This window comes from Sphingomonas aquatilis, assembly GCF_014196115.1.
Classification (GTDB): Bacteria; Pseudomonadota; Alphaproteobacteria; order Sphingomonadales; family Sphingomonadaceae; genus Sphingomonas; species Sphingomonas aquatilis.
In genome coordinates, this window is sequence record NZ_JACIDB010000002.1 from 114,535 (window position 1) to 225,308 (window position 110,774).

At 68.4% G+C, this 110,774-nt stretch carries 113 protein-coding genes (2 of these 113 only partly in view); 52 read left to right on the forward strand and 61 right to left on the reverse strand.

Annotated features, from left to right (window positions below):
- The 4 genes from purE to GGR47_RS06475 form a co-directional block, all read right to left on the reverse strand.
- Nucleotides 1-278, reverse strand: the 5' portion of a protein-coding gene (gene purE / locus GGR47_RS06460; RefSeq protein WP_147035953.1) for a 5-(carboxyamino)imidazole ribonucleotide mutase. 205 nt of this gene lie to the left of the window's left edge; only the first 278 of its 483 coding nucleotides appear in the window; the start codon lies at nt 276-278; its stop codon lies beyond the left edge, outside the window.
- 544 nt (nt 279-822) lie between these two features.
- The gene (gene gpmA, locus GGR47_RS06465) at nt 823-1,509 is read right to left on the reverse strand and encodes a 2,3-diphosphoglycerate-dependent phosphoglycerate mutase (RefSeq protein WP_017980340.1); all 687 of its coding nucleotides are present in this window, start codon (nt 1,507-1,509) and stop codon (nt 823-825) included.
- 342 nt (nt 1,510-1,851) lie between these two features.
- Entirely contained in the window at nt 1,852-2,961 is a 1,110-nt protein-coding gene (locus tag GGR47_RS06470) for a M14 family metallopeptidase (protein WP_147035955.1), read from the reverse strand.
- A gap of 131 nt (nt 2,962-3,092) precedes the next feature.
- Nucleotides 3,093-3,698, reverse strand: a complete 606-nt coding sequence (locus tag GGR47_RS06475) for a DUF4136 domain-containing protein (protein WP_147035956.1) — start codon at nt 3,696-3,698, stop codon at nt 3,093-3,095.
- Between the two features lie 138 nt (nt 3,699-3,836).
- On the opposite strand from GGR47_RS06475, the gene ykgO reads away from it, so the two are divergent.
- Both ykgO and GGR47_RS06485 read left to right on the forward strand, forming a co-directional pair.
- Nucleotides 3,837-3,962 carry a type B 50S ribosomal protein L36 gene (gene ykgO / locus GGR47_RS06480; protein WP_003046794.1) on the forward strand — a complete coding sequence of 42 codons (126 nt, stop codon included), beginning with the start codon at nt 3,837-3,839 and terminating at the stop codon, nt 3,960-3,962.
- A gap of 11 nt (nt 3,963-3,973) precedes the next feature.
- The gene (locus GGR47_RS06485) at nt 3,974-4,609 is read left to right on the forward strand and encodes an HAD family hydrolase (RefSeq protein WP_276509316.1); all 636 of its coding nucleotides are present in this window, start codon (nt 3,974-3,976) and stop codon (nt 4,607-4,609) included.
- Nucleotides 4,610-4,883: 274 nt separating this feature from the next.
- Here GGR47_RS06485 and GGR47_RS06490 read toward each other — a convergent pair whose 3' ends face one another.
- Both GGR47_RS06490 and GGR47_RS06495 read right to left on the reverse strand, forming a co-directional pair.
- Complete coding sequence (locus GGR47_RS06490; RefSeq protein WP_147035958.1) at nt 4,884-6,986, reverse strand: RelA/SpoT family protein; 2,103 nt, start codon at nt 6,984-6,986, stop codon at nt 4,884-4,886.
- Nucleotides 6,987-7,108: 122 nt separating this feature from the next.
- Nucleotides 7,109-7,432, reverse strand: a complete 324-nt coding sequence (locus GGR47_RS06495) for a CC_3452 family protein (RefSeq protein ID WP_063686763.1) — start codon at nt 7,430-7,432, stop codon at nt 7,109-7,111.
- Nucleotides 7,433-7,577: 145 nt separating this feature from the next.
- Between GGR47_RS06495 and GGR47_RS06500 the strand changes: the two genes are divergently transcribed.
- Together GGR47_RS06500 and GGR47_RS06505 are read left to right on the forward strand one after the other, a co-directional pair.
- Entirely contained in the window at nt 7,578-8,087 is a 510-nt protein-coding gene (locus GGR47_RS06500) for a winged helix-turn-helix transcriptional regulator (RefSeq protein WP_017980334.1), read from the forward strand.
- A gap of 97 nt (nt 8,088-8,184) precedes the next feature.
- On the forward strand, nt 8,185-9,114 hold the full coding sequence (locus GGR47_RS06505; protein WP_147035959.1) for a GGDEF domain-containing protein: 930 nt from the start codon (nt 8,185-8,187) through the stop codon (nt 9,112-9,114).
- Nucleotides 9,115-9,133: 19 nt separating this feature from the next.
- Here GGR47_RS06505 and GGR47_RS06510 read toward each other — a convergent pair whose 3' ends face one another.
- The 4 genes from GGR47_RS06510 to GGR47_RS06525 all read right to left on the reverse strand — a co-directional run bounded on the left by GGR47_RS06510 (nt 9,134) and on the right by GGR47_RS06525 (nt 13,640).
- Nucleotides 9,134-9,910 (reverse strand): sulfite exporter TauE/SafE family protein, encoded by a 777-nt coding sequence (locus tag GGR47_RS06510; protein WP_043060940.1) that lies wholly within the window; start codon nt 9,908-9,910, stop codon nt 9,134-9,136.
- A gap of 16 nt (nt 9,911-9,926) precedes the next feature.
- Nucleotides 9,927-11,150 (reverse strand): LL-diaminopimelate aminotransferase, encoded by a 1,224-nt coding sequence (locus GGR47_RS06515; protein ID WP_017980331.1) that lies wholly within the window; start codon nt 11,148-11,150, stop codon nt 9,927-9,929.
- A gap of 67 nt (nt 11,151-11,217) precedes the next feature.
- The gene (locus GGR47_RS06520) at nt 11,218-12,396 is read right to left on the reverse strand and encodes a GGDEF domain-containing protein (RefSeq protein ID WP_244305025.1); all 1,179 of its coding nucleotides are present in this window, start codon (nt 12,394-12,396) and stop codon (nt 11,218-11,220) included.
- Nucleotides 12,396-13,640, reverse strand: coding sequence for an HD-GYP domain-containing protein (locus tag GGR47_RS06525; RefSeq protein ID WP_147035960.1), 1,245 nt, complete (start codon nt 13,638-13,640; stop codon nt 12,396-12,398). Before GGR47_RS06525 ends, GGR47_RS06520 begins: the two co-directional genes overlap by 1 nt.
- Nucleotides 13,641-13,859: 219 nt before the next feature.
- Between GGR47_RS06525 and GGR47_RS06530 the strand changes: the two genes are divergently transcribed.
- From GGR47_RS06530 to clpS, 3 genes are all read left to right on the forward strand, one after another.
- The gene (locus GGR47_RS06530) at nt 13,860-15,632 is read left to right on the forward strand and encodes a PHA/PHB synthase family protein (protein WP_183949478.1); all 1,773 of its coding nucleotides are present in this window, start codon (nt 13,860-13,862) and stop codon (nt 15,630-15,632) included.
- Nucleotides 15,633-15,726: 94 nt separating this feature from the next.
- A complete protein-coding gene (locus tag GGR47_RS19330) occupies nt 15,727-16,539 on the forward strand; it encodes a phasin family protein (protein ID WP_147037198.1) in 813 nt (270 codons plus the stop codon).
- A gap of 159 nt (nt 16,540-16,698) precedes the next feature.
- Nucleotides 16,699-17,040, forward strand: coding sequence for an ATP-dependent Clp protease adapter ClpS (gene clpS, locus GGR47_RS06540; protein WP_017980326.1), 342 nt, complete (start codon nt 16,699-16,701; stop codon nt 17,038-17,040).
- Nucleotides 17,041-17,151: 111 nt separating this feature from the next.
- Here the strand turns inward: clpS and GGR47_RS06545 are convergent, their stop codons facing one another.
- A complete protein-coding gene (locus tag GGR47_RS06545; protein WP_147037197.1) occupies nt 17,152-17,883 on the reverse strand; it encodes a Crp/Fnr family transcriptional regulator in 732 nt (243 codons plus the stop codon).
- A gap of 133 nt (nt 17,884-18,016) precedes the next feature.
- On the opposite strand from GGR47_RS06545, the gene murA reads away from it, so the two are divergent.
- The gene (murA, locus tag GGR47_RS06550) at nt 18,017-19,300 is read left to right on the forward strand and encodes a UDP-N-acetylglucosamine 1-carboxyvinyltransferase (protein WP_147037196.1); all 1,284 of its coding nucleotides are present in this window, start codon (nt 18,017-18,019) and stop codon (nt 19,298-19,300) included.
- A 387-nt stretch (nt 19,301-19,687) separates the two neighbouring features.
- Here the strand turns inward: murA and GGR47_RS06555 are convergent, their stop codons facing one another.
- The 3 genes from GGR47_RS06555 to GGR47_RS06565 form a co-directional block, all read right to left on the reverse strand.
- The gene (locus GGR47_RS06555) at nt 19,688-20,620 is read right to left on the reverse strand and encodes an AEC family transporter (RefSeq protein WP_147037195.1); all 933 of its coding nucleotides are present in this window, start codon (nt 20,618-20,620) and stop codon (nt 19,688-19,690) included.
- A gap of 28 nt (nt 20,621-20,648) precedes the next feature.
- Nucleotides 20,649-21,167, reverse strand: coding sequence for a phosphoribosyltransferase (locus tag GGR47_RS06560; RefSeq protein WP_147037194.1), 519 nt, complete (start codon nt 21,165-21,167; stop codon nt 20,649-20,651).
- 226 nt (nt 21,168-21,393) lie between these two features.
- Nucleotides 21,394-23,082, reverse strand: a complete 1,689-nt coding sequence (locus GGR47_RS06565; protein WP_147037193.1) for a class I adenylate-forming enzyme family protein — start codon at nt 23,080-23,082, stop codon at nt 21,394-21,396.
- 66 nt (nt 23,083-23,148) lie between these two features.
- On the opposite strand from GGR47_RS06565, the gene lgt reads away from it, so the two are divergent.
- The 8 genes from lgt (at nt 23,149) to phbB (ending at nt 32,207) form a co-directional block, all read left to right on the forward strand.
- Entirely contained in the window at nt 23,149-24,066 is a 918-nt protein-coding gene (gene lgt / locus GGR47_RS06570) for a prolipoprotein diacylglyceryl transferase (protein ID WP_147037192.1), read from the forward strand.
- Nucleotides 24,067-24,266: 200 nt separating this feature from the next.
- Nucleotides 24,267-25,328 (forward strand): class I SAM-dependent methyltransferase, encoded by a 1,062-nt coding sequence (locus tag GGR47_RS06575; RefSeq protein WP_147037350.1) that lies wholly within the window; start codon nt 24,267-24,269, stop codon nt 25,326-25,328.
- Nucleotides 25,325-25,834, forward strand: a complete 510-nt coding sequence (locus tag GGR47_RS06580) for a GNAT family N-acetyltransferase (RefSeq protein ID WP_147037349.1) — start codon at nt 25,325-25,327, stop codon at nt 25,832-25,834. Before GGR47_RS06575 ends, GGR47_RS06580 begins: the two co-directional genes overlap by 4 nt.
- Entirely contained in the window at nt 25,831-26,598 is a 768-nt protein-coding gene (gene pgeF, locus GGR47_RS06585; protein ID WP_147037348.1) for a peptidoglycan editing factor PgeF, read from the forward strand. The genes GGR47_RS06580 and pgeF overlap by 4 nt, the downstream gene beginning before the upstream one ends.
- A 190-nt stretch (nt 26,599-26,788) precedes the next feature.
- Nucleotides 26,789-28,102, forward strand: coding sequence for a cystathionine gamma-synthase family protein (locus tag GGR47_RS06590; protein ID WP_147037347.1), 1,314 nt, complete (start codon nt 26,789-26,791; stop codon nt 28,100-28,102).
- A gap of 85 nt (nt 28,103-28,187) precedes the next feature.
- Nucleotides 28,188-30,389, forward strand: coding sequence for a xanthine dehydrogenase family protein molybdopterin-binding subunit (locus tag GGR47_RS06595; protein ID WP_183949479.1), 2,202 nt, complete (start codon nt 28,188-28,190; stop codon nt 30,387-30,389).
- The gene (hemH, locus tag GGR47_RS06600) at nt 30,386-31,387 is read left to right on the forward strand and encodes a ferrochelatase (protein ID WP_147037296.1); all 1,002 of its coding nucleotides are present in this window, start codon (nt 30,386-30,388) and stop codon (nt 31,385-31,387) included. Before GGR47_RS06595 ends, hemH begins: the two co-directional genes overlap by 4 nt.
- A 97-nt stretch (nt 31,388-31,484) precedes the next feature.
- The gene (gene phbB, locus GGR47_RS06605) at nt 31,485-32,207 is read left to right on the forward strand and encodes an acetoacetyl-CoA reductase (protein WP_116460334.1); all 723 of its coding nucleotides are present in this window, start codon (nt 31,485-31,487) and stop codon (nt 32,205-32,207) included.
- 365 nt (nt 32,208-32,572) lie between these two features.
- Here the strand turns inward: phbB and GGR47_RS06610 are convergent, their stop codons facing one another.
- Nucleotides 32,573-32,941 carry a glycine zipper 2TM domain-containing protein gene (locus GGR47_RS06610; protein WP_147037297.1) on the reverse strand — a complete coding sequence of 123 codons (369 nt, stop codon included), beginning with the start codon at nt 32,939-32,941 and terminating at the stop codon, nt 32,573-32,575.
- Nucleotides 32,942-33,117: 176 nt separating this feature from the next.
- Between GGR47_RS06610 and GGR47_RS06615 the strand changes: the two genes are divergently transcribed.
- Nucleotides 33,118-34,131 (forward strand): esterase-like activity of phytase family protein, encoded by a 1,014-nt coding sequence (locus GGR47_RS06615; RefSeq protein WP_147037298.1) that lies wholly within the window; start codon nt 33,118-33,120, stop codon nt 34,129-34,131.
- A gap of 113 nt (nt 34,132-34,244) precedes the next feature.
- On the opposite strand, the gene rpmB is transcribed toward GGR47_RS06615, so the two are convergent.
- On the reverse strand, nt 34,245-34,544 hold the full coding sequence (rpmB, locus tag GGR47_RS06620; protein WP_017980310.1) for a 50S ribosomal protein L28: 300 nt from the start codon (nt 34,542-34,544) through the stop codon (nt 34,245-34,247).
- A 168-nt stretch (nt 34,545-34,712) separates the two neighbouring features.
- On the opposite strand from rpmB, the gene GGR47_RS06625 reads away from it, so the two are divergent.
- Together GGR47_RS06625 and GGR47_RS06630 are read left to right on the forward strand one after the other, a co-directional pair.
- A complete protein-coding gene (locus tag GGR47_RS06625) occupies nt 34,713-34,922 on the forward strand; it encodes a hypothetical protein (protein ID WP_017980309.1) in 210 nt (69 codons plus the stop codon).
- 63 nt (nt 34,923-34,985) lie between these two features.
- The gene (locus tag GGR47_RS06630; RefSeq protein ID WP_043060924.1) at nt 34,986-35,414 is read left to right on the forward strand and encodes a nucleoside deaminase; all 429 of its coding nucleotides are present in this window, start codon (nt 34,986-34,988) and stop codon (nt 35,412-35,414) included.
- A 279-nt stretch (nt 35,415-35,693) separates the two neighbouring features.
- On the opposite strand, the gene GGR47_RS06635 is transcribed toward GGR47_RS06630, so the two are convergent.
- Nucleotides 35,694-36,368: a YiaD family glycine zipper/OmpA-like lipoprotein gene (locus GGR47_RS06635; RefSeq protein WP_018250602.1), complete on the reverse strand. Its 675-nt coding sequence runs from the start codon at nt 36,366-36,368 to the stop codon at nt 35,694-35,696.
- A gap of 187 nt (nt 36,369-36,555) precedes the next feature.
- Here GGR47_RS06635 and GGR47_RS06640 point away from each other — a divergent pair, with 187 nt between their 5' ends.
- On the forward strand, nt 36,556-37,857 hold the full coding sequence (locus tag GGR47_RS06640; protein WP_043060923.1) for a hemolysin family protein: 1,302 nt from the start codon (nt 36,556-36,558) through the stop codon (nt 37,855-37,857).
- 125 nt (nt 37,858-37,982) lie between these two features.
- Entirely contained in the window at nt 37,983-38,423 is a 441-nt protein-coding gene (locus GGR47_RS06645; protein WP_017980305.1) for a DUF983 domain-containing protein, read from the forward strand.
- 9 nt (nt 38,424-38,432) lie between these two features.
- Here the strand turns inward: GGR47_RS06645 and GGR47_RS06650 are convergent, their stop codons facing one another.
- The 3 genes from GGR47_RS06650 to GGR47_RS06660 all read right to left on the reverse strand — a co-directional run bounded on the left by GGR47_RS06650 (nt 38,433) and on the right by GGR47_RS06660 (nt 41,241).
- Nucleotides 38,433-39,119, reverse strand: coding sequence for a hypothetical protein (locus GGR47_RS06650; RefSeq protein ID WP_147037220.1), 687 nt, complete (start codon nt 39,117-39,119; stop codon nt 38,433-38,435).
- Between the two features lie 45 nt (nt 39,120-39,164).
- Nucleotides 39,165-40,982, reverse strand: a complete 1,818-nt coding sequence (locus tag GGR47_RS06655; RefSeq protein ID WP_147037221.1) for an AsmA family protein — start codon at nt 40,980-40,982, stop codon at nt 39,165-39,167.
- 97 nt (nt 40,983-41,079) lie between these two features.
- Nucleotides 41,080-41,241, reverse strand: a complete 162-nt coding sequence (locus GGR47_RS06660; RefSeq protein ID WP_078462240.1) for a DUF1674 domain-containing protein — start codon at nt 41,239-41,241, stop codon at nt 41,080-41,082.
- A gap of 57 nt (nt 41,242-41,298) precedes the next feature.
- On the opposite strand from GGR47_RS06660, the gene GGR47_RS06665 reads away from it, so the two are divergent.
- From GGR47_RS06665 to purH, 4 genes are all read left to right on the forward strand, one after another.
- A complete protein-coding gene (locus tag GGR47_RS06665; RefSeq protein ID WP_147037222.1) occupies nt 41,299-42,627 on the forward strand; it encodes an RsmB/NOP family class I SAM-dependent RNA methyltransferase in 1,329 nt (442 codons plus the stop codon).
- A 192-nt stretch (nt 42,628-42,819) separates the two neighbouring features.
- Entirely contained in the window at nt 42,820-43,476 is a 657-nt protein-coding gene (gene rpe, locus GGR47_RS06670; RefSeq protein ID WP_183949480.1) for a ribulose-phosphate 3-epimerase, read from the forward strand.
- A gap of 7 nt (nt 43,477-43,483) precedes the next feature.
- Nucleotides 43,484-45,247 carry a heparinase II/III family protein gene (locus GGR47_RS06675; RefSeq protein ID WP_183949481.1) on the forward strand — a complete coding sequence of 588 codons (1,764 nt, stop codon included), beginning with the start codon at nt 43,484-43,486 and terminating at the stop codon, nt 45,245-45,247.
- A 297-nt stretch (nt 45,248-45,544) separates the two neighbouring features.
- The gene (gene purH, locus GGR47_RS06680) at nt 45,545-47,107 is read left to right on the forward strand and encodes a bifunctional phosphoribosylaminoimidazolecarboxamide formyltransferase/IMP cyclohydrolase (protein WP_147037466.1); all 1,563 of its coding nucleotides are present in this window, start codon (nt 45,545-45,547) and stop codon (nt 47,105-47,107) included.
- 169 nt (nt 47,108-47,276) lie between these two features.
- Here purH and GGR47_RS06685 read toward each other — a convergent pair whose 3' ends face one another.
- The 4 genes from GGR47_RS06685 to nadB form a co-directional block, all read right to left on the reverse strand.
- On the reverse strand, nt 47,277-48,791 hold the full coding sequence (locus GGR47_RS06685; protein ID WP_147037470.1) for a lipopolysaccharide biosynthesis protein: 1,515 nt from the start codon (nt 48,789-48,791) through the stop codon (nt 47,277-47,279).
- A gap of 142 nt (nt 48,792-48,933) precedes the next feature.
- On the reverse strand, nt 48,934-51,702 hold the full coding sequence (gene polA, locus GGR47_RS06690; RefSeq protein WP_147037436.1) for a DNA polymerase I: 2,769 nt from the start codon (nt 51,700-51,702) through the stop codon (nt 48,934-48,936).
- Between the two features lie 246 nt (nt 51,703-51,948).
- Nucleotides 51,949-53,019 carry a serine hydrolase gene (locus tag GGR47_RS06695; RefSeq protein WP_147036622.1) on the reverse strand — a complete coding sequence of 357 codons (1,071 nt, stop codon included), beginning with the start codon at nt 53,017-53,019 and terminating at the stop codon, nt 51,949-51,951.
- Between the two features lie 156 nt (nt 53,020-53,175).
- On the reverse strand, nt 53,176-54,768 hold the full coding sequence (gene nadB, locus GGR47_RS06700; protein WP_147036623.1) for an L-aspartate oxidase: 1,593 nt from the start codon (nt 54,766-54,768) through the stop codon (nt 53,176-53,178).
- 300 nt (nt 54,769-55,068) lie between these two features.
- Between nadB and GGR47_RS06705 the strand changes: the two genes are divergently transcribed.
- Nucleotides 55,069-55,425, forward strand: coding sequence for a helix-turn-helix domain-containing protein (locus GGR47_RS06705; protein WP_147036624.1), 357 nt, complete (start codon nt 55,069-55,071; stop codon nt 55,423-55,425).
- 31 nt (nt 55,426-55,456) lie between these two features.
- Here the strand turns inward: GGR47_RS06705 and GGR47_RS06710 are convergent, their stop codons facing one another.
- From GGR47_RS06710 to GGR47_RS06720, 3 genes are all read right to left on the reverse strand, one after another.
- Nucleotides 55,457-57,088: a TadG family pilus assembly protein gene (locus GGR47_RS06710; RefSeq protein WP_276509320.1), complete on the reverse strand. Its 1,632-nt coding sequence runs from the start codon at nt 57,086-57,088 to the stop codon at nt 55,457-55,459.
- A complete protein-coding gene (locus GGR47_RS06715) occupies nt 57,085-57,555 on the reverse strand; it encodes a TadE/TadG family type IV pilus assembly protein (protein WP_147036626.1) in 471 nt (156 codons plus the stop codon). Before GGR47_RS06715 ends, GGR47_RS06710 begins: the two co-directional genes overlap by 4 nt.
- Before the next feature lie 152 nt (nt 57,556-57,707).
- Nucleotides 57,708-58,628 (reverse strand): ABC transporter ATP-binding protein, encoded by a 921-nt coding sequence (locus GGR47_RS06720; RefSeq protein ID WP_017980289.1) that lies wholly within the window; start codon nt 58,626-58,628, stop codon nt 57,708-57,710.
- Between the two features lie 221 nt (nt 58,629-58,849).
- Here GGR47_RS06720 and GGR47_RS06725 point away from each other — a divergent pair, with 221 nt between their 5' ends.
- Together GGR47_RS06725 and tldD are read left to right on the forward strand one after the other, a co-directional pair.
- Nucleotides 58,850-59,086, forward strand: coding sequence for a zinc-finger domain-containing protein (locus tag GGR47_RS06725; protein WP_017980288.1), 237 nt, complete (start codon nt 58,850-58,852; stop codon nt 59,084-59,086).
- A gap of 36 nt (nt 59,087-59,122) precedes the next feature.
- Nucleotides 59,123-60,550: a metalloprotease TldD gene (gene tldD, locus GGR47_RS06730; RefSeq protein ID WP_147036627.1), complete on the forward strand. Its 1,428-nt coding sequence runs from the start codon at nt 59,123-59,125 to the stop codon at nt 60,548-60,550.
- 4 nt (nt 60,551-60,554) lie between these two features.
- Here tldD and GGR47_RS06735 read toward each other — a convergent pair whose 3' ends face one another.
- On the reverse strand, nt 60,555-60,851 hold the full coding sequence (locus GGR47_RS06735) for a CcdB family protein (RefSeq protein ID WP_147036628.1): 297 nt from the start codon (nt 60,849-60,851) through the stop codon (nt 60,555-60,557).
- Nucleotides 60,851-61,141, reverse strand: coding sequence for a type II toxin-antitoxin system CcdA family antitoxin (locus GGR47_RS06740; RefSeq protein ID WP_244305132.1), 291 nt, complete (start codon nt 61,139-61,141; stop codon nt 60,851-60,853). The genes GGR47_RS06735 and GGR47_RS06740 overlap by 1 nt, the downstream gene beginning before the upstream one ends.
- Nucleotides 61,142-61,143: 2 nt before the next feature.
- Between GGR47_RS06740 and GGR47_RS06745 the strand changes: the two genes are divergently transcribed.
- The 3 genes from GGR47_RS06745 to GGR47_RS06755 all read left to right on the forward strand — a co-directional run bounded on the left by GGR47_RS06745 (nt 61,144) and on the right by GGR47_RS06755 (nt 63,193).
- Nucleotides 61,144-61,344 carry a putative signal transducing protein gene (locus GGR47_RS06745; RefSeq protein WP_043060897.1) on the forward strand — a complete coding sequence of 67 codons (201 nt, stop codon included), beginning with the start codon at nt 61,144-61,146 and terminating at the stop codon, nt 61,342-61,344.
- A gap of 141 nt (nt 61,345-61,485) precedes the next feature.
- A complete protein-coding gene (locus GGR47_RS06750) occupies nt 61,486-61,824 on the forward strand; it encodes a P-II family nitrogen regulator (RefSeq protein ID WP_017980283.1) in 339 nt (112 codons plus the stop codon).
- Between the two features lie 10 nt (nt 61,825-61,834).
- Entirely contained in the window at nt 61,835-63,193 is a 1,359-nt protein-coding gene (locus GGR47_RS06755) for an ammonium transporter (protein ID WP_147036629.1), read from the forward strand.
- A gap of 578 nt (nt 63,194-63,771) precedes the next feature.
- On the opposite strand, the gene ribH is transcribed toward GGR47_RS06755, so the two are convergent.
- From ribH to GGR47_RS06785, 6 genes are all read right to left on the reverse strand, one after another.
- A complete protein-coding gene (ribH, locus tag GGR47_RS06760) occupies nt 63,772-64,191 on the reverse strand; it encodes a 6,7-dimethyl-8-ribityllumazine synthase (RefSeq protein ID WP_043060888.1) in 420 nt (139 codons plus the stop codon).
- Nucleotides 64,192-64,194: 3 nt separating this feature from the next.
- Entirely contained in the window at nt 64,195-65,334 is a 1,140-nt protein-coding gene (ribB, locus tag GGR47_RS06765; RefSeq protein ID WP_147036630.1) for a 3,4-dihydroxy-2-butanone-4-phosphate synthase, read from the reverse strand.
- Complete coding sequence (locus GGR47_RS06770; protein WP_116460362.1) at nt 65,324-65,938, reverse strand: riboflavin synthase; 615 nt, start codon at nt 65,936-65,938, stop codon at nt 65,324-65,326. Before GGR47_RS06770 ends, ribB begins: the two co-directional genes overlap by 11 nt.
- A complete protein-coding gene (ribD, locus tag GGR47_RS06775; RefSeq protein ID WP_183949502.1) occupies nt 65,923-66,951 on the reverse strand; it encodes a bifunctional diaminohydroxyphosphoribosylaminopyrimidine deaminase/5-amino-6-(5-phosphoribosylamino)uracil reductase RibD in 1,029 nt (342 codons plus the stop codon). Before ribD ends, GGR47_RS06770 begins: the two co-directional genes overlap by 16 nt.
- 20 nt (nt 66,952-66,971) lie before the next feature.
- Nucleotides 66,972-67,400, reverse strand: a complete 429-nt coding sequence (locus GGR47_RS06780) for a hypothetical protein (RefSeq protein WP_244305135.1) — start codon at nt 67,398-67,400, stop codon at nt 66,972-66,974.
- A gap of 75 nt (nt 67,401-67,475) precedes the next feature.
- The gene (locus tag GGR47_RS06785; protein WP_147036632.1) at nt 67,476-68,549 is read right to left on the reverse strand and encodes a DUF3667 domain-containing protein; all 1,074 of its coding nucleotides are present in this window, start codon (nt 68,547-68,549) and stop codon (nt 67,476-67,478) included.
- Nucleotides 68,550-68,628: 79 nt separating this feature from the next.
- On the opposite strand from GGR47_RS06785, the gene GGR47_RS06790 reads away from it, so the two are divergent.
- The 13 genes from GGR47_RS06790 (at nt 68,629) to GGR47_RS06850 (ending at nt 78,465) form a co-directional block, all read left to right on the forward strand.
- Nucleotides 68,629-69,891 (forward strand): glutamate-5-semialdehyde dehydrogenase, encoded by a 1,263-nt coding sequence (locus tag GGR47_RS06790; protein ID WP_147036633.1) that lies wholly within the window; start codon nt 68,629-68,631, stop codon nt 69,889-69,891.
- Between the two features lie 31 nt (nt 69,892-69,922).
- On the forward strand, nt 69,923-70,177 hold the full coding sequence (locus GGR47_RS06795) for a hypothetical protein (protein ID WP_017980274.1): 255 nt from the start codon (nt 69,923-69,925) through the stop codon (nt 70,175-70,177).
- Nucleotides 70,174-70,461, forward strand: a complete 288-nt coding sequence (locus GGR47_RS06800; protein WP_147036634.1) for a type II toxin-antitoxin system RelE/ParE family toxin — start codon at nt 70,174-70,176, stop codon at nt 70,459-70,461. Before GGR47_RS06795 ends, GGR47_RS06800 begins: the two co-directional genes overlap by 4 nt.
- Entirely contained in the window at nt 70,458-71,039 is a 582-nt protein-coding gene (locus tag GGR47_RS06805; protein WP_147036635.1) for a nicotinate-nucleotide adenylyltransferase, read from the forward strand. The genes GGR47_RS06800 and GGR47_RS06805 overlap by 4 nt, the downstream gene beginning before the upstream one ends.
- Before the next feature lie 27 nt (nt 71,040-71,066).
- Nucleotides 71,067-71,510 (forward strand): ribosome silencing factor, encoded by a 444-nt coding sequence (rsfS, locus tag GGR47_RS06810; protein ID WP_221204681.1) that lies wholly within the window; start codon nt 71,067-71,069, stop codon nt 71,508-71,510.
- A gap of 1 nt (nt 71,511) precedes the next feature.
- Nucleotides 71,512-71,934: a 23S rRNA (pseudouridine(1915)-N(3))-methyltransferase RlmH gene (locus tag GGR47_RS06815; protein WP_147036636.1), complete on the forward strand. Its 423-nt coding sequence runs from the start codon at nt 71,512-71,514 to the stop codon at nt 71,932-71,934.
- Nucleotides 71,934-73,193 (forward strand): murein hydrolase activator EnvC family protein, encoded by a 1,260-nt coding sequence (locus GGR47_RS06820; RefSeq protein ID WP_246342954.1) that lies wholly within the window; start codon nt 71,934-71,936, stop codon nt 73,191-73,193. Before GGR47_RS06815 ends, GGR47_RS06820 begins: the two co-directional genes overlap by 1 nt.
- 214 nt (nt 73,194-73,407) lie before the next feature.
- Complete coding sequence (locus tag GGR47_RS06825) at nt 73,408-74,760, forward strand: S41 family peptidase (protein WP_017980268.1); 1,353 nt, start codon at nt 73,408-73,410, stop codon at nt 74,758-74,760.
- The gene (locus GGR47_RS06830; RefSeq protein WP_017980267.1) at nt 74,757-75,251 is read left to right on the forward strand and encodes a disulfide bond formation protein B; all 495 of its coding nucleotides are present in this window, start codon (nt 74,757-74,759) and stop codon (nt 75,249-75,251) included. The genes GGR47_RS06825 and GGR47_RS06830 overlap by 4 nt, the downstream gene beginning before the upstream one ends.
- Entirely contained in the window at nt 75,248-75,811 is a 564-nt protein-coding gene (locus GGR47_RS06835) for a demethoxyubiquinone hydroxylase family protein (protein WP_147037404.1), read from the forward strand. Before GGR47_RS06830 ends, GGR47_RS06835 begins: the two co-directional genes overlap by 4 nt.
- A gap of 11 nt (nt 75,812-75,822) precedes the next feature.
- Entirely contained in the window at nt 75,823-76,329 is a 507-nt protein-coding gene (locus GGR47_RS06840; RefSeq protein ID WP_147037403.1) for a hypothetical protein, read from the forward strand.
- 215 nt (nt 76,330-76,544) lie between these two features.
- Nucleotides 76,545-77,054, forward strand: a complete 510-nt coding sequence (locus GGR47_RS06845; RefSeq protein ID WP_147037212.1) for a DUF2306 domain-containing protein — start codon at nt 76,545-76,547, stop codon at nt 77,052-77,054.
- Between the two features lie 4 nt (nt 77,055-77,058).
- Complete coding sequence (locus GGR47_RS06850; RefSeq protein ID WP_147037211.1) at nt 77,059-78,465, forward strand: hypothetical protein; 1,407 nt, start codon at nt 77,059-77,061, stop codon at nt 78,463-78,465.
- Here the strand turns inward: GGR47_RS06850 and GGR47_RS06855 are convergent.
- Nucleotides 78,456-79,094: a DedA family protein gene (locus GGR47_RS06855; protein WP_147037210.1), complete on the reverse strand. Its 639-nt coding sequence runs from the start codon at nt 79,092-79,094 to the stop codon at nt 78,456-78,458. The two genes, GGR47_RS06850 and GGR47_RS06855, sit on opposite strands and share 10 nt — an antisense overlap.
- Before the next feature lie 74 nt (nt 79,095-79,168).
- On the opposite strand from GGR47_RS06855, the gene GGR47_RS06860 reads away from it, so the two are divergent.
- Nucleotides 79,169-79,963, forward strand: a complete 795-nt coding sequence (locus GGR47_RS06860; RefSeq protein WP_147037209.1) for an aldo/keto reductase — start codon at nt 79,169-79,171, stop codon at nt 79,961-79,963.
- Between the two features lie 144 nt (nt 79,964-80,107).
- Here the strand turns inward: GGR47_RS06860 and GGR47_RS06865 are convergent, their stop codons facing one another.
- The 3 genes from GGR47_RS06865 to GGR47_RS06875 form a co-directional block, all read right to left on the reverse strand.
- Nucleotides 80,108-81,505 (reverse strand): UdgX family uracil-DNA binding protein, encoded by a 1,398-nt coding sequence (locus tag GGR47_RS06865; protein ID WP_147037208.1) that lies wholly within the window; start codon nt 81,503-81,505, stop codon nt 80,108-80,110.
- A gap of 152 nt (nt 81,506-81,657) precedes the next feature.
- The gene (locus tag GGR47_RS06870) at nt 81,658-82,140 is read right to left on the reverse strand and encodes a hemerythrin domain-containing protein (RefSeq protein ID WP_147037207.1); all 483 of its coding nucleotides are present in this window, start codon (nt 82,138-82,140) and stop codon (nt 81,658-81,660) included.
- A gap of 64 nt (nt 82,141-82,204) precedes the next feature.
- Complete coding sequence (locus GGR47_RS06875) at nt 82,205-83,452, reverse strand: putative DNA modification/repair radical SAM protein (RefSeq protein WP_147037213.1); 1,248 nt, start codon at nt 83,450-83,452, stop codon at nt 82,205-82,207.
- A gap of 118 nt (nt 83,453-83,570) precedes the next feature.
- On the opposite strand from GGR47_RS06875, the gene GGR47_RS06880 reads away from it, so the two are divergent.
- Complete coding sequence (locus GGR47_RS06880) at nt 83,571-83,777, forward strand: hypothetical protein (protein WP_147037206.1); 207 nt, start codon at nt 83,571-83,573, stop codon at nt 83,775-83,777.
- Here GGR47_RS06880 and GGR47_RS06885 read toward each other — a convergent pair.
- The 4 genes from GGR47_RS06885 to GGR47_RS06900 all read right to left on the reverse strand — a co-directional run bounded on the left by GGR47_RS06885 (nt 83,719) and on the right by GGR47_RS06900 (nt 89,248).
- Entirely contained in the window at nt 83,719-87,108 is a 3,390-nt protein-coding gene (locus GGR47_RS06885; RefSeq protein ID WP_183949482.1) for a chromosome segregation SMC family protein, read from the reverse strand. The two genes, GGR47_RS06880 and GGR47_RS06885, sit on opposite strands and share 59 nt — an antisense overlap.
- Before the next feature lie 201 nt (nt 87,109-87,309).
- The gene (locus GGR47_RS06890; RefSeq protein WP_147036842.1) at nt 87,310-88,044 is read right to left on the reverse strand and encodes a thioredoxin domain-containing protein; all 735 of its coding nucleotides are present in this window, start codon (nt 88,042-88,044) and stop codon (nt 87,310-87,312) included.
- Between the two features lie 23 nt (nt 88,045-88,067).
- Nucleotides 88,068-88,736, reverse strand: a complete 669-nt coding sequence (locus tag GGR47_RS06895; RefSeq protein WP_147036841.1) for a DsbA family protein — start codon at nt 88,734-88,736, stop codon at nt 88,068-88,070.
- Nucleotides 88,736-89,248 carry a DUF721 domain-containing protein gene (locus GGR47_RS06900; RefSeq protein WP_244305185.1) on the reverse strand — a complete coding sequence of 171 codons (513 nt, stop codon included), beginning with the start codon at nt 89,246-89,248 and terminating at the stop codon, nt 88,736-88,738. Before GGR47_RS06900 ends, GGR47_RS06895 begins: the two co-directional genes overlap by 1 nt.
- A gap of 26 nt (nt 89,249-89,274) precedes the next feature.
- Here GGR47_RS06900 and GGR47_RS06905 point away from each other — a divergent pair, with 26 nt between their 5' ends.
- Genes GGR47_RS06905 through nudC form a run of 3 tightly spaced genes read left to right on the forward strand, consistent with a single transcriptional unit; the run spans nt 89,275 to nt 92,578 of the window.
- On the forward strand, nt 89,275-90,333 hold the full coding sequence (locus tag GGR47_RS06905; RefSeq protein WP_147036839.1) for an A/G-specific adenine glycosylase: 1,059 nt from the start codon (nt 89,275-89,277) through the stop codon (nt 90,331-90,333).
- Nucleotides 90,330-91,688 carry a serine hydrolase domain-containing protein gene (locus tag GGR47_RS06910; protein WP_147036838.1) on the forward strand — a complete coding sequence of 453 codons (1,359 nt, stop codon included), beginning with the start codon at nt 90,330-90,332 and terminating at the stop codon, nt 91,686-91,688. Before GGR47_RS06905 ends, GGR47_RS06910 begins: the two co-directional genes overlap by 4 nt.
- Nucleotides 91,685-92,578 carry an NAD(+) diphosphatase gene (nudC, locus tag GGR47_RS06915; protein ID WP_147036837.1) on the forward strand — a complete coding sequence of 298 codons (894 nt, stop codon included), beginning with the start codon at nt 91,685-91,687 and terminating at the stop codon, nt 92,576-92,578. Before GGR47_RS06910 ends, nudC begins: the two co-directional genes overlap by 4 nt.
- 214 nt (nt 92,579-92,792) lie before the next feature.
- Here nudC and GGR47_RS06920 read toward each other — a convergent pair whose 3' ends face one another.
- The gene (locus tag GGR47_RS06920) at nt 92,793-94,103 is read right to left on the reverse strand and encodes a glycoside hydrolase family 130 protein (protein WP_147036836.1); all 1,311 of its coding nucleotides are present in this window, start codon (nt 94,101-94,103) and stop codon (nt 92,793-92,795) included.
- A gap of 180 nt (nt 94,104-94,283) precedes the next feature.
- On the opposite strand from GGR47_RS06920, the gene GGR47_RS06925 reads away from it, so the two are divergent.
- Nucleotides 94,284-95,282 carry a sugar kinase gene (locus GGR47_RS06925; RefSeq protein ID WP_147036835.1) on the forward strand — a complete coding sequence of 333 codons (999 nt, stop codon included), beginning with the start codon at nt 94,284-94,286 and terminating at the stop codon, nt 95,280-95,282.
- Here GGR47_RS06925 and rarD read toward each other — a convergent pair.
- Complete coding sequence (gene rarD, locus GGR47_RS06930) at nt 95,249-96,157, reverse strand: EamA family transporter RarD (protein WP_147036834.1); 909 nt, start codon at nt 96,155-96,157, stop codon at nt 95,249-95,251. The two genes, GGR47_RS06925 and rarD, sit on opposite strands and share 34 nt — an antisense overlap.
- A gap of 82 nt (nt 96,158-96,239) precedes the next feature.
- Between rarD and GGR47_RS06935 the strand changes: the two genes are divergently transcribed.
- On the forward strand, nt 96,240-96,470 hold the full coding sequence (locus GGR47_RS06935) for a hypothetical protein (RefSeq protein ID WP_147036833.1): 231 nt from the start codon (nt 96,240-96,242) through the stop codon (nt 96,468-96,470).
- A 278-nt stretch (nt 96,471-96,748) separates the two neighbouring features.
- Here the strand turns inward: GGR47_RS06935 and GGR47_RS06940 are convergent, their stop codons facing one another.
- From GGR47_RS06940 to GGR47_RS06995, 12 genes are all read right to left on the reverse strand, one after another.
- A complete protein-coding gene (locus GGR47_RS06940) occupies nt 96,749-97,171 on the reverse strand; it encodes a MarR family transcriptional regulator (protein WP_017980246.1) in 423 nt (140 codons plus the stop codon).
- Nucleotides 97,172-97,272: 101 nt separating this feature from the next.
- A complete protein-coding gene (locus GGR47_RS06945; protein WP_147036832.1) occupies nt 97,273-97,620 on the reverse strand; it encodes a hypothetical protein in 348 nt (115 codons plus the stop codon).
- Nucleotides 97,617-98,630 (reverse strand): chemotaxis protein CheB, encoded by a 1,014-nt coding sequence (locus tag GGR47_RS06950; RefSeq protein ID WP_063686656.1) that lies wholly within the window; start codon nt 98,628-98,630, stop codon nt 97,617-97,619. The genes GGR47_RS06945 and GGR47_RS06950 overlap by 4 nt, the downstream gene beginning before the upstream one ends.
- 41 nt (nt 98,631-98,671) lie before the next feature.
- Entirely contained in the window at nt 98,672-99,115 is a 444-nt protein-coding gene (locus GGR47_RS06955) for a chemotaxis protein CheW (protein WP_017980243.1), read from the reverse strand.
- 20 nt (nt 99,116-99,135) lie between these two features.
- Nucleotides 99,136-99,516: a response regulator gene (locus GGR47_RS06960; RefSeq protein ID WP_017980242.1), complete on the reverse strand. Its 381-nt coding sequence runs from the start codon at nt 99,514-99,516 to the stop codon at nt 99,136-99,138.
- Nucleotides 99,517-99,545: 29 nt separating this feature from the next.
- Entirely contained in the window at nt 99,546-100,115 is a 570-nt protein-coding gene (locus tag GGR47_RS06965) for a chemotaxis protein CheD (RefSeq protein WP_017980241.1), read from the reverse strand.
- Nucleotides 100,112-101,134, reverse strand: coding sequence for a protein-glutamate methylesterase/protein-glutamine glutaminase (locus tag GGR47_RS06970; protein ID WP_024310334.1), 1,023 nt, complete (start codon nt 101,132-101,134; stop codon nt 100,112-100,114). Before GGR47_RS06970 ends, GGR47_RS06965 begins: the two co-directional genes overlap by 4 nt.
- A complete protein-coding gene (locus GGR47_RS06975; protein ID WP_147036831.1) occupies nt 101,131-101,997 on the reverse strand; it encodes a CheR family methyltransferase in 867 nt (288 codons plus the stop codon). Before GGR47_RS06975 ends, GGR47_RS06970 begins: the two co-directional genes overlap by 4 nt.
- Complete coding sequence (locus tag GGR47_RS06980) at nt 101,994-104,222, reverse strand: chemotaxis protein CheA (protein ID WP_183949504.1); 2,229 nt, start codon at nt 104,220-104,222, stop codon at nt 101,994-101,996. Before GGR47_RS06980 ends, GGR47_RS06975 begins: the two co-directional genes overlap by 4 nt.
- 11 nt (nt 104,223-104,233) lie before the next feature.
- On the reverse strand, nt 104,234-104,518 hold the full coding sequence (locus GGR47_RS06985) for an STAS domain-containing protein (RefSeq protein WP_043061119.1): 285 nt from the start codon (nt 104,516-104,518) through the stop codon (nt 104,234-104,236).
- Nucleotides 104,519-104,574: 56 nt separating this feature from the next.
- Nucleotides 104,575-106,014: a methyl-accepting chemotaxis protein gene (locus GGR47_RS06990; protein ID WP_147037377.1), complete on the reverse strand. Its 1,440-nt coding sequence runs from the start codon at nt 106,012-106,014 to the stop codon at nt 104,575-104,577.
- A 276-nt stretch (nt 106,015-106,290) separates the two neighbouring features.
- Nucleotides 106,291-107,724, reverse strand: coding sequence for a methyl-accepting chemotaxis protein (locus GGR47_RS06995; RefSeq protein ID WP_147037376.1), 1,434 nt, complete (start codon nt 107,722-107,724; stop codon nt 106,291-106,293).
- Nucleotides 107,725-107,900: 176 nt separating this feature from the next.
- Here GGR47_RS06995 and GGR47_RS07000 point away from each other — a divergent pair, with 176 nt between their 5' ends.
- The gene (locus tag GGR47_RS07000) at nt 107,901-108,428 is read left to right on the forward strand and encodes a gamma carbonic anhydrase family protein (RefSeq protein ID WP_183949483.1); all 528 of its coding nucleotides are present in this window, start codon (nt 107,901-107,903) and stop codon (nt 108,426-108,428) included.
- On the opposite strand, the gene GGR47_RS07005 is transcribed toward GGR47_RS07000, so the two are convergent.
- The 4 genes in view from GGR47_RS07005 to hmgA are tightly spaced (at most 59 nt apart) and all read right to left on the reverse strand, a layout consistent with a single transcriptional unit that may run on beyond the window.
- Nucleotides 108,419-109,384 carry an alpha/beta fold hydrolase gene (locus GGR47_RS07005; RefSeq protein ID WP_183949484.1) on the reverse strand — a complete coding sequence of 322 codons (966 nt, stop codon included), beginning with the start codon at nt 109,382-109,384 and terminating at the stop codon, nt 108,419-108,421. The two genes, GGR47_RS07000 and GGR47_RS07005, sit on opposite strands and share 10 nt — an antisense overlap.
- A gap of 59 nt (nt 109,385-109,443) precedes the next feature.
- A complete protein-coding gene (locus GGR47_RS07010) occupies nt 109,444-109,800 on the reverse strand; it encodes a Rieske (2Fe-2S) protein (protein WP_147036458.1) in 357 nt (118 codons plus the stop codon).
- A complete protein-coding gene (gene maiA / locus GGR47_RS07015) occupies nt 109,797-110,426 on the reverse strand; it encodes a maleylacetoacetate isomerase (RefSeq protein WP_147036457.1) in 630 nt (209 codons plus the stop codon). The genes GGR47_RS07010 and maiA overlap by 4 nt, the downstream gene beginning before the upstream one ends.
- On the reverse strand, nt 110,423-110,774 hold the 3' end of the coding sequence (gene hmgA, locus GGR47_RS07020; RefSeq protein WP_147036456.1) for a homogentisate 1,2-dioxygenase. 959 nt of this gene lie beyond the right edge of the window; 352 of the gene's 1,311 nt are visible here — the last part of the coding sequence; its start codon lies off the right edge, out of view; it ends in the stop codon at nt 110,423-110,425. Before hmgA ends, maiA begins: the two co-directional genes overlap by 4 nt.

A 110,774-nucleotide genomic window follows, 5' to 3' on the forward strand; every position in this document is an offset into this window, starting at 1 on the left:
GCCTTGCTCTGGACGGGGACGCCGAGGACGGGAAGGTGCGTCATCGCCGCGGCCATGCCGGGCAGGTGCGCCGCGCCGCCCGCACCGGCGATCACGACCTTGAGGCCGCGATCCGCCGCCGACTTGGCGTAATCGTACAGGCGGTCGGGGGTGCGGTGCGCGGAGACGACCTTCGTCTCATGCGGCACGCCTAGCTCGGCGAGCACGTCGGCGGCGCCGCGCATCGTGTCCCAGTCGGACGTCGAACCCATGATGATGCCGACCAGCGGAGTGTCCATGGCCGTCGTCTATCGGGGGCGGGCGGCAAGGGCAACGCCCTGGCGTGCGCTTCCGTAGGGGAAAGGTGGCGGCATGAACACCTGAAGGGAAACGTTCGTGGGGTATCGTTTCCGCTTTGGTGGTGATCGGGCATGGGGCTGGGTTGTGGCGGATGATGGGGGTGTAGGACAGGGGGGCGGGATTTGGGTTTTGGTGCAGGGGGTTGGAGGGAGGTGGGTCCAACATGCATGTCGCCGGGTGTGTTGTTGGCACCTCCGATCCCCACGACCGTCATTCCCGCGGAGGCGGGAATCCAGAACCTCTGACGTTTCGGCTGGAGGCGCGACGGTAGCGCGTCTGGATTCCCGCCTTCGCGGGAATGACGAAGAGGGGGAGGCGGGCGTTCTTTCCCTCCCGTCATCCCGGCGGAGGCCGGGATCCATGGATGGGGTGCCGTTGCTGGTGCGGGCGCCACCGGCGTTGCGTGTCCATGGATCCCGGCGTGCGCCGGGATGACGAAGGGAGGAACTTGCCCCGCGCCGGGATCACGAAAGAGGGGGGCGCTTAGCGCTCGTTGAGGTAGTAGCGGTCCGTGGCGTTCAAATCCGCGTCGAGGTCGTAGACGATCGGCTGGCCGGTGGGGATTTCGAGGCTGGTGATGTCGTCGTCGGAGATGCCTGACAGGTGCTTCACCAGCGCGCGCAAGCTATTGCCGTGGGCGGAGATCAGGACGCGCTGGCCGTCCTTCAGCGCGGGGGCGATGCGCTGTTCCCAATAGGGGAGGACGCGGGCGATCGTGTCCTTCAGGCTTTCGGTCTGGGGAATGGCGATGCCGGCGTAGCGGCGGTCCTGGCTGAGGTCATAGGCGCTGCCGGCTTCGAGCGGGGGCGGGGGGATGTCGAAGCTGCGACGCCAGATGTGAACCTGTTCGTCGCCGTGCTTCGCCGCCGTCTCCGCCTTGTCGAGACCGGTGAGGCCGCCATAATGGCGTTCGTTGAGGCGCCAGTCCTTTTCGACCGGCAGCCACAGCCGGCCCATCGCCTCCAGCGCGAGGTTGAGCGTCTTGATCGCCCGTGTCTGCAGCGACGTGAAGGTCATGTCGAAATCGAGGCCCTTGGCCGCCATCAGCTCGCCCGCGGCGCGCGCTTCGGCCGCGCCCTTGTCGGTGACATCGACGTCCCACCAGCCGGTGAAGCGGTTTTCGAGGTTCCAGGCGGACTGGCCGTGGCGGATCAGGACTAGGCGAGGCATGCGGGCTCCCGTGGGTCGAGGGGTCTGTGGTTCGGGGCGGGGATAGTGCGTGGGGGGGCGTGTGTCGATTGATCCGCTTTTCGGGGCGCTGGGGAGCGTGGGTTTTGTTTCACGCGAAGACGCTAAGACGCGAAGAGAAGAGGGGTGTTCACGCGGAGACGCGGAGACGCGGAGAAGGTACGCCCGGTCGCTCCGGTCGCGTTCCATCAACCCCGGGCTGATGAAGGGCCGTGCCTGCGGCTAGGCGCGCGTCCCTCCGCGTCTCCGCGTCTCCGCGTGATCCTGCCTTCTTCTTCGCGTCTTAGCGTCTTCGCGTGAATCTCCTTATCGAGACCCCAGACGTCAGATCGTGTCGATCATGTCCGTCAACACTTCGAGGCACGAGACGGCAAGCGCCTTCGACCGTTCGCCCGACCAGCCGTATTCGGAGTCGGGATTGGGATCGTGGTCCTTGAACGGCATTTCCAGCGTCACCGACACCGCGCCGAAGCGCTGCGCCAATTGGTTGGTCGACATCGACAGATTGGCATTGCCGGCGCTCGATTTCTCATAGCCCTTTTCGACCTGGAAATCGGGGGTGTGCGCGGCGAGGCGGTGGCCGAAATCGTAGAATTTGGCCCCGTGTTCCTCGGTCCAGTTGGGGATGCCTTCGAAACCGGCGATGAAGTTCGCCGGAATCGCCTCGTCGCCATGGACATCGATCGCGAAGGCGACGCCGGTTTCGTCCATCGCATTGCGGACGCACAGCACTTCGGGGCTGCGTTCGGACGAGGGCGCGTGCCATTCGCGGTTGAGGTTCACGCCGGCGGCATTGGTGCGCAGATGGCCGCGGCGGGTGCCGTCGGGGTTCATGTTGGGGACGACGTGGACGGTCGCCTTGTCCAGCAGGGGCTTGGCGGCATCGCTGGTCAGCCAGTCGAGCGCGCCGTCCATCCACCATTCGGCCATCGATTCGCCCGGATGCTGGCGCGCATAGAGCCACACGGGCTTGGCGCCGTTGCCGATCTTGAAATAGTCGATCGCCTGTCCGTCGAGCGTGGTGCCCAATTGGCGGTGCTCGACGCCCGGCTTCGCCGCGGTGCGCGCGACGAGATCGTGGTGCATTTCCATCGTGTACGGCGCGAAATAGGCGAACCAGGCGAGCTGGCCCTCGACCGTATAGTCGAACGAGAGGACGCCGTTGTCGTAGTGGGTGTCGATCATCCGCCAATGGACGCGATCGGTGCTCGCGCGCGTCTTGTAGCCGGGCCAGCCGAACGGATAGGCCGATTCGCCGGCGTTGAGGATGCGGAAGGTGAGCCGACGGCCGTGCGCGCCCGCGACGCGGAACGAGAACCATTGGAAGAAGTCCGACTGGTGATCCTTCACAATCTCCAGGTCGATGCGGTCGCCGTCGATCGAAACGAGGCGGATGTTGCCGCCGTCGAAGCCGGCGTCGATGGTGATGGTCATGGGCGGGGCCAATCGGTTTTGGGGGGAGGGATGGTGCTGCCTCACCCTTCCGGCGCTGCGCGCCTCCCTCCCTCTCCCGCCGGGAGAGGGAAGAGCCGCCGCCGGCGGCGAAGGGTGAGGGCGTTAGCCGCTTACTTCACGCTGATCGTGCGGCCGGACTGGCCGGGGAAGCCGGTGAAGAGCGCGCGGGCGAGGCGGGCGGCCTGCTGGTCGGCGCGCTTGATGTCGCTGACGCCCTGCGCCTTGCCTTCCCAGATCGGCGACAGATCGGTGCGGCGCTTGATCGTGACGCTCAGCTCGGCGACGAGCAGCTCGGTCGGGCGGCTCTTGCCGATCGGGAAGCTGAGGCCCCCGCCGAGGCCGACACCGCCACCGCTGCGCCCGCCGCTGAAGCCGCCCCCGCCCAGGCCGATGCTGACCGGCGACTGGCGCGGCGGGCCTTCGCGACTGGTGCGGGTGAAGCCGACGGTCGCGACATAATCGGGCATCGCGCCCTGCGGCGGCACGGTATAGCCGGCCTTCAGCAGTTCGGTCTGCACCGCGGCGGCATAGGTCTTGAATTCCAGGCTGGCCGGCGCGCCGCCCGACAGCGGTTCGACCGCGATCGTGCCGCGCGGGATCGGTTCGCCGAGATGGTAGCGGATCACGTCCGTCGGCGGCAGCGGACCTGCCGTGGTGGCGCAGCCGGCGAGCAGCGCGGCGGAGATGCCAAGGGCCAGTAACGGGCGGAGTGTCATGGAGGGGCAGCCTTTGCGATACGTTGCGCTTGGGAAACGCTCTAACGCCTGCGCCGTTGCTTGACTATTGGGCCCTTGCTCTCTAGGCGCTCGCGCTTTCACCGACACCTTATAAACACGAAAAGAAGCGAATCGATCATGAAGATCCGCAACAGCCTGAAGTCGCTCAAGGACCGTCATCGCGACAATCGCGTGATCCGTCGTCGCGGCCGCACCTACGTCATCAACAAGACCAACCGTCGCTTCAAGGCGCGTCAGGGCTAAGCCACTTGGGCTTGGCTCCAGCCGATGTCGAGGCTGCCGTCACGCCGACGGCGGTCATCTTCGATATCGGCCGGGTCTTGTACGACTGGGATCCCCGGATCCTCTACCGGCGCCTGATCGACGACGATCGGGCGCTCGATGCGTTCCTGCGCGACGTCGTCACGCACGAATGGCATTTCCAGCATGACGCTGGGCGCGACTTCGCCGAGACCTCGGCGGAGCTTTCCGCGTTGTATCCGCAGCATGCCGATCTGATCGCCGCCTGGGGGCCGCGGTTTCTGGAGAGCATCGGCGATCCGATGCCGGGCATGCCCGCGCTGGTCGACGAACTGGAGGCGGCGGGCGTGCCGCTGTTCGGCATCACCAACTTCAGCCACGAATTCTGGCCGCCGTTCCGCGCGCGCGAATCGGCGATGTTCGATCGCTTCCGCGACATCGTGGTGTCGGGCGCGGAGAAGCTGGTGAAGCCGGATCCGGCGATCTACCGGCTGGCGCTGGCGCGGTTCGGGCTGGAGGCGGGCCGCACGGTGTTCATCGACGACAATGCCGCGAACGTCGCGGGGGCCCAGAGCGTCGGGCTGATCGCGCTGCATTTCGAGGGTGAGCCGAAGCTGCGGCGAGAACTGCAGGCGTTGGGGTTGCTGTAAGCCCAGCCGCTCGTTCGTCATCCCGGCGAAGGCCGGGATCCATGGTTTCGGTGGTGCTGATGGGGTGGACGCCATAAGCGTTGCGCGTCCATGGATCCCGGCGTGCGCCGGGATGACGGAGGTTGAGTGGGGCGGCCCTCCCCTCGTTCCGTCATTCCCGCGGAGGCGGGAATCCATATTCTCTGACGGTTGCGTATCTTGCCGTGAGGGTAGCGTGTCTGGATTTCCGCCTTCGCGGGAATGACGGAGAAGGGGGGCGGGGGCGTCAGCTGCCCTACACCCGCTCCACCGCATTTACCGCATCCGCCGCGCGCAGGGCGGCGATCAGGCGCATCAGTTGGTGGATGTCGTGGACTTCGACGTCGATGACGTTGGTGTGGAAGATCGTGTCGCGCGTATCCAGCCGCAGCGCGATGATGTTCGCCCGATGTGCGCCGATGATCGTCGAGACGATGCCGAGCGCGCCGGGTTCGTTCTTCACCTGCACCGAAATGCGCGCGACCGCGCCTTCGCTTTGGTCGCCCCAGTCGACATCGACCCAGTCGGTCTCGTCGGCGCCGCGTTCGGCGAGTTCGGCGAGGACGCGGCAGTCGATCGCGTGCACCTCGATCCCCGCATCCGGGCGACGCAGGCCGACGATGCGGTCGCCGGGCACCGGATGGCAGCATTCGGCGAGGTCGAAGGCGACGCCGGGGGTCAGCCCCTTGATCGAGATGGCGGTCGATTGCGGCGCGATCAGCGCGAGATCGGCACCGGCCGAACCCGGCATCAGCGCCTCCATCACCGTCGCGTCGGACAAGGTTCGCCGGGCGATCCCCGCCATCAGTGTGGCCTCGTCGCCCATCTTCAGCCGCGACAGCGCATGAGTGAGCGCATCGGGGCCGAGCGGCGCGGGCAGGCGGCGGACGATGTCGTCGTAGAGCTTGCGGCCGAGCGCGATCAGCTCGGCGCGTTCGGTCTGGCGCAAATGGCGGCGGATCGCGGCGAGCGCCTTGCCGGTGATCGCGAAGTTGAGCCAGCCGGGCTGCGGCACCTGCCCCTTGGAGCGGAGCACCTGCACCTGATCGCCATTCTCAATGACGGTCGACAAAGGCACGACGCGGCCGTTGATCTTGGCGCCGACCGCCTGGTCGCCGAGATCGGTGTGGACGGCATAGGCGAAATCGATCGGCGTCGCGCCCTTGGGCAGCTGGATCAGCTCGCCCTTGGGTGTGAAGGCGAAGATGCGATCCTGGTACATCGCCATGCGCGTGTGTTCGAGTAGCTCTTCGGGGCTGCCCGCGGTTTCCAGGATTTCGACGAGGTCGGCGATCCAGCTGTGCTGGCTGTCAGCGCGGACCTTCTTTTCCTTGTACGCCCAATGCGCGGCGAGGCCGAATTCGGCCTCCGCATGCATCTCGGGCGTCCGGATCTGGATCTCGATGCGCGCATTGTCGGCGTGGATCACGCTGGTGTGCAGCGAGCGATAGCCGTTGCGCTTGGGCGTCGAGATGTAATCCTTGAACCGCCCCGGCACCATCGGCCAGCGGCGGTGGATGATGCCCAGCGCCGCGTAGCAATCCTCGACCGTCGGCACGATCGCGCGGAACGCCATGATGTCGCTGAGCTGTTCGAAGCTGATGTGGCGCTCGCTCATCTTGCGCCAGATCGAATAGGGATGCTTCTCGCGACCCGTCACCTCGGCATCGACGCCGGCACGGCCGAGCAGCAGCTTCAGGCCCGATCCGATCTTGGCGATGCGATCGCCGCCGCCGGTCTTGAGCTGATCGAGCCGCTTGGTGATCGATTCATACGCTTCGGGTTCGAGCTGCGCGAAGGCGAGCGTCTGCATCTCCTTCATGAATTCGTACATGCCGATCCGCTCGGCGAGCGGGGCGTAGATATCCATCGTCTCCTTCGCGATCCGCCGCCGCTTTTCGGGCTTCGGGATGTGATGGAGCGTGCGCATGTTGTGCAGGCGGTCGGCGAGCTTGACCAGCAGGACGCGGATGTCGTCCGACATCGCCAGCAGGAACTTGCGCAGGTTTTCGGCGGCGCGCTCGTTCTCGGTCTGCGCTTCGATCTTGGACAGCTTGGTGACGCCATCGACCAGTCGCGCGACGTTGCCGCCGAACAGGCGCGTGATCTCTTCTGGCGTGGCGACCGTATCTTCGATTGTGTCGTGGAGGATCGCGGTGGCGATCGTCTCGTCGTCGAGCCTCAGGTCGGTGAGGATGCCCGCCACCTCGATCGGGTGGCTGAAATAGGGGTCGCCGCTGGCGCGCTTCTGGGAGCCATGCGCCTGCATCGAGAAGACATAGGCGCGGTTGAGCAGCGCTTCGTCCGCGTCGGGGTCGTAATCGAGGACCCGATCGACCAGTTCATATTGCCGTAGCACGGCCTACACATGGGCGAGGGGCATGCCGCTTTGCAACACAATGTTGCAGAGCGGCAGGCGATTTTGCGGGATACATCAACGATGAGCCCAGAACGCGCGGATCGGCGCGTCCTCGCAACACCTTACGCCTTCTTGGCCTTGGCGTTGCACTTGGCGAGCTGTTCGGCGTCATAGGCGGTGCCGCCGACGGTGAAGCTGGACAGCGTGCCGACTTCGCGCGCGACCAGTTCGCACAGCACCGCGGGACGCTCGGGCGCCTGGCCGGCGACGAAGCCGCCTTCACGCGCGCGCCAAACGGTCGAGCGGGTGATGAAGCTCGCCTTGGCGGAGGGCGCCGTGGGGACGGCGACATAGGTGTCCGCGGCGGCGGCGCCGGCGGCGGTCGCACCGAACAGCGTGGTGATGGCGAGCGCCAGCGTGGGGGCGAGCGTGGACAGCAGCTTCATGACGAGGGGTCCTCCCGAACCGATTCGCAGGTGATGATGATGCGCGCCCGCTACCGATTTCGGTTTCAGGTTGCAACGGAAAACGTATAAAGGCTGTCTTGTCGGCCGGTTTGTGCGATATGCTGCCGACGATCAGACGAGGATCATGATGCCGACACCGGCCGATGGGCCCGATTCCGCGTGTACCGCGCCGATCCGGGAGACTCTGCGCGAAACGTTGCGGGAATGCAGCCTGCCCGCGGCGCTGGAGGCGATGGGCGAGCGCTGGGCCTTCCTGATCCTGCGCGCGGCGTTCAATGGCCTGCACCATTTCGAGGAATTCCAGGCCGAGCTGGGCATCGCCCGCAATATCCTGGCGAACCGGCTGGGGCGGCTGGTCGACCACGGCATCCTGCAGCGCGAGGCGATGCCCGCCGACCGACGCAAGATCCGCTATACGCTGACCGAAAAGGGCCACGCGCTGCTGCCGACGATGATCGCGCTGCGGCAATGGGGCGAGCGCTGGGAATTGTGCGCGCCGGCCTTTCCGATCCTGGTCGATGCGCGCGACCGTCGCCCGATCGCGCCGGTCGCGGTGCAGGCGCATGACGGACGCATATTGGGCAAGGGCGACCTGATCTGGGCGCTGCCGGAGGACGTCGACGACCCGACGTAAGCGGTGCCGACAATACTACCCTATGGCATGGTACTAATGCTGTTAACCCATTCAGCTTCATTGATAGTTTTTGCGATCCGCGTCACAACGGCGCCCTATGCAGGTGATGTTTGAACGCGCGCGCGACGCGCTTGCCTTCCTCGAACATCAGCGGTTGGAGCCGACCGTCCCACATTACGGTCTGGCGCTGATCCATGTCACCGGTGGCAATGCCGCTTTGTCGCGCGAGATCGCTGGGCTGATCGGCGATGGCTTTCGACTGACCGCGACCGATGCCGCGCGGATGATCGCCCGGTACGTACCGTTGCCGGTTCCGACGGGGATCGCGGACCATGCCGAGCGGCTGGGATCGCTGGCGGACGAAGCGCGCGCCGTTACGCGGACGGCGGGGGCGAACGTCGGCGAGCTGGTGCGGGAGGCGCAGGGGGCGCTACCGTCGGGCGACGAGACGGTGCAGCGCCTGGCCGCGGCCGAAAACGAGCTGGCCATGCTACGGCAGCAGTTCGAAACGCTGAAGAAGGCGATGGTCGCCGACGTGCGGCGTGCGATCGATCCCGAACACGATCCGCTGACCAGCGCACTCAAGCCCGCCTTTGCCGGCCACGTCCTCGACCAGATCGACAAGCACGACCGGCGTCATGTGATCGTGATGCTCAGCATCGACGGACTGGTCGAGATCAATCGCGAATTCGGCACGAGCGTGGGCGACAATGTGCTCAACGGCTTCGCCGCCAAGATCCAGAAGCAATTCCCCGATCAGGAAGTGATCCGCTGGGCCGGCAACGAGTTCATCGTCGTCGTGCCCGACCGGACGATCACCGCGGTGCGCAGCCAGGCCGAGGACGTGCTGTCGCTGCTCGAATCGCGCAAGTTCAAGCTGGCGGAAACCGGCGAGTGGATCGGGACGGTGACCGCATCGGGGGCGGTGGTGATGGATCAGGGCGACGATTTCCCCGCGATGCTCGGCCGGGCGCGGGAGACGCTGGCCGGCGCGGTCGCCGCCGGAGGGAATCGGGTCGCGGTGTAATCGAACGGGGCCCCGCCCCTTACAGCAGCAGCTTGACCCCGACGATGGCGAGGACGGTCGCCAGCACTGGACGAAGCGCCGCCTCGCGCATCACGCCCGCCAGCAGGCTGCCGACGACGATGCCCGGGATCGATCCGATCAGCAGCGATCCGAGCAGGCCGAGATCGACCGAACCGAGCAGCCAATGGCCCGTGCCCGCCAGCAGCGTTAGCGGCACGGCATGCGCGATATCCGCGCCGACGAGGCTTTTGAGCGGATGGCGCGGGTAGAGGACGAGCAGCGCGGTCATGCCGAGCGCGCCCGCACCCACCGAGGTCAGCGACACCAGCACGCCGAGGATCGCGCCGAGCAGCACGGTGAGCGCCACCGGTTCGCGCCCGTCGGTCTCCCCCAGCCGGGGGGTGAGGGCGGCGACGATGCGGTGGCGCAGCAGCGTCGCGACGGCGGACACGACCAGCACGACGCCGAGCAACGTGGCGAGCAGATGCTGCGTCGCGGACGAATGCTCGCTCGCCTGGCCCAGCAGCAGTAGGGTGACGATCGTCGTCGGCACGCTGCCCATCGCCAGCCGGCGCACGATGCTCCAGTCTAGCGTGCCGCGCCAGCCGTGGACGGTGGTGCCCACCGTCTTGGTCGCCGCGGCATAGAGCAGGTCGGTGCCGACCGCGGTCGCGGGATGGAAACCGAAGGCGAGCACCAGGATCGGCGTCATCAGCGATCCGCCACCCACCCCGGTCAGGCCGACGAGGACGCCGACGAGCACGCCGGCGAGCGAATAGAGCGGTTCGATGGTCATGCGCGGCGGTCGCCGCTCAACCGGTTTTCTGGCCTGCGGACTGGCTGGGGGTGTTGACCCCCATGGATTGCAGGTAGCGCTTCACGTTGCGCGCCGCCTGGCGCAGTCGCTGTTCGTTTTCGACCAGGGCAATGCGCACGAAGCCTTCTCCATTTTCGCCGTAGCCCACCCCTGGCGCAACCGCGACATGGGCGTGAGTCAGCAATTGTTTGGAGAACTCAAGGCTGCCTAAGTGCGCGACTGCGGGCGGCAGCGGTGCCCAGGCGAACATGCTGGCGCGGGGGGACGGAATGTCCCAGCCGGCGCGGCCGAAGCTTTCGACCAGCACGTCGCGGCGCTTGTGGTAGAGTTGGCGGTTCTTCTCGACGATGTCCTGCGGGCCGTTGAGCGCGGCGCAGGCGGCGGCCTGGATGGGCGTGAAGGCGCCATAGTCGAGGTACGACTTCACGCGTGTCATCGCCGCGATCAGCTTGGCGTTGCCGACCGCGAAGCCGATGCGCCAGCCGGCCATGCTGTAGGTCTTGCTGAGCGAGGTGAATTCGATCGCGACGTCCTTGGCGCCCTTCACCTGCAGGATCGAAGGGGTCGGATTGCCGTCGTAATAGAGTTCCGAATAAGCGAGGTCGCTGATGATCCAGACCTTGTTCTCGCGCGCCCAGGCGACCAGGCGTTCGTAGAAGGCAAGGTCGACCGCTTCGGCCGTCGGGTTGGACGGATAATTGACCACCAGCACCGACGGGCGCGGCACGGTGAAGGCCATCGCGCGCTCGAGGCTTTCGAAATAGGCCTCGTCGGGCGTGGTCGGCACCGCGCGGATCGTCGCGCCGGCGATGATGAAGCCGAAGGTGTGGATCGGGTAGGACGGGTTGGGCGCGAGGATGACGTCGCCGGGCGCGGTGATCGCGGTCGCGAGGCTGGCGAGGCCCTCCTTCGACCCCATCGTCACGACGACCTCGGTCTCGGGATCGAGATCGACGCCGAAGCGGCGGCCATAGTAATTCGCCTGCGCGCGGCGCAGGCCGGGAATGCCCTTCGACTGCGAATAGCCGTGCGCGTCGGGCTTTTTGGTCACCTCGATCAGCTTGTCGAGGACGTGCGGCGGCGGCGGCAGATCGGGATTACCCATGCCGAGATCGATGATGTCCTCGCCCGCCGCGCGCGCCGCGGCCCGCATGCCGTTGACTTCGGCGATGACATAGGGCGGCAGACGCTTGATGCGGTAGAATTCGTCGTCGGACATGGCTCACCTGATCGTGGACGCCACGACCCTAACGCGCAGGCGCGGGTTTCACCACTTCAATCGGGCGTCACCCGTCGGGTTCGCCCGGTTGTGCGACGATGACGCGGTTCTTGCCCGCGCGCTTGGCGGCGTAGAGCGCGGCGTCGGCGGCGCGCATCGCGGCGCGCGGATCGCTTTCCAGCGGCGCGAGGCCGATCGAAACGGTGATGCAGCCGATCGACGTGCCCGTTTCCGAATTGACGAAGCTGCGCATTTCCAGCCCCTCGCGCATCCCTTCGAGCAAGGGGCGCGCGCCGTCGATCGCCATGCCGGGGAACAGGCAGGCGAATTCCTCGCCGCCGTGCCGCGCCACCACCGCCTTGTCACCGAGCGCGGTCTTGAGGTGGCGCGCGACGACCTTCAGCACGCGGTCGCCCGCCTCATGGCCGTGGATATCGTTGATCCGCTTGAAATCGTCGATGTCGCAGAGCGCGACGCAGCGCGGCTCCGCCCCGGTCTCGCGGGCGAGCCGGGCATCGAAGCTGCGGCGGTTGGGCAGGCGGGTCAGATGGTCCTGCTCGGCGGTGCGGCGTGCGGCGTTGAGCCGGCTGCGCAGCCGCGTCGTCTCGCGCTCCATCGTGTCGAGCTGGTGCGCGAGGTCGCGCGTCGCGTCGACGGCGGCAGTGGTGAGCATCACCAGCCGCCCGAGCGATGCGCAGGGATCGGCCGCCATTTCCTGCATCGTGCCGCCCAGCGCAGCTTCATAGGCGCGCGCCGAATCGCTCGACCGGCCGAGGAGCCGACTGTTTTCGAGCATCGCCGCCTGGAGCGTGTCGCCGAGATCGGCGAGCGTCGCGGCATGGTTGCGCTCGGCGAGCGCCTGCGTCGGCAGTCGGTCGAGAAAGGCGGGCGACACGGTCTCGCCGGTGCGGACCCGCGCGTCGATCGCCTCGGCCAGCGCGGGATCGTCGCCGATCGCATAGCTGCGCGCGATCAGCAGATGGTCCGGACTGGGGTCGAGATCGTGCGTGTGGAGGAAGGCGACGATCCGATCGATCAGCTCGTGATTGGCGGTGCGGCGCATCATCGCGACCGCGCCGTCGCGGTCACCGGCTGCGCCGCCCGGCGCGTTGCTGCGCGGGGGCAGCGCCGCGGAGGCGGAGGGAGCGGCAGCGGCCGGTGCGGATGCGCGTGCGGGGGGCGTGTCCAGCCCCTTCCACCACGAGGCGAGGCGCGGCAGCCGCGCCGCATTGCTACTGTGCGGCATCAGCGACCCCCCGCCGCGCGTAGCAGGGGCGCCTCATGCGGCTGGATGCCGGCCTGGACGTCGGCGAGCAGCGCGGGCCAGCGATCCGGGAACCAATAGTCGCCGCGTTCGCGCCGCAGCACCGGATCCTGCGTCGTGTCGACGTCCTCGATCCCCAGGAAGCGTGAATCGGGCACGTGGTAGAAGGTGCGGACCAGCGGCGCATAGGGGTCGGCGCTGCCGTCGAGCACGATGCCGAGCCGGTTGGAATTGAGCCGCACCAGTGCGTGCAGCGGCTGGATGCCGAGGTTAACGATGAAGGCGTCGAGCAGGTCGGGGTCGAAATGCCCCTCCCATTCCAGCATCCGCGCCAGCGCCTCGTGCGGCGACCAGGGACGCTTGTAGGGGCGGACCGAGGTGACCGCGTCATAGACGTCGCAGAACGCGGCGATGCGCGCGTGCAGGCTGATCTGGTCGCCCTTCAGCCGTTCGGGATAGCCGCTGCCGTCGAGCCGTTCGTGGTGGTGCAGGCAGACGTCGAGCGCGATGCGGGACGCGGTGGCGTCCTTGCGCAGCATCGCATGCCCCTCCGACGGGTGGCGGCGCATCACCAGCCATTCGTCCTGACCGAGCTGCCCCGCCTTGTCGAGGATCGTCGTGGGGGTCGCCACCTTGCCGATATCGTGCAGCAGCCCCGCAGCGCCGATCTCGCGCACCTCGGCCTCCGGCAGGCCGAGATGGAGCGCGAGGTCGACCATCAGCGCACAGACCGCGATCGAGTGCAGATAGGTGTATTCGTTGTTCATCTTGAGGCGCGTGACCTTGACGAACGCCGCGCGGTCGCGCTGCAACGCGACCGAAATGTCGTCGACCACCGGGGTCACGGCCTCCAGATCGATCGCGCGGCCCAGGCGCGCTTCCTGGAACATGGCGATGACATGTTCCTTCGACCGGTCGATCGTCTGCGTCAGGTCGTCGGGCTGCGGCCCGCTGCGCCGCTTGCGGCGTTCGACCGGCAAGGGCGCGACCACGGCGGGCGCTTCGACCTGGCGACGGCGTTCGGCCTCGGGGATCACGGTGACGCCGCGCCCCTTGGTGGTGTCGATCGTGACATGCTGGATCGCCGACGAGCGCAGCCGGTCCAGTTCGGCCTCGGTCTTGATCAGGAAGCTGCGGCGCCAGAACGGATTGTCGATCCATGCCCCTTCCATGGCATCGACATACATGCCCACCTGGACCTCGCGCGTGGCAACGCGGATCAGCATGACGGCGTCTCTCTATGCGGGGTGATGTGAATGCTGTTCATGAACCCGCAAATGCGCCCCGGTGCTTTACGATTGGTTGTAAACCGACCCATTCTGGCGGTCGGGGCGCCAGTTTGAGTGATTTGCTTCGGAACCCAGATCGACGGACGGCCACACGACGATCGCGGTTCCCACCATCGGCCGCCGCCGCTACGGTCACCGCGATAAGAAGAGGATGCCATGGCCGATCCCAAGACCGATTCGTCCGACGCGCCGCGCAGCGCTTATGGCACCGGAGCGGCGCCGGACCTTGCCGATCTGCAGCATTGGACCTGGGTGATGGGCCGCGCGCAGCAGATGATGATGGAACAGGGCATCGGCGTGTTCGCGGCGGGTGCGGCCGGGCCGGGCACCCCCGTATCGGCCGAGGGCCAGAGCCGGCTGGCGCAGCAGGTGCAGGATTATTGGGCGGACAATCTGGCGCTGTGGCAGCGCTTCGTCGATCCCGCCGCCGCGCCGCCACCCCCGCCGCAATCGGAGGGCGATGCCCGCGACAAGCGCTTCAAGGCGGCGGCATGGCGCGAGGACCCGTGGTTCGACTGGATCCGCCGCAGCTACAATCTGATCGCCGACCATCTGCTGCGCGGCGTGGAGGCGCTGGAGGGTGTGCCCGACAAGCAGCGCGAGCAGCTGCGCTTCGCCGCGCGCGGGCTGGTCGATGCGATGAGCCCGTCGAACTTCGCGCTGACCAATCCCGAAGTGGTCGCCAGGACGATCGAGACCAAGGGCCAGAACCTGCTCGACGGCATGAAACACATGCTCGCCGACATCGGCAAGGGGCAGCTGACCCACACCAGCGACGGCGCGTTCGAGGTGGGGCGCAATCTGGCGATGACGCCGGGCAAGGTGGTGAAGCGCACCGCCTTGTACGAGCTGATCCAGTACACGCCGACGACACCGGACGTGCTGGCGACGCCGCTGGTGATCTTTCCGCCCTGGATCAACCGCTATTACATCCTCGATCTGACGCCCGAGAAAAGCTTCATCCGCTGGGCGGTGGAGCAGGGCATCACCGTCTTCATGGTATCCTGGAAGTCGGCGGATGCGTCGATGAAGGACGTGATCTGGGACGATTACGTCACCGCGCAGGTCGATGCGATCGACACGATCCGGGCACTGCTCGACGTGCCGGCGGTGCATACGATCGGTTATTGCGTCGCGGGCACGACGCTGGCGGCGACGCTGGCGCTGCTCGCCGCGCGGGGGCAAGCGGACACGGTGGCGAGCGCCACCTTCTTCACCGCGCAGGTCGATTTCTCCGCGGCGGGCGAATTGCAGAATTTCGTGACCGACGATCAGCTGGCGGTGATCGGCACGCTGTCGCCGCAGGGGTTCCTCGACGGGCGCTATCTGGCGGCGACGTTCAACCTGCTGCGCGGGCGCGACCTGATCTGGAATTACGTCACCAACAATTATCTGCTCGGCGCGGACTATATGCCGTTCGACCTGCTCCACTGGAACGGCGACACGACCAACCTGCCGGCGAAATGGCATTTGTCGTACCTGACCGATCTGTACCGCGACAATCTGCTGGTGCAGCCGGGCGCGATGTCGGTGGCGGGCGAGGCGCTGGACCTCACCCGCGTGACGACGCCCGCCTATGTGCAGGCGGGGCGCGAGGACCATATCGCGCCGGCGGAGAGCGTGTGGAAGATCACGCATCTGTTCCAGGGACCGCTACGCTTCGTGCTCGCGGGATCGGGCCATATCGCGGGCGTGGTCAATCCCCCGGCCGCGGGCAAATACCAATATTGGACGAACGATGCCGCCGCGGACTCGCTCGCCGATTTCGTGGCGGGCGCGACCGAGACGAAGGGCAGCTGGTGGCCGGACTGGCTCGCGTGGCTGCGAACCCTGTCGTCCGACATGGTGCCGGCAGAGGGCGCGCGGCAACCCGGAGGCGGCGCGCTGGCGGCGCTCTGCGATGCGCCTGGCGAGTATGTCAAAGCCTGAGAACGTTCTCATGTTGCAGCGCACAAAAATGCGCTTGACGTAGCGTCGCCGCTCCCTATTTGTGCGTTGCAGCATAATAGCTGGAGTAGGAGCCGTGGACGATACCGCCCCCAAGCCGCCGGTAAAGCCTGCCAAGGTCGCCCGTCGTCCGGAGCGTCCCATCGCCACGCCGCCGCAATCGTCTGTCAAGCCGTCGCTGCCCAAGTCCAAGGTCGCCAAGAAGAGCGTCCCGGCCGTGCCGCTCGCGACAAAGCCGACGGCCGCCGACATCGTTCCGCCGCTCGCGTCGATCGTGCCCGCTTCGGTCGTGCCCGACGTGGCTATCGAGGCGGCGCCGGTGACGCGCGAGCCTGCTCCCGATCTGCCGGTCGCGCCGACTGCGGCCGCGCGACCACCCGTCGTCCCCACCACCGACCCGATCGCTGCGGCAACGACCGCGCCGATCGCCCCCTACGCAGCGAAGGAAGTCATCATGGAAACGATCGAAACCGTCACCGCCAAGACCCAGACCGCGTTCGCCGACGCGACCGAGCGCGCCAAGGGTGCGGTCGAAAAGAGCCAGAAGATGTTCGAAGACGCGAACGAATTCGGCAAGGGCAACATCGAGGCGATGGTCGAATCGTCGAAGATCGCGGTGCGCGGTCTCGAAGCGCTCGGCCAGGACGCCGCCGCCTTCGCCAAGAAGTCGTTCGAAGAGGCGACCGCCGCCGCCAAGACGATGACCAGCGTCAAGTCGCCGACCGACTTCTTCAAGCTCCAGTCGGACTATGCCCGTTCGGCGTTCGACGCGATGGTGCAGCAGACCTCGCGCAACACCGAAGCCATGCTGAAGCTGGCCGGTGAAGTGGCGCAGCCGCTGTCGAACCGCGTGGCGCTCGCCGCGGAAAAGATGAAGGTCGTCGCGTAACCTGACGCAATGGACCGAAGAGGGGGCGGCCGCAGCGATGCGGTCGCCCCTTTTCGTTGGAAGGTGGGCCGGGTGCCGTCAACTTTTGCGCGACCCCCTTGCCCCGGGCATGCCCGATGCCATATTTTCGCGATCCACATGATAGTTGAACCGATCACCATGGCCGAACGCCGCGACGACGGAACGGATGACGGCAACGACGGCGGCGCCGGCACGGGCCTCGCCACCAAGACGCGCACGCGCACCAAGCAGCCGACGCCCTATCGCGTCCTGATGCTGAACGACGATTACACGCCGATGGAATTCGTCGTGCTGTGCCTGCAACGCTTCTTCCGCATGAACATGGAAGAGGCGACGCGGGTGATGCTGCACGTCCACCAGAAGGGCGTCGGGGTGTGCGGGGTCTTCTCCTATGAGGTGGCGGAGACCAAGGTCGGGCAGGTCATCGACTTCGCCCGGCAGAACCAGCACCCGTTGCAATGCACGCTGGAGAAGGCCTGATCGCAGGTTTGCGCTCGCGCTAAGGCGCGACGACGGTTCGCGCGCAAACCGACATCCTTCATCGTCGGCATCCCGGCGGAGGCAGAGATGTCGCAGCCGCGCTGGCTCGACTTACCGCGCCGGCGGCAGCCAGCCGAGATCGATATGCTGCGTGCGGTCGATATGATGCGCGGTGCGGGCGAGCGCGTGTTCGTTGAGGAAGGTGATCCGGCCGCCGTTGCGGGCCAGCAGGCCTTCGTCCTCCAGCTGGCGCAGCATGCGGTTGACGTGGACGGCGGTGAGGCCGGTCGCATCGCCGATCTGTTCCTGCGTCAAGCAGGGCGAAAAGCTGTCCTGCACGCTGGCATCCAGGCGTCGGTGGCAGTTGCGCAGGCCGATCAGCAGCGCGCAGATGCGGGCTTTGGCCGATCCGCGCCCCAGGTTCGCCATCCGGTCGGTCAGCGCGACGCGTTCGATCTGGTCGCGGACGAGCAACAGGCCGGCGATACGCGGGTGGTCGACGATCAGCGCGGCGATCTGCGCGCGATCGATGATCGCGACGGTGCTTTCAGTCAGCGCCATCAGCGTTTCGGGCGCGCTGCGGTAGACGAGCGCGGGCGTGGCGATCAGGTCGCCGGGGAACAGGAAGCGCAGGATCTGGCGGCTGCCGTCGGGCAGGATGATGTAGCTCATCAGCGATCCGTGGCGGATGACGAACAGCTCCGTCGCGCGGTCATGCTCGCGCAGCAGCACCGCGCCGCGTCGCACCGTCCGCTCGCGTGTTTCGAGTCCGTCGAGCGCGCGCCGTTCGCTGGCGGATAGCTCTATCAGTTCGCCGAGCCGGTCGGCGAGGCCACTGCCCACGCTGTATCATCCCCCTGAACCCCTGAGGCGTGGGGGTTAGCGAAAGGGCAGAAACGCTTGCATTAAAGTCGATCAAGCGCGCGGCGTTCATTGGCAACTTGCACCCGTCGACCGGCGCGCTAGACGCTATGCCATGGACCGTATCCTTATCCGTGGCGGCAACCGCCTGTCGGGGCGCCTGCCGATTTCGGGCGCGAAGAATGCCGCGCTGACGCTGATGCCGTGTGCGCTGCTGACCGACGAGCCGCTGACGCTGCGCAACCTGCCGCGGCTCGCCGACGTCGACGGGTTCGGTCACCTGCTCAACCAGCTGGGCGCGTCGACCGCGATCCAGGGCACGCGGCCCGAGGATTTCGGGCGGGTGATGACGATCCGGGCGGGGCAGCTGACCTCGACCGAGGCGCCGTACGACATCGTGCGCAAGATGCGCGCGTCGATCCTGGTGCTGGGCCCGGTGCTGGCGCGCGCGGGCGAGGCGCGGGTGTCGCTGCCCGGCGGCTGCGCGATCGGCAACCGCCCGATCGACCTGCATCTGAAGGCGCTGGAGGCGATCGGCGCCGAGTTGGAGATGGCGGCAGGCTACGTCAAGGCGACCGCGCCGGGCGGGCGGCTGTCGGGCGGGCGCTATCGCTTCCCCGTCGTGTCGGTCGGCGCGACCGAGAATGTCGTGATGGCGGCGGTGCTCGCGAAGGGCGCCAGCGTGATCGAGAATGCAGCGCGCGAGCCCGAGATCGTCGACCTGTGCAACTGCCTCACCGCAATGGGCGCGCGGATCGACGGCATCGGCACCGATACGCTGGAGATCGAAGGCGTCGACCGGCTGCACGGCGCGACCTATGCCGTCATGCCCGACCGGATCGAGGCGGGCAGCTATGCCTGCGCCGCGGCGATCACCGGCGGCAGCCTGGAGCTGGTCGGCGCGAATGCCGGCGACATGCAGGCGACGATCGACGGCCTGCGCGAGGCGGGCGTGACGGTGACCGAGACGCGCGATGGCGTGAAGGTGGAAGCATCGGGTCCGCTCGGCCCCGTGACGCTGTCGACCGCGCCCTATCCCGGCTTTGCGACCGACATGCAGGCGCAGTTCATGGCGATGCTGTGCAAGGCGGACGGCGCCAGCGTGCTGACCGAGACGATCTTCGAAAACCGCTACATGCACGTGCCCGAGCTGGCGCGTATGGGCGCGGACATCCAGGTCCATGGCCGCACGGCGGTGGTGAAGGGCGTCGACCGGCTGGTTGGCGCGCCGGTGATGGCGACCGACCTGCGCGCCTCGATGAGCCTGATCCTCGCCGGCCTCGCGGCGGAAGGCGAGACCGCGGTCGCGCGCGTCTATCACCTCGACCGTGGCTATGAGCGGCTGGAGGAAAAGCTGTCGGCGGTGGGCGCGGATATCGAGCGGGCGAGCGACGGGTAAGGTCGTTCCTTCCTTACGAGGACCGATCGACATTCATTCACGCCAAGATACGACGAGGTGACGATAAGACGGTTCGCGCGGAGGCGCGGAGGACGCAGAGGTGTCGCGTTTGCCGCGCGAGCGGCCTGTCTTTCTCGGTCGAGGTCAAGGCGAAGCGTCGCCGCGCGCGTGACATCTCTGCGTCCTCCGCGCCTCCGCGCGAACAAAACTCTTATTTCTTCATGTCTTTCCGCTCGTCGAAAAATCCATCACGCCGGTGAATGTCGATCGGCCCTAGAGCATACACGACGCGCGCCGTATCCTCCCCCTCCGTCAGCGCTGGCGCGCTGCCACCTCCCCCCTGGCGGGGGAGGATTGATGCCAAGGGTCCGCGGCGCGATTGGTGGCTTACAGCACCCACCAGGCCACGGCCGTCACCGTGACCAGAGATAGGATCGTCGACATCAGGATCGCGCGGGCGGCCAGCGTCACCTCTTGCGCGTAGAGTTCGGCGACCATGAACGGCCCGGTGCCGGTCGGCAGCGCGGCGACGATCAGCGCGGCGGCGGCATAGGGCTTGGGGAGTGGCAGCAGCCATAGCGCAGCCAGCGTGACGAGCGGCTGCACCACCAGCTTGGCGACGACCGCGAAGCCCAGTTCAGCGGGCTCGCCCTTTCCCTGCCGCTGCGCGAGGAACATGCCGATCGTCACCAGCGCGACCGGGGTCGCCGATCCGCCCAGCATCTTTAGCACGGTCGCGGCCGGGGCCGGGAGGCCGAGGCCGGTCAGGGCGTACAGCGCGCCCGCGACCGGCGCGGCGACGATCGGGTTGCGCAATACCGATCCGAAGACCCGCGCGATCGTCGCGATCCGCAGCCCCTTGCCGTCGAGATCGACCTCGACCAGCATGAGCGAGAAAGCGAACAACGCACAGCTGGTCAGCAGCGCGGCGATGACCGCGGCGGCAAGGCCTTCCGGCCCCAGCAGGCCGTGCGCGATCGGGATGCCCATATAGGCGCAGTTGGAAAAGCTGGCGGTCAGCGCATCGAGCGAGCGGCGCGCCATGCTGCGGGGCAGGCCGGCGACGCGCGGGGTGGCCCAATAGGATAGCGCGAAGGTTGCGACCATGCCGATCGCGAACACCAGGGTGAAGCGCGGCTGCGCGAGCGTCGCCCAATCCGCCTCCGCCACGAAATCGAACAGCAAGGCGGGCAGCGCCAGCCAGACGACATAGGTGTTGAGGATGCTGACCGCGCCCGCCTCCAGACCGCGCAGCCGGGCGAAGGCGAACCCCGCCAGGATCAGCACGAAGATCGGCAGGATGGTGGCGAGGATCGTCATCGCGGGCGTTGCGGGTTGCGCGGGGGGATCAGGCGATCCGGTCCGGCACTTCCGCCGCATCCGCGGCGATCGATTCGCTGGACGCGACGGCTTCCCACGGAAAGACGAACCAGTCCTTGACGACGTCGCGATCGATGGTGCGCGCCGCAAGCTCGACGCGTTCGGCCGAGCGGCTGTTGTCGATCAGCGTGGCGAAGCGGACGTTGGCGGCATCGCCGTCCGCCGCGGCGAGCGCGGCGCGGACGAAGGCGATGGTGCGGCCCGAATCATTGATGTCGTCGAGGAACAGCAGGCGCTCCCCCGCGCGGGACCGGGCGGCGAGGGCGGCGAGGCCCGCCTGCGTCACCGCGTCGCTGTCGCGGGCGGACAGATCGATCGAGCGCATCGGCACATCGATCGCATGGCTGAGGTAGACGGCCGGCACCAGGCCGCCGCGGCCGATGCCGACGATCGTATCGGGGCGCCAGCCACCGGCGGCGATCGCATCGCGCAGGGTCAGGACGGCGGCGACGACGGCGTCGTGCGGGATGGGAGTGAACACGGGCATCCGCCCTTTTTGCCGCATTGCGGCACAGGGGCAAGCGTGGGGTGGTGTGACCCTCTGCCTTCGTCATCCCGGCGGACGCCGGGATCCATGGACCCGGAACAGCCGTGGTGTGCAAGCTGCGGGTCGCGCCGTGACCATGGATTCCGGCGTGCGCCGGAATGACGAGGGAAGTGTGTCCGCGTTCATCCCACGGACATCGCCCATCAATGACGATGTGGTGCTGGCCTCAGCCCGCCGCTGCAATCGCGCGATAGGTGTTGCGGAGCGATACCTTGTCGATCTTTTCCGTGCCCAGTCGTGGCAGGGCGACCTTGGAGACCCAGATGCGTGCGGGCACTTTGAAGGCGGCGATATGGTCGGCGAGGAAGGCCTGCAACGCCGTCTGATCCAGCGCCGTGTCGCCGCGCAGATGCACCACCGCGCCGGGCACCTCGCCGAAGCGGTCGTCGGGCAGGCCGAACACCGCGGCCTCCGCGACGTCGGGATGGGCGTAGAGCGCGGCTTCGACCTCCTGGCAGGCGATATTCTCGCCGCCGCGGATCACGATGTCCTTGGCGCGATCGACGATGAACAGGTAGCCGTCCGCATCGAGATAGCCGATGTCGCCGGTGCGGAAATATCCGTCCGCGGTCATGCACGCCGCGGTCGCGTCCGGCCGGTTCCAATAGCCGAGGAAATTGGCGATCGAGCGGATCGCGATTTCGCCACGCGCGCCCTGCGGCACGGGCGCGTTGTCATCGTCGAGGATCGCGAGGTCGACCAGCGGAGCGGAGGCGCGCCCGGCGCTGTCGGGCTTGGCGAGATAGTTGCTGCGCCAATTGCCGGTGCCGATGCCGTTCGTCTCGGTCAGGCCATAGCCGATCAGCGGCGCGCCCCCGCCCATCTCCGCATCGATGCGGCGGACATGCTCGACCGGGCGCGGCGCGCCGCCCGCGGCGAAATCGGTGACGGTGGAGAGGTCGAAGGAGACGCGATCGGGATGCGTCAGGATTTCGAAGCTCATCAGCGGCACGCCGACGAAATAGCTGATCCGCTCCGCCTGGATCAGGCGCATCGCCTCGACCGCATCCCATTTGCGCATCAGGACGAGCTTGCGCCCCATGGCAAAGCTCTGCAGCATCACCGGCACCTCGGCGGTGACGTGGAACAGCGGCAACGTCAGCAGCGTGGAGGGCTGTTCGGTCGGCGGATTGCCGTCCTGCGTCGCGAGGCCGAGCATCATCAGCGCCTGCGCCAGATAGTTGAACGTGCCCTGCACCACGCCGCGGTGATCGGCGATCGCGCCCTTCGACCGGCCGGTCGATCCGGAGGTGAACAGGATCGTCGCATGGTCGGTGCCCACGACGTCGGGCAACGCGGCATCTTCGCCACCCGCCGCGGTGATCGCGCCCAGCGCTTCGGCGAGCGGCAGCGTGTCGTCGATCGCCACCACCTGCGCCGACGATCCGGCCAGCCGCTGCGCGCGCGGGCCATCGGCGAAGACGAGGCGCGCCTCCACCTCGTCGATCGCCGCGGCCAGTTCCTCCGCCTGCCACCAGCCGTTGAGCAGGGTGGCGACGCCGCCCGCCATCAAGATGCCCATGTACAGCACGATCCACGACGGCGAATTGCGCATGGCGATGCCGACCCGGTCGCCCTTGGCGACGCGGTGCGTGGCGACGAGAGCGCCAGCGACCGCGCGCGCGGCGGCATAGACATCAGCGAAGGTCAGCCGTTCGTCACCGGCGACGAGGAAGGTCTTGTCGGCATGCTCATGGCAATAATGCGCGAAATAGTGCGGCAAGGCGGGCGGTGCGGCGGCGATGATCGGATAGCGGCGCCCGCCGCACTCCGCCTCGCCCAGCGCCAGCATGCCCCCCGGCCCGGTCAGTGCCGCCATCATGGCGTCCATCCGCTCGTCGAGGGTCGTCCGCATGCATGCTCTCCGCTTGGTCTTGTGCCTTTGCCCCACTATGCAGGGGCGAAACCCAGGGGGAAAGCCTTGATCCTGCCGTTGCTCGCCGCCGCCGCCCCACTCGCCGATCCGCTGGTGGGTTCCGGGGGCGGCCATATCCGCTTCGCCGATTTGGGACTTGATCCCATGGTGTTCCCCCACAGCAGCATTCCGCTGCGCTGGTACAGCCTTGCCTATATCGGCGGCATCTTACTTGGCTGGTGGTATCTGCTGAAGCTGCTCGCCCAGCCCGGGGCACCGATGGCGCGGCGCCATGCCGACGACCTCGTCTTCTACGCGACGCTGGGGATCATCCTGGGCGGGCGGATCGGCTATGTGCTGTTCTACGCGCCCGAGATGCTGCTGCATCCAGTGCGCATCCTGCGACTGTGGGATGGCGGCATGAGCTTCCACGGCGGCGTCATCGGGACGTCGCTGGGGATCATCCTGTTCGCGCGCAAGCACAAGCTCGACTGGCTGCGCGTCCACGATTACCTCGCCTGCTGCGTGCCCTTCGGCCTGTTTTTCGGCCGGCTCGCCAATTTCGTGAACGGCGAATTGTGGGGCAAGCCCGCCGACGTGCCCTGGGCGATCGTGTTCGAACGCACCGTGCCCTTCGGCATCCCCGAACCGGCGCGCCATCCCAGCCAGCTGTACGAAGCGGGGATGGAGGGGATCATCCTGTTCGCCGTCCTGTGGTTCGCCTTCTGGCGCACCAAGGCGCGTTACCAGCCGGGCAAGCTCGTCGGGCTGTTCGTGCTGGGCTACGGCATCGCGCGGTTCATCGTGGAATTCTTCCGCGAACCCGATCCGCAGTTCCACGGCACCTTCATCGAGGCGACCGGCATCCACATGGGCCAGTGGCTGTGCGTGCCGATGATCGCGGGCGGGCTGTATCTGGTGCTGACCGCCAAAGGCCGCCGCACGCGCGTGGAGTCGATCGCGGGGACAGAGAGCGTGGCCTGACGAAAGTCCTCCCCCGCCAGGGGGAGGGGGACCGTTCGGCGCTAGCCGAATGGTGGAGGGGGAGGTAGGCGACGCAGTTTATAACGGCGTGCGCCGCTTACCTCCCCCTCCGTCAGCGCTGTCGCGCTGCCACCTCCCCCTGGCGGGGGAGGACTGGAAGGAGCCTTGCGCCCACCGCCCGGCCACGGCATCTGCCGCGCGTGACCGACGTGACCGATATCCCCGACGCTCCGCTGCCCGACCGGCTCGCCCGTGCGATCACGCTGGCGGGACCGATGCCGGTGTCGCAGTTCATGGCCGCCGCCAATGCGCACTATTATGCGACGCAGCAGGCGATCGGTGCGGGCGGCGACTTCGTGACCGCGCCCGAGATCAGCCAGATGTTCGGCGAGCTGATCGGCCTGTGGTGCGCCGACCTGTGGGACCGCGCCGGCCGCCCCGAGGTCGCCTGGGTCGAGCTGGGGCCGGGCCGGGGCACGCTCGCCAACGATGCCCGGCGCGCGATGGCGAAGGCGGGGTTCGAACCGCCCGTCCATTTCGTCGAGACCAGCCCGCGGCTGCGCGACCTACAGGCCGCCGCGGTGCCGGGTGCGACCTTCCACGATTCGGTCGACAGCCTGCCGACGACCGAAGCGCTGATCGTCGTCGCCAACGAATTCTTCGATGCGCTGCCGATCCGCCAGCTGATCCGCCGCGCGGGTGGCTGGCACGAGCGACTGGTCGCCTGCCAGGACACGCTGTTCCTGCCCATCGCGGGCAAGCCCGTGCCGCCGGAGGTGCTGCCCGAACCGTTGCGCGATGCCCCCGCTGGGTCGGTGCTGGAAATTTCGCCCGCCAGCGTCGCGGTGATGACCGCGCTCGCGCGTCGTATTGCTGCGCAGGGCGGCGCGATGTTGGCGATCGATTATGGGTATGAAGGTCCGGCGCTCGGCGACACGTTGCAGGCGGTGCGCGGCCATGGCTTCGCCAATCCGTTCGACACGCCGGGCACGGTCGATCTCAGCGCGCATGTCGACTTCACGACGCTCGCCGCCGCGGCGCAGGCCGCCGGTGCGGTCGCCTGGGGGCCGATCTCGCAGCGCGACTTGCTGGGGGGCCTCGGCATCGACACGCGCGCCACGGCGCTGGCGCGGGCGACGCCGGACAAAGCGGAGGCGATCCTGGCCGATCGCGCGCGGCTGATGAGCGATATGGGGACGCTGTTCCGCGCGCTCGCGATCACCCGTGGCGACTGGCCGGTGCCGGCGGCGTTCGGCGCATGACCGCGACGCTACGCACCCCCACGGTGGCCGATGCCGAGGCGATCGCTGCGCTGTTCGCCGCATGCTTCACCGCGACCTTCGGGCATCTGTACGATCCGGCTGATCTTGCCGCCTTTCTCGACGGCATGACGGTTCCCGCGTGGCGGCGCGAGCTGGCCGATCCCGCCTTCGCCTTCCTGCTCGCCGAGGAGGAGGGCCGCGCGGTCGGCTTCGCGAAGCTGGGGCCGCAGGGGCTGCCTGTGACGCCGACCGGCCCGATGATCGAACTGCGCCAGCTGTACCTCACCGCCGACCAGCAGGGCAGCGGGCTTGCCGCGCGGATGATGGACTGGGTGATCGCCACCGCGCGGGACCGTGGCGCGCGCGAGCTGTTCCTGTCGGTGTACGTCGACAACCACCGCGCCCGTCGCTTCTACGAACGTTATGGTTTCGCGGAGGTCGGCCGCTACACCTTCATGGTCGGCAATCACGCCGACGAGGATCATCTGATGCGGCTGGGCCTGTGAGCGACGTCGAGGTGATCCGCGCGCGCGGGCTGGGCGATGTGCCGCACGGCTTCCTCGGGCGGCGCGGCGGGGTGTCGCAGGGGGTGGTCGCGGGCCTGAACGTCGGCCTTGGATCGCAGGACGATCCCGCAGCGGTGGCGGAAAATCGACGGCGGGCGGCGGCGGCCGTATTGCCCGGTGCGCCGCTCGCATCACTGTATCAGGTCCATTCGGCGGACGTGGTGCGCGTCAACGCCGCTTATCCCGATGCCGAGCGCCCGCATGCCGACGCGCTGGTCACCGAACGGCCGGGCTTGCTGCTCGGCATCCTGACCGCGGATTGCGCGCCGGTGCTGTTCGCGGACACGCAGGCGGGCGTGGTCGGCGCGGCGCATGCCGGGTGGAAGGGGGCGCTGGCCGGCGTCACCGATGCGACGATCGCCGCGATGGAAAAGATCGGGGCACGGCGCGATCGGATCGCCGCCGCGATCGGCCCGTGCATCGCGCGCGCGTCGTACGAGGTGGATGAGGGATTCCTCGCGCGTTTCACGGCGGTCGATCCGGAGAATGAGCGCTTCTTCGCGAGCGGTCGGGACGGGCGCTACCAGTTCGACCTCGAGGCCTATGTGACGCATCGACTCGCTGCTGCGGGGCTGGCGCGGGTCGAGGCGCTGGGGCTGGATACCTATGCGCAACCCGACCGCTTCTACAGCTACCGCCGGGCGACGCATAAGGGCGAGCCGGATTATGGGCGGCAGATCAGTTTGATCGGGTTGCCTGCGTAACCTTCCTCGTCATTCCGGCGAACGCCGGAATCCATGGACGCGAACGGCACGCGGCTCCTGTCCCACCGGCGGCATTGTGTCCGTGGATCCCGGCGTGCGCCGGGATGACGGATGCAGGCGATAGGCCCTTCGGCATACTAGTATCCAACGTTACCAGTCGGCGCTATGCTCCGTGGCAAAGGAGAGTATCATGCCCGATGAAGCACAGATCACCGGCGTTGGGGGCAATCTGCCCGCCAACACGCCGCAGACGATCGGTGACCGCAAGCTGAAGCCATCGACGATGATGATGGGCCACGGCTTCGACCCAGCCTTGTCCGAAGGCGCGCTGAAGCCGCCGATCTTCCTCACCTCGACCTTCGTCTTCCCCAATGCCGCCGCGGGCAAGCGCCATTTCGAGGGCGTGACCGGCAAGCGACCCGGCGGCGCCGACGGCCTCGTCTATTCGCGCTTCAACGGCCCGAACCAGGAAATCCTCGAGGATCGCCTCGCGATCTGGGACGAGGCGGAGGACGCGCTCGCCTTTTCGAGCGGCATGTCGGCGATCGCGACGCTGTTCCTCGCGATGACCAAGCCCGGCGACACGATCGTCCATTCGGGCCCGCTGTATGCGGCGACCGAGACGCTGATCGGCCGCATCCTCGGCAAGTTCGGGGTAAAGTGGCTCGACTTCCCGGCGGGTGCGACGCGCGAGGAGATCGACGCGGTACTGACCGAGGCGGCGACCGGCAACGTCGCGCTGATCTACCTCGAAAGCCCGGCCAACCCGACCAACGCGCTCGTCGACATCGAAGCGGTGGCGGCGAGCCGCGACGCGATCTTCGCCGATGCGGGGGAAAAACCACCGATCGCGATCGACAACACCTTCCTCGGGCCGCTGTGGCAGCAACCGCTGCGGCACGGGGCGGATATCGTCGTATATAGCCTCACCAAATATGCCGGCGGCCATAGCGATCTGGTCGCGGGCGGTGTGCTGGGGTCGAAGGCGCACATCAATACGATCCGCTCGATGCGCAACACGATCGGCACGATCTGTGATCCCAACACCGCGTGGATGCTGCTGCGGTCGCTGGAAACGCTGGAACTGCGCATGAGCCGGGCCGGGGAAAACGCGGCCAAGGTCTGCGCCTATCTGCGCACGCATCCGAAGGTCGAGCGCGTCGGCTACCTGGGCTTCTTCGGCGACGAGCCGGGGCAGGAGCGGCAGGCGGATATCTATCGCCGCCATTGCTCGGGCGCGGGTTCCACCTTCTCGCTGATCCTGAAGGGCGGCGAGGCGGAGGCGTTCCGCTTCCTCGATGCGCTGCGCATCGCCAAGCTGGCTGTATCGCTGGGCGGCACCGAGACGCTGGCGAGCCATCCGGCGGCGATGACGCATCTGTCTGTGCCGCAGGAGCGCAAGGACGCGCTGGGGATCACCGACAGCCTGGTGCGCATCTCGATTGGCGTCGAGGATGCCGACGATCTGATCGCCGACTTCGCGCAGGCGCTGGACGCGATCTAAGCAACGGGCGCCCCTCCCGATGTCAGGAGGGGCGCCCGCCATCAACCCGCTTCCGCCCGCAGCTCGGCGCCGGTAGAGCCGCTGCATGGCAGGGATCAGCAGGCGCAAGGTGATCGTCGCGGGGGGCGCGGGCGTCGGGCTGGTCGTCGCTTGGGGGCTGTGGCCGCGCGCCTATGCCCCGAACCTCGCGATTGCGCCCGGCGAGACCGCGTTCGGCGCATGGCTGAAGATCGGCGACGACGGCCATGTCACCGTCGCGGTGCCGCAGCTGGAGCACGGGCAGGGCATCTATACCGCGCTGGCGCAGGTGGTGGCCGACGAACTGGGCGCCGACTGGCGGACGGTCGGCGTCGAGGCGGCGCCGATCAACGCGCTCTATGCCAACCCGCTGGCGCTCGAATCGCTGTTCGAAGGCACGCTCGCGCGGCTGCCGCAGCACCTCTACGACAGCTATGCGCAGCGCAGCGACGCGATGCTGACCGGCGGATCGACCAGTCTTCGCATGTTCGAAGACGATGCGCGCACTGCGGGCGCGACCGCGCGGGCGCTGCTGTGCAAGGCGGCGGCGCGGCGCTGGGGCGTCACCTGGACCGATTGCAGCGCGGAGGCGGGCTTCATCGTCCACGGCCGCGACCGGCTGCGCTTCGCCGCGCTGGCGGCGGAGGCGTCGCGCGAAAGCGTGCCCAACCCCCTGCCAATCGGCGTCGCGGGTGCGGGCAAGCTGGCGGGACAGGCGGTGCCGCGGATCGACGTACCTGCAAAGGTCGATGGTTCGGCCAGCTTTGCGGGGGATATCCGCTTGCCCGACATGGTGCATGCCGCGATCCGGCAGGGGCCGATCGGCGATGCGCGATTGGTCGCCGTCGATCGCGCCGCGGCGGATCGCATCCGCGGCGTGCTGGCGGTCGTCGAGAACCCCAAGTGGGTGGCGGCGGTCGCGACGACATGGTGGGCGGCGAATCGCGCGCTGGAGGCGCTCGCGCCGCGCTTCGCCAGCGATACGCCGCTCGCCGACGATGCCGGGATCGACCGCGCGCTGAACGAGGCGCTGGCGGCGACGGGGCAGACCATGGCGGCGGCAGGCGACCCGGCGCGCTTGCTGGAGGGCGGCGGCGTCGTGTCGGCGGACTATCGCGTCGGGCTGGGCGTGCATGCTGCGCTGGAGACCGCGAGCGCGGCGGCGGCGTACCGCGACGGGCGGCTGGAGCTGTGGCTGCCCACCGCGGCCCCCGCGGCGGCGCGGGCGGCGGCGGCGCGCGTGGCGGGTCTGTCGCCGGGGGCGGTGGTGATCCACCGCACGCTGGCGGGCGGCGACTTCGGTGCGCGGCTGGAGACGGTGATCGCCGAACAGGCGGCGCTGCTGACGATGCAGCTGAAGCGTCCGGTCAATCTCGTCTGGTCGCGGGGCGAGGAGACGCTGCACGATCGCTTCCGCCCGCCCGCCCGCGCGACGTTGCGCGCGCGCCTGTCGAGCAACGGCGCGATCGCCGCCTGGGACGCCGCGATCGCGGCCCCGGCGACGGGCCATGCGCTCGCCCGGCGGCTGCTGCCCGGCGCGGGCGCGCTGCTGGGGCGCGGCGATCCCTATGCGGTGGCGGGGGCGACGCCGGTCTATCGCATCCCGGCCTATGCCATCGCGCATCATCCCGCCGACATCGGCGTCGAAACCGGCCACCTGCGCGGCGGGGCGCACGGCTACACCGCCTTCTTCACCGAATGTTTCATCGACGAACTGGCGCATGTCGCGGGCACCGAACCCTTGTCCTACCGGATCGGCATGCTGGGCGGCGAGCCGCGGCTGGCGCGCTGCCTGACGACGGTGGCAGCGCTGGGCGGCTGGGACGGCGGCGCGGACGGATCGGGGCAGGGCATCGCCGCGCATGCCTTTCGCGGCAGCCGCATCGCGGTGCTGGCGGAGGTGTCGGCGGAGGATGGCGGGCGAATCCGCGTCGATCGCCTCGTCGCGGCGGTGGATTGCGGGCGAATCGTCAACCCGGACCTCGTCCGCCAGCAGATCGAAGGCGGCCTGATCTTCGGCATGGCGCAGGCACTGGGCGCCTCGACCGGTATCGCGAAGGGGCGGACGCGCGCGCATGGGTTTGCGGGGCTCAACCTCCCGCGGCTCGTGGACAGTCCCGACATCGTCGTCGAACTCATCGCATCCGGCGAGGCGCCGGGCGGGGTGGGCGAGCTGGGCGTGCCCGCCGTCGCGCCCGCAATCGCCAATGCCGTCTTCTCCGCGACCGGTAGGCGGCTGCGCACACTGCCGCTACAGCCGACGCCATGACGATTCCCGCCGGCCATCCCGCGATCCCGCCCCGCAAGATCGGGGTATTGCTCACCAATCTCGGCACGCCCGATGCGCCCGATCCGAAATCGGTGAAACGCTATCTGGGCGAATTCCTGTCCGACCGGCGCGTCGTCGAAATCCCGCCGATCGCGTGGCAGCCGATCCTGCGCGGCATCATCCTCAACATCCGCCCGAAGAAGTCCGCCCATGCCTATGGCCTGGTGTGGAGCGACGAAGGGTCGCCGCTCGCCGCGATCACGCGCCGGCAGGCACAGGCGCTGACGGACGCGTTCGGCGAGGGCGTGATCGTTGATTATGCGATGCGCTACGGCAATCCGGCGATCGCCGACCGGCTGGCCGCACTGAAGGATGCCGGCTGCGAGCGCATCCTGATCGCGCCGCTGTATCCGCAATATTGCGCGGCGACGACCGCGACCGCCAACGACAAGGCCTTCACCGCGCTGGCGCACATGCGCTGGCAGCCGGCGATCCGCACGCTGCCGCCGTATCATGACGATCCCGCCTATATCGCCGCGCTGAAGGAGAGCATCGAATCGCAGCTCGCGGGCCTCGATTTCGTGCCCGAGCGGATCGTCGCCAGCTTCCACGGCATGCCCAAGCGGACGCTGGAGCTGGGCGACCCCTATCACTGCCACTGCCAGAAGACCGCGCGGCTGCTGTCCGAGGCCATGAATCGCGAGCTCACCATCGCCTTCCAGTCGCGCTTCGGTCCGGCGAAATGGCTGGGGCCGGCGACCGACGAGACGCTGGAGGCGCTGCCCGCGCAAGGGGTGCGCAAGGTCGCGGTGGTGGCACCAGGCTTTTCCGCCGATTGCCTCGAGACGCTGGAGGAGTTGGCCATTCGTGGCCGCGAAAGCTTCATTGCGGCGGGTGGCACCGACTTCGCCTATCTGCCCTGTTTGAACGACGGCGCGCCGGGCATGGCGATGCTGCGGACGTTGCTGCATCGCGAGCTGCAAGGCTGGATTCCGTAACGAAATATGGAAATACCGGTCCGGCCCCGGTTCCGCCATTGCCACCGTCCGGGCGCCCGCCTAGCGTTCCACCGAACGTCTAACGGGAGAGGTTGGAATGGCCAGAGTAGCGATCGTCACCGGTGGTACGCGTGGCATCGGCGAGGCGATCAGCCTTGCCCTGAAAGAGGCCGGCATCACCGTCGCCGCCAATTATGCGGGCAATGACGAACGGGCGCGCGAGTTCACCGAGCGGACGGGCATCGCCGCCTACAAATGGGACGTCGCGGATCACGACGCTTGCCAGGACGGCTGCGCGAAGGTCGCCGCGGATCTGGGGCCCGTCGACATCGTCGTCAACAATGCGGGCATCACGCGCGACGGCACGATCCTGAAGATGACCTACCAGATGTGGAAAGAGGTCATGGACACCAACCTGGGCGGTTGCTTCAACATGGCCAAGGCCACGTTCCCCGGCATGCGCGAGCGCAAATGGGGGCGGATCGTCAACATCGGTTCGATCAACGGTCAGGCAGGCCAGTACGGCCAAGTGAACTACGCCGCGGCGAAGAGCGGTATCCACGGCTTTACCAAGGCATTGGCGCAGGAAGGCGCGCGCGCTGGCGTGACGGTGAACGCGATCGCGCCGGGCTATATCGACACCGATATGGTGGCGGCTGTGCCGAGCGACGTGCTGGAGAAGATTGTCGCCAAGATCCCGGTCGGTCGCCTGGGCCAGGCCAGCGAAATCGCACGCGGCGTTGCATTCCTGTGTTCGGAAGATGCGGGCTTCGTGACGGGATCGACGCTGAGCCTGAACGGCGGGCAACATATGTACTGACGATGCGAGGGGCGTAGCCGAGGCTACGCCCCGATGCGCGCGCAACGCGCACGCACGCATCGTCCCGGCCGGCGGGTCGCCCGGCCAAGGGCGAACCCGTCCGACGACGGCTTTGCCGGCGTCCTGATTGGGGGGCATTCCCCGAAAACGCACCGTCACTCCGGACCCGTTCCGGGGTCCACAGGGCCGCCGGGGGAGCGCCCGAGCCTCTTGCCTTCCCCCTCGCCGCGGAGTGGACCCCGGACCAAGTCCGGGTGACGGCGTGGGCGGGACAGGCGTCTAAAGCCCCACACACAACACAAGGCCCGGCCTTCCCGAAGGAAGACCGGGCCTCGCACCCCGTTACGCTACGCGGGGCTTAACGCTTACCGGCAATAGCCGGGGCGATCCGAGCGCTCGACGGCGCGGCCGGCGAGGGCACCCGCACCGGCGCCGAGGACGGTGCCGAGCGTGCGGTCGCCACGGGTGTCGATCGTGCGGCCGAGCAGGCCACCGGCGATCGCACCGAGCACCGTACCGGTGGTGCCGTCGTTGCAGCGGCGGGCGTAGCCGCGGTCGCGGTAATAGCCACGGTCGCCGCGATAGACGCGATCGTCACGATAGCCGCGGTCATAGGCGTAGCCGCGATTGTAACCGCCGTAATAGCCGCGCTGCGCCGAGGCGGCGCTGACCGGCACGAGGGCCGAGGCGGTCATGGCGAGCGCGGCACCGGCGAGGCTCAGGGTCTTCAGCATGGGTCTTCTCCCGTCCGTAATCTGTCCGTTTCGACGGCGATGCGGGGGGCACCTGCCCGTCGTCGATGGATGTCTTTTGCCCGAGTCGCGTTGACTTGACCCTGAATGCGCCCGTTATCGTCCGTTCAGGCAGAGCAGGGGTGCCGCCTGCCGTTCCGCACCCTATGAGGCGCGGCATGCGTGTGCTGTTCGTCATCTTGGCGGTGTTGCTGATCGTCCCCGGCTGGGCGGGGGAAGAACGCCTGCCGCTGTTGGGGCGGCACCCCGAACTGACCATGCGGCGTGTCGATCTCGACCCCGCCGATCCGTCGCGCCGGCGGCTGGGATCGCTGACCTATCTCGGCGGTGCCGAGCTGCGCAGCCGCGATCCGGCGTTCGGCGGCTATTCGTCGCTGCGGGTGGAGCGGCGGCCGAACGGTGACCGGTTCACGCTGCTCAGCGATGGCGGCAATATCGTCGCCTTCACGATGGGCACGGACTGGCGGCCGCATGGCGTGCAGTTCCAGAACCTGCCGCAGGGACCGGGCACCGGTTGGGAGAAGCGCGACCGCGACACCGAATCGATGACGGCCGATCCGGCGACGGGACAGATCTGGGTGGGATATGAGCGGTATAACGCCATCTGGCGCTACGCTCCCGGTTTCGCGCGCGCCGAGGCGCAGCGCACGCCGCCTGAGATGGCGCGCTGGCCGATCAATGGCGGCCCCGAGTCGCTCGCTCGCCTGCCGGATGGGCGATTCGTGACGATCAGCGAGGATGCGCATGTCCCACCGGCGCATTGGACGGGCGCGGAGGCGGAGCGGTTGCACAGCCGCACTGCGTTACTCTTCCCCGGTGATCCGATCCGCGCGCGGCCGGTCTATTTCGCCTATATGCCCTATGGTCGCTACGACCCCGCCGATGCGACCGCCTTGCCCAACGGCGACCTGCTGGTGCTCGACCGGGCGTTCCGGCTGCCCTTTCGATTCAGCAATCGCGTTTCGCTGGTGCCGGCGTCGGCGATTCGCGCGGGCAGCGTGGCGCGGGGGCGTCTGCTCGCGACGCTCGATTCGCCGCTGATCCACGACAATTTCGAAGGCGTCGCAACGACGATCGAACATGGCGCGACGATCGTCTGGCTGGTGTCCGACGACAATCAGCTGCCGATGCAGCGGACGCTGCTGCTCAAGTTCCGGTTCGATTCGCGCTGACGGACCGCGCGCGGCCCGGCTGTTTCTGCCGCCATCACCAACGCCAAAAGCCCGCCGCTCCCGGGGGAGCAGCGGGCCTTGGCAAGCCGGAAACGGACGTCGCTGTCGGCCGCTTACGCGGCGGCGGCGGTCGCCGACAGCTTCTTGACGATTTCGCGCTTCAGGCGGCGGCAGCGCAGCGACAGCTTGTCGTCACCGGTCTTCACCAGCCAGTTGTCGAGACCGCCATTGTGCTCGACCGAGCGCAGGCCGTGGGTCGACACGCGCAGACGCACGCTCTTCTCGAGCGAATCGGACATCAGCGTGACGTTCTGCAGGTTCGGCAGGAACGTGCGCTTGGTCTTGTTGTTGGCGTGGGAAACGTTGTGACCCACCTGCCGGCCCTTGCCGGTCAGCTCGCAAATGCGCGACATGGCTTTAAATCCTGAATTCGGTTGCCCGGAAAGCCGGCGCCACTAGCGGCTTCGCGGCGATCCGTCAACCATGGGGCGATCCGCGCACCGTCGCACGCCGGGTGCAACGGACTCGGACACGCGGCGTTGTTACGCCATCGTAAAGGTCACGAACAGGGGACGGTTCACATGCGCACGTTGCTGGCATTGCTCGGGGTTATCGCGCTTATCGTCGTGGCGCTGATGTATTTCGGCTTCATCAATATCGATCAGACGCGCCCGGCCCTGGTGCAGGCGCCGCAGTTTAAGGCCGACGTCGCGCGCGTCAGCGTCGGCACCGAGAAGAAGACGGTCGAGGTGCCGACCGTCAACGTCGAACGGCCGGGCAACGCCCAATAAGGGGCGCTTTCGCGAATCGGGGATCGGGGGCAGGAGGGAGAGATGTTTCCCCTGCCGCCCCCCATGCGACGCGCCCTTGACGCGGCCGCCGCCGCCGCCGCGGCCGGCGAGGTGCCGGTGGGGGCGGTGCTGCTGTGGCGCGGCGAGGTGATCGCCGAGGCGGCCAATGCACCGCGCGCGCTGTGCGATCCCACCGCTCATGCCGAGATGCGCGTGATCCGCGAGGCCGCGGCGCGGCTGGGCCGTGAGCGGCTGGAAGAGGCGGATCTGTGGGTGACGCTCGAGCCCTGCGCGATGTGCGCGGGGGCGATCGCGCATGCCCGGATCGGGCGGCTCTATTATGGTGCGAGCGATCCCAAGGGCGGTGCGATCGAACACGGGCCGCGTTTGTTCTCGCAACCCACCGTGCATCACCGGCCGGAGGTGTACGGCGGGATCGGCGAGGCTGAGGCGGCGGCGCTGCTGCGGGCCTTCTTTCGCGACCGGCGGTAAACGGGTTCGCGCGAAGACGCTAAGACGCGAAGAGATCGCGCCGTGGAGCCGCGTTGGTCTGTTTCATACATTGTGCGCGCAGAGGCGCTGAGGGCGCAGAGAGGGTGCGGTCTTGGCCGGCGCAGCCTGCTTCTCATGTTATGAGGGGCACCTGACGGTGCCGTAGGCGGGCACCTCTTGGCGTCTTCGCGTCTTCGCGTGAACCAAACCGAGGCGGCGGCGCGCGCGCGCCCCGCAAAACACCCGCCGGCACCAATGGCACCGGCGGGCAAAGGCGTCTTACTGACGCAGGTCGTTCTGCGAGATCGGCACGATCTTGATCTCAACACGGCGGTTGGCGGCGCGGCCGGCTTCGGTGTCGTTCGAGGCGACCGGGTTGCTCTCGCCGAAGCCGCGCGTGCCGATACGCGCGGCCTGCACGCCATGCGCGGCCAGATAGTCGGCGACCGACACGGCGCGGCGTTCCGACAGCTGCTGGTTGTACGATTCCGAGCCGGTCGAATCGGTGAAGCCGTACACGTCGACGAAGGTCTGGTTGTACTGCGACAGCGTGTCGGCAACCTGATCGAGCGTGCGCTGGAACTGCGGCTGTACCGCGGCGCTGTTATAGCCGAAGGTGATGCCCGACGGGATGTTGAGGATCAGATTGTCGCCTTCGCGCGTCACCTGCACGTCGGTGCCGGCGGTGCGGGCGCGCAGGTCGCGTTCCTGCTTGTCCATATAGGCGCCGATGCCGGCACCTGCGAGGCCGCCGATGCCGGCGCCCAGGATCTTGGCGGTACGATCGTTGCGGCCGCCGACGAGGTCGCCGAGCAGATAGCCGCCGAGCGCGCCGCCGATGCCGCCGATCGCGGTCGACGAGATGCGGCGCTGGCCGGTTTCCGGATCGGTGGTGCAGGCGCTGGTCGTAACGAGCGCCGTGAGTGCGGCGGCGGCGAGGAATTTGGAGCGCATGATGTCCCTTTGCTTACAGGTGGCCTTCGTCTGGGGGGAATAACTCAGGTCCGAAGCGGCTTGTTCCGCCTGCGATCTGAACGGTGGATGAGCCGGGAGCGATGCGCGTGCAACGCACTTTCCGCAGGCATGCTGCAATCAGGCGGTTGTCGCGGCCGGACTTGTACGGCAAAGACACGTCACGCCGATGGCACCGCTTCCGCCCTTTCCCTGGATCGACGTCCTCATCATCCTCGCGCTCGTCGCGTTGAACGGCGTATTCGCGATGAGCGAACTCGCGATCGTTTCGTCGCGCAAGGCGCGGCTGGAGGCGATGGCGCGTTCGGGGCGCAAAGGCCCCGCCGCCGCGCTGCAACTCGCCGCCGATCCCGGCAAATTCCTGTCTTCCGTACAGATCGGCATCACGCTGATCGGCATTCTGGCGGGCGCCTATTCGGGATCGAGCCTGGGCAGCCCCACCGCCGCGCGGCTGCAATTGCTGGGCCTGTCGGCGCATACCGCCGAGACGCTGGGCTTCGCATTGGTGATCGGCCTCACCACCTACGCCTCGCTGATCATTGGCGAACTCGTCCCCAAGCAATTCGCGCTGCGCAAGCCCGAAACGGTCGCCAGCCTGGTCGCGCTGCCGATGCGCTACATCGCCCTCGTCTGCGCGCCGCTCGTCTGGGTGCTCGATTCGTCGAGTGCGCTCGTCTTTCGCATCCTCGGCCTCAACCGCGAATCGGAGGATCAGGTGACGGCGGAGGAGCTGCACCTGATCGTCGCCGAAGCGAGCAAGTCGGGCGTGATCGAGGAGCATGAGCGCACGATCATCTCGGGCGTCGTCCGCCTCGCGGACCGGCCGGTGCGCGAGGTGATGACGCCGCGCACCGAAGTCGACTGGCTCGACTGCAACCTCGACGCCGACCGGATCCGCGACATCCTGCTCGCCACGCCGCACACCCGGCTGCCGGTGGCGGAAGGGTCGGTCGATGCGGTCGTCGGCGTCGTCCAGTCGCGCGACATCGCCGCGGCGTTGTTCCGCGGCGAACCGCTCGACCTCAAGACGCTGATGCGCAAGGCGCCGGTCGTGATCGACCGGATCGACGCGATGGACGCGCTGATCGCGCTGCGCCAGGCGGAAGTGCCGATGGCGCTGATCCACGACGAATATGGCCATTTCGAAGGGATCGTGACGCCGGCCGACCTGCTCGCCGCGATCGCCGGCGAGTTCGCGAGCGATGCCGATCCCGACGAGGCGCCCTCCGTGGTGGTGCGCGACGACGGATCGTTGCTGGTCGCCGGCACGATGGCGGCCGACGCACTCGCCGAACGGCTGGGCATCGACCTGCCCGAGGATCGTGATTACGCGACCGTCGCCGGCCTGGCATTAGCCGCTTTCCGCCATTTGCCGGGCGAGGGCGAGCATTTCGAGGAACAGGGCTGGCGATTCGAGGTCGTCGACCTCGATGGCCGCCGCATCGACAAATTGCTCGTCAGCGAAATGTGATGGGGCCGGCTGGCATGCCGGTGGCGTCCGTTTCGATGCTATCTCGCTAACATAAGGCAAGGTCCGCCTGGCGTAGGACAATTCGTCCCATCGACGGCGGGCCTCAGCGTGCCCACCTATCGTGGATGGAACAGCCCGACACGCCCGCCAAGCCCTCCACATTCCGCTGGATCCTGCACTGCGGCTGGAAGGGGCTGTGCCCGCGCTGCGGCGAGGGGCGGATGTTCCGATCGTGGCTGAAGATCGTCGATCGCTGCGAGCATTGCGGGCTCGACTATCGCTTCGCCGCGCCGGACGATGGCCCCGCCTTCTTCTCGCTGTGTATCATCGCGCTGCCACTGATCTTCTTCGTCGTGTGGTTACAGGTGGCGTTCGAGCCGCCCGTCTGGGTGCATCTGATCACGTCGGTGCCGGTGATGGTCGCGGGGACGCTATTGCCGCTGCGCCCGATCAAGGGCTGGCTGGTCGCATCGCAATTCGTCAACCGCGCGCAGGAAGCAGGCACGCAAGGTCTGTGGCGCCGCCTGCACGGCACCGACGATGTGACCAACGATTTCGATCAGTAAGACGGCCGGTTACAGCCGACCGAAGACGCGTTCGAACCCGGCCGTGTCGCCCGCCGCGAGGAAGCGGGCCTGTTCGATCCAGCGGTCGCGCTCCATACGGCCGGCGAACGGCCCCAGTTGCGCATCGAGTGCCACAGCCTGTTCGGGGCTGAGCGCGGCGACCTGACCCACCGTGCTGATGCCGAGTTCACCCAGCCGCGCGGCGAGCTTGGGGCCGAGGCCCTTCAGCGTCGACACGGGGGCTCCGGCGGGATCGGCGGAGACGGGCGCAGGCGCTGCCGGAGCGGACGCGGCTTCCTGCGCCGGTGCCGCGTCCAGCGGTGCGCTGGCGGCGATCGGTTCGTCGGCGATCGGGTCGGTCGCCGCGGGCAGGTCGGGTGCGGGATCGGTTGCCTGCGGTGCCGGAGGGGTGACGGGCGGCGTCGAGACGGGCGCGGGGGCCGCTGGCGGTGGCGGGGCTATTGGTGTCGGTGCGGGCGTGTCGTCCGCGGTCCGCGCCACTTCGGCATTATGTTCGGCGATATCGCGCTCCGCCGCGCGACGCTGCCGCTTCAGGCGGATACCCCAGATGATCGCGACGATCGTCAGCAGCGCGAAGATGGCGATGATCGCCAGATGCGCGGCGGTAAAGGCATCGGTGGTGCTCGGGATCAGACTGGCGCCCGAGGCGCCGCCGGCGGAGGCGGTGTCATTCATGCGTATGATCCTAGCGATGGCGTGCCGAGGGGGCGAGGGGGATTGTCATGAGCCCAGCACGCGTGCCGACAGCGCCGCGCAATCGGCATCGCCCGCGCGCGGTTCCTGCTTGCCGGTGATCGCGCGGCCCAGCGCCTTCAACACGTTGCCGACCGATTTGACCTGCGCCGGCACGACGATCTCTGGCGCGCTGAGCGTGCCGGTGAGGAAGGCGGCGCCGGGCAAGCGGAGCAGGCCGTCACCCTTGGGGGCACCGGTCAGCCGCATGTCGAGCCGTTCGGCGGGGAAACGCACCGTGCCGGTGCCGCGTAGTTGGCTGGCGCTGGTGTCGACGATCATCGGCGCGGCGTGGCCCAGGCCGTCCGTCACCTTCAGCCCGACGATGACGCAGCGCAGACGGGCGCGTTCGCTCTCCCCCGCCAGCAGCGCGCGTCCGGCATCGAAACCCAGCGCCGCGGCGTAGCGCTGCGGCAGCGTGCCGTCGCGCACCACGAAACCGATGCGGCCGTCGGACCGCCCCACCGCCGCGCGGATCGTATCGCCCCGCCCAGTCAGGCGCGCGCGCGCTGCGATCCGCCCGGTGAAGTCGCCGCCGGTGCCGGGCAGCGCCGCAACGCGCGTGCCGCTCAGCCGCATATCGACCGTCAGCAGCGGGCTGGGCGCGCCGTCGCGCTGGTCGACGCGCAGGCTGCCCTTGGCAGTGCCATCGGCGAGCACCAGCGTCAGCGGTGCAACGTCGAGCCGCTTGTGGTCGAGTGCCAAGACCGTCGACAGCGCGCGCACCGGCGTCGGTCCGCTGCGGCTGACCACGCGCGCGATGCGGAGCGATATGCGGCCGTCGGTTTCGCCGATCTTGCTGAGGTCGATGCGCGTATCGGGCACGACATGCGGTCCGATCGTGCGTTCGCGCGCCGCGGCTTCCGCGCGACCTTCGTCGGAGGCTAGATCACCGAAATCGAAGCGGTTGGCGGTGACGGCGCCGTCCAGCTTCGTGCGGCCGTCCTGCTTGTCGACCGTGACATGGCCGGCGATGTCCGACTGGCCGATCGTGCCTTTCAGGTCGTTGACGATCCATTTGGGCGCGTCGTGGCGCACATGCGCGGTCAGCGCGACGGGTTGCGTGCCGAACAGCCCCGCTTCGATCACCGCGTCGATCAGGCGAAGGTCCGCGGCACGCGTGGTGACGTCCAGCGTCATCGCATCGGTATCGAGCGGCACGTCGGTGCTGCCCTTGGCGCGCATCGACAGACGGTCGCCGTCGATCGTCGCGGTGAAGGGCCAGGGGCCGGGGGTGGGCTGCGCGACCGAGGCGCCGTCGAGCGCGATGCGGACGGGCACACCGCGGATCGTGCCGCTGCCCTTGGCGCGTAAGCCTTGTGCGTCGGACGAGACCTGCACCACCGCGCTGCGGCGGCGCTTGTCATCGCGATAGCGGATGGTGGCGTCGCGGATCATCAGCCCCTTGAGATCGCTCGACGCGCCGCCGCTTTCCGCCTCGCCGGGCCGCGACCAGTTGGTGCGGCCGTTGGCATCGCGCACCAGCGCGAGGCTCAAACCGTCCGCGACGACATCGCGCGGGCGGAAGGTGCCGGTCAGCAGCGGCCAGACGGGGAAGGTGACCCGCGCTTCGCGCAAAGTCAGGAAGTTGCCGGAGCCGGCCCAGCCCGCCTGCGGGATGGTCACGTCGCGGACGCGGATCGTCGGGGTGAAGCCGATCGTATCCACCCGGTCCATCGCCCCGATCACCACCGGTCGCCCGAAGCGCTTGGCCAGCCGATCGGCGACCACGCCCTTCAACATGCCATAGGGAAAGGCTGCGATGACCAGCAGCAACACCAGCGGCACCGCGACGAGGACAGGCACGTAACGCCTGCCGGGGCGGAGACGGGGGGTCATGCCTGCGGGACGCGCCGGAACGCCATTGGTTCCGGCACGGTCCTTCGCTCCGGTCGATGCCGGATCAGAAATCGATCGCGATGCCCTTCAATTCCCAGTCGCCGTAGCGCGTGGGATCGAGCCCCAACGGGTCTTCCGTCTTCGGCTCCACCGGCTCCGGGGTGGGCACGGGCGGGTTCTTGCTGAGATAGGCGGGCGGCTTCAGATGTTCGGGACGTTGGCCCATCGCGTCTCTCCGGTCTAAGGGACCCGTATATCGTTCCGAACCGAAGGTTTCTCAAGCTTGCCCGATCCCCGCCGTCCCCGAGCCGGTCACCGTTTCAATCGTGAGCCCGCCGCCGCTGCCGAGCCGCTCGGCACGCCGTCGCGCCGTGCCGCTATCCGCCTGCTCGACGCGGTGCTGCGCCGGGGCGAGCCACTGGAGCAGGCGCTGGTCGCGGCGACGCGCCACGTCTACGGGCCCGACCGGGGGCTGGCGCATGCGATCGCGGCGGAGGTGCTGCGGCGTCTGCCCGATCTCGACGTGCTGATCGATTCGGTGACGGAGCGCCCGCTGCCCGAGGATGCCAAGGCGCGCATGGCGCTGCGCATCGCGCTGGTGCAGGCGCTGGTGCTGGGCACGCCGCATCACGCCGCGATCGCGACCGTGCTGCCGCTGGTCGACGGCGGGCCGCGCAAGCTGGTGCATGGCGTGTTCGGCGCGATCGTCCGGTCGGGCGTGCTGCTGCCCGAAATTCCCGCCCTGCCGCCGAAGGTCGAGGCGCGGTGGGACGCCGCCTGGGGGCCTGAGATGGTCGAGGGCGCGGCACAGGCGATCGCCGCGCCGCCGCCGCTCGACCTCAGCCTCGCTGACCCCGCCGAGACCGAACACTGGGCGCGCGAACTGGGCGGCACCAGCCTGATGCCGGGGCACGTCCGCCTGACCGACGCTGCCGCGGTGACCGAACTGCCCGGCTTTGCCGAGGGGCGCTGGTGGGTGCAGGATATCGCTGCCTCCATCCCCGCGCGGTTGCTGGCCGACGGGATCGCCGACGGCGCGCACGCGATCGATCTGTGTGCGGCGCCCGGCGGCAAGACGCTGCAACTCGCCGCCGCCGGGTATCGCGTGGCCGCGGTCGATGTGTCCAACGCCCGGATCAAGCGGCTGCGCGAGAACCTGTTCCGCACGCGGCTGAAGGCGGAGGTGATCGCCGCCGACGTGCTGAAATGGGCGGCGGATGCGCCCGCCGATGCATTGCTGATCGACGCGCCGTGCAGCGCCACCGGCATCTTCCGCCGCCATCCGGACGTGCTCCACCGCGTCCACCCGGCGATCGTCGAGGAAATGGCAGGCCTGCAGGCCCGTTTGCTCGCCCGCGCCGCCGATTGGGTGAAACCCGGCGGGCGTCTCGTCTTCGCGACGTGCAGCCTCGAGCCGGCCGAGGGCGAAGCGCAGCTGGAACGCTTTTTGGCCGACCGCCCGGACTATGCCATCGATGCGCCCGATGCCGCGCTGCTGCCACCAGGCGTCCCGGTGCAGTCGGGCGGTTACGTCCGCACGCTGCCGGGGATGCTGGCGGCCGAGGGCGGCTGCGACGGATTCTTCATCGCCAGGCTGTGGCGGAAGAGCTGACGCCCGCCTCGCTCATCCCGTCACCCCGGACTCGTTCCGGGGTCCACCGGGCCGCAGGGGGAGGGCAAGAGGCTCCAGCCATTCCCCTCGCCGCAGAGTGGACCCCGGAACAAGTCTGGGGTGACGACGGGTTTTGGTTAAACGACCGCCCAACCGCATTGCCATCGCCCGACAGGGGCTTAGAGAGGCGCCATGCAGCCGGTCCGCATCGCCCCGTCCATCCTGTCCGCCGATTTCGCCAAATTGGGCGAAGAAGTCCGCGCCATCGATGCCGCGGGCGCCGACTGGATTCATATCGACGTCATGGACGGCCATTTCGTCCCCAATATCACGATCGGCCCGGCGGTGGTGAAGGCGCTGCGCCCGCACACGACCAAGCCGTTCGATGTCCATCTGATGATTTCGCCGGTCGATCTGTACCTCGACGCCTTCGCCGAGGCGGGCGCCGACACGATCACCGTCCATCCGGAGGCGGGGCCCCACGTCCACCGCACGATCCAGCATATCAAGGGGTTGGGAAAGCGCGCTGGCGTCGTGCTCAATCCGGCGACGCCGGCCAAGATGCTCGACTATCTGATCGACATGGTCGACCTGATCCTCGTGATGAGCGTCAACCCCGGCTTCGGCGGGCAGAGCTTCATCGACAGCCAGCTGAAGAAGATCGCCGCGATCCGCAAGATGATCGATCACAGCGGCCGTGCCATCGACCTGGAGGTCGATGGCGGCGTCGACGCGACGCATGCCCGCCGCTGTGTCGAGGCGGGTGCCGATGCGCTGGTCGCCGGCACCGCGGCCTTCCGTGGCGGGCCGGCCTGCTACGCCGCCAACATCGCCGCGCTGCGGGGCTGATGCGCGCATGAGCGACCTGTCGCCCCATCGTCATCCCGTGACCCCGCTCGACGGGCCGGATGCGCCCGACGGGATCGAGGAGGGCAAGCGCCTGATGCGCGTCGGCGGCGACAAGGGGCTCAGCCTCGCCGAGCGGCTCGCCGAACGCTTTCACAAGCTGACGTGGCGCACGCCGATCCACACGATGCGACTGAAGGGTCGCTATCCGCTGAAGCTGGTCGCGGTGCCCGACGATCCCGTGATGGGCGACGTGCGGCGCGGCCATGCGTTGCTGCGTGGCGAGCTGGCGTTCCAGGGCGAGACGCACCCGATCGACACGCTGGCGTTCAAGCGCGGCGACTGGGGCCGGCCGTTTGCCGAATACGTCCACAGCTTCGCGTGGCTGCGCGACCTGTCGACCGTGGCGACCCGCGCGCAGGGCGCGCCGATCGCCGAGGCGCTGATGGCGCGCTGGCTCGACGATTATGCCGAGCGGATCGATCCGCTGGCGTGGCGCCCCGATCTGTGGGGCCGGCGGCTGCTGTTCTGGACGTGCCACGCGCCGCTGATCCTGTCGTCGACCGACCTCGTCTATCGATCGAGCGTTCTCAACACGCTGGCGCGCGGCGCCCGCCATCTCGATCGCGGAGCGGACAAGGCGCCGCCGGGCGCGCCGCGGATCGCCGCCTGGTGTGGGGTCATCACCGCTGGCCTGCTGATCCCCGGCGGCGACCCGCGCCGTGCGTTCGGCGAGGCGGGCCTCGCGCGTGCGCTGGCGAGTGGTTTGAGCGACGACGGCGGTTCGGTGTCGCGCAGCCCGGCGATGCTCGCCGACACGATCCAGCTGCTCAGCACCTTGCGCGAGGTCTACACGGCGCGGCGCGAAGAGATGCCCGAAGCGGCGCAGACCGCGCTCGCCCGTGCGGTGCCGGCGCTGCTCGGCGTCATGCACGGCGACCGCATGCTGGCGAGCTGGCAGGGCGCCGGCCCGGCGACCGCCGACGATCTCGCCGCGCTGATCGAGGCGAGCGGCATCCGCACCCGCCCGCTGCGTCAGGCGCGCGACTGGGGTTATCAGCGGCTTGCTGCGGGTGGCGCGGTACTGATCGTCGATGCCGCCCCGCCGCCGATCGCCAAGGTGGTGGAGGGTGGCTGCGCTTCGACGCTGGCCTTCGAATTTTCCGACGGCGAACAGCGGTTGATCGTCAATTGCGGCGGCGCGCGTGCGGCCGTCGCGCAACTGCCCGCCGCCTTTGCCGAAGGGCTGCGCACCACCGCGGCGCATTCGACGCTGACCGTGGGCGATTCGAACTCCACCGCGATCCACGCTGACGGCACGCTGGGCCGCGGCGTTGCGCAGGTCGAGCTGTCGCGGCAGGAATCGGACGTCGCCAGCCGGATCGAGGCGAGCCACGACGGCTATGTCCGCCGCTGGGGCCTTATCCACCGCCGCCAGTTGATGCTGACCGGCGACGGCAAGGAACTGCGCGGCGAGGACGCACTGCTGCCGCAGGGGCGCCGCCGCAAGGCGGGCATGGCGCCCTTCTGCATCCGCTTCCACCTCGGCGCGGGCGTGCAGGCCTCGCCGACCGCCGACGGCCTCGCCGCGCTGCTGCGCCTGCCCGGCGGTGCGCTGTGGCAGTTCCGCTGCCGCGGGGGAATGCTGACGATCGAGGATTCGCTGTGGATCGACGGCGAAGGCCGCCCGGTCGCGACGCAGCAACTGGTCGTGTCGGGCGAGGCGCCCGCCGGGGGCGCCAACGTCAGCTGGGCGCTGAAGCGGGCGATCTGACCTGGTGGATGACTGACGCTCCATTCCTCCCCCGCCAGGGGGAGGGGGACCGTTCGGCGCAGCCGAATGGTGGAGGGGGAGGGCAGCAGCGCGTTTCCGAACGGGCGTCACCCTTTCCTCCCCCTCCGTCACCGCTGGCGCGGTGCCACCTCCCCCTGGCGGGGGAGGAAAGTGTCATAGTGCCCGATTGCGCTGGCGTGGCCGTGTTCGAGGCCGTTGACCGCAACTCCCACCTGTTCCCCGACGCCATCCGTCGCTAGGGAACGCGCGCGAGACTCCTCCCCCGCTAGGACCATCATGACCACGATCCCCATCCGCCGCGCCCTACTGTCCGTGTCCGACAAGACGGGGGTCGTCGACCTCGCCCGCGCGCTGGCCGACAAGGGAGTCGAGCTCGTCTCGACCGGCGGCACCGCCAAGGCGCTGCGCGACGCCGGCCTGACCGTGAAGGACGTCAGCGACCTTACCGGCTTCCCGGAGATGATGGACGGCCGCGTGAAGACGCTGCACCCGATGGTCCATGGCGGCCTGCTCGCGGTGCGCGACGACGCCGAGCATGCCAAGGCGATGGCCGACCACAATATCGGCGCGATCGACCTCGTCGTCGTGAACCTCTACCCCTTCGAGGCGACGGTCACCCGCGGCGCCGACCGTGACACGGTGATCGAGAACATCGACATCGGCGGCCCCAGCATGGTGCGCTCCGCCGCCAAGAATCACGCTTATGTCGCGATCGTCACCGATCCCGCCGATTACGCGATGGTCGCGACTGGCGAGACCAGCCTCGACCAGCGCCGCCTGTTCGCCGCCAAGGCCTTCGCTGCCACCGCCTCCTATGACGGCGCGATCGCGCGTTGGTTCGGCACGGTCGATCAGGCCGAGGCCTTCCCGCCGGTGCTGCCCGTCACGATGCGCCGCGCCGCGACGCTGCGCTATGGCGAGAACCCGCATCAGTCCGCCGCCTTCTACGCCAGCCATGACGGCGTGCGGGGCATCGGCCAGGCGCGGCAGGTGCAGGGCAAGGAGCTCTCCTACAACAACCTCAACGACGCCGACGCGGCGCTGGAGCTGGTCGCCGAATTCCGCGACGCCGCGCCCACCTGCGTTATCGTCAAGCACGCCAACCCCTGCGGCGTCGCGACGGGCAAGACGCTGGAAGACGCCTATGCCGAGGCGTTCGCCTGCGACACCGTGTCGGCGTTCGGCGGCATCATCGCGGTCAACCGCCCGCTCGATGCGGCGACGGCGAAGGCGATTACCGGCATCTTCACCGAAGTCGTCGTCGCGCCGGATGCCGACGAAGAGGCGCTGGCGCTGTTCGCCGCCAAGAAGAATCTGCGCCTGCTGCTGACCGGCGAGCTGCCGGATCCGGCGCGTGCCGGCCTGTTCGCCAAGACGATCGCCGGCGGCTGGCTGGTGCAGGATCGCGACGCCGGCGTGCCGGGTGATCTGCAGGTCGTCACCAAGCGTGCGCCGACAGAGCAGGAGCTGGCCGACTGCCGCTTCGCCTGGACGATCGCCAAGCACGTCAAGTCGAACGCCATCGTCTATGCCAAGGACGGTGCGACCGCCGGCGTCGGCGCGGGGCAGATGAACCGCCTCGAATCCGCCCGCATCGCAGCGTGGAAGGCGAAGGACGCGGCGGAGAAGGCCGGCTGGGCGCAGGCTCGGACGATTGGCTCGGCGGTGGCGTCCGACGCCTTTTTCCCCTTCGCGGACGGCCTGATGGCAGCGGTAGAGGCCGGCGCGACGGCGGTGATCCAGCCCGGCGGTTCGATCCGCGACGATGAGGTAATCGCGGCGGCCGATGCGGCGGGCCTGGCGATGGTCTTCACCGGTATGCGTCACTTCCGCCACTGATCGGGACGATAAGTCCTCCCCCGCCAGGGGGAGGGGGGACCGTTCGGCGTCAGCCGAATGGTGGAGGGGGAGGTAAGCGGCGCGCGTCGTTTTTTTGAGGACGTCGCTTTCCGCCCCCTCCGTCACCGCTTCGCGGCGCCACCTCCCCCTGGCGGGGGAGGACTTCGGTTCACCGCACCGGCGATCCGACATTGGGCAGCGTCGCTTCTTCCGCGGTCGGCATCTTGCCGAACAGGGCCCGGTCCGCCGGGCCGAACGCCCATTTCCACAATACGAACAGATAGGTGGCAGCGATCGCCGGTTCGCCGCCGGCCAGCTCCAGCCATTCGAAGTCGTGCGGCAGCATCGTGAACGCCGCGCCGACGACGATCGCGGCCAGCGCCGCCCCCGCCAGCGACCAGCGCCACGGGGATACCGGTGCGGACAGGATGCGCCCGAGCAGCCGCGCCTTGATAATAGAGGTAAGGCCGACGCCGATCATCAGCGCCACCGCCGGTCCCGCCGCCTGCCACGTCTGCGGCAGGCCCAGCCGCCGCATGCCGAGGATCAGCGCGAAGCTCAGCGCGATCTGCACGCCCAGCATCGCGATGGAGATCATCAGGTTGCGGTGCCGCGCGGTATAGACCAGCGCCGATTCGCACACCGCGCCGGTCGAGGCGAGCACTTCGGCGAACAGCAGGAAGCCGAGCGCCGCGCTGCCCGACACGAATTGCGGCCCGACGACGCCCATCACCGCTTCGGCGGGAATCGAACCCATCAGCGCAAGGCCGGTCTGCGCCGCCATGATCCAGAAGGCGACCTGCCGCACCTGATTGGCGATCGCGACGCGATCGTTCACCGCCAGGCTCTGCGTGATGACAGGCCCGAGGATGGGATCGAAGCTGGTCTTCAGCTTCTGCGGCAATGAGGCGACCTGCTGCGCCATGTAATAGATGCCGACGACCTTGGGTTCGAACATCACGCCTAGGATAAAGCGGTCGACGTTGCGGGTGCCCCATTCCAGCGCGTCCGCCCCTGCCAAGGGCGCATTGGCGCGAGCGAGGCGGAACAGCTGCCCCAGATGCGGCGACCAGCCGTGTGGTACGCCATAGCTGCGAATGAAGGGCACGAAGCTGGCGATCAGCGCCGCGATCATCGACGCGACATAGGAGAGGACGAGGCCATCCTTGATCGTGACGAACGAGAACACCCAGGCGGCGATCGAGATCGTCCATGGCTCGACCACCGCGCGGGCGGTGACGGTCGCCTTCACATTGTGGCGATAGGCGAGGGCGGCGAGGCTGACGTCGGACCAGGCAACCGCGACGATGATACAGGGTAGGAAGCGGTCCAGCCCCGTCACATGCGTGTTGGCGTACATCACCTCCGGAAAGGCGATCAGCACCGCACTCGCCGCCATCGACAGGACGAAGGCGAGCGCGAGCGCGTCCCACACCACGCAGACGTGCGGCTGGTCGGAGGAGGACAAGGCTTGCGCGAGGCCACGCTTCAGGCCGAGCGTTGCGACGAGCGCGGCGAGTTCGACCACCACCACGGCGAGTGCGAAGCGGCCGACGAGGTCCGGACCGTAAAGCCGGCCCGCGATGAACAGGAACGGGATGCGCGCGGCGAGGCGCAGGACGAAGCCTGCGATATTGGTGCGACCGCCTTTGGCGAGCGCATCGATGTCTTTGGTTTCGGTCACGGGTGAGCGATCGAGAGGGCGTCGTCCCCACCCTCACCCTTCCCACCCGGCTGCGCCGGGCGGGCCCCTTCCCTCTCCCATTGGGAGAGGGAGGGAGGCGCGCAGCGCCGGAAGGGTGAGGGCGGGCGCGGGACGGCCACGATCAATGCGCCGCTCCCCAGCTCGCACCGACGCCGATCTCGATTCCCAGCGGCACCGACAGGGAAACAGCCGGTGCGGCAGCCTCCGCCATGACGCGCTCGATCACCGGCTTGGCCGCCTCGACGTCGCCTTCGGGCAATTCGAATACCAGTTCGTCGTGCACCTGCAGCAGCATCTGCACGTTGGGCAGGCCCGCCGCGAGCAGGGCCGGCTCCATCCGCACCATGGCGCGCTTGATGATGTCGGCGCTGGTGCCCTGGATCGGCGCGTTGATCGCAGCGCGCTCGGCGCCCTGGCGTTCGTGCTGCACCTTGCTGCGGATGCGCGGGAAGTGCGTCTTCCGCCCGAACAGCGTCGTCGTATAGCCGCGCTCGCGCACGCTTTGCGTCGTCTCGGCGATGTAATTGTTGATGCCGGGGAAGCGATCGAAATAGCGGTCGATCATCGCCTGCGCCTCGTCGGCGGTGACGTCGAGCCGCCCCGCCAGCCCCCAGCGGCTGATGCCGTAGAGAATCGCGAAGTTGATCGTCTTCGCCCGGCCGCGCGTGTCGCGGTTGACCTCGCCGAACAGCTCCATCGCGGTGAGCGAGTGGATGTCATCGCCATTGGCGAAGGCGGCCTTCAGCGCCGGGACGTCCGCCATATGCGCCGCCAGCCGCAGCTCGATCTGCGAATAGTCGGCCGCCAGGATGACGTTGCCCGGCTCGGCGACGAAGGCGTCGCGGATCTGGCGCCCAACCTCGGTGCGGATCGGGATGTTCTGCAGGTTCGGCTCGGTCGAGGACAGACGGCCGGTCTGCGCGCCGGTGAGGCTGTAGCTGGTATGGACGCGGCCGGTGCGCGGGTTGATCTCGTTCTGCAGCGCGTCGGTATAGGTGTTCTTGAGCTTGGTCAGCTGGCGCCAGTCGAGCACGCGCGCGGCGATCTCGGCACCGGGCGAATCCTTGTCGGCGGCGATCCGCTCCAGTTCGTTGACGTCGGTCGAATAGACGCCGGACTTGCCCTTGCGGCCGCCCTTGATGCCCATCCGTTCGAACAAGACGTCGCCCAGCTGCTTGGGGCTGCCGATCGTGAACGGCGCCCCGGCGAGGCCGTGGATCACGGTTTCGAGCGCGGCGATCTGCTCGCTGAACCCGGCCGACAGCGCCGACAATTTCTCGCGATCGACCTTGATCCCGCGCGTCTCCATGCGCGCGATCACCGGCACCAGCGGTCGGTCGACCATCTCGTAGACGCGAGTCGCCTCTTCGGCGGGCAGCCGCGCCTTGAAGCGTTTCCACAGGCGATAGGTGACGTCGGCGTCCTCGGCGGCGTAGCGGGTCGCCGATTTCAGGTCGATCTCATGGAAACCGCGCTGCGATTTCCCCGTGCCGACCACGTCCTTGTAGGCGATGCAGCTGTGCGACAGATGCGTCGCGGCGAGCTCGTCCATGCCGTGGCCGTGCAGCCCGGCGTCGAGGTCGAAGCTCATGACGATCGTGTCGTCGTGCGGTGCGACGGCGATGCCGGCGAGACCGAGCACGATCATGTCGAACTTCAGATTGTGCCCGATCTTGAGGACGGATGCGTCCTCGCACAGCGTCTTCAGCCGCGCGAGCGCCTCGGCTCGGTCGATCTGCACCGGCGATTCGGCGAGCAGATCAGTCGTGCCGTGGCCCAACGGGATGTAGCACGCCTTGTTGGCGCCCAAGGCGAGCGACACACCGACCAAGTCGCAGCGCGTCGCGTCGGTTCCCGTCGTCTCGGTATCGATCGCGACCCAGCCTTGGTGTTGCGCCTCGGCGACCCACCGGTCGAGCGTCGCGGCATCGACCACCGTTTCATAGCCATCATGGTCGCACGGCGGATCGGCCTCGAACGGCACATCGGCGGGCGCCGCGACGGGGGCGTCGGCGACCTGACCCAACCGGTTCATCAGCGTCTTGAAGCCGTGATGCTCCAGGAAGGCGCGCAAGGGCGCGACGGGAATGCCGCTCGCGGGCAGTTCCAGTTCTTCGAGCGGATGCACCAGCGGCACGTCGCAGGCCAATTCGACCAGCTTGCGGCTGAGGCGCGCGGCCTCGGCATGTTCGATCAGATTCTCGCGCAGCTTGCCCTTCTTGAACGCGTCGGACGCCGCTGCGGCAAGCACGCCCTCGACATCGCCATGTTCCAGGATCAGCTTGGCGGCGGTCTTCGGGCCGACGCCGGGGACACCGGGCACGTTGTCGACGCTGTCGCCCATCAGCGCGAGCACGTCGCCGAGCTTTTCCGGGCCGACGCCGAACTTCTCCACCACCGCATCGGGGCCGAGGCGGCGGTTGTTCATCGTGTCGAGCATGTCGACCGACGGATCGGTCATCAGCTGCATCAGATCCTTGTCGGAACTGACGATCGTCACCTGCCAGCCCTGCGCCAGCGCCGCCTTGGTGTAGCTGGCGATCAGGTCGTCTGCCTCCCAGCCTTCCTCCTCGATGCAGGGCAGCGAGAAGGCGCGGGTGGCGTCGCGGATCATCGGGAATTGCGGGACCAGATCTTCCGGCGGCGGCGGGCGGTGCGCCTTGTACTGATCGTACATCGCGTTGCGGAAGGTCTGCGACGATTTGTCGAGGATGACCGCCATGTGCGTCGGGCCATCCGCCTTGTGCAGCTCGTCGGCGAGCTTCCACAGCATGGCGGTATAGCCATAGACGGCGCCGACCGGCTCGCCGTGCCGGTTGGTGAGCGGCGGCAGGCGGTGGTAGGCGCGGAAGATATAGCCCGAGCCGTCGACGAGATAGAGATGGGGCATCGTGGGTGCCGTTTAGCGGATCGGCGGGGGCGCACCAACCTCTGGCGAGCAGGGCCGCAAGCTTTGGCGGAGTGTGGCTTTTGGGGCACAAACTTGCCCAAGTCCTCCCTCGCTTCAGCGGGGGAGGGGGACCGCTCGGCGATAGCCGAGTGGTGGAGGGGGCGGTTCCACAAACGCGACGTTCGCCGTATCCTCCCCCTCCGTCAGCGCTGGCGCGCTGCCACCTCCCCCTGGCGGGGGAGGACTTTAGGAGGTGGCGTCGTTCGCGACGGCGGCGGCCACCGCCTGGATCAGTTGCTGGCGTTCGCGGATCGGGCGGCGGCTGTCGCCGATCATCACGGCGATCGCGTAGCGGCGGCCGTCGGGGGCGGTGAGCAGGCCGACGTCGTTGAAGCCGGCGTTGCGCGAGCCCAGGTCCTGACCCGTGCCCGTCTTGTGCGCGATCTTCCACCCCGCCGGGATCGCGGCGCGCAGGCGGGCGCGGCCGGTGACCGACGCACCCATCGTGTCGAGCAGGATGCGCGTCGAGGTTTCGGTGAACAATTCGCCGCGGGCGAGGCGCGCGAGCGCATCGGCGATGGCGAGCGGCGCGGCGCCGTCGGGCGGATCGTTGACGTAGGCGTCCAATGCCGCGGCGCGCACCTCGGGCGACAGGCGCGAGCGGGCGAGTTCGAAGCCATTGCCCTTCGACATGGTCGCCTGGTTCCAAACCAAGCCGGCGGTCTTCGACTGGAGCAGGCGTTCGCCGGGACCGAAGCGGATGTCGCCAAGCTGCTTGCGCTCGATCATCGCGCGCACGGCGCTCGGCCCGCCGACATAGGTCAGCAGGCGGTCGTTGGCGGTATTGTCGCTGTGCGTGAGGGCACGGGTGAGCAATTCGCCGACGGTGGTGTGATAGCCGTCGCCCTTCACCAGCATCGCGATCGGCTGGTGGAACAGCGTCAGATCCTGGTCGCGGACGACGACGGGATCGTCGAGCCGTGCTTTGCCCTGGTCGCGCAGGTCCATCAGCGTCATCGCGACCCACAATTTGCTGACCGACTGTTGCGGCATGCGGGTGCGCGCGCCGGGCGAGGTGACGGTCCAGCCATCGTCGACTGCGCGGATCGCGATGCCGAACTTGCCGTCGAAATTGCGGGCGAGGCTGTCGATCGCCGCGGTGAGGCGGGCGGGCGCGACCCGGCGCGGCGGCGGCGCGGCGGCGGGGATGGGGATCGACACCGCGGCAGAGGGCGTGGTCACCGCCGGCACGGGGCCGTTGCCGCCCGGCCGCGCATTCGAACCGCAGGCAGCGAGTGCGGCGCAGACGCCGGTCATCAGGATGGATCGGGCCGACCGGCCGTACGCTATCATAATCGTGAACTGGCCCCCGCTAGGCGTAGCATCCTCCATATCCGCCATTTCGGGTGCGGATACCGGCGAAACAAGCCGCTGCGGTGAAGCGCGGCGCACGCGCGGCGAATCGCGTCGGCATCAGGGCACCAACACTGTGTCGACCGCCTCCGCCGCCGTCTGCGGATAGTCGAGCGTATAATGCAGGCCGCGGCTTTCGTGGCGGTGCAGCGCCGAGCGCACGATCAGCTCGGCGGTCTGGAGCAGGTTCCGGAGCTCGATCAGGTCGGGCGTCACGCGGAAATGGCCGTAATAATCGGCGACCTCGCCGGTCAGCATCTGGATGCGATGCTGCGCGCGTTCGAGCCGCTTGGTGGTGCGGACGATGCCGACGTAATTCCACATGAAGCGGCGGATTTCGGTCCAGTTCTGCTTGATGACCACCTCTTCGTCCGAATCGGTAACGCGGCTTTCGTCCCACGGCCGGATCACGGGGACGGGAGGCAGGCTGTCCCAATGCGCGGCGATATGGTCGGCGCAGGCTTCGCCGAACACGAAGCATTCGAGCAGGGAGTTGGACGCCAGGCGGTTGGCGCCGTGCAGCCCGCTTTCGGTGCATTCGCCCGCCGCATAGAGGCCGGGCAGGTCGGTGCGGCCGTCGCGGTCGATGACGATGCCGCCGCAGGTGTAATGCTGCGCGGGCACCACCGGGATCGGCTGCGTCGTCATGTCGATGCCGAGGCCGAGCAGCTTTTCGTAGATGTTGGGGAAGTGGCCCTTCACGAACTCCGGCGGCTGATGGCTGATGTCGAGATGGACGTAATCGAGGCCGTAGCGCTTGATCTCCGCATCGATCGCGCGCGCCACGACGTCGCGCGGCGCCAGCTCCATGCGCTCGGCGTCGTAATAGGACATGAAGCGCTTGCCGGTGGTCGGGTTGATGAGCCGCCCGCCCTCGCCACGCACCGCCTCGGTGATGAGGAAGTTCTTGACCTCGAGATTGTACAGGCAGGTCGGGTGGAACTGCATCATTTCCATGTTGGAGACGCGGCAGCCCGCGCGCCATGCCATCGCGATGCCGTCGCCCGTCGCGCCGCGCGGAGCGGTGGAGAAGAGGTAGGTGCGCCCTGCGCCGCCGGTGGCGAGGATCGTCGCGCGCGCGGTGTAGAGGGTGACGCGGCCCGTGCCCCGATCGACCGCATAGACGCCCCAGACGTTGCCCGCGCCCGAATAGCGCTGTTCGTGCCGGCTGGTCGCGAGGTCGATCGCGACCTGATCGGGGACGAGGGTGATGTTGGGATGCGCCTCGGCGGCGCGTTGCAGCGCCTCCTGCACCGCCCAGCCGGTCGCGTCGGCGACATGGACGATGCGGCGATGCGAATGGCCGCCTTCGCGGGTGAGGTGGAGCGCGTTCCCCTCGGTGGCGAAGGGGACGCCAAGCTGCGTCAGCCGTTGAATCGCGGCGGGGGCGTTCTCGACGACGAATTCGACGATATCGCGGTCGTTGAGGCCCGCGCCGGCGACCATCGTATCTTCGACATGGTTGTCGAACGTGTCGCCGGGTTCGAGCACCGCGGCGATTCCGCCCTGCGCCCAGGCGGTCGACCCTTCGTTGAGCGCGCCCTTGGCGAGGACGGTGACCTTGAACCGGTCCGCGAGATTGAGCGCCGCGGTGAGCCCGGCGGCGCCCGAGCCGACGATCAGCACGTCGGTGGCGGGGGGTGATTCGCTCATCGCGGGGCGCTTTCATGGCCGCGGAAGTGGACGAGGTGGACGATACGTATCGTCCGGAAACGCCCCCCGTACGTCCCACCGCAAGGATGGCGGCCGGCGGGCAGGGCGGGACGGGGATCAGACATCGGACCGCTGTGGCATAAACCGGGGCGTGTAGGACAGTCGGTTTCGCGTAGGGGCCGGCCGATCCCGCAATTGGTATGACGGCGGGAAACCGATTGCGGCGCTCTGCGTCTTGTGACTCACGTGTGACAGGTTCGACGCGGCATCGGGAAAAGCCGCTTCAGGGAGGCGGTGCCCATGACCGTTCTGATCGGACAGACGCAATATTCCGTTGCCGCGCGCGCGGCGTTGCAGCGCCATCGATCGATCCGCGACCATTTCGCAGCCGAGCTGTTCGCCGAACCGGCGCTGGAGGCGCTGCTGCAATTGTTCATCGCGCAGGAGGAGGGCGTACGGCTCAGCATGCTGACGCTCAGCCGGCAGTGCAGCGTATCCGAATCGACCGGCCTGCGCTGGATCGCCCGGCTGGAGGCGCTGGGCTATTGCGACCGGATCGCCGATCATCAGGACCATCGGCGCTCGTGGATCGTGATGAGTGACGATGGGTGCCGGCGGATGCGGCGGTGGCTGGATACGCAACCGCGCGAGGCGTGAGAGGGATGGCCTTCTCACGGGGTGGGGCGGGTTAGCCGACGAGTGCCGGTGCGCCGCAGCGTGCGCCGACGACGCGCAGGTCGGCCTGTCCGATGCGGACGCCGGCAAGCTGCTGCACTTGTTCGAGGATGCCGTCGAGCGCGGGCGCGACGCCGGACAGGGCGCTGAGCAGAGGGGCGGTGACCGGCGACGTGCTGACCGTGAGCCCGAGCACGCTGATCCGGAGATCGAGCCGCTGGAGCAGCGAGGCGATGAGGCCACCGAAGGCTTGGGTGGTGTTGATCGTCTTGACCGCACGGTCGGCGATATCGCCGGGGGTGAAGGTCGCCCGCGTCCAGTCGCTGCCGCCGACCTGCACGTCGGCGAGGCCGGTCACGGCGGTCACCAGCACCGACAGCAAGGTGGCCGGTTGGGGCTGGAGCGGCGCATTGAGGTTGCGCAGTGCGGTGTCGGACACCTGGCCGATGATGGCGCGCATCGGCGTGACCCGCCCGTCGACGCCGACGGTCGCGCCGCCGGTGCCGCAGGCGACCGAGGCGAGCCGTGCCTCGCCGCCCGCGCCCTCCAGGATCACCGGCAGGTTGGCGGTGGCGAGGCCGAGGCCGGCGACGTCGATCCGCGCATTGAGCGCGATGCGGATTTGCGAGGTGCTGACCGTCACCGACGAATCGCGGCCGACGCGCACCCAGGGCGAGGTGGCGACGCGGCTGCCGATGATGACCGTCGCCTTGGTCGATCCGACGCCCATCACCTGTCCGCCGAGGTCGAGCGTCAGCTGACGGTCGCCGCCGGTGCCGATCAGCGCTTCGCGCAGCAGTTCGTCCGCGCCGACGTTGAGCGATTTCAGGATGGTGCCGTCGCCCAGCTTCACGATGCGGGCGAGATCGACCTTGGTCGGGGGCAGTTTGACCGCGATGCTGCGCAGCACGGAGGCGCCGGTGCCCGGCGTCGCCGCATCGGCCATCGCGGTGACGAGCGTCGGCAGGTCGACCACCGCCGAGGCGGTGCTGTCGAACGTGCCCAGGCCGACCCCGGCGCGCGTCTTGAGCAGCCCGGATAATGCGTAGAGATCGACGTTGGCGCCGACCAAAGCGTTGTAGTCGGCGACGCTGAGGTTCAGATCGACGCCCGCCAATTGCGACAGCAGCATGCCCGGAAGGCCACCCTGAACGTTGACCAGGCGGCTGCCGACGCTGATCGCCGCCTCCCCCGTCCGCGCGGCGATCGCCGCGGCGCGCAGGTCGACGTAGCGCCGACCGGTGAGGATACCCGAGAAGAACAGGGGGATGCGCTGGCTCGCCAGCACCTGCACCGCGGCGACGCCATTGGCGGCCGGCTGGAAGCGCGCCGCGACCGGGACCGCCGGATCGGGGTTATAGGCGCCCGATTGCGCGGTGACGATCGTGACGCTGGGCGCGCTGTCGGCGGCGACGGCGCTTTGCGCCGCGGTGCGCGGGTCGCCGCCCTGCAGGACGGCGGCCATCGCGGCGCGATCGGTGATGCCCTGCAGCTGGCGCTTGCGCACGACCATCCAGCCGTAATCGACGGCGAGCGAGGCGGCGCTGAGGAAGATGACGATCAGGAAGACGGACATGACCGCGACGCTGCCGCGCCGATCGCGCGCTAGTCGTCCGAACGGGGGGACGGCGAAGCGAACCCTCACAGACCCCCCAGCAGGATGGTGGCGCGCTGGACGATGCGGCTGGGCGGGGCGGGCACGAAGGGCAGGCGCAGATTGCCGTCGCGGCTGGCGTCGTAGGTGACCGTGATGGTGAGCTGGCCCGTCCCCTCGCTGACCGCGATCGTGGCGCGCTGCATGTCGTAGCGGCCGAGATTCTTGAGATGCTCGGTCGCCTTGCCCGTGGCGAGGTTGCGCCGTTCGGTAGCATCGAGGCCGGCGATGGCGGCGCGGGCGCCGTCGTTCGCCGCCTGCTGGATGCCGTTCGCGACCAGGAACCACCAGGCGTAGGAGATGATGCCGAAGGTCAGCATCAGCATCACCGGCAACAGGACGGCGAATTCGATCAGCATCGATCCGCCCGTATGGGACAGAATTGCCGCAATCCTCCTGCGGCCGCGGCCCGCGGTCCGGGCGCTGACGGCGTCGGTGCGAACATCAACTCCGGTCATTCTCTTTCCTCCATGACGAGGCATGGAGGATGTTGCCTCAAGTCGATCTAAACATTTCTGTCAGAACGACTTTGAGGTGATTTTCGGACCGGATTCGTTTGTTTGACGTACTATTGCCGACGTACGGTTTTGTTTCGTTATCGTAAGATTGCTCAGGCGTCGGTGCGGGTGAGGCTGAGGAACACGTCTTCCAGATCGGGTTCTTTGGTCGTCACGTCGACGATGCCGAAGCCGTCGTTCTGCACCGCGGCGAGGACTTCGCCGGCATTCACCCGATCCTTGGCATAGGTGATTTCGAGCGTCCGGCTGCCTTTCAGGACGATCTTGGCGAAACAGGCGTTCTGCGGCGGCGTCGCGACGTCGCGGTCGACGGTGACCGCCACCACCTTTTCCTGCGCCTTGCCGACGAGGTCGCGCGTCGGTTCGTTGGCGATCAGGCGGCCGTGGTTGATGATCGCGATGCGATCGCACAATTCCTCGGCCTCTTCGAGGTAATGGGTGGTGAGGACGACGGTGACGCCGGCAGCGTTCAATTCACGGACATAGGCCCACAATTGCTGGCGCAGCTGGATGTCGACGCCCGCGGTCGGTTCGTCGAGGACGAGGACGGGGGGCGAATGGACCATCGCTTTGGCGACCATCAGCCGCCGCTTCATGCCGCCCGACAGCGTGCGGGCATAGGCGTTCGCCTTGTCCTCCAGATGCACCGCGCGCAGCAAATCGAGGCTGCGGCGCTGCGATTTGGGCACGCCGTAGAGGCCTGCCTGGATTTCCAGCGTCTCGATCGGCGTGAAGAAGGGGTCGAACAGGATTTCCTGGTTGACGATGCCGATCGACGCCTTGGCGTTGCGCGGATGCGCGTCGATGTCGAAGCCCCAGATTTCGGCGCTGCCCTCAGTCTTGTTCACCAGGCCGGCGAGGATGTTGATGAGCGTCGACTTCCCTGCGCCATTGGGGCCGAGCAGGCCGAAGATCTGGCCGCGCGGCACGTCGAAGCTGACCCCGTCGAGCGCGCGCTTGCCGCCCTGATAGGTCTTGCAGAGGTTCTGGATGCGGATCGCGGCCTCGGTCATGGAGCGGGGCATACGCTTGTGGCGGCGGGGTGCAACCCATTCCGGTGGATGCATCCTCTTCCTTCATCGTCATTCCCGCGAAGGCGGGAATCCAGACTGGCTAGCGGTGCGACTCTATCGTTGCGGTTCGGAGGTTATGGATTCCCGCCTTTGCGGGAATGACGAAGGGGGGAGAGCGCGGAGGATTGATGGGACGGGCGCGCCTTGCTATCCGCGCATCCATGATCGCGCCGCCCGAAATCGTCCGTGTCTCCCAACGCCGCGTCGCCTGCGACGGCGCCACCGACATTCCCGGCGGTGCGGCGCTCGGCCATCCGCGCGTGTTCCTGCAGATCGACGAGCATGGCTATATCGACTGCGGCTATTGCGATCGGCGCTTCGTGCTGATCGGCGGGCCGGCGGATGGCGTCGATCAGGCGACGTTGCGTGACATTTCGGAAGGCGCGAGCCCGCGCTAACTAGCCGGGCCGCATCGCGCGCCTATATTGGCGGGTATGACCGTATCCGCCGATCCCCGCTCGTTCCTGTATCGCGACGCGCTGTCGCCCGACGCCGCGCTGCGGCTGACCGCCGAAACGCTGGGGGCGGCCGACGATGGCGAACTCTATCTGCAATATCGCAAGGCCGAGGCATTCGGCTTCGATGACGGGCGGCTGAAGACCGCGAGCTACGACACCAATGCGGGCTTCGGCCTGCGCGCCGTGTCGGGCGAGATGACCGCCTTCGCGCACGCCAACGAGCTGTCCGAAGCGGCGATCCGCCGCGCGGGCGAGACGATGGCGCTGATCGACCCGTCGAACGGTGCCAAGGCGCCGCCGCCGCAGGGCACCAATCGCCACCTCTATACCGATGCCGATCCGCTCGACCTGGTGCCGTTCGCCGCCAAGGTGAATTTGTGCCAGACGATCGACGCCGCGGCGCGCGCGCGTGACCCGCGCGTGGCGCAGGTGTCGGTGGGCCTCAGCGGCACGTGGAGCGTGGTCGAGATCGTGCGGCCCGACGGCTTCGTCGCGACCGACGTGCGGCCGCTGGTGCGGCTCAACATCCAGATCGTCGTCGAACAGAATGGCCGGCGCGAGACGGGCAGCTTCGGTATCGGCGGGCGCTATCTGTACGAGCGGCTGATGGAGCCGGCGGTGTGGAACCGCGGGATCGACGAGGCGCTGGCGCAGGCTTTGGTCAACCTCGAATCGGTCGCGGCGCCGGCGGGCGAGATGACCGTCTTGCTCGGGCCGGGCTGGCCCGGCGTGCTGCTGCACGAGGCGATCGGCCATGGGCTGGAGGGCGATTTCAACCGCAAGGGGACGAGCGCGTTCTCGGGCCGGATCGGCGAGCGTGTCGCGGCGCCGGGCGTGACGGTGGTCGATGACGGGTCACTGGCCGACCGGCGCGGGTCGCTATCGATCGACGACGAGGGCACGCCAACGCGCGAGACGGTGCTGATCGAGGACGGTATCCTGAAGGGCTATATGCAGGACCGGCTCAACGCGCGGCTGATGGGCGTGGCCGCGACGGGCAACGGGCGGCGCGAAAGCTTCGCGCATGCGCCGATGCCGCGGATGACCAACACCTTCATGAAGGATGGCAAGGACGATCCCGCCGAGCTGCTATCCCGCGTGAAGACGGGCATCTTTGCCAAGAGCTTCGGCGGCGGACAGGTGGATATCGTGTCGGGCAAGTTCGTGTTTTCCTGCACCGAGGCGTACCGGATCGAGAACGGCAAGCTGGGCGCGCCAATCAAGGGCGCGACGCTGATCGGCGACGGGCCGACGGTGCTGACCAAAGTGCTGGGCATCGGCAACGACTTCGCGCTCGACGAAGGGATCGGCGTGTGCGGCAAGGGTGGGCAGAGCGTGCCCGCGGGCGTGGGTCAGCCGACGCTGCTGGTCGATGGGCTGACGGTGGGGGGGACGGCGGCCTGAAGGATCAGGCCGTGCCGATCAGCACGTCGATCGCGTGCATAATCGTATAGTGCTCATGATCAAGCGAGCCTTCCCGCCTGCGTAAATCGCTCGTCCGCAATGCGGCGGCCAGTTGCGGTACGAGGACAAGCGTCTCGTCACGGAACGCGATAACGGGATTGATGCGGGCGTGTGGTGCCGGCCCTTCGCCGCGTGGGAGAAGGGGTACTACAAAACGGGTGCCGATCTCGTCGAGGAAGTCGGCCTGACAATCCACGACCAGCGACCCGTTCGCCAAGCTGTACACATCGAACCGCGCCATCAGAACAGCCGGTATTTTTCGAGGGGGAGTTCGTTCTCCTCGACCCATCGGCGATGGGCCGTGATCCAGTCGCGGTTCTCTTCTTTCCAGCTCGCATCGCGCAATTTGCGCCCCGCCTCGCGGATCGCGGCTTCACTGACCTGCGACAGGTTGACGCCGGCTTCTTTCGCCATCGCCACGATACCCGTGTCGAGAGAGAGGTTGACGGGCTTGCGCTTGCCGGATGCGATCGGATCGTGCTTCATGCTGTGAAAATATGCGCATGGTTCATGCGCGTCAACGGAGCGCATCCATGTCCCTCGTCGAACTCGGTCGCTATGATCGCAACCTGGCCAATATCCTCGTCGGGCGGCTGGCGGCGGAAGGGATTGCGGCGATCGCCTTCGATGGCGGCGCGAGCATCGCCGATGGCAGCTATCTGCTGATCCCGGTCCGCGTGATGGTGGACGAGGACGATCTGACGGCGGCGCAGGACATCGTCGGCGCTGCCTGATTTTTGGGCAGAGAAAGCGCGCTGCACAATAATCTGACGTTGCCTGCGCCGACTGCGCACGAAATGCCCTGAAATCCTGCCAAATCGTAAATGGCACGGTCGTTGCGATGCAGCATGCCGTCTGATGCGAAGGGGGCAGGGATGAAGCTGGTCATTGCGATCATCAAGCCGTTCAAGCTCGACGAGGTGAGGGAAGCACTCACCACGTTGGGGGTGGCAGGGATGACGGTTACCGAGGTCAAGGGGTTCGGCCGCCAGAAGGGCCAGACCGAAATTTACCGCGGCGCCGAATACAGCACCAACATGGTGCCCAAGATCAAGATCGAGGTGGTGTGCGCCGCCGACCTGGCCGACCGGGTCGTCGAGGCGATCCAGGCATCGGCGAACACCGGCGCGATCGGCGACGGCAAGATCTTCGTGCTCGACGTCGGGCAGGCGGTGCGCATCCGTACCGGCGAAACCGACGATTCGGCGCTCTGAGGGGGGTAAGATGAAGCTGACACAGAAAATCGCCGGTGTCGGGGCGGCCTGCGCTGCCGCGGCCTTCACCGCACTGCCGGCCTTCGCCCAGGCGGCGCCCGCGGCGGCACCCGTCGTCGCGACGGTCAACAAGGGCGACACCGCCTGGATGATGACCAGCACCGTGCTGGTGATGATGATGATCCTGCCGGGCCTCGCGCTGTTCTACGGCGGTCTCACCCGCGCCAAGAACATGCTGTCGGTGATGACGCAGATCGGCGCGGTCGCGTGCCTCGCCATGCTGATCTGGGTGATGTACGGCTATTCCCTCGCCTTCGGACCCGACCTTGCCGGTGGCGGGGTGCTGACCAACTTCATCGCCAGCTTCGACAAGGCGTTCCTGCAGGGCGTGACCGCGGCGTCGCAGTCGGCAACCTTCACCGCGGGCGTCGAAATCCCCGAATATGTCTTCATCTGCTTCCAGATGACCTTTGCCGCGATCACCGTCGCACTGGTGCTGGGATCGGTGGTCGAGCGGATGAAGTTCAGCGCGGTGATGGCGTTTGGTGCCGTCTGGCTGACGATCGTCTACTTCCCGATCGCGCACATGGTGTGGGCATCGTCGGGCCTGTTCTTCAAGGCGGGCGCGCTCGATTTTGCGGGCGGCACCGTGGTGCACATCAACGCCGGCGTCTCGGCGCTGGTCGCATCGCTGATGCTCGGCAAGCGCATGGGCTATCCCAATACGCCGATGCCGCCGCATTCGCTGACCCTGACGGGCGTCGGCACCGGCCTGCTGTGGGTCGGCTGGTTCGGGTTCAATGCGGGTAGCGCGCTGGAAGCCAATGGCTCGGCGGGTCTCGCGATGATCAACACCTTCGTCGCGACGGCGAGCGGCGGCCTGTTCTGGATGCTGATCGAGCGGGTGCGCGGTCACAAGGGGTCGGCGCTGGGCTTCTGTTCGGGCATCGTCGCCGGCCTGGTCGCGGTGACGCCCGCGGCGGGCAATTCGGGTCCGTTCGGTGCGATCGTGCTGGGTGCGGTTGCTTCGGTGGTCTGCTTCTTCGCGGTGTCGGTGCTGAAGCCCAAGCTCGGCTATGACGACGCGCTCGACGCCTTCGGCGTGCATGGCATCGGCGGCATGATCGGCGCGATCGGCACGGGCATCGTCTATGCCCCGTCGCTCGGCGGACCGGGTGCGGCGGATTACGCCATGGGTGCCAAGCTGCTGGTGCAGATCGAGGCGGTCGCAACGACGATCGTCTGGGCCTCGATCGGCACGGTGATCGCGATCACCATCGCCAAGCTGCTCACCGGCCTGCGCGTCAGCCCCGAAGTCGAGCAGGAAGGCCTCGACCTCGGCGAGCACGGCGAGCGCGCCTACAATTGATCGGGAGCGGGACGCTAGGTCCCGCACCCCACCGACGTTCCTCCTGCGGACGACCCTGGCCCGGTACGGTGACGTACCGGGTCTTTTTTGTGTTCGCGCGAAGACGCGAAGACGCGAAGGGGTGCGTGAGGGGTGGGCGTCAGCCTGTCTTGCTCGTGATGGGGAGGGCAGGTGGCTGGCGGCGGGTGCCTACCTCTTCGCGGCTTCGCGGCTTCGCGTGAATTGTTTTTGCGCGCAGAGGCGCGGAGGGCGCGGAGGACGCGGAGGACGCGGAGGGCGCAGAACGGGCGGATCATTCTCGTTCGTGCTGAGCTTGTCGAAGCACGTCGTGCCACAGGGGCGGGTGTGCGTGGGGCGACCCGCCCTTCGACAGGCTCAGGGCGAACGGGGTGTGTGGGAGCACAGCCCGCCCTGCCCTTTCCGTCGTCATCCCGGCGAAGGCCGGGATCCATGGAAACGCGACGCAGCGGTTGCGCGCCTACGTCAGCCGCACTCCCGTCCATGGATCCCGGCGTGCGCCGGGATGACGAGAGAAGGGGGCGGGTGTGTGGGAAGTACGTTGCGCGGGCGTGCGCGGTTCAGCCCAGTTGCGCGCGCAGGTCCATCATGGCGATCGCCGCCTGGGCCGCACCGCCGCCCTTGTCGAGCTGGCCGGGGTCGGCGCGGGTGATCGCCTGCGCTTCGTTTTCGGTGGTGAGGATGCCGTTGCCGATGGCGAGGCCGTCCATGGTCAGCGCCATGATGCCGCGGGCGCTTTCGTTCGAGACGATCTCGAAATGATAGGTCTCGCCGCGGATCACGACGCCCAGCGCGACGAAGGCGTCGTAGCGGCTGGTGTCGGACGCCAGCGCGATCGCGCCCGGCACCTCGAGCGCGCCCGGCACCGTCACCGTCTCATGCGTGTGGCCTGCCGCCTCGATGGCGGCGCGGGCACCGGCGAGCAGCATGTCGTTGAGATGGTCGTAGAAGCGGGCTTCGACGATGAGGATATTGGCCATGGGTCAGCCTTCGCCTTCGATGCGGCGCTCGGCGACGATCGACAGGCCATAGCCGTCGAGCCCCACGAGCGTGTGGTGGGTGTTGGTCAGCAGGATCATGTCGTGGACGCCGAGTTCGGCGAGGATCATCGCGCCGACGCCATAGTCGCGCAATTCCTCCATCGGCACCTCGACCTGCTCGCCGGCATGGCGGCGGACGGCGGTGGTGAAGCCGTCGGCACGCTGGCGGTTGATGATGACGATGACGCCCGAGCCTTCTTTGGCGATCATCTCCATCGAGCGCTGGAGCATGCGGCTGCGGTCGCCGTCCTCGCCGAACACGTCGGCGAAGGGGGAGAGCGCGTGCATGCGCACCAGCACGGGCTGCGTCACGTCGAGCCGGCCCTTGACCAGCGCGATCTGTTCGGTGCCCGTCGCGGTGTTGCGATAGGCGCGTACCGCCCATTCGCCGCCCCAGCGGCTGGTGAAGCGCGTTTCCGATACCAGAGAGACGAGGTGGTCGTAGCGGCGGCGATAGGCGATCAGATCGCGGATCGTGCCGATCTTGAGGTTGTGGAACTGCGCGAAGGTGACGAGGTCGTCCATCCGCGCCATCGTGCCATCCTCGTTCATGATCTCGCAGATCACGCCCGAGGGGTTGAGGCCGGCGAGGCGCGAGACGTCAACGGCCGCCTCGGTGTGCCCTGCGCGCACCAGCACGCCGCCGTCGCGTGCGACGAGGGGGAAGACGTGGCCCGGGGTCACGATGTCGGCGCGACCCTTGCCGCTGTCGGTCGCCACCGCGATCGTGCGGGCGCGGTCGGCGGCGGAGATGCCGGTCGTCACGCCCTCGCGCGCCTCGATCGAGACGGTGAAGGCGGTTTCGTGGCGGGTGCCGTTGTTGCGGCTCATCAGGTCGAGGCCGAGTTCCTCGACGCGGGTGCGCGTCATCGCGAGGCAGATCAGGCCACGGCCGTGGCGGGCCATGAAGTTGATCTTTTCAGGGGTAGCCATTTGCGCGGGGATGACGAGGTCGCCCTCGTTCTCGCGATCCTCGTCATCGACGAGGATGAACATGCGGCCGTTGCGCGCCTCGTCGATGATCTCTTCGGGCGACGACAGGAAGGCGTGGCGGAGCTGGGCGATCTCAGGGTTAGCGGCCACGGTAATGCTCCATGCGTTGCAGATAACGGGCGAGGACGTCGATCTCGATATTGACCATCTGGCCCTGGGCGAGGGCGCCGAGCGTCGTCACCGCCTGCGTATGCGGGATGAGGTTGACGGAGAAATGGGTGGTGTCGCCCTGATCCTCGACCGTGTTGACGGTGAGCGAGACGCCGTCGATCGTGATCGACCCCTTGGGCGCGATGAAGGGCGCGAGGGCGGCGGGGACGGCGAAGCCGATGCGGTGCGAATCGCCCTCCGGACAGATGCCGATCACCTCGGCGATGCCGTCGACATGGCCGGTGACGATATGGCCACCGAGTTCGTCGCCGAGCTTCATCGCGCGTTCGAGGTTGAGGCGGCGCCCTTCGACCCATTGGTCGCGCGCGGTGCGGGCGATCGTCTCGCCGGAGACCTGGACGTCGAACCAATGATAGTTGGCCGTGCCCTTATCGATGACGGTCAGGCAGACGCCCGAACAGGCGATCGAGGCGCCGAGGTCGATCGTGTCGGGGTCGTAGGAAGTGGCGATGCGCACGCGCGTGTCGCCCTCGCTCTGAACCCGTTCGATCGTGCCGATATCGCTGACTATGCCGGTGAACATGGGGTGCGCTCGTAGACCTCGAGCCGGTCGCTGCCAAGCTGGCGCGCATCGTGGAGCTGCCAGCGGCCGTGTGCCGATCCGAGATCGGTCAGGCCGATCGCGCCGATCGCGGGCAGGCCCCCGCCAATGACGATGGGCGCGCGGTAGAGGAGCAGGCGATCGACGAGGTCTTCTCGCAAGAAGGCGGCGGCGGTGCCCGCGCCGCCCTCGACGAGCAGGTGGTCGGCGGGGAGGGTGGTGATGGCGGCGGGGGTGGGGATCCATGCCGGGTCGCCCTCACCCTTCCGCGGCTCCGCCGCTCCCTCCCTCTCCCGATGGGAGAGGGAAGAGGCGCGCAGCGCCGAAGGGTGAGGGTGGGTCTGAGACAGCACGACGCGCTGCGGGCTGCGTCCCTCCAGCCCCGGCAGGCGCACGTCGAGGGTCGGGCGGTCCGCCTCCCATGTTCCCCGGCCGACGAGGATCGCTTCGTGGCGGGCGCGTTCGAGGTGGGCGTGGGCGCGTGCCTCTACGCCGGTGATCCAGCGACTGGTGCCGTCGGCGAGCGCAATGCAGCCGTCGAGCGAGGTGGCGAGCTTCAGCGTCACGAACGGGCGGCCGAGGCGGCGGCGGGTGAGGAAGCCGGCCATGCTGCGCGCCGCATCGGCGGCAAGCAGGCCGACCGCTACCGCGACACCGGCGGCGCGGAGCCGGGCGATGCCCTGGCCGTTGGTGCGCGGGTCCGGATCGCCGAGCGCGATCGCGACGCGCGCGATGCCGGCCGCGATCAGCAGATCGGTGCAGGCGGGTCCGCGCGCCGAAAGATGGGCACAGGGTTCGAGCGTGACATAGGCGGTAGCGCCGCGCGCGGCGTCGCCCGCCTGCGCGAGCGCCATCGCCTCGGCATGCGGGCGGCCGCCGGGCTGGGTCCAGCCGCGACCGACCACTTGATCGTCGCGGACGATGACGCAACCGACATTGGGATTGGGGGCGGTGCGGCCGCGCGTGCGCTCGGCGAGCGCGAGCGCGGCGACCATCCACCGCGAATCGTCCGTGCTCACAGCCCCATTTTATTCATCGCGTCATCGACCTTCTTGAACTGGCTGCGCAATTTCTCCTCGCGCGCCTTTTGCGCGGCGATGCGCTTGTCCTGTTCGACCTTGTCGATCGCCTGCTGCGCCTTGATCTCCGCATCGGTGCGGTTGGCGGCGTAATTCTTGAAGTAGATGATGTTGGGTTGATAGGGTTCGGGCGGAATGTCGTTGCGCATGAAGGCGTAGACGAAGAACCCCGTGATCGCGATCGCCAGCGCGAGGAAGCCCAGGTCGCGCGGTTCGCGCTGCGACAGGAAAAAGCGCAGGTCGCGAATGGCCCGCACCGGCGAGAAGCGGCTGAAGAACTGCATGGGGGAAAGATAGGCGCAGGCTCGCGGCTCGACCAGCCCCTCCCGTGCAAACGGCCGTTCGTGCTGAGCCTGTCGAAGCACGGCTGTCCGGGGGCGTTACGCTCGAGGCAACCTGCCCTTCGATAGGCTCAGGGCGAACGGTGCGAGGGTTGGGGGTCAGTCGGTCAGCCCATGGACCAGCAGCAGCGAGACGAAGGTGAGCAGCGCCGCCCAGGCGAAGACGAGCAGCACCGCGGTACGCCACAAGGCAGAAAAGGTGCGCAGCGAATAGGCGCCGCGTAGTTGGCGGAACATGTGGATCGGCGGCAGCGCAAAGACGGCGAGCACGATCCAGCCGCTGCCGATGCCGATGACGCCGGCGATCATCAGTGTGATCACCATCAGCATCATGAAGGCGAGGCTGTAGGTGACGAAGATCGCGTGATCATACAGGCCGAAGCGGCGGCGCCACAGGAAGAGCAATGCGACGAAGGGCGTCGAGATCGGGATCAGCAGCCAGCTGTATTTGTACGCGCTCGATTGCAGCTTGTAGAGCGCGAGGCCGGGATTCTTATTGGCCTTTTCCAAGCCATGGTCGAGGCTGGCCCAGCCGGTCTTGGCGTTGGTGAACGACGTTTCCACGCTGTCGCCGCCGGTCCCGCCCGCCTGGGTCCGCTTCAGCGCGGCGATCGCGGTTTGCAGGCCAGCGATGTCCTGATCGATCTTTTCGGTCGGTTTGCCCGCCGCGACTAGCTTGGCGCGTGTCTTCCGGGCGAGGTCGAGCTGCTTTTCCACCTTCTCAACGCCGCCGGCGATGCCGACGATGTGGCGGCTGACGCCTTCGGGTGTCGCGAGTTCGGCGATGTCGCCGCCCAGCGCGCTGATCGTCGCGAACATCAGGAAAACGGTGAACAGGAACACGGCGAGCGGCGAGACGAAGCGCGCGCGTTCGCCGGCGACGTAGCGGCGGGTGAGATCGCCGGGACGCCAGACCAGCATCGGCAGCGTGCGCCAGATCTTGCCTTCGAAATGGAAGACGCCGTGCGCGATCTCATGCCCGATCGCGCCGATCGTGCGATGGACGTGGCCACTCTGCCCACAGGCGTGGCAATGCGCGCCGATCAACCGCGTGCCGCAATTGAGGCACAGGCCGTGGCCGTGCTCGCGTGATTCCCCGGCGTGCGGCTCCACCGTGCGGGCGGCGAGCGCGCCCGTGATGAAGTCCCCTGCTGCTGCAATATCCCCCGACATAGTAGCAGCTTAGCAAGCTGTATCGGCCGGGCAAGATCGTCTTCGTGGCATAAGGCGGGGTGGCGTGGTAACGAACGGCATGGCCGACGCAGACAATACGCACGAAATGATCGCAGACATGGGCGCGCGTGCGCGCCGCGCCGCCGGGGTGCTGGCGGCTTTGCCGACGGCGGCGAAGGCCGCCGGGCTACGCGCCGCGGCGGCGGCGGTGCGCGAACAGGCGCCGGCGATCCTCGATGCGAATGCGCGCGACATGGCGGCGGGCGAGGCACGCGGCCTGAGTGGCGCGCTGCTTGACCGGCTGCGGCTGGATGCCGGGCGGATCGAGGGGATCGCGGCGGGGATCGAGGCGGTGGCGGGGCTGGACGACCCGGTCGGGCAGGTGATCGATCGCCGCGAGCGGCCCAACGGCTTGCAGCTGACCCGCGTGCGCGTGCCGATCGGCGTGATCGGCATCATCTACGAATCGCGGCCCAACGTGACGGCGGACGCGGCGGCATTGTGCGTGATGGCGGGCAATGCGGTGATCCTGCGCGGCGGCAGCGAGGCGATCCATAGCAATCGCGCGATCCATGCGGCGCTCATTGCAGGGCTGGAGCAGGCTGCACTGCCGGCGGAGGCGGTGCAGCTGGTGCCGACCACCGATCGTGCCGCGGTCGGCGCGATGCTGACCGCAGATGGCGTGATCGACCTGATCGTGCCGCGCGGCGGCAAGAGCTTGGTCGCGCGCGTGCAGGCGGAGGCGCGCGTGCCGGTGCTGGCGCATCTCGATGGGATCAACCACGTCTATGTCGATGGCTCGGCCGATCCGGCGATGGCGGAGCGGGTGGTGCTGGATGCCAAGATGCGGCGGACGGGCATCTGCGGGGCGATGGAGACGCTGCTGATCGATCGCGACTTTGCCAGGCCAGCGGAGTTGGTGACAGCGTTGCAACAGGCCGGATGCGAAGTGCGTGGCGATCCCGTTGAGGCGGCGTTCGGCGAGATCGTCGTGCCCGTCAGCGCCGAGGATTGGGACACCGAATATCTCGATGCGATCGCCTCCGTCGCGCTGGTCGACGGGGTTGAGGGGGCGATGGCGCATATCGCGCGGCACGGCTCGCACCATACCGACGCGATCGTCGCCGAGGATGCAGGGGTTGCGGAGCGATTCCTGAACGGCGTCGACAGTGCGATCGTGCTGTGGAACGCCTCCACCCAGTTCGCCGACGGCGGTGAGTTCGGGCTGGGTGCCGAGATCGGCATTGCAACGGGGCGGCTGCACGCGCGCGGGCCGGTCGCGCTGGAGGGGCTGACGACGTACAAATGGATCGGCCGCGGCACGGGGCAGGTGCGCGGTTGAAGACTCCCGACGCAAGGGATAGAATCCGCCGATGAACGCACCGGTATCGATCAATGCACCGCTCGATCCCGCCACGCTGGCGATCGTCGAGGAACTGGCCCGTTCACGTGGCATCACCGGCGAAGAATTTGCGGCGGACGCTATCCGCAAAGTTGCCGAACACGACATCGAACTACGAGCCTTTATTCAGGAAGGTATCGATTCGATCGAACGCGATGGCGGCATAAGCCAAGAGGATATGGAAGCGTGGTTCGAGGAGCGCGTGGCCGCCCGTAAACGGGGATGAGGCCCGTCACCTGGGCTCTCCGCGCGAAGGCCGACCTTGCGCGGATTGACGTATTTTATGCCGAACGCGATCCCGATTTTGCCGACGAGATAGGGCGGGCGGCCATTGCTGCTAGCCGCTTCCTCGGTGAGTTTCCCGCTGCCGGCCCGATCGTTGACCGGGACGCGCGCAAGTGGCGGATCGCGGAAACTGACTTTCTTCTGCTGTATCGGATCACCCTCACCGGCGTTGAGATCCTTCGCGTCCGTCATGGGCGTGAAGACTGGCAGCGAGCCGAGCCATGAAAACCGGCCTGCTCGGCGGATCGTTCAACCCGGCGCATCGCGGGCATCGGGCGATCACGCTCGCCGCGATCCGGGCGCTGGATCTCGACGAGGCGTGGTGGCTGGTGTCGCCGGGCAATCCGCTCAAGAGCGGCGCGCGCGACATGGCGCCGCTGGCGGCGCGGCTCGCGTCGGCGAAGCGGATGGCGCGGCGGGCGCCGATCCGGGCGAGCGATATCGAGGCGCGGCTGGGTACGCGCTACACGCTCGACACACTGCGCCAATTGCAGCGGCGTTACCCCCGGCGGCAGTTCATCTGGTTGATGGGGGCGGACAATCTGGCGCAGTTTCATCGCTGGCTCGGGTGGCGCGAGATCGCGCGCACGATGCCGATTGCGGTGATCGCGCGTCCGGGGTATGACGACAAGGCCCTCGCGGGTGTCGCGATGGGTTGGCTGCGGCGCTTCCAACGGCCCGCACGCCAGGCGAAGCATTGGACCTCGTGGAGTTTGCCGGCACTCGTGCTGTTGCGCTTCCGCCCCGACCCGACCTCCGCCACCGCGGTCCGTGCGGCCGATCCCGACTGGCACCGGCACTGATGCCGGCCCAGCAACCCAGGAGTCCCCTTGGCGAGTACCCCCCAGGCCGTGCGTCCGGCCGATCCGGCCGAAGTCGAAGCGCTGCTGCGACTGATCCTGACGTCGCTGGACGACGATCAGGCCGAAGAGGTCATTTCGATTCCGCTCGCGGGCAAATCGACGATCGCCGACCATATGGTGATCGCCAGCGGCCGCTCGACGCGGCAGGTCGCATCGATGGCCAACAAGATCGCCGAAAAGGTGAAGGCCGAGTTCGGCCGTCCGGTGCGGATCGAAGGGCTGCAGACCGCCGATTGGGTGCTGATCGACGCCAATGACGTCATCGTCCACCTGTTCCGGCCGGAGGTACGCACCTTCTACAATCTGGAGCGCATGTGGCAGTTCGGCGATACGGTGTCGTCGTCGCTGAAGCCGCTTCCACCGGAAGTCCTCAACCCGCCGAAGACCCCCACCGCGACGGACGAGGCCTGACATCCTTCTCCACATCGTGGCGCGCGGCAAGATCGGGCGATCGCCTGAGGCGGAGCTGGTCGATCGCTATCTGAGGCGGATCGTCTGGCCGACGCGCGTCACCGAACTGCCCGATACCGGCGGCAAGGTGCCCGCGATGGAGCCGCAGACGGTGCGGGTGATGCTGGACGAGAAGGGCGAAGTGCTCGGCTCGCTGGACTTTGCGCGGCGGATCGAGCGGTGGCGCGATAGCGGCACGCGCGAGCTGCGCTTCCTGATCGGCGCGGCGGACGGTTTCGACGATGTCGAGCGGGCGGGCGCGGACCTGTTGCTGTCGTTCGGGCGTGCGACCTGGCCGCACATGCTGGCGCGGGCGATGCTGGCCGAGCAGCTGTTCCGCGCGACCGCGATTTTGGCGGGGCATCCCTATCATCGGGAGGGGTGATGGCTGCCATCCCGCACCCGCCCTCACCCTTCCGCGGCTACGCCGCTCCCTCCCTCTCCCGCTGGGAGAGGGAAAAGCCGCCGAAGGCGGCGAAGGGTGAGGGTAGGCGCGTCGCATTCTGTTGTCTCGCTTTCCTCACACTCGCGGTGCCTGCCGAAAGCCAGCCCGTCGTCGACCAGCGCCAGCGGCTCGTCGCGGCCAAGCGCGACGCGGTGATCGCCACGCGTCGGGCCGAAGCGCTGGCGCGCGACGCGGCGGCCGAACGCAACGCTGCGGACAAGGCGCGGGCCGAAGAGGCGGCGCTGGCGGCGCGGGTGCGGGCGGCGGAGGCCAATCTGGCGGCGGCGCGGGCGCGGCAGGCGATCGTCACGCGGTTGCTGGCGGATCAGCAGACCACTCTTGCCACGCAGCAGGCGCCAGTCGCGCGATTGCTCGCGGCGCTGACCGCCTTGGCGCGCCGGCCGGCGGTGGTTGCGATCGCGCAGCCGGGATCGATCGACGACCTCGTCCACGTCCGCGCCGTGCTGGGCGGGGCGCTGCCGCTGGTGCAGCAGCGGACCGATGGCGTGCGGCGGCAGATCGCACGGACGCGGGGGCTGGAGCGAGACGCGGCGGTCGCTGCGGCGGCGCTGCGGCGCGGGCGGGCGCAGCTGGAGACGGACCGGGTCGCGCTCGCGACGCTGGAGGCGGCGCACAGGCGTCGCGCCAGCGCGCTCGGGCGCCATGCGATGAGCGAGGAGGATCGGGCGCTGGCGCTGGGCGAACGCGCGCGGGACCTGGTCGAATCGCTCGGCGACGATGCGGTGGCACAGGCGACTGCGGCGGATCTGGCGGCACTGCCCGGGCCCCTGCCGCGCCCGCTGGCGCCCGGAACGCGCGTACCGGTGCCGGCGGCGGGGGCGTATCGCCTGCCGGTGCGTGGGCGGCTCGTCACCGGGACGGGCGAGATTTCCGACGCGGGCGTGCGGTCGCGCGGGCTGACCTTTGTGGTCGCGGCGGGCGCGCCGGTGGTGGCGCCGGCGGGGGGCGTGGTGCGCTATGCCAAGGCGTATCGCGGCTATGGCACGATCGTGATCCTCGACCATGGCGACGGCTGGACCAGCCTCGTCACCGGGCTCGCCGCGGCGGGCGTTCGGCCGGGCGAGCGGATCGCGGCGGGAGCGCCTCTAGGCAGGGCGGCGGGGGGCGAAGAGCCGCGGATCACCGTTGAATTGCGTCGCCGCGGGCGGCCGGTGGATATCGCCGCGCTGCTGGGCTGAGGGTGCCGACGGTTCGCGTCGACCAGGCGTGTCCGGTCTTCCGGTTCGTCCTTGCCCCGCTCCGCTCGCAAAGACGGGAGGGGGCGTGCGGATGCGATCGACGGATCGGCAGCAGGCGCGCTGCGCCGTCAGCGACGGTTCAGCCTCGCCGTGCTTTGCTCCGGCTCGCAAAAGGGATAGACGTGCGGGGTTCTCCCGCCTTGCAGGACTTTCGATGCCCCGTCCGCTGCTGACCGCGACTGCTATCATCGGTTCCCTATCCCTGATCCCGCTCGCCACGCAGGCGATGGCGGCGGTGGACACGGATACCTATCGCGAATTCGACCAGTTCCTCGACGTCTTCAACCGGATCAAGGCCGATTACGTCGACAAGGTCGACGACAAGAAGCTGATCAAGGGCGCGATCGAGGGCATGCTCGCGAGCCTCGACCCGCATTCGAGCTATGTCGACGCGCTCGACTACGACAATCTCAAGATCCAGACCGAGGGCAATTACGGCGGCCTCGGCCTCACCGTCCAGATGGAGGACGGCGCGGTAAAGGTCGTCGCGCCGCAGGAGGATACGCCCGCCTATCGCGCCGGTGTGAAGTCGGGCGATTACATCACGCATATCGATGGCAAGCTGATCTACGGCGAGACGCTGGACGAGGCGGTGGCGCTGATGCGCGGCAAGCCGGGCAGCAAGATCAGCATGACGATCGTCCGCCCCGGACAGGACAAGCCGCTCGACATCACGATGACGCGCGAGGTGATCGTGCAGCGCCCGGTGAAGTGGGAGGTGCGCGGCGACGTCGGCTACATCAACATCAACACCTTCTCCGAAAGCACCGGCGCGGACACGCGCGCGGCGATCATGGCGATCGACAAGAGCCTGGGGCATCGACCGCTGGGCTATGTGGTCGACCTGCGCGACAATGGCGGCGGTTTGCTGACGCAGGCGATCGCGGTGAGCGACGCCTTCCTGGATCATGGCGAGATCGTTTCGCAGCGCGGGCGCGAGAAGAGCGACATCGAACGCTATTTCGCCAAGCCGGGCGACGATGCGCATGGGCTGCCGGTGGTGGTGCTGACCAACCCCGGTACGGCCTCGGCGTCCGAAATCGTCGCGGGCGCGCTGCAGGATCATCACCGCGCGCTGATCATGGGCGAGCGCAGCTTCGGCAAGGGATCGGTGCAGACGCTGCTGCCGCTCGGCCCGCAGACCGCGCTGCGCCTGACCACGGCGCGCTATTACACGCCGTCGGGCCGCAGCGTGCAGGAAGGCGGCATCGAGCCCGATATCCGCGTACCGCAGATCAGCGATCCCGACATCAAGACGCGCCCCGTGTTCCGCGAGGCCGACCTGCGCCGCCACCTGATCAACGAGGTGAAGGCGGATAACAAGATCCTCGAGGAAGACACCAAGGACGATCCGCGCTTCGCGATGACCGCGGAGCAGTTGAAGAAGCAGGGGATCGACGACTTCCAGCTCTATTATGCGCTGAAGACGGTCGCGCGGCTGGGTGGCGCGGCGCAGGTCGCCGCGGCGACGAAGCCGGTGCCCTCCAGCCGGCCGGGCGGCAAGTGAGCCGCGCGTTCACCCCCGCCGAGCGGCGCGCGCGGGCCCTTGCGCTGCTGCTGCCCGCGGCACTGCTGGCGGGGGCGTGGTTCTCTCAGCTCGTCGGGCACCTCTACCCGTGCGAGATGTGCCACTGGCAGCGCTGGCCGCATTATGCGGCGCTGCCGTTCGCGCTGCTGGCATTCGTCGTGCCGCAGCGGAGCATCGCCAAGGCGCTGGTGGTGATCGCCGCGCTGCTGATCGCGGTATCGGGCGCGATCGGCGTGGCGCATGCCGGCGTCGAATATCATTGGTGGGAAGGCTTTACCGCCTGCACCCAGACGGTCGACCTGCGCGGCCTGGGCCCGGATGCGCGGCTGGAAGCGCTGATGCACGCGCCCATGGTGCGCTGTGATACGCCGCAGTGGACGCTGTTCGGCATCTCGCTCGCCGGGTTCAACGCGATCTTTTCGCTGGGTGGCGCGTTGCTGATCCTATGGTGGATGAGGAAGGCACGATGACCGGGACGATCGCGAACGCGCGCAGGCCGCACTGGCGCCCCGGCGACCGGCGCGAGGCGACGAAGGCGATGATCCGCGTCGATCAGGCGGGGGAATATGGCGCGACGCGTATCTATGCGGGCCAGCTGGCGGTGCTGGGCGACCGGCATCCGGCGTCGCGCGCGATCCATCATATGGCCGCGCAAGAGGAGCGGCACCGCGCGTTCTTCGATGCGATGATGGCGCGCCGCGGCGTGCGGCCGACGCTGTTCCAGCCGTTCTGGGACAAGGCGGGCTTTGCGCTGGGCGCGATCACCGCGGCGATCGGGCCGAATGCGGCGATGGCCTGCACCGCGGCGGTCGAGACCGAGATCGACAAACACTATCAGCAGCAGCGTGACGAACTGGGCGACAGCGATCCCGAATTGTCGGACGCGATCGCCGATTTCCAGGCCGAGGAACTGGAGCATCGCGACCATGCGCTGGCCGCGGGCGCGGAACAGGCGGTCGGTTATCCGATCCTGTCGGGCCTGATCCGGCTGGGCTGCAAGGTCGCGATCGCCACCGCCAAGAGGATTTGAGAGGACGACGCATGCGAGCCTTCATCGCCACCGCCTTGATGCTGACCGCCGGCCCCGCGTTCGCGCAGGAGTTTACGCAGGGCACGCAGTCGGCGGCCCAGCCCCCGGCGCAGACGGTCAGCACGAAGCCGGCGCTGCCCGGCGCGCCCAAGCCGGTCGTGATCCAGGCACCAGGCGAGGTCGCCAAGCGCGCGCCGATCAACGGCGTGCTCGTTCTCTACGGCAACGAACGCTGCCCGACGAACAGCGACGGGCAGGAAATCGTGGTGTGCGAACGCCGCAGCGCGCGTGAGCAATATCGCGTGCCCAAGGAATTGCGCGAATTCCAAGTGACGCCGCAGAACGAAAGCTGGGCGGCCCGCGCGCAGGGCACGCTGGATGCCGGCGTCGGCGCGAACAGCACGGGGAGTTGCTCGACGGTGGGGGCCGGCGGACAGACCGGCTGCTTCCTGCAAAGCGCGCGGGCAGCGCGTAAGGAGAATCAGGCGCGCAAGGCGGAAGAGGCGCGGGTTCCGTAAGGCGCTGCCTCACACTCCCTCGTCACCCCGGACTTGGTCCGGGGTCCACTCCGCGGCGAGGGGGACGGCTGGAGACACAGTCGCTACCCCCGCGGCCCGGTGGACCCCGGAACGAGTACGGGGTGACGAAGTGGGTGTGGCGGAGGACGTGGCTCCTACCAACGACTTGGCGGCTCGTGCGACGTCGGCTACCCTCATGGTCAGGGGGAGCACTCATGGCGACGGCGATCGGACGGGGCGGAACACAGGTAAAGCCTCGGGCCGCCGACACCTATGAAAAGGGGCTGTCGGTTGGCGCGCTGCTGCTGCTCGCCGCCGTGCTGACCGCGATCCTTCGCGGGCAGACGCAATGGGCGATGGTGCCGGGGATCGTCTGGGCGCATATCCTCACCATCCTCGTCTCGCTGGTGCTGACGCCGATTATTCTGCTGTCGCCGCGTGGGGACAGGCGGCATCGCGTATTGGGGCGAATCTGGGCGGCGGCGATGCTGCTGACCGCGTTGCTGTCGTTCGGTATCCGCGAGGCGAACGGCGGCTTCAGCTTTATCCATATCCTGTCGGCATGGGTGGTCATCCAGGTGCCGCTACTCTGGTATGCGGCGCGCACCCACAAGGTTGCGCTGCACCGGGGCAGCGTGCGCGGCATGGTGACGGGGGCGCTGCTGATCGCGGGATTCTTCACCTTCCCGTTCGGCCGGTTGCTCGGGCGCTGGCTGTTCGGCTGACGGCATGCGCGACGTGCGCATCGTCCTGTTCGCGCTCGTCTGGCTGAGCTGTGTCTGGTTCGGATCGTGGGAGCGCAACGACAATCAGGCGACGCGGATGTACGCGGCGATCGGGCTGGTCGAGTGCGGCGATGCCTCGATCGATCCCTATGCGACGCTGACCATCGACAAGGCGATGTTCGGCGGGCGCACCTATCTGGACAAGCCACCGGGCATGACGCTGATGGCGCTGCCGGCGGTGTGGATCGCCGATCGCGTCACCGGCGACCGGGCAAGCCATTATGACAGCGCGATCGGGGGCTATGACTTCGACCGCTACCTTCGGTTGCGCGTGCGGCTGGCGGTGGCGATGGGGCCGGCGCTGCTGACTGCGCTCGCCGCGGTGCTGCTGTTCGATCTGGGCGTAGGGCTGAGCGGCAGCGCGGGCGCGGGGTTGTTCGCCGCGCTGGGCTATGCGCTGGGTACGCCGGTGTGGGGCTGGTCGACGACGCTGTTGGGGCATGCGGTGGTCGCGGACCTGTATGTCGTGGCGATCTGGGCTGTGTGGCGCGGACTGTCCCTGCCGCGGGGGGCGAGCGGCCATGCGCTGCTGGCCGGCGTGGCGCTCGGTTGGGCGATGGTGGTCGAGCATCAGGCGGTGCTGGCCGGCGCAGTGATTGCGCTGTGGGCGGCGTGGGCGGCGCGCGAGCGGGCGGACCGCGGCTGGCTGATCGGCGCGGCGCTGATCGGCGGGGCGATCGCGCTGGTGCCGTTCGCGACCTATAATCTCGTCGCCTTCGGAACGCCGTTCCGGATCGGCTACGCCGGCGTCGTCGGCTGGGAGGGCATGCACCAGGGGCTGTTCGGGCTGGGCGTGCCGCGCGTGTCGGTGCTGCGCGAGGTGACGATCGGCGCGCGCTATGGGCTGATCTGGGTCGCGCCCGTGTTGGTGCTGGCGCCATATGGGCTGTGGATGTGGGGACAGCGGCCGCGGACGCGCAGCCTGGCGGTTGCCGCAGCGCTGGCGGCGATCGTCGTGCTGCTAGTCAATGCGGCCTATATCTATTGGCAGGGCGGCAACACCACCGGGCCCCGGTTCGCGATCCCCGCGGTGGCGCCGCTGGCGCTGGGCCTTGCCGCCGCCTGGGCGCATGCCGGGGATCGCAGCATCCGGATCGGCATGGCTGCGCTGCTGGCCCTGTCGATCGCGGTCAATGCGACGATCGCCTCGGCCGAAATCTTCGCGCCGCCGGGCAGCGCCTTTCCCGTCTGGCAGGCGGTGATCGCCGGGCCGTTCGCCGACGGTGTCCTGCGCACCATGCCGAGCGAGTGGTTCGGCTGGAGCCCCTGGGCGGGCTTCCGCTGGTGGTGCGCGCTCGCGCTGCCGATGCTGGGGTGGCTTGTCTGGCGGGTGCGGCGCGTTCAGGCCTGAGGCGTGCGCTTCAGGCCGCGGACGCGGTGCCAGATGTAGAAGGCGACGAGGGCGATCAGGATGATGCCGATCGCGAGGTCGGCGCGGTGGAAGGCGGCCTTGACGCGGGGGTCGCTGTCCCACTTGCTGCCCAGCTTCATGCCGACCCAGGCGAGGCCGAAGCACCACGGCCAGCTGCCGAGGAAGGTGTAGACGTGGAAGGGCACCAGCCGCATCCGCGCGACGCCCGCGGGAAAGGCGATGAAGCTGCGAATGACGGGGAGCAGGCGGCCGATCAGCACTGCGATCGAGCCCCAGCGCGCGAAGAAGCGATCCGCGGCGTCGAGCTCGCCCGGGCCGATCAGCAGATAGCGGCCCCAGCGTTCCGCGACCGGCCGGCCGCCGCGCTTGCCGATCTCATAGGCGACGATCGAGCCGAGGTTGCAGCCGATCGCGCCCGCGGTCGCCGCCAGATACAGGTCGAAGCGGCCGGTCGAGACGAGATAGCCCGCGAACGGCATGATGATTTCGGACGGCAGGGGGATGCAGGCGCTTTCGATCGCCATCAGGATCGCGATGCCGACGTAGCCGCCGCTGGAGATGACCCAGATCGTGAAGGTGGCGAGGACGCCCAGGATTTTCTCGAACATGGGCGGGGGGCTTGGCGGATCGCACGGGTTTAGGGAAGGGGGAACCGGATACGCTGCTGGGACGCTGTGCGACGATGACCGATCTGACGCTGAACGATGGCCGGACCATGCCCCAATTGGGCTTCGGCACCTGGAAACTGCCCGATGCACAGGCACCTTTGGTGGTGCGCGGCGCGCTCGATGCCGGATATCGGCTGATCGACACCGCGGCGATCTATCGCAACGAACGCGGCGTCGGCGAAGGGCTGGCGGGCAGCGATGCCTTCGTCACGACCAAGCTGTGGAACGACCGGCAGGGCGATCCTGAGGCCGCGCTGGACGAAAGCCTCGCGCTGCTGGGGATGGATGCGGTCGACCTGTACCTGATCCACTGGCCCGCGCCGGGGCAGGGGCAATATGTCGAGGCATGGAAGGCGCTGGTGCGCCTGCGTGACGCGGGCAAGACGCGATCGATCGGCGTGTCGAACTTCCTGCCCGAGCATCTCGACGCGATCATCGAGGCGACGGGCGTGACGCCGGTGCTCAACCAGATCGAGCTGCACCCGCGGCACCAGCGGCTGGAAGAGCGGGCGTATCACGAGGCGCATGGCATCGTGACGCAAAGCTGGAGCCCGCTGGGGCAGGGCGGCGACCTGTTGCAGGACGCGGCGATCGTACGCATCGCGGACAAGCATGCGCGGTCGGCGGCGCAGGTGGTGCTGGCCTGGCATCTGGCGCATGGCTTTTCGGTGATCCCGAAGGCGGCGGATCCTGAGCATATGAGCGATAATTTCGCCGCGGCCGACCTGACGCTGGACGACGAGGATATGGCGGCGATCGACGCGCTCGACCGGCAGGAGCGGATGGGCGAGGACGCACGGGCGATGTGAGACAAATCCTCCCCGGCACGGGGAGGTGGCGCCGCGAAGCTGTGACGGGGGGGCTTCCACGAGCGAGGCGTGCGCGGACAACCCCCTCCACCCCGCCGCCTAGGCGGCGCGGTCCCCCTCCCCGTGCCGGGGAGGAATTGAGGGCTAGCCAATCGCCGCCTTGGCCTGTTTCAGGTCCTCGACGAAGCGGGCGTATTCCTCGGCCTTTTGCGTTTCGTCGGGCAGGCGCAGCAAGTAGCTCGGGTGGACGGTGATCCAGGCCTCGCCGCCCTCGGGGAGGATGATGGCTTTGCCGCGTTCGCGGCCGATCGTGACCGTCCGGCCGAGCAGGGACCGTGCGGCGGTGGCGCCGAGCGCGACCGTGACGCGCGGGCGGATGAGCATCTGTTCCTGTTCGATCCACCAGCGGCAGGCCTGGATTTCGCCAGTGTCAGGCTTGGCGTGGATGCGGCGCTTGCCGCGCTGTTCGAATTTGAAGTGTTTCACCGCATTGGTGACGTAGACGCGGGCGCGGTCGATCTCGGCTTCGGCGATGGCGCGGTTGAAGACCTGCCCGGCGGGGCCGACGAACGGCGTGCCGGCGAGGTCCTCCTGGTCGCCGGGCTGTTCGCCGACGAACATCAGCGGCGCATCGACCGGACCTTCGCCGAAGACGGTCTGCGTCGCGTGCCTGTAGAGGTGGCAGCGGGTGCAGGCCGCGGCTTCGTCGCGCAGCGCCGCCCAGGCGGCAGTGACATTGTCGCCAATGGCCGGCGCCTCGCGTGACTGGGTGATCATGCCGCTTTCCCGTGCCTGTGCGCCGGCGATCAGCTGCCCGACCAGCGCGGTTTCGGGCATGTTCTTCCAATACTTCCGCGGCATCTCCTTCAGCATCGCGCCGATCTTGACGCGCGCGGGGTTGAAGATGCTGGCGTAATAGGTCTTCCACACCTCTTCGGTGGGATCGCCGTCGGGGGCGTCCGCCTTCTGCGCGCCGGGTCCTTCGGACAGCGCCTTGCCGTCCCAGTGGAGCGAGACCTCCGGCGTCAGGATCGACCAGCGCATGCTGGCGAAGCGGTTGACGAAGAAGGCGGCGTTGGCGCGGACGATATGATGGTCGGGCTCGAACCAGGCGACGTAGCGCGTGCCCTCATCGTCCTGTTCCTCGCGGAAGCGGAGGAAGGCGCGCATCTTGTGGATGTCGCGGCGAACCGATTTGGCGAGGCCTTCGATACGGCGGACGAGCGGGTCGGCCTGATCCTCGATCAGTTTCGGTTCGCGGCGCAGGCGGGCGAGCGCGGTGTAGAGGAGTGCGAACCGTTCGGGATCGTTCGACAGCACGACGTTGCGGGCGAGATCGATGAAGGCGCGGGGGACGGAGAGGGTGCCGCTGGGGGGCGGCGGTGCGGGGGCATCGTCGGCGACGGTGGCGAACAGGTCGGCGGGGGTGTCGCCGACCTGCCAGACGATGTCATCCGGGGGGACGTCCGCTGCGGCAAGCGGGCGGGCGGCGTCGCGCCACGCGTCGAAATCGTCGGGGGCGGGGAGGGTGATTATGCGCATCACACTCTTTCGTCACCCCGGACTCGTTCCGGGGTCCACTCCGCGGCGAGGGGGATGGTTGAAGCCTCTTGCTGTTCCCTCGCGGCCCGGTGGACTCCGGAACAAGTCCGGAGTGACGAGGTGTTTGGGGCCGGCGTACCGAACCTCACCGCTCAGTCGCGGTCGTCGCCGCCGGCGGGCTTTTCCTTGGCGAGCTTCAGCTCCTCGGGCTTGCGCTCTTCGTAGATCGTGGCGAGTTCCTTCTCGGTCTTGCTGTCGAGCTCATCGGCCGCGGCGGGGAACATCTCTTCCTCTTCCTCGGTGATGTGGTGTTCGTAGCGACGGCGCATGTGGAAGAATTTCTCGTTCCACTCGTCCGACGATACCTCCAGCTCGGTCATCTCGGCGAGCAGGTCATCGACCTCCTTGTGCTCCGACACCGAATGGCGCGCGTCGTCGCGCAACTCGGGGTCGCGCAGCATCGTGGCGTAGAGCGATTCTTCCTCGGCGGCGGCGTGTGCTTGCACTTCGAGGCGGAAGGTTTCGAACAATTTGCCGCGCTTGGCCGTATCGGTCAGTTCGGCCAGCTCCTTCAGCATCTTGCGCTGCTTGTCGTGGTCGCGCTTCAGGTCTGCGTAGATGTCGGCGAGGGCCATGGGTGTGTCTCCTTCGCATCGCCCAACCGGCGAGCGGGCGCGGCGTTTCACCCGCGAGTCATTCTCACGCGGCGAAGAGTTCGAGCTGCTGCTTTTTGGGCGCGACGAGCGGTGTCAGGTCGGCGCGGTCGCTGAGCAGTACCGGGCGCCAGTCGTCGGTGACAATGAAGGGGCGGACCTTGGCGACGCTGACCGTCAGGCGCGCGACATCGTCGAGACGCAGGCGGCGCCAGCGGCGGGTGGCGACGATGCGGTCGACCGCCTTTACGCCTAGGCCGGGGACGCGGAGCAGCATTTCGCGGGGCGCGCGGTTGACGTCGATGGGGAAGCGATCGCGGAATTTGAGCGCCCAGGCGAGCTTCGGGTCGATGTCGAGCGGCAGCATGCCGGTGGCGTCGTCGGCGGCGGCGACGACCTCGGCCGGGCTGTAATCGTAAAAGCGCATCAGCCAGTCGGACTGGTACAGGCGATGTTCGCGCATCAGCGGCGGGCGTTGCAGCGGCAGCACGGTGCTGGCGTCGGGGATCGGGCTGAATGCGCTGTAATAGACGCGGCGCAGGCCAAAGCGATCGTAGAGCGTCGAGGCGCGCGCGACGATCTCGCCATCGGTCGCGGCGTCGGCGCCGACGATCATCTGCGTCGACTGGCCGGCGGGGGCGAAGCGGGGGGCAGATTTGTACTTCTTGCGCGCGTCGCCATTGTCGGCGATCGCGCCCTTCACGTCGCGCATCGCGCCTTCGATGCGGGTGCCGTCCTTCTCGGGGGCAAGCCGCTTCAAGCCGCTGACCGTCGGCAGTTCGACGTTGATCGAGACGCGGTCGGCGTAGAGGCCGGCCTGATGGACCAGCTCCGGGTCGGCGTCGGGGATCGTCTTGAGATGGATATAGCCGCGGAAGTGATGGTCTTCGCGTAACGATCGCGCGACCTCGACCATCTGCTCCATCGTGTAGTTCGACGATTTGATGATGCCGGACGAGAGGAACAGCCCCTCGATATAGTTGCGCTTGTAGAAGGCGATCGTCAGGTCGACGACCTCCTTGGCGGTGAAGCGCGCGCGGCGGACGTTGCTGCTCTTCCGGTTGATGCAATAATGGCAGTCGAAGATGCAGCTGTTGGTCAGCAGGATCTTGAGCAGGCTGATACAGCGACCATCGGGGGCGTAGGCGTGGCAGATGCCCATGCCCTCGGTCGAGCCCAGCCCCTTGCCGTCTCGGCTGTTGCGCTTGGCGGTGCCCGACGAGGCGCAGGACGCATCATATTTCGCCGCATCGGCAAGGATTTCCAGCTTCTGGCGGGTGTCGAGCTGGGCCATGCGTTCGATATACGTTCCGCCGTCGCCGCCGGCAAGGGGCGGAGGCAACACGATTTTTAGCCTCAGTCATCGCCCCGCAATGACGGTGCGCGATAAGGTCTGCCAAGGAGAGTCGGAGATGACGACAGAGGACATGCCCTATCTGTCCGCGCGATCGTTCGCCGAAGCGGTGCGATCGATCCAGGCGGACCATCCCGCCGCGGCGGCGGCGCATCAGGCGATGTGCCTGGCCTATACCGGCCGCGTGCTGGCCGGCCTGCGCGCCGCTATTCCGCCGCGAGTAGGCTGGTCGCGCCGCCCAGATCAACCGATACCAGCCGGCTGACGCCGCGTTCGACCATGGTGACGCCGAACAGGCGGTGCATGCGGCTCATCGTCACCGCATTGTGCGTGACGATCAGATAACGGGTCTGCGTTTCGCGCGTCATCCGGTCGAGCAGGTCGCAGAAGCGCTCGATATTGGCGTCGTCCAGCGGCGCGTCGACCTCGTCGAGGACGCAGATCGGCGCGGGGTTGGTGAGGAACAAGGCGAAGATCAGCGCGACCGCGGTCAGCGCCTGTTCCCCGCCGGATAGAAGCGTCAGCGATTGCAGGCGCTTGCCGGGCGGTTGCGCCATGATCTCCAGCCCCGCCTCGAGCGGATCGTCCGAATCGACCAGCGCGAGGTGCGCGGCGCCCCCGTCGAACAGCGTGGTAAATAGACGGCGGAAATGGCCGTCGACGGCTTCGAACGCGGCGGTGAGGCGCTGGCGGCCTTCGCGGTTGAGCGTGCCGATCGAGCCGCGCAGGCGGTGGACTGCCTCGACCAGTTCGTCGCGTTCGGCGGCGTTGCTCTTGCCGCTCGCTTCCAGCTCGGCGAGTTCGCGCTCGGCGACGAGGTTGACCGGGCCGATGCGCTCGCGGTCGGCGGTGAGGCGTTCGTGAATGGTGCTTTCCGCGGCGGGTGTGCCGACGTCGGTGCCGGCGAAGCCGAGGCGTTCGGGAAGCACGGGCGCGGGGCATTCGAAGCGTTCGCCCGACAGGCGGCCCATCTCGACGCGGCGCAATTCCTGCGATTCGAGGCGGGCGGCGGCGCCGGCGCGGGCTTCGCGGGCTTGGGACAGCGCCTCGATCGCGCGGCGTTGCGCGTCGTCGGCGCGGCGGGCGGCGGCATCGGCGTCGCGCTCGGCGGCGGCGTGGGTATCCGCGTCGCGGCGTGCGGCGTCATGTTCGGCATGGGCGGTGGCGATGGCGGCGTCGAGTGCGGCGGGGCGATCGGCGGCATCGGCAGCCTCCTTGGCGAGCGCGACCTCGCGCGCGTCCATGTCGGCGATGCGCTTGGCGGCCTCGCCCGCGCGGGCGCGCCAGCTGCGCGTGTCGACCTGCGCGGCGGCTAGCCTCTCGCGGTTGGACTGCTCCGCGCGGTCGAGGGCGGCACGCTCGCCGCGGGCCTGCGCGACGGCGGTGCGGCAGCGCTCGGCGACGGCGGAGAGGGCGGCGACCGCGGCGGCGCTATCGCGGCCGTCGGGCAGAGCGGCGCGGGCAGTTTCGGCGGCGGCGCGGTCTGCCTCCGCCTCGTCGTGTTCGGCGGCGACGCGCAACGCGCGGGCGTCGAGGTCGGCGCGCTGCCCGGCGAGGCGTTCGAGCGCGGTGGTGGCGCGGTCTTCGGCACGTTCGGCGTCGCGGATGGCGGTGTCGGCCTGGGTCAGCGCGGTGCGGGCGGCTTGCCCAGCGGCGCGGGCGGCCGCGATGCGGCGGTCGATGTCGGCGCGGGCGGTATCGGCGGCCTCGGCCGTGGCGGCGGCGGCGGGGCGTGCCGCCTGCAGGGCCTTCAGGCGGTTGAGGCGTTCGAGCCGTTCCGCCGCGGCGGCGCCGCTGCCGGCGGCGACATGGCCGTCCCAGCGGCGTGTGTGCCCGGCGGGGGTGACGAGGCGCTGGCCGACCGCGAGCGGCTGGCCGTCGTCGGCGTCGGCGACGAAGGACTGGGCGAGGCGGCGGGCGAGCGTGGCGGGGGCGGTCACGTGGTCGGCGAGGGGGGTCGTGCCGGGTGGTGGGGCGGGATCGCCCGGCTGCGGCGTGGCACCGGTCCAGGCGGCAGGGTCGCCCTCCAGCTCGTCGCCGAGCGCGGCGGCGAGCGCGCGTTCATAGCCGGCGGCGGGAGCGAGGCGATCGAGCAGCTTTTCCTTGCCCGTGCGCTGGGTGGCGCGGGTAAGCGCGGCGATCTCGGCATCGATTTGGGCGAGGTCGGCGCGGGCGGCGGCGCGGGTGGTTTCGGCGGCGTCGCGGCCGGCGATGGCGGCGCGTTCCTCCGCCTCCGCCTGGGCGAGCGCGTCGCGGGCCTGTTCGGCCCGGGCGAGGGCCTGGTGCCGACGCGTGGCGGCCTCGTCGCGGGCGGCGGTGAGGGGGGCGGCGTCGCCCAGCGCGGCGAGCGCCTGTGCGACCTGTGCGACCTCGCGGCGGGCGCGATCGGCACGGGTGCGGGCAGCGGCGAGCGCGGCATCGGCGACGCGGGTTTCGGCGGCTTCGCTCGCCTGACGCGCGAGGCCCTGGGCGAGGGCGACCTCGGCATCGCGGGCGTGGCGTTCGGCGTCGGCGAGCGTCGCGTCGAGGCGGGGGGCCTCGTCGGCGGCGGATAGGATCGCGCGGTCGATCGTCCTCACCTCGTCGGCGAGGCGGGCGAGCGCCTGCGCGGCGTCGGCGGCGAGCGTGCCTTCGCGCGCGCGGTCGTCGGCGATGCGGCGGCGCGCCTCGTCCAGTTCGCTCACCCGGCGCGCGGCGGCGGCGCGTTGTGCGCGGAGCGTGGTGAGGCGGTGGCCGAGATCGTTGGCCGCGTCGCGCGCGGCGAGTGCGGCGGCGCGGGTGGTGGCGACGGCGGCCATGGCGTCGGCCTGTGCAGCGGCGGCGATGCGTTCGGCGTCAGTCGTCTCGGCGACGCGGGTGTCGGCGGCGGTCGCTTCGGCGCGCGCGGCGTCGGCGGCGGCGGCGGCGTCGCGCCAGCGGGCGAAGATCATGCGCGCTTCGGCGAGGCGAATCTTTGCCGACAGCTCACGATAGCGTTCGGCGGCGCGGGCCTGGCGGCGCAAGGAGGCGGCGCGCGCGTCCTGATCGGCGATCAGTTCGCCGAGGCGTTCGAGGTTCGCTTCGGTCGCGCGCAGTTTCTGTTCGGCGTCCTTGCGGCGGACGTGGAGGCCGGCGATCCCCGCCGCTTCCTCCAGCATCGCGCGGCGTTCGGCGGGCTTCGCCGCGATGACCGCGCTGATCCGGTTCTGGCTGACGAGCGCGGGGCTGTGCGCACCGGTGGCGGCGTCGGCGAACAGCAGCGCGACGTCCTTGGCGCGCACGTCGCGGCCGTCGATGCGATAGGCGCTGCCGGCGCCGCGTTCGATGCGGCGGACGACCTCGCGTTCGTCGCCGTCAGCGGCGTCGAGCAGGATCGAGACTTCGGCGAAGGCGCGCGGTGGGCGCGTCGCGGTGCCGGCGAAGATGACGTCCTCCATCCCCGCGCCGCGCAGCGACTTGGCGCTCGATTCGCCCATCGTCCAGCGGAGCGCTTCCAAGAGGTTGGACTTGCCGCAGCCGTTGGGGCCGACGACGCCGGTCAGCCCCGGCTCGATATGGAGGTCGGCGGGGTCGACGAAGCTTTTGAACCCGGCAATGCGGAGCCGCTTGATCTGCACGAGGGTGGGGTGGCGGTTCTATTGTGCGGTGGCAAGCGGCGCGGCGTTTTTTGATTCACGCGAAGACGCGAAGAGGTCGGGCTTGGCGCCGCAGGCATTCCCCTCTCGCACCCGAACCGCATAGGCGATCGGTGCTTGAGAGGGGCGGCTGCGCCGCATGCGCGACCTCTTTGCGTCTTCGCGTCTTCGCGCGAAAACCCTTTACGCGCCCGCGGCCTTGAGCAGCGGTTCGAACTGGCCCCAGCTGCTGACGTCGGTCTTCTTGCCGTTGATGAGGAGCGTCGGCGTGCCGGTGACGGTGCCGTCGGCGCCCTTGTCCTGCGTCTGCTTGGTCCAGCGGTCGATCTGGCTCATGTCGCCCAGGCACTGCATCGCCTTGGCTTCGGGGATGCCGCGCTGCTTGGCGAAGTCGATCAGGCCCATCTGCTGCGCCATAATCTTGATCGCGTCGACGGGCTTGGCGGTCTGCAACTGCTGCTGCTGCGCGGGCGTCATCGCCTGAAGCTTGTTGAGGAAGCCTTCCTGCGACTGATACATCTGTTCGAGGATCGGGAAGAAGGCGGCCTTGTCGGCGCAATTGCCGAGCAGCGCGGGTGGCACGTCGGGCGCGCCGTGTACCAGGAACTCCCTGTATTCGAAGCTGACCTTGCCGCTCTTCACATAGTTCATCAGCGATTCGAAGCCGTCGCGCGCGAAGGCGCCGCAGACGGGGCACAGGCGCGAGCCATATTCGACGACCTTGATCGGCGCGTTCGGGTTGCCGACGATCGTGCCTTCCGCGGTGCGCGAGACGACGTCGGTCCAGTTCTGGCCCGACGGCGCGGCGACAGCGGCGACGGGGCTGGCGGGCGCGGCGGGGGTGCCGGTGCCATCCTTCGAACAGGCGTTGAGCGCCAGCGGCAGGACGAGCAAGGCGGCGGTGAGGCGGGTCTTCATGGCGTTACGCTCCATCACGAAAATCACTTGAGGCCCTTGGCACGCAGTACGGGGGCGAGGGTGTTCCAGTCGCCCGGCGGTTGCAGCGTGCCGTCGACATAGAAGCTGGGGGTGCTGTTCACCTCGATCGGCGCGTCGCCGGTCATCGCGGTGATCCGCGCGACCTCTGCCTTGTCGGCGAAACAGGCGTTGATCCGGGCCGGCGTCAGGCCGCGGGCACGCATCGCGGCGGTGAGGCCGCCGGCATCGGCATAGGTGCGCGCCTGGACGATCGGCGGCTTGGTATCGATGTCGGGATGCGCCGCCTGATACTCGCCGACCTTCTTCAGCCACACCGGCTGCGTCGCGAAGATCATCGCATGCGCGCCCGCGAAACCGCGGGGCCCCGCGCAGCGGGCGAGGATCGCCGCGCCCAGATCGGCGGGATCTCGGATCAGGTGGCGGTATTCAAGGCTGAGCCCGCCCGAGCGGATCATCTTGCCCTTCAGCTCCGGCTCGCTCTCTTTAGCGAAGACGGCGCAGTGCGGGCAGGTGTAGCTGCCATATTCGATCAGCTTCACGCGCGCGGTGGGGTTGCCGAAGACATAGGCGCCCTTCGCGGTCTGGTGCGCAGGCGCGGCCGACCAGTCGGTGACGGGCGCGGTGGCGGCCACCGTGAGAAGCGCGATCGGGAGCAAACGGGAAAGCGGCATCAGCTGATCCTGGGCAGGGTGCGCGGCGCGTGGACACCGGCGGCGAGGGCTTCGAGCACGGCGCGGAGTTCCGGGTCGGCGATCGTCTTCAACCCCTCGCCGATCTCGGCTGGGGCTTCGCGTGGGGGCACGGGCGCGCTGCGCGGCAGACGCTTGGCGACGTCGCCCTGGCGGATCGTCAGCTTCGCGACCGCGGCATAGCCGAAGAAGCGGTTGACCCGCTCGACGATCTCGGGCGCGATATGCTGCATCATCGGGGCATGCGCGCCGCGCACGACGATGGTGAGCACGCCGTCCGCCTTCTGGCCCGGCGGGAAGCGCAGCGATTCGGGTGCCGATGCCGCCGCCCAGCGTTCGCCGACGATCTCCGGCCAGCGTGTGACGAGCGCGCTCTGCACGAAGCCGAATCGCTTGAACGCGGCGCCATGGATCGCGGGCAGCAGTTCGCTGACCGCGCGGGCGCGATTCTGGCGGGGGGCTTCGGTATCGGTGGCGCGGGCGCGCTTGCTCATCCGCGGCTCCATGCCATAGCGGATGCGTGGACGCTACACGCTCTTATCCCGAACCTGCGGCGATCGCGCCGCTTCTGCTCGCCTGGCACGACGTCCACCGCCGTGCGCTGCCGTGGCGGGCGCTGCCCGGCGAGACTGCGGACCCGTATCGCGTGTGGCTGTCGGAGGTGATGCTGCAGCAGACCACGGTCGCGGCGGTGCGGCCGCGGTTCGAGGCGTGGGTGGCGCGCTGGCCCGACTTTGATGCTCTTGCGGCGGCGGACGAGGCGGAGGTGATGGCCGCCTGGGCGGGGCTGGGCTATTATGCCCGCGCGCGCAATCTGGTGGCCGCGGCGAAGGTCGTGGTGGCGGAGCATAATGGCGCGTTCCCCCCAGATGAGGCGACGCTCAGGACGCTGCCGGGCCTGGGCGCCTATACCGCGGCGGCGGTGGCGGCGATCGCCTTCGGGCAGCGCGCTGTGGTGGTCGATGCCAATGTCGAGCGCGTGGTCGCGCGGCTGTTCGCGATTCGCGACGCGCTGCCGGGCGCGCGGGTGGCGATCCGGGCGGCGGCCGATCGGGTGACGCCGAACGCGCGGGCGGGGGATTTCGCGCAGGCGATGATGGATCTGGGGTCGGGCATCTGCACGCCCAAGAAGCCGTCGTGCCTGCTGTGCCCGTTGCAGGGCGAATGCCGGGCGTTCCGCGAGGGCGATCCCGATCGGCTGCCGGTGAAGGCGGCGAAGAAGGCGAAGCCGCAGCGCCACGGCACGATCTTCTGGCTGGAGCGTGACGGCGCGGTGTGGCTGGTGCGGCGGCCGGGCAAGGGGCTGCTGGGCGGCATGCGCGCGCTGCCGACCGGGCCGTGGGCGGATGCGCCGCCGGGCCTGGCCGATGCGCCGGTCGCCGCGGCGTGGGAGTTGCGCAACGCAACTGTCGCGCACGGTTTTACCCATTTCGATCTGCAACTGGCGCTTGCCGTGGCGGAAGGCGAGGGCCATCACCCGCTTAACGGCGAATGGTGGCCGATCGACGATCTGGATCGCGCCGGCCTGCCGACGCTGTTCGCAAAAGCCGCCGCGGCGGTGCTGAGGAGGGATGGATGAGGCGCGTTCACGGGATCGTCGGTGCTGGTCTGGTCGCGCTGGTCGCGAGCGCCGGGTTTGCGGGCCAGGCGCAGCGGGCGTCAGCGCCAGCGCCGTCGGTGGCGCACACCGGATCGGTCGATACGCTGGGCCGTGCGGTGCTGCCGGGCACGCAGGCGCTGTTCGACGGCTATGTCCGCGACGACAAGGTGCCGGGCATCGTCGGCGCGTTCGGCGTGGGCGATCGGCCGACCTGGTTCGTCTCGGCCGGGCGGATCGCCACCGACGCCAATGCGCCGGCCGCGACGCCTGATACGCTGTGGCGCGTCTATTCGATGACCAAGCCGGTGACGGCGATGGCGGCGATGATCCTGATCGAAGAGGGCAAGATCGGCCTCGACGACCCGCTGTCCAAATATATCCCCGCCTTCAAGCAGATGCGCGTCTTCACCAATCCGGACGTGACGCTCGATTCGGTCCCGGCGAAAAGCGAGATCACGATCCGCGAGCTGCTGACCCATACGTCGGGCCTGGGCTATAACATCAACGCCAAGGGCCCCCTGCTCAAGCTGCTGGAAGCGAAGGGTATCCTGCCGGCGGCGGTGAACACGCGGATTGAGGCGGCAGCGCGGCGCACCCGGCCCGCGACGCTTGCCGACTTCGCCGATCGCGTCGCGAGCATCCCGCTCGTCTACCAGCCGGGCACGCGCTGGCATTATTCGATCGGCCTCGACGTGATGGGCCGCGTGATCGAGGTGGCATCGGGCATGCCGTTCGACCGCTTCGTCCAGCAGCGCCTGTTCGATCCGCTGAAAATGACGTCGAGCTTCTGGACCGTACCGGCGCGCGACGCATCGCGTCTCGCGACCAATTACGCGATCGTCGGCGATCAATTATCGCCGCTCGATCCCGGTGCGACGTCGGTGTGGTTGAAGCCGCCGAGCTTTCCCTATGGCGGTGCCGGCCTCGTCATGTCGGCGCGCGACTATGACCGGTTCCTGCACATGCTGGCCGATGAGGGCACGCTGGACGGCGTGCGGGTCATGAAGCCCGAGACGGTGCGGCTCGCCATGTCGAACCTGCTGCCGGCGGGCGTCACCTTCGGCGGGGTGGACGGCAATACCGGGGGCACGCAGGCCGCGACACCGATGGGCTTCGGCGCGGGCGGTTCGGTGTATCTCGCGGATGGGCCGGGGGGCATGCCCTCCAAGGGCACCTATGGCTGGGGCGGTGCGGCGGGCACGGTGGCGTTCGTCGATCCGGTGAAGAAGGTGCGCGGTACGATCATGGTCAATTACTTCCCCGCCGATCGCTGGCCGGTGCGGCAGGAGACGGTGCGCGCGCTGGCCGCCGATCTGTCGCGGTTCAAGCGATGATCGTCGCCCCTGGTTTGACCGCCATCGGATTCACGGGCGGCACGCTCGATCGCGCCGATGCGCTGCGCCACGATCCAGAGGCGCTGGCGGCGAAGCTCGACTGGCGGGCGCGGTTGCTGCGGCTCGATGGGCTGATGCCGGCGGCGGACGACGACGGGCGACTGCTGTGGGACAGCCTTGCCGCACTGCCAGAGGACGCCGAGGTCATCCTGCTGGGGCTGGATGAGGCCGGTCGCGCGCATATCGCCGCGCTGTTGCCGCACAGTGGCGAAGGTACGGTGCCGGCGATGCGCAGCCCGGCGCTGATGGGCCTGCTCGCCAGCCTTCAGCCGGGCGAGGCGGCGACCTATGCCGCGGCGCGCAGCCTGATCGACTGGCACAGCCGCCATCGCTTCTGTGCGCGCTGCGGCGGCACGACGCATCTGTTCCGCGGCGGTTGGGGCCGACAGTGCGACGTCTGCGCGACCGAACATTTCCCGCGCGTCGACCCCGTCGTCATCATGATCGCCGAACATGACGGCCGCGCGCTGCTGGGGCGTGGCAAGGGCTGGCCCGAGGGGCGCTATTCGGCGCTCGCCGGCTTCGTCGAACCCGCCGAATCAGTGGAGGAAGCGGTGGCGCGCGAGATCGTCGAGGAGGCGGGCGTGCGCGTCACCGACGTGCGCTATGTCGCGAGCCAGCCCTGGCCGTTCCCGTCGTCGCTGATGATCGCCTGCATCGGCCGGGCGGAGGACGATAGGATCACGCTCGACACCAACGAGCTGGAGGATGCGATCTGGGTGGAGCGCGACGTGGTGCGTGCGGTGCTGGCGGGCGAACCCGGCCCGTTCCTGCCGCCGCCGCCCTATGCGATCGCGCACACGCTGCTGACGGTGTGGGCTGAGGGGTAAAGCGGGTCGAAGTCCTCCCCCGCAAGGGGGAGGTGGCAGCGAAGCTGACGGAGGGGGAGGTCGGCGGTGTACTCTGAAAACGACGAGTGCCGCGGTCCTCCCCTTCCATCAGCTTCGCTGCCACCGCATCGGGTCGATCATGCCTCCGGCATGATCTTGAACGGCCGGGGGCCGTTCATCCCGATGCGCCCTGGCGGGGGAGAAATTTTGAGGGTCAGCGCATCGCTGCGATGAGGTCGTCGAGGGGTGCGATGGCGAAGCTCGTCATGTCGTCGGCGAGGGCATAGGGGAGCAGCAGCGTGCGGCCGCGGACCATGGCGCCGCAGGAATAGACGACGTTCGGGACATAGCCGTCCCAGGTTTCGCCATCGGGCGCGATCAGCGGTTCGGGCAGGCGGCCGAGCACCTTCGTCGGATCGTCGCGGTCGAGCAGGGCGGCACCGATGCAATAGCTTCTGACCATGCCGACGCCATGGGTGAGGACCAGCCAGCCCTCGTCGATTTCGATCGGAGAGCCGCAATTGCCGATCTGCACGAATTCCCAGGGGTATGCGGGCTCCATGATCCGGACCGGGTGGTCCCAGGCGAGCGGGGTGTCGCTGGTGGCGTACCATAGGTTTTCGTTGTCGTGGCGGAACAGCGCGGCAAATTGGCCCCCGATCTTGCGCGGGAACAGCGCCATGCCCTTCCCGCTTGCCACCGGCCCTTCGACCGGGTGCATGTGGAACAGGCGGAAATCGTCGGTCTGGAGCAGTTCCTGCCGCGCGCTTTCGGCGCAGACGGCGGTATAGCTGCCCATATAGGTGGTGCGGCCGTCGTCCTCGCGGAACTGGACGAGGCGCAGGTCTTCGATCCCGCGGCTCTGGCTGGGGACGACGGGAAACAGCACGGTTTCGGACGGCTCGCGCGCGTCGCGGCAGTTGAGCTGCACCAAGGCCTTGGCGCCGATCTGGCGGACGAGTTCGGGGTCGGGCTCCTCCACCACCGGCGGCACGCCCTGCGGTCCGGGCGGATGCAGGATAAGGTCGTCGTCGTCCGGCCCCCAGGTGCCGGTGCGGAAGGTGACGGAGGACAAATGCCCCTCGCCGATCCCGCGCAGCGACAGGACGAAGCGGATCGCGCCGTCCGCGCAGTCGCTCTGATCGGGATGGGGGACGATGCTGGGGTTGAACAGCGCGGCGGCTTCGAACGAATATTCGGCGCTGCAATAGCCGCCGATCAGCATGCGGCGCGCTTCCGACAAATCGGGCGGCAGGTCGAGTTGCGCCGCGACCTCGTCGAACCGGCGGAGCAGCAGTGCGGGCACTTCGCGATGGCGGGCGCCGAGGCCCTCGACGATCGCCTCGACGAGGTCGGCGGTGCGCGCATCGTCGAGCGCGAGCAGGCGATCGACGATCCGGTCGCCTCTAGGCGCGCCCTCGACCGCGAACGGGGCGGGGTCTTCGGGCAGGAAGGGGCGGATCACGGTACGCTTGGGATCGGGAAGCAGCGTCGGCTTCAGATGGCGGACGAACGTTGCGGCCAAGGCACCCTCCAGAGGTTGTCGCGATAGACGCGCGAACCGGCGCGGCGGGTCCGTCGCCTATCGGTCCATCCTGTCAGGAAATGTTGCCCATTCTGTCCTTCTCACATGATGGACGCATATTTCATCTGGTCGGGTGCGCGGCGACGTGGCAGGCGGGCGGAACGGATCGGGAGGGGGTTCATGGGGACGTTGCTGGCATTCGGCGAGATCATGCTGCGCCTGTCGCCGCCGGGGCGCGAGCTGCTGTTGCAGACGCCGAAGCTGGACGTCTGGGTCGCCGGGGCAGAGGCGAATGTCGCGACCGCGCTCGCGCGGCTGGGCCATGACGTGCGCTTTGCCAGCCAGGTGCCGGACAACGACCTCGGCCGATCGGCGATCGCGACGTTGCGTGGCCATGGCGTCGATACGCGCGGCATCGCGCTGGGCGGCGCGCGCATGGGGCTGTATTTCGTCACCTCCGGCGCCGGGATGCGCGCGACGGAGGTGATCTACGACCGGGCGCATTCCGCCTTTGCCGAGGCGCCGGCATCGGCGTGGGACTGGGATGCGCTGCTCGACGGCGTCGATGGCCTGCATCTGTCGGGGATCACCCCGGCGCTGGGTGCGGTGGCGGCACAGAGGGCGATCGCGGCGGTCGAGGCGGCGGCGGCACGCGACATCCCGATCTCGTTCGACGGCAATTACCGCGCGAAACTGTGGGAGCGGTGGGATGGCGATCCGCGTGGTCTGCTAACGCAATTGGTCGCGCGCGCCAGCCTGTTCTTCGGCAACCATCGCGACATCGCGTTGCTGCTCGGCACGCCGTTCGAGGCGGGTGATGCGCGCGCTGCGGCGGAGGCGGCGTTCGCGGCGTTTCCGACGCTCCAGACGATCGCCTCGACCGCGCGGACGGTCGAGAATGTCGACCTCCATTATCTGTCGGCGCGGATCGACACGCGCGAGACCTGGGTGGAGACGCCGCAGGTGACGCTGGCAGGGATCGTCGACCGGATCGGCGGCGGCGATGCCTTTGCGGCGGGTGTGCTGCACGCGCTGCGCCGGGGGCAGCGAATTGCGGCGGCGGCGGAGGCGGGCGTGGCGCTGACCGCGCTCAAACATTCGCTGCCGGGCGACGCCGCGCTGTTTCGGCAGGCGGACCTCGATGCTTATCTGGCCGGCGGGCTGGACGTGCGCCGCTGAGCCGCGGCGGCGGCGACGCTGCTCCACGCATAGAGGCCGCACCCGGCCCAGATGAGCGCGAAGGTGGCGAGCTGCGCCGGGCGTACGGGCTCGTGATAGAGCAGCACCGCTTCGAGGAACTGGAGTGTCGGCGCGATGAACTGGAGCAGCCCGATCGTCGTGTAGCGCAGCGTGCGCGCGGCGGCGGCGAACAGCAGCAGCGGCGCGGCGGTGACGGGGCCGGCGAGAACGAGCAGCAGGTCCATCGCTGTCCCGCTGCCGAAGGCTGAGGTGCCGTTGCGCCCGGCGACGATCAGGATGGCGAGCGCGACGGGTGCGATCAGTGCGGTTTCCACCGTCAGCCCGCCGAGCGAATCGATCGCGCAGATCTTCCGCAGGAAGCCGTAGAAGGCGAAGCTGAACGCGAGGGCGAGCGAGATCCAGATCGCGCCGCCGCCGTTCAGCGCGAAGATGAGCACGCCGCACGCGGCGAGGCCGATCGCAATGGCCTGCACCCGGCCCAGCCGCTCGTGCAGCAGCAGCGTCCCGAGCGCGACATTGACCAGCGGGTTGATGAAATAGCCGAGGCTCGCTTCGACCAGATGCGCGTTGTCGACCGCCCAGATGTAGACGAACCAGTTGATCGCGATCAGCGTCGCGCTGCCCGCCAGCATTAGGAGCGTGCGGCCGCGCGCGACGGCGAGCAGCGGGCGCAGCCGCCGGGTGGCGACGACGATCACCGCGAGCAGGACCAGCGACCAGAGTACGCGGTGTGCGATCACCTGGAGCGGCGGGACGCCCGACAGCAGGTGCAGGTAAAGCGGCAGCGCCCCCCACAAGGTATAGGCGCCAATGCCCTGGAGCAGGCCGGTGCGGGTGGAGGAGGCGGCGGACATGGTGCGCGCTGTGCCGGGTCGATCGGGGTGAGGCAAGCGCGGGGCGCTTTTCCTTGGCCCCCCAGCCCGCTAGGGGCAGGGGATGACCAGCGGCGCGCTCCATGGCCTGTTTCTGTCGACGCTGATTCGTCGGGCCGGCGGCAACCGGCGGCGCTGGCGATTGGTGACGGGGGACCTGCGCGTCTACCCCATCGCCACCCATCCGCATTGCAACTGGTCGGTGACACCGTCCGGCACCGCCGCCGAGAATGATATCGTCGAACGGATCGCCGACGATCTGCGTGCCGCTCATCCCATCCTTGTTGAAGATTAGACGCCCATCCTCGCGAAAAGGATTGTCTCCGGAACGGTTGCTTTCAAAACCGGGCCAGCATAAACGTCGATTGCCGACATGACAGACATGTCATGTCGATAGGTTCTTATTGGGAAAGAACGGGATGGCGCCCGAGACGCACGAGCGGATATGCACCCAATTGTCCGAGGTGCTCGTGCTGTTAGATCAGCAACACTGTCCGGTCGCGGCCCTTTACGTCGCCCATGCACTCGACGCGCTGTGCTATGCGCCCAGCGACCGCGGTGACCCGGGATCGTCTACGGTACTACAGTGATGTCGGTCAGCCAGGTGCGGATGATCTGACGGGCGCGGTCGCTCAGCGCCAGCATGGTCACGCGCCGATCGGTGATATCGTCGCTGCCGTCGATCAGCCCCCGTTCCTGCAACAGCTTCACCCAGCGCAGCGCCGTGGTGCGCGGCACGCCGGCCGCGGCGCAACAGGCGTTCGTGGTGACCGCGCGGCCACCCTGGCCTTCGGCGAACAGGAACAGCATGATGTCGAGGCCCGGATTGGCGAACAGCGACGCATCGAGATGCGTGGTCAGCCGCCGGCGCGATGCCGTGAAGGCCCGTGCGAGCGCGTAGAGATGTTCGTCCGGCGTCGCGCTCACCGCGATGGGTGAGAGCAGACCGTTATTGGCATTCTGATCGCTAAACAGAGCGGCGTCCTGTCCTCGCATTGCGCTTCCCATCGTGCCCCGCTTTTGGTTTCACTGTCAGCGCATAAACTTAGCCGGTCCGAAATCAAGTGGTGTCGTGCGAGACTATATCGGTCAAACGATCAATCGACAGGGTCGATCGGCACCCCTTCGGCCCGATAGCGATCGACCGCGCGGCGGATGTTGCCGCCCATTTCCTCCAGCGTGACCGCGGCGATCCGCTGTTCGACTGGCGCGCAGGAGCGCAGCAGGTCGGCGACGGCGAGCTGCGCCTGCGTGATCCGGTCGATCCCCTGCAGGCTGTGCATGTGGTGGCGCAGCGTGTCGGGATTGCCGGCGAGATCGAAGGCGAGGTCGGCGAGCAGGCCGGTGATGCCGACCAGCTCGTCCGCCAGCGCATGGGCGAGGGCCGGTTCGCAGCCAGGCGTGATCGGGGTGGCGGATCCCATGTCGACGGGCAGCCCGATCACTTGTTGCACAGTTTCAGAAGGGTGCGGGCGAGCTGGTCCGCGGGGACCGGCTGGTTCGCCATGCGCCGCGCCATCGTATAGCCCTGGCTCCGATCCTCGGCCGGGGTGATGTAGAAGCCGTTGCCCGCCGACAGAGCGCGCACGCCGGCATCGCCGTCCTCGCCATCCGCGCCCAGCAGCAGGCCGACCGATTCGGCGCCCGCCGCCTTGGCGACCGAGGCGAACAGGATCGAGATCGACGGTCGCTCGCCCGCGACCGGATCGCGCGGCAGCATGCGCAGCTTGCCGTTCGGCCAGGAATCGACGACGACATGCGTCTCGCCCGGGGGTGCGAGATAGATCGTGCCCTGTTCGACCGGCATGCCGTCTTCGGCCAGCACGATCTTGGGCGCGATTTCCGCAGCCAGCTTGTCGATCATCGTACCAGCCAGGCCCGCGCCCAGATGCTGGACGACGACGGTCGGCGGGCAGTTCGCCGGGAAGGCGCCGAACAGTTCGAACAAGGTCTGCGTCGCCGCAGCCTCGCCACCGATCGCGAGCAGGCGGCCGTTCCAGTCGAGCGGCGGCGCGGCCACCACTTTGGTCGCGCCGGCGGCCTTCACCGCGGCGCCCTTGGCGGCCTTGATCCGCTTGCCGAGCTTGGCGAGGATCTTGTCGAACTCCGCCGCGACCGCGACCTTGGGCTTGGGGAAACAGTCGATCGCGCCCAGCCGCAGCGCCTCGATCGATGCTTCCGCGCCCGCCTCGGTCCGCGTCGAGAACATGATGACCGGCATCGGCCGCTGTTCCATCAGCTCGGCGAGATATTCGAGGCCGCTCATCCCCGGCATTTCGACGTCGAGCGTCATGACGTCGGGAACCAGCTTGTCGCGCATGACGCGGGCTTCCTCGGCGCCGTCGGCCGAACCGACGACGGTGACGCCCGGAATGCGCTCGAGCGCGCCCGACAGCAGCGCGCGCATGGTGAGCGAATCATCGACGACGAGAACTTTAACCGGGGCGGCGGCCATGCCTGTTATCCTTGGGTAACGAGAAGACGGAGAGTGATCGTTCAGGCAGCGTCGGAAAGCGAAGCCGAGCTATCGACCAGCCGCTCCAGCGCGAGCACGAGGATCAGCCGCTGATCGATCGTCGCCAGTCCTTCAAGGAATTGGGCGGCGGGCGTTTCGCCGATATCGGGCAGCGGCTGCATACCATCGTCAGGAATGCTGACGATATCGTTGACGGCGTCGACGATAAGTCCCTGCAACTGTTCGCCGATCCGCACGACGATGATGACGTGGCGTGACGACGGGTCGGTCGAGCCCCAGCCCAGGCGATGGCTGAGATCGAGCACGGGCAGCACGACGCCGCGCAGGTTGACGACACCGCGCACATGCGCCGGTACGTTGGGCAGCGGCGTGGCCGGCGACCAGGCGCGGATTTCGCGAATCGCCATGATGTCGACGCCGAGAACCTGTTCGCCGATCTGGAAGGTGATGAGCTGACGGGACATGATGTTATTCCTGTTGCAAATCAGTGCAGGACGCGGCGGATCGCCGCAGCGAGCTTGTCGGGATGGAACGGCTTGACGATCCAACCTGTAGCGCCCGCCGAGCGCGCGCGCTGCTTCTTTTCATCCGAGCTTTCTGTGGTGAGCACCAGGATCGGCAGGTTGCGATGCCGGTCCTGTTCGCGCACCTTTTCGATCAGGCCGAAGCCATCGAGACGCGGCATGTTGATGTCGGTGATGAGCAAATCGGGACCGTTGCCCGACGAACAGGCGCCACCGAGCCGTTCGAGCGCATCGACGCCGTCTTCGGCCTCGAGGACGTTGTAGCCCATGTCGGTCAGCGCTGCCTTCAGCAGCATCCGCATACTGGGCGAATCGTCCACGGTCATGATCATGCTGGACACGGCAGTTCCTTTTTGGGGGAGGGGGTTCATCAGAAGAATTCCACATCGCCGACGGCATCGGCGATGACGGGAGCGGGAGCGGCTACGCGCGGTTTTTCGACCGGGCGATCGGTGGCGATGCGGCAGCGGGCGAGGCCCAGCGTCGGACGGAATTCGATCCGGCGCGCGCCATGGCCACCGACGTCCTCGCCGACCAGCGCGATGCGTTCGTCGCGCAGGAAGCGGCGGGCGAACAGCGCATTGGTCGCGCCAATATCGCGGAACCCGTCGCGCAGGCTGGCGCCGCCATAGATGCGCGCCTTCAGGTTCGATCGCGTCGCGCCCATCGACATCATCGCGTTGATCAGCACTTCCATCGCATAGACGCCGTAGCGTTGCAGCGAGCGCACGTCGGTCTCACCGCTGCCCGGCTCGGCGAGCAGGAAGTGGTTGAGGCCGCCGACCTTGGCAATCGGATCGTAGAGACAGGCCGAGATGCAGCTGCCGAGCACGGTCGTCAGCACGACGCCGGCGTCGTCGGACACCTTGGTTTCGCCCTGCAGGATGTTGATCCGGCGCAGGCCGTCGGAGGCGCGGGGAAGGTTCGACAATGGGGTCATGCACGGCACTCCGCCATCAGTCGCGCCGCGATCTTCGACAGCGGCAGCTGCGCGGTCACCGCGCCCATCTGGAACGCCGCGGCGGGCATGCCGTAGACGACGCAGCTGTCGGCATCCTGGCCGATCGTCATCGCGCCCTTGTCGCGCATCGCCTTCAGCCCCTGCGCGCCGTCGGCGCCCATGCCGGTGAGGATCGCGCCGACCGCGGATGCGCCGGCCCAGCGCGCGACCGAATGGAACAGCCGGTCGACCGAGGGGCGGTGGCCGCTCATCTTCTCGTCCTCGACCAGGCGGCAGCGGCGCAGCGTCCCGCCGGTGATCTCGGTATGATAGGCGCCGCCGGGTGCGACATAGACATGCCCCACCTCCAGCGGCGCGCCGGGGCGCGCGACGCTGACGTGCGGCGCCGACAGCCGGTCGAGCCGCGCGGCGAAGGTCGGCACGTAGCTTTCGGGCATATGCTGGACGATGACCGTCGGCGGACAATTGACCGGGAAGCCGCCGAGCAGCTCGATCAGCGTCTCGACGCCGCCGGTCGACGATCCGATCGCGATCATCGCGTCCTGGCGCGGCACGTAATCGGCGGCGGGTGCGCGCTGGACCGGTGCCGCCTGGAAGCGGGGGCGGACGCGGCTCTTCGCCGCCGCCTTGACCAGCCGCGTCAGATCGTTGCCCAGGCCACCGCCGAACGCCTGCTTGGGCTTTTCGTAACAGTCGAACGCCCCCAGTTCGAGCGCGCGGATTGTCGCTTCCGCGCCCTTGCCGGTCAGCGTCGACAGCATGACGACGGGCATGGGGCGCAGGCGCATGATCTTTTCGAGGAAGTCGAGACCGTTCATCCCCGGCATCTCGATGTCGAGCGTGATGACGTCGGGGTTGAGCGACTTGATCATCTCGCGCGCGGTCATCGGCCCGTCGGCGGTGCCGACGACCTCGATATCCGGATCCTGCGACAGGCTGTGCGACACCATCGCGCGCATCGTCGGCGAATCATCGACCACTAGAGCGCGGACCGTCATGCCGTCACTTTCTGAAAGGTGGTGCGGCCGACGCAGGCGAAGCGTGGCGCGACCGAGTTGGAGAGCCGCTCGGAATGCCCGATGTACAGGAATCCGCCGGGAACGAGGTGGTCGGCAAGCCGGGTCTGCAGGCGTTCCTTGGTCGGTTCGTCGAAGTAGATCATGACGTTGCGGCAAAAGATCGCGTCGAACTGCCCCTTCATCGGCCAGTTTTCGAGCAGGTTGAGCTTGCGGAAGGCGACGCGCTCGCGGATCAGCGGATGGACCTCCGCCTGATTGCCGTCGCGCGTCATCCAGACCGAGCGCAGCGACTGCGGCACGCCCGATGCGGTATCCAAGGTGTAGCGGCCGGCCTTGGCCGCGGCGAGAATCTCGGTCGACAGGTCGGTCGCCAGCACACGCAGATCGGTGCGCGCGAGGCGCTGGCCGTTGCCGCGTTCCTGGCCGAAGATCGCCATCAGCAGCGAATAGGGTTCCTCGCCACTGGAGCAGGCGGCCGACCACAGGCGCACCTTGCCGCGCGTCGTCAGCCGCGCGTCGAGTGCGGGCCAGCAATGCTCCATGAAATGATCGAAGTGATGCGATTCGCGGAAGAAACTGGTGTGGTTGGTGGTCAGCGCATCCAGCGCCTGCGTGCGTTCGACCGGATCGGTGCCGATCAGCGCGACATATTGGGCGAAGGTCGTCAGCCCGCAGGCGCGCACCCGCGGTGCCAGCCGGCCATAGACGAGCTGCATCTTGTTCGGCGGCAGCAGGATGCCCGCCGCCTCGTACACGAATTCGCTGATCGCCTGATGGTCGGCAACCTCGAAGCGGAATTCGGTCGGTCGCTGTCCGACGAGTGTCGCGGCGGCGGCGCTCATGCGGCGAGGCTCAGCGGCGCGTGCGGCGGCGTGGTGTGGCGCGGGTCACGGCGCCAGCGCGAGATCAGCGCATCGACGTCGAGGATCAGCGCGACGCGGCCATCGCCCAGGATGGTGGCACCGGCAAGACCGGGGATGGCTTCGTAATTCGCCTCGAGGCTCTTCACGACGACCTGGCGCTGGTCCTGGATCGAATCGACCATCAGCACCGCCTGGCCATGATCGGATTCGACCACGATCAGCACCGCATCCTCGGGATTGGTCTGCGCGCCGTGGATGCCGAGCTGTTCAGCGACGCGGTGGACCGGCACGTACGAGCCGCGCACGTCGAGCAGCGACGCGGTCGGGCCGAGCACCTTCACGCCGTCTTCGTCGGGGCGCAGGCTTTCGACGATATGGCCCAGCGGGATGACGAAGGTCTGGTCGCCGACGGTGACGATCATGCCGTCGAGCACTGCCAGCGTCAGCGGCAGGGACAGCGCGAAGGTCGACCCCGAGCCCAGCGTCGAGGTGATGCCGATCCGCCCGCCCAGCGCCTGCACGTTCTTGCGTACCACGTCCATGCCGACGCCGCGGCCGGAGATGTTGGAGACGGTCGCCGCGGTCGAGAAGCCGGGGGCGAAGATCAGATTGTCGATCTCTTCCTCGTTCAGGATCGCGTCGGCGGTGATGATGCCGCGCTCGATCGCCTTGGCGCGCACGCGCTTGCGGTCGATGCCGCGGCCGTCGTCGGCGACGGTGATGACGATGCGGCCCGAATGATGCGCGGCCGACAGCGTGACGACGCCTTCCTCCGGCTTGCCCGCGGCGAGGCGATCGGCCGGCGTTTCGAGGCCGTGGTCGACCGCGTTGCGGATCAGGTGGGTCAGCGGTTCGCCGATGCGCTCGACGACGGTCTTGTCGACCTCCGTCATCTCACCGACGATGTCGAGGCGGACGCGCTTGCCGGTTTCGACCTCCAGCTCGCGGATGATGCGTGGCACGCGGCTGAAGACGGTCTTCATCGGCTGCGCGCGGATCGCCATCGTCGATTCCTGCAACTCGCGCGTCAGGTGATCGAGGTCGGTCAGTTCGCTGATGCCGCCGGCGCCATGTTCGGACAGGCGCTGCGCCAGCATCGCCTGGGTGATGACGAGCTCGCCGACGAGGTTGACGAGGCGGTCAAGCTTGTCGAGGTCGACGCGGATCGTCTGCGCGGGCGGCGCGGCCGCGGGGCGCGGCGCGGCGGGTTCGGCGGGCAGGACGGTCGCGGCCGGGGCGGGCGTCGCCGGCGCGGGGGCCGCGATCGGCGCAGGCGGCGGGTTGGGTGCTGCGGCCACCGGCGCGGGCGTCGGGGCGGCGGCGGGTACGGGCGCGGCGACCGGCAGGATCTCCTCGACCGGGGCCGATGCGGGTGCGGCCGGCATGACGTCGGCAAGCATGTCGGCGATCAGATCGTCATCCGACACGGCGGCTTCGCCGATGCGGGTGACGGTGAGTTCGCAATCGCCGATGAATTCGAAGATGCCGCGGATATCGTCTTCGGCGACGCTGCCCGGCACGATCGCGGTCCAGCCGAGATACGAGCGTTCCGGATGCAGTTCGGACAGCAGCGGCAGGCGCGACACGTCGGCGGCGAGGACTTCGCCCTCCAGCAGCGTCAGCTCGCGCACCAGCAGCAGCGGGTCGCCGCCATTGTCGAGCGCGTTGGTGCCGGGCACGAAGGTGACGGTCCAGTCGCCCGGATTGCCGAGGCTTTCTTCCGGTTCGGGGACGCTTTCGCACATTTCGAACAGATCGTCGAAATCGTCGATCGGGGCGGCGGCGGGCGCTGCGGCGACTGGTTCGGGCGCAGCCTCCACCACGGCGCCGGGCGTCGAGGCGGCGACGAGGCGCGCGAGCATCGGGCCGTCGGCGGGCGCATCGCCACCGTCGCGTGCCGCGGCGACGTGATCGGACAGCATGTCGAACGCGCCGACGATCGTGCCGAGCAGGTCCGACGTCAGATCGAGCGTGCCGTTGCGCACCAGGTCGAGCAGCGTTTCATACTCATGGGTGAACGCCTGCAGCCGCTCGTGCCCGAACGCGCCCGCGCCGCCCTTGATCGAATGGACCGACCGGAAGATCGTGTTGATCGTTTCTGTGTCGTGCCCACCCTGGCGGACGGAGGCGAAGCTCGCCTCCATCGTCGCGAGACCTTCCTCGCATTCCTGAAAGAAGATCTGCTGGATCTCGTCGAGGTTCATCATCAATCCTTTCAGGCGCCGCAGGTCGGTTCGAGCGCGGTGTCGAGCCGGGCGACGATCATCATCCGTTCCAGCGCCTCGCTGGGCCGATCGATGCGGAAATCGAGACCGCGCGCGATCGCGGTGGTGCGGGCGCTGACCAGCACCTGGAGGCAGGCTTGGCCGACCCGCGCGACCTCTGCCCCGTCAAGGCGCAGCGCCTCACCGCGCTCGATCAGGCCGAGCAGCGCGTGGCGCAGCGGCACGGCCGCCGAGGTATCGAGCGTGGGGGCAAGCGGAAGCGATGGCACGGACATACGGGTTCGACTTTCCTACGGACGGCACGACGGCGATCGGAGTGGCTGCGGACGCATCAGAACGCCGACCAATCGTCGTCCGCGATCGCCACGGCGGCGTTGCCGGCCCGGGGACGGGCGAGGCGACGGCCCGCTTCGGCGGCGCGTTGCTGAAGATGATGCACACTATTGCTGACGGAATGACTAACGCCGCGCACACCATGACCGGCATCGGTATCGCCGACGCGGAAGTGGGCGACCTGACGGGCAAGTTCGCTTGCTTCGCCAGACAGTTCCCGGGCGGCGGCGGTGGCCTGTTCGACCATGGCGGCATTCTGCTGCGTCACGCTGTCCATTTCGCCGACGGCCGTGTTGACCTGCTGCAAGCCGGTCGATTGCTGTTCGGCGGCGATGGCGATTTGCGCGACGAGGCCGTTGATCTCCCCGAAGCGGCCGATCAGGCGCTGCAAGGCCTGGCCGGTTTCGCTGACCAACGCGACGCCGGCATCGACCTGTTCGGACGAGGCGTTGATGCGCGTCTTCACGTCCTTGGCCGCCTCGGCCGAGCGCTGCGCGAGCGCACGCACTTCGGACGCGACCACGGCGAAGCCCTTGCCGGCGTCGCCGGCGCGTGCCGCCTCGACGCCCGCGTTCAGCGCGAGCAGGTTGGTCTGGAAGGCGATGCCGTCGATGACGCTGATGATTTCGGAGATTTCGGCCGAGGCGCGTTCGATGCCGCCCATCGCCTCGACCGCGCGGGCGACGACGGCCCCCGATTGTTCGGCCTCGGTCTGCGCGGCGGCGACCACGTCGTTGGCGCGCGTCGCGCCCGTGGCGGCCTGTCGGACCGTCTTGGTGATCTCGTCCATCGCCGCGGCGGTTTCCTCCAGGCTCGCGGCCTGCTGCTCGGTGCGCTGCGACAGATCGTCCGACGCCTGGAGAATACCCTGCGAGCCATGGTTGATGCGGGTGGCGGCCTGATCGACCGCGGTCATCGCGGTGCGGATCGCGTCCATCGCCGCATTGAAGTCGTCGCGCAGCGACTCGAAGTCCGCCGGGAAGGCTGCGGTGATGCGGAAGGTGAGGTCGCCCTGCGCGAGCGCGCCGAGCCCTTCGCCGAGCGCGGCGGCCATGCACCGCTGCGCCTCGGCGGTGTTCGCCTTTTCCATATTGGTGCGGAAGACCGCCATGGCGGTGGTCATGCGGCCGACGCAGTCGCGGTTTTCAGTATAGGCGATCGGCGAATCGAGGTCGCCGTCGGCCAGCGCCTCCATGCGCAGCACGGTGTCGACATAGGGCGTGCAGATAAGGCGCCCGGCCATCACCGTCGTCGCGACAATCCCTGCGACGGCGGCGGCGACGACCGCGATATCGAACGCCGGGCCGATCGCGAGCGTGCCCGTCGCGGTGAGCGCGGTGATCGCCACGGCAATGCCTCCCAGCGTCGCGTGCGTTCCCGCCAACACCCGGAATTTTGTGCGGATGGGCGCGTGTTTGGCGAACCATTCCAGTGTCATCAGACCCTCCCTCAGGGCCCGGAAAGGCAAGTCCCCCCGGACCATAAGCGCGGGTTGTCGCGACACGTGTTTAACGAGCGGTTGAGCAACCGAAATGGGTGCAATTTTCGGCCGCTTCGTACCGATCCGGGTCGCATGACGCCGGGGGAAGCGGGGAGCGGGCGGGCGGGCGACGACACGATAACGGTCGTCGTTCAATCGAACCGACATGGCGTCGCCTTTCTATCAAAACCGGAGGGAAGAAGACCGGCAGGCACGGGCCCGCCGATCGCGGGATCAGAATTCGGACCAGTCGTCGCTCGGCGCCACGGCCACTGCCGCTCCGCCACCGGTGGCGCGGCGGCTGGCACGGGCGATGCGGCGCCCGGCGTCGGCGGCGCGATTTTGCAGTTGGTGGACCGCCGGGACGGGCTTCGGCTCGCCGTCGCCGACCTTGAAGCGCGCGACATGGCGGGCGAGCTCGTCCGATTCGGCGGACAGGCTGCGCGCGGCGGCGGTGGCTTCCTCGACCATCGCCGCGTTCTGCTGGGTCACCCCGTCCATCTCGCTGACCGCGGTGTTGACCTGTTGCAAGCCGGTCGCCTGCTGTTCGGCGGCGGTGGCGATCTGACCGACGAGGTTGCTGATCTCGCCGAAGCGGCCGATGATCCGTTGCAGCGCCTGACCGGTCTCGCTGACTAGTTCGACGCCCGCTTCGACCTGTTCGGACGAGGCGTTGATGCGCGTCTTGACGTCCTTGGCCGCTTCCGCCGAGCGCTGCGCCAGGGCGCGCACTTCGGACGCGACCACCGCGAAGCCCTTGCCGGCGTCGCCCGCACGCGCCGCCTCGACGCCCGCGTTCAGCGCCAGCAGATTGGTCTGGAAGGCGATGCCGTCGATGACGCTGATGATTTCCGAAATCTCGTTCGACGAGCGTTCGATGCCGCCCATCGCCTCGACCGCGCGGGCGACGACGGCGCCCGACTGTTCGGCCTCGACGCGCGCTTCCTCGACGACGCCATTGGCGCGGACCGCGCCGGCGGCCGTCTGGCGGACGGTCGAGGTGATCTCGTCCATCGCCGCGGCGGTTTCCTCCAGGCTCGCGGCCTGCTGTTCGGTGCGCTGCGACAGATCGTCGGAGGCCTGGCGGATGTCGATCGCGCCGCTGTTGATGCCATTGGTGGCGTCGGTGACTGCGCTCATCGTTTCGGCGACGGCGTCCATCGCGCGATTATAGTCGATGCGGAGCTGTTCGTATTCGGCCGGGAAGGCGCGGTCGATGCGATAGCTGAGATCGCCGCTGGCAAGGCGGGTCAGCCCTTCGCCGAGCGAGCCGACGATGATCTGCTGCGCGGCGGCGCCGGCCTGAACACGTTCGGCATTTTCCTTGAAGATTTCCATCGCGCGCGAAATGCGGCCGATGCAGTCGCGATAGTCGGTGTTGGCGATCGGCGTGGTCAGATCGCCCGCGGCCAGCCCCTCCATCCGGACGACGGTGGCGACATAGGGATCGCTGATCAGCTTGCCGGCGACGAACACGGTCGCCATGGTGAGCGCGGTCAGCACGCAGGCGACGGCGAGATACACATGGACCTGCGACGGATCGGCGAGCGCCGCGAGATAGGTGGTGGCGATCCCGCCTGCGGTGAACAGGCCAAGGATCACCAGCAGGACCTTGAACTTCAATCTGATGGGGGCACTTTTTTCGAACCAATTCAGCATCGTCGGCATTCCTTTTCGTCAAGACCGTCGAGCTGAAGCGGCTCCCCCCTCCGGGCCACCGATGCTTCTCGGAATCGATTGGTCCGCTTTGCGTGAAAAGGGTAAAGGCCCGGTAAACTACGTCCATTCTGGCACTGAACCGTTTTGGATATGTGTGCTCAAAATGGCTGGCGAAGGACATGTCGATGACCTGTTACGCTTTGGACGATGTCCGACCCCACCTTGCCGCAGACGCCTATGTCGCGCCGGGTGCGCAGGTGATCGGGCGCGTGACGCTGGGTGCGCGGGCATCGGTCTGGTTCAATGCGGTGCTGCGTGGCGACAACGATCCGATCACGATCGGGGCGGACAGCAACGTGCAGGATGGCGCGATGGTGCATGCCGATCCCGGCGTGCCGACGACGATCGGGGCGGGCGTGACGATCGGGCACCACGCGATCGTCCATGGCGCGACCGTCGGCGACAATTGCCTGATCGGCATGGGCGCGACGCTGCTCAACCGCGCGGTGATCGGTGCCGATTCGCTGGTCGGCGCGGGCGCGTTGGTGACGGAGGGCAAGAGCTTCCCGCCCGGCTCATTGATCGTCGGCAGCCCGGCGCGGGTGCTGCGGCCGCTGAGCGAGACGGAGATCGCCGGTCTCAGGCTGTCGGCGGCGACCTATGTCGCCAATGCCGAACGCTATCGCACCGGGCTGCGCGCGCTTCAGGCGTAGCGCGCCGACGCCTCCGCGACGAAGCGGGCGGTCTCGTCCGGCCGGGTGACGGGGATCATATGGCCGCCCTCGATCACGTCGATCCGTGCGCCGGGGATCGACGCGGCGGTGCGGTGGCCGTGCAGATCGGGGTCGAGGACATGGTCCTCGCGCGCGTAGAGGATCGACAGCGGCACGCGAAGGTCGCCGTAGCGCGCGGCGATCGCGCCGATGTCGCTGGCGGCATGCGACAGGTCCGCCGCCGCCGCCGCGATCGCCGCAGGGCGGGCGGACAGCGCGCCGCCGCCGCGGGTGACGAAGTCGGCGGGCGGCGCTTCGGGCGCGAAGACCGCGGCGAGCGTCCGTTCCGAGGTGAGGCGACTCAATGGCGTGGCGATCGTGCTCGCCATCAGCCGGCGCAGCGACGGCGGGATGGCGGCAAGGCTGCGGAACGCTTCGGGTACGCCGTCCTGCGGCTGGGTGAGGGGGCAGATCAGCGCGAGGCCGCGGATCAGCGCCGGATGGTCGAGCGCCAGCGCCAGCGCGATGGCGCCGCCCAGCGAATGGCCGACGAGCAACGGCCGGTCGATCCCCAACGCTTCGATGAAGCGCGCGACGATCCCCGCCTGTTCGACGATGTTCGGTTCGCGATCCTCGTCGGCGGTCGAATAGCCCGAGCCGGGACGGTCGACGAGGATGACGCGATGGTCCTTCGCCAGAATATCGAGCATGCCATAGCCGAAGTTGCGCAGCTGGCCGGCAAGGCCGTGGACCATGACGATCGCGGGGCCGGTGCCCTTGTCGACATAATGCAGCCGCGCGCCATCGACGCGGATGTAGCGGCCGTCGGGCGGCACCTGCCGCTCGGCATCGCGTGCGAGCCGATCCGAATAGAAGGAGAGCCCGAGCCCGCCGGCGACCGTCAGCGCCGCGCCGCCCACCAGGCTGCCGAGGGTCCAGCGTGTCGCGCTCTGCATGCCCGTCTCCGTCGCTCAAGGTTCGAAGTGACGAGGCGTAGCATGGATTGGGGCGCGGATCACGCGGTGGTGACGATCCCGTCGACGACGGTGACGGGCCATGCCGTCAGATGCTGGCCGACGCAGGGGCCGCCGACGCAGCGGCCATCCGCAATCGTGAACAGCGCACCGTGCCAATTGCAGGCGATGAGGTCGCCCGCGGGGGTGAGATAGTCGTCGAGCGTCTGCGTCAGCGGCACGCCGGCATGGGGACAGCGGTCGACATAGCCGACGACGCCATCGCCCTGCCGCACGACGAAGCCGTGAAAGCGGCCGGCGCGCATCTGGAGCACGAAATTGCGCGCCGTGCCGTCGGCGATGTCGGTCAGCGGGGCGAGCGCGACGCCGGCGGGAGTGGTGGAGAGGCGTTCGGTCACGCGTCCGCGTCGGGCTGGCGGCTGGGGTGGGCGGCTTCCGCCAGATCCGCGGTGCGCGCGGCGGCGGCGACCATGCGCGGGTAGGGCGTGGTGTCTACGCCGAACCGCTCGGCGGAATAGAGCGCCGGGACGGCGATACAATCGGCGAGCGTGGGGGTGTCGCCGTAGCAGAAGGTGCCGCCGTGACGCTCTGCAAGCGCCTCGAACGCCGCGAACCCCAGCCCCATCCAATGCGCCATCCAGGCGTTGACCTGCGTATCGCTCGCGCCGAAATCTTGGCGCAGCGCCTTCAGCGTGCGCAGATTGTGAAGCGGGTGGACGTCCGTCGCGATCGTCGCGACCATCGCGCGGACGATGGCGCGGCCGTTGGCATCGGCGGGCAGCAGGGCGGGGGTGGGGAAGCGATCCTCCAGCCATTCGAGGATCGCGACGCTCTGCGTCAGGATCAGGCCGTCGACCTCCAGCGCGGGCACCAGCCGCTGGGGGTTGAGCGCGGCATAATCGGGATCGGTGTGGCCCCCGGTGCGCAGGTCGTGGTTGACCTGTTCGTAGGCGATGCCCTTCAGCGCCAGCGCGATGCGCACGCGATAGGCGGCGCCTGAGCGCCAGTAACCGTGCAGGATCATGCCATTGGGTCCTTGGGCAGCTGGGCCTTCGGAAAGTCGTTCCACACCGCGTCGTAATCGAGCTGGGCGTGTTCGAGCGCGTATGTCGTCGGGCGATAGGGCCAGCAACTTTCCAGCATGAAGGCCATCGTGCCGTCGATTTTGTGGGGCTTCAACTCCGCCGCCGACGCGCCTTGCCAGCTCGCGACATCGGGGCCGTGGCCGGCCATCAGATTGTGCAGCGAAATGCCGCCGGGCGAGAAACCGTCCGCCTTGGCGTCATAGGCGCCGGTGATCAGGCCCATCGCCTCGCTCATCACGTTGCGGTGGAACCAGGGCGGGCGGAACGTGTCCTCCGCCACCATCCAG

Bases quoted from the DNA above. Each gene is read 5' to 3' on its own strand.
- GGR47_RS06470 (WP_147035955.1), bottom strand. From the start codon at position 2,961: ATGACCATCACCATCGACGCCGGCTTCGACGGCGGCAACATCCGCCTC.
- GGR47_RS06980 (WP_183949504.1), bottom strand. From the start codon at position 104,222: ATGAACCTCGACGAGATCCAGCAGATCTTCTTTCAGGAATGCGAGGAA.
- GGR47_RS06530 (WP_183949478.1), top strand. From the start codon at position 13,860: ATGGCCGATCCCAAGACCGATTCGTCCGACGCGCCGCGCAGCGCTTAT.
- ribD (WP_183949502.1), bottom strand. From the start codon at position 66,951: ATGGTCGCCGCGCTCGCGCTCGCCGAGCGCACGCGCGGCCGCACCGCC.
- hemH (WP_147037296.1), top strand. From the start codon at position 30,386: ATGACGATTCCCGCCGGCCATCCCGCGATCCCGCCCCGCAAGATCGGG.
- GGR47_RS06995 (WP_147037376.1), bottom strand. From the start codon at position 107,724: ATGCCGACGATGCTGAATTGGTTCGAAAAAAGTGCCCCCATCAGATTG.
- GGR47_RS06895 (WP_147036841.1), bottom strand. From the start codon at position 88,736: ATGCCGCTTTCCCGTTTGCTCCCGATCGCGCTTCTCACGGTGGCCGCC.
- GGR47_RS06615 (WP_147037298.1), top strand. From the start codon at position 33,118: ATGCGTGTGCTGTTCGTCATCTTGGCGGTGTTGCTGATCGTCCCCGGC.
- GGR47_RS06875 (WP_147037213.1), bottom strand. From the start codon at position 83,452: ATGGCCCAGCTCGACACCCGCCAGAAGCTGGAAATCCTTGCCGATGCG.
- gpmA (WP_017980340.1), bottom strand. From the start codon at position 1,509: ATGCCTCGCCTAGTCCTGATCCGCCACGGCCAGTCCGCCTGGAACCTC.
- GGR47_RS06955 (WP_017980243.1), bottom strand. From the start codon at position 99,115: ATGTCCCGTCAGCTCATCACCTTCCAGATCGGCGAACAGGTTCTCGGC.
- GGR47_RS06520 (WP_244305025.1), bottom strand. From the start codon at position 12,396: ATGCCGCACAGTAGCAATGCGGCGCGGCTGCCGCGCCTCGCCTCGTGG.
- rarD (WP_147036834.1), bottom strand. From the start codon at position 96,157: ATGTCCGCCGCCTCCTCCACCCGCACCGGCCTGCTCCAGGGCATTGGC.
- GGR47_RS06870 (WP_147037207.1), bottom strand. From the start codon at position 82,140: ATGGCCCTCGCCGACATCTACGCAGACCTGAAGCGCGACCACGACAAG.
- GGR47_RS06640 (WP_043060923.1), top strand. From the start codon at position 36,556: ATGGCACCGCTTCCGCCCTTTCCCTGGATCGACGTCCTCATCATCCTC.
- GGR47_RS06770 (WP_116460362.1), bottom strand. From the start codon at position 65,938: ATGTTCACCGGCATAGTCAGCGATATCGGCACGATCGAACGGGTTCAG.
- GGR47_RS06625 (WP_017980309.1), top strand. From the start codon at position 34,713: ATGCGCACGTTGCTGGCATTGCTCGGGGTTATCGCGCTTATCGTCGTG.
- GGR47_RS06910 (WP_147036838.1), top strand. From the start codon at position 90,330: ATGAGGCGCGTTCACGGGATCGTCGGTGCTGGTCTGGTCGCGCTGGTC.
- GGR47_RS06975 (WP_147036831.1), bottom strand. From the start codon at position 101,997: ATGAGCGCCGCCGCCGCGACACTCGTCGGACAGCGACCGACCGAATTC.
- ykgO (WP_003046794.1), top strand. From the start codon at position 3,837: ATGAAGATCCGCAACAGCCTGAAGTCGCTCAAGGACCGTCATCGCGAC.
- GGR47_RS06800 (WP_147036634.1), top strand. From the start codon at position 70,174: ATGAGGCCCGTCACCTGGGCTCTCCGCGCGAAGGCCGACCTTGCGCGG.
- nudC (WP_147036837.1), top strand. From the start codon at position 91,685: ATGATCGTCGCCCCTGGTTTGACCGCCATCGGATTCACGGGCGGCACG.
- GGR47_RS06510 (WP_043060940.1), bottom strand. From the start codon at position 9,910: ATGACCATCGAACCGCTCTATTCGCTCGCCGGCGTGCTCGTCGGCGTC.
- GGR47_RS06495 (WP_063686763.1), bottom strand. From the start codon at position 7,432: ATGAAGCTGCTGTCCACGCTCGCCCCCACGCTGGCGCTCGCCATCACC.
- GGR47_RS06595 (WP_183949479.1), top strand. From the start codon at position 28,188: ATGGCAGGGATCAGCAGGCGCAAGGTGATCGTCGCGGGGGGCGCGGGC.
- GGR47_RS06750 (WP_017980283.1), top strand. From the start codon at position 61,486: ATGAAGCTGGTCATTGCGATCATCAAGCCGTTCAAGCTCGACGAGGTG.
- GGR47_RS06820 (WP_246342954.1), top strand. From the start codon at position 71,934: ATGGCTGCCATCCCGCACCCGCCCTCACCCTTCCGCGGCTACGCCGCT.
- GGR47_RS06840 (WP_147037403.1), top strand. From the start codon at position 75,823: ATGCGAGCCTTCATCGCCACCGCCTTGATGCTGACCGCCGGCCCCGCG.
- GGR47_RS06825 (WP_017980268.1), top strand. From the start codon at position 73,408: ATGCCCCGTCCGCTGCTGACCGCGACTGCTATCATCGGTTCCCTATCC.
- GGR47_RS06860 (WP_147037209.1), top strand. From the start codon at position 79,169: ATGACCGATCTGACGCTGAACGATGGCCGGACCATGCCCCAATTGGGC.
- GGR47_RS06925 (WP_147036835.1), top strand. From the start codon at position 94,284: ATGGGGACGTTGCTGGCATTCGGCGAGATCATGCTGCGCCTGTCGCCG.
- GGR47_RS06695 (WP_147036622.1), bottom strand. From the start codon at position 53,019: ATGACCGGCGTCTGCGCCGCACTCGCTGCCTGCGGTTCGAATGCGCGG.
- GGR47_RS06715 (WP_147036626.1), bottom strand. From the start codon at position 57,555: ATGACCGGAGTTGATGTTCGCACCGACGCCGTCAGCGCCCGGACCGCG.
- GGR47_RS06880 (WP_147037206.1), top strand. From the start codon at position 83,571: ATGACGACAGAGGACATGCCCTATCTGTCCGCGCGATCGTTCGCCGAA.
- GGR47_RS06580 (WP_147037349.1), top strand. From the start codon at position 25,325: ATGACCGCGACGCTACGCACCCCCACGGTGGCCGATGCCGAGGCGATC.
- GGR47_RS06795 (WP_017980274.1), top strand. From the start codon at position 69,923: ATGAACGCACCGGTATCGATCAATGCACCGCTCGATCCCGCCACGCTG.
- GGR47_RS06755 (WP_147036629.1), top strand. From the start codon at position 61,835: ATGAAGCTGACACAGAAAATCGCCGGTGTCGGGGCGGCCTGCGCTGCC.
- GGR47_RS06525 (WP_147035960.1), bottom strand. From the start codon at position 13,640: ATGCTGATCCGCGTTGCCACGCGCGAGGTCCAGGTGGGCATGTATGTC.
- GGR47_RS06630 (WP_043060924.1), top strand. From the start codon at position 34,986: ATGCGACGCGCCCTTGACGCGGCCGCCGCCGCCGCCGCGGCCGGCGAG.
- GGR47_RS06855 (WP_147037210.1), bottom strand. From the start codon at position 79,094: ATGTTCGAGAAAATCCTGGGCGTCCTCGCCACCTTCACGATCTGGGTC.
- GGR47_RS06785 (WP_147036632.1), bottom strand. From the start codon at position 68,549: ATGTCGGGGGATATTGCAGCAGCAGGGGACTTCATCACGGGCGCGCTC.
- GGR47_RS06515 (WP_017980331.1), bottom strand. From the start codon at position 11,150: ATGTCCGACGACGAATTCTACCGCATCAAGCGTCTGCCGCCCTATGTC.
- GGR47_RS06940 (WP_017980246.1), bottom strand. From the start codon at position 97,171: ATGCGAGGACAGGACGCCGCTCTGTTTAGCGATCAGAATGCCAATAAC.
- GGR47_RS06970 (WP_024310334.1), bottom strand. From the start codon at position 101,134: ATGACGGTCCGCGCTCTAGTGGTCGATGATTCGCCGACGATGCGCGCG.
- polA (WP_147037436.1), bottom strand. From the start codon at position 51,702: ATGCCCCATCTCTATCTCGTCGACGGCTCGGGCTATATCTTCCGCGCC.
- GGR47_RS06985 (WP_043061119.1), bottom strand. From the start codon at position 104,518: ATGTCCGTGCCATCGCTTCCGCTTGCCCCCACGCTCGATACCTCGGCG.
- maiA (WP_147036457.1), bottom strand. From the start codon at position 110,426: ATGATCCTGCACGGTTACTGGCGCTCAGGCGCCGCCTATCGCGTGCGC.
- purH (WP_147037466.1), top strand. From the start codon at position 45,545: ATGACCACGATCCCCATCCGCCGCGCCCTACTGTCCGTGTCCGACAAG.
- GGR47_RS06500 (WP_017980334.1), top strand. From the start codon at position 7,578: ATGATGCCGACACCGGCCGATGGGCCCGATTCCGCGTGTACCGCGCCG.
- GGR47_RS06720 (WP_017980289.1), bottom strand. From the start codon at position 58,628: ATGACCGAGGCCGCGATCCGCATCCAGAACCTCTGCAAGACCTATCAG.
- clpS (WP_017980326.1), top strand. From the start codon at position 16,699: ATGGCCGAACGCCGCGACGACGGAACGGATGACGGCAACGACGGCGGC.
- GGR47_RS06790 (WP_147036633.1), top strand. From the start codon at position 68,629: ATGGCCGACGCAGACAATACGCACGAAATGATCGCAGACATGGGCGCG.
- GGR47_RS06725 (WP_017980288.1), top strand. From the start codon at position 58,850: ATGATCGCGCCGCCCGAAATCGTCCGTGTCTCCCAACGCCGCGTCGCC.
- nadB (WP_147036623.1), bottom strand. From the start codon at position 54,768: ATGAGCGAATCACCCCCCGCCACCGACGTGCTGATCGTCGGCTCGGGC.
- GGR47_RS06865 (WP_147037208.1), bottom strand. From the start codon at position 81,505: ATGCGCATAATCACCCTCCCCGCCCCCGACGATTTCGACGCGTGGCGC.
- GGR47_RS06745 (WP_043060897.1), top strand. From the start codon at position 61,144: ATGTCCCTCGTCGAACTCGGTCGCTATGATCGCAACCTGGCCAATATC.
- murA (WP_147037196.1), top strand. From the start codon at position 18,017: ATGGACCGTATCCTTATCCGTGGCGGCAACCGCCTGTCGGGGCGCCTG.
- GGR47_RS06950 (WP_063686656.1), bottom strand. From the start codon at position 98,630: ATGGCCGCCGCCCCGGTTAAAGTTCTCGTCGTCGATGATTCGCTCACC.
- GGR47_RS06635 (WP_018250602.1), bottom strand. From the start codon at position 36,368: ATGCGCTCCAAATTCCTCGCCGCCGCCGCACTCACGGCGCTCGTTACG.
- GGR47_RS06675 (WP_183949481.1), top strand. From the start codon at position 43,484: ATGAGCGACCTGTCGCCCCATCGTCATCCCGTGACCCCGCTCGACGGG.
- GGR47_RS07000 (WP_183949483.1), top strand. From the start codon at position 107,901: ATGACCTGTTACGCTTTGGACGATGTCCGACCCCACCTTGCCGCAGAC.
- GGR47_RS06835 (WP_147037404.1), top strand. From the start codon at position 75,248: ATGACCGGGACGATCGCGAACGCGCGCAGGCCGCACTGGCGCCCCGGC.
- tldD (WP_147036627.1), top strand. From the start codon at position 59,123: ATGACCGTATCCGCCGATCCCCGCTCGTTCCTGTATCGCGACGCGCTG.
- GGR47_RS06590 (WP_147037347.1), top strand. From the start codon at position 26,789: ATGCCCGATGAAGCACAGATCACCGGCGTTGGGGGCAATCTGCCCGCC.
- GGR47_RS06645 (WP_017980305.1), top strand. From the start codon at position 37,983: ATGGAACAGCCCGACACGCCCGCCAAGCCCTCCACATTCCGCTGGATC.
- phbB (WP_116460334.1), top strand. From the start codon at position 31,485: ATGGCCAGAGTAGCGATCGTCACCGGTGGTACGCGTGGCATCGGCGAG.
- rpmB (WP_017980310.1), bottom strand. From the start codon at position 34,544: ATGTCGCGCATTTGCGAGCTGACCGGCAAGGGCCGGCAGGTGGGTCAC.
- GGR47_RS06845 (WP_147037212.1), top strand. From the start codon at position 76,545: ATGGCGACGGCGATCGGACGGGGCGGAACACAGGTAAAGCCTCGGGCC.
- GGR47_RS06610 (WP_147037297.1), bottom strand. From the start codon at position 32,941: ATGCTGAAGACCCTGAGCCTCGCCGGTGCCGCGCTCGCCATGACCGCC.
- GGR47_RS06740 (WP_244305132.1), bottom strand. From the start codon at position 61,141: ATGCGCTCCGTTGACGCGCATGAACCATGCGCATATTTTCACAGCATG.
- GGR47_RS06505 (WP_147035959.1), top strand. From the start codon at position 8,185: ATGCAGGTGATGTTTGAACGCGCGCGCGACGCGCTTGCCTTCCTCGAA.
- GGR47_RS06735 (WP_147036628.1), bottom strand. From the start codon at position 60,851: ATGGCGCGGTTCGATGTGTACAGCTTGGCGAACGGGTCGCTGGTCGTG.
- GGR47_RS06935 (WP_147036833.1), top strand. From the start codon at position 96,240: ATGACCAGCGGCGCGCTCCATGGCCTGTTTCTGTCGACGCTGATTCGT.
- GGR47_RS06565 (WP_147037193.1), bottom strand. From the start codon at position 23,082: ATGCGGACGACCCTCGACGAGCGGATGGACGCCATGATGGCGGCACTG.
- ribH (WP_043060888.1), bottom strand. From the start codon at position 64,191: ATGGCCAATATCCTCATCGTCGAAGCCCGCTTCTACGACCATCTCAAC.
- GGR47_RS06850 (WP_147037211.1), top strand. From the start codon at position 77,059: ATGCGCGACGTGCGCATCGTCCTGTTCGCGCTCGTCTGGCTGAGCTGT.
- GGR47_RS06805 (WP_147036635.1), top strand. From the start codon at position 70,458: ATGAAAACCGGCCTGCTCGGCGGATCGTTCAACCCGGCGCATCGCGGG.
- GGR47_RS06890 (WP_147036842.1), bottom strand. From the start codon at position 88,044: ATGAAGACCCGCCTCACCGCCGCCTTGCTCGTCCTGCCGCTGGCGCTC.
- rpe (WP_183949480.1), top strand. From the start codon at position 42,820: ATGCAGCCGGTCCGCATCGCCCCGTCCATCCTGTCCGCCGATTTCGCC.
- GGR47_RS06560 (WP_147037194.1), bottom strand. From the start codon at position 21,167: ATGCCCGTGTTCACTCCCATCCCGCACGACGCCGTCGTCGCCGCCGTC.
- GGR47_RS06650 (WP_147037220.1), bottom strand. From the start codon at position 39,119: ATGAATGACACCGCCTCCGCCGGCGGCGCCTCGGGCGCCAGTCTGATC.
- GGR47_RS06990 (WP_147037377.1), bottom strand. From the start codon at position 106,014: ATGACACTGGAATGGTTCGCCAAACACGCGCCCATCCGCACAAAATTC.
- GGR47_RS06965 (WP_017980241.1), bottom strand. From the start codon at position 100,115: ATGACCCCATTGTCGAACCTTCCCCGCGCCTCCGACGGCCTGCGCCGG.
- GGR47_RS06705 (WP_147036624.1), top strand. From the start codon at position 55,069: ATGACCGTTCTGATCGGACAGACGCAATATTCCGTTGCCGCGCGCGCG.
- GGR47_RS06555 (WP_147037195.1), bottom strand. From the start codon at position 20,620: ATGACGATCCTCGCCACCATCCTGCCGATCTTCGTGCTGATCCTGGCG.
- GGR47_RS06475 (WP_147035956.1), bottom strand. From the start codon at position 3,698: ATGACACTCCGCCCGTTACTGGCCCTTGGCATCTCCGCCGCGCTGCTC.
- GGR47_RS06900 (WP_244305185.1), bottom strand. From the start codon at position 89,248: ATGAGCAAGCGCGCCCGCGCCACCGATACCGAAGCCCCCCGCCAGAAT.
- GGR47_RS07005 (WP_183949484.1), bottom strand. From the start codon at position 109,384: ATGCAGAGCGCGACACGCTGGACCCTCGGCAGCCTGGTGGGCGGCGCG.
- GGR47_RS06660 (WP_078462240.1), bottom strand. From the start codon at position 41,241: ATGGGCCAACGTCCCGAACATCTGAAGCCGCCCGCCTATCTCAGCAAG.